Annotated in this window: 99 protein-coding genes, 2 tRNA genes, 1 other RNA gene and 1 pseudogene (1 of these 103 cut by a window edge); 53 read left to right on the top strand and 50 right to left on the bottom strand. The window is 38.5% G+C overall.

The window, feature by feature from the left end:
* Positions 1-15: 15 nt before the first annotated feature.
* Positions 16-561, top strand: coding sequence for a GNAT family N-acetyltransferase (locus B0O44_RS02585; RefSeq protein ID WP_110827128.1), 546 nt, complete (start codon positions 16-18; stop codon positions 559-561).
* Between the two features lie 35 nt (positions 562-596).
* Here B0O44_RS02585 and B0O44_RS02580 read toward each other — a convergent pair whose 3' ends face one another.
* The gene (locus tag B0O44_RS02580; RefSeq protein WP_110827127.1) at positions 597-1,361 is read right to left on the bottom strand and encodes a response regulator transcription factor; all 765 of its coding nucleotides are present in this window, start codon (positions 1,359-1,361) and stop codon (positions 597-599) included.
* Between the two features lie 93 nt (positions 1,362-1,454).
* On the opposite strand from B0O44_RS02580, the gene B0O44_RS02575 reads away from it, so the two are divergent.
* From B0O44_RS02575 to B0O44_RS02565, 3 genes are all read left to right on the top strand, one after another.
* Positions 1,455-2,105, top strand: coding sequence for a DUF1349 domain-containing protein (locus tag B0O44_RS02575; protein ID WP_110827126.1), 651 nt, complete (start codon positions 1,455-1,457; stop codon positions 2,103-2,105).
* Positions 2,106-2,213: 108 nt separating this feature from the next.
* The gene (locus B0O44_RS02570) at positions 2,214-3,047 is read left to right on the top strand and encodes a helix-turn-helix domain-containing protein (protein ID WP_110827125.1); all 834 of its coding nucleotides are present in this window, start codon (positions 2,214-2,216) and stop codon (positions 3,045-3,047) included.
* 95 nt (positions 3,048-3,142) lie between these two features.
* On the top strand, positions 3,143-4,366 hold the full coding sequence (locus tag B0O44_RS02565) for an MFS transporter (RefSeq protein WP_110827124.1): 1,224 nt from the start codon (positions 3,143-3,145) through the stop codon (positions 4,364-4,366).
* A 38-nt stretch (positions 4,367-4,404) separates the two neighbouring features.
* Here B0O44_RS02565 and B0O44_RS02560 read toward each other — a convergent pair whose 3' ends face one another.
* Both B0O44_RS02560 and B0O44_RS02555 read right to left on the bottom strand, forming a co-directional pair.
* Entirely contained in the window at positions 4,405-5,187 is a 783-nt protein-coding gene (locus B0O44_RS02560; protein ID WP_110827522.1) for an alpha/beta hydrolase, read from the bottom strand.
* A 103-nt stretch (positions 5,188-5,290) separates the two neighbouring features.
* Complete coding sequence (locus B0O44_RS02555; protein WP_110827123.1) at positions 5,291-6,139, bottom strand: helix-turn-helix domain-containing protein; 849 nt, start codon at positions 6,137-6,139, stop codon at positions 5,291-5,293.
* 173 nt (positions 6,140-6,312) lie between these two features.
* On the opposite strand from B0O44_RS02555, the gene B0O44_RS02550 reads away from it, so the two are divergent.
* Together B0O44_RS02550 and B0O44_RS02545 are read left to right on the top strand one after the other, a co-directional pair.
* Positions 6,313-7,140: an AraC family transcriptional regulator gene (locus B0O44_RS02550; RefSeq protein ID WP_110827122.1), complete on the top strand. Its 828-nt coding sequence runs from the start codon at positions 6,313-6,315 to the stop codon at positions 7,138-7,140.
* Between the two features lie 82 nt (positions 7,141-7,222).
* The gene (locus B0O44_RS02545) at positions 7,223-8,329 is read left to right on the top strand and encodes an agmatine deiminase family protein (RefSeq protein ID WP_245943531.1); all 1,107 of its coding nucleotides are present in this window, start codon (positions 7,223-7,225) and stop codon (positions 8,327-8,329) included.
* Between the two features lie 37 nt (positions 8,330-8,366).
* On the opposite strand, the gene B0O44_RS02540 is transcribed toward B0O44_RS02545, so the two are convergent.
* Positions 8,367-9,251, bottom strand: coding sequence for a LytR/AlgR family response regulator transcription factor (locus B0O44_RS02540; protein WP_110827120.1), 885 nt, complete (start codon positions 9,249-9,251; stop codon positions 8,367-8,369).
* 556 nt (positions 9,252-9,807) lie between these two features.
* Here B0O44_RS02540 and B0O44_RS02535 point away from each other — a divergent pair.
* Both B0O44_RS02535 and B0O44_RS02530 read left to right on the top strand, forming a co-directional pair.
* Positions 9,808-12,915, top strand: coding sequence for a SusC/RagA family TonB-linked outer membrane protein (locus B0O44_RS02535; RefSeq protein ID WP_170123253.1), 3,108 nt, complete (start codon positions 9,808-9,810; stop codon positions 12,913-12,915).
* Between the two features lie 18 nt (positions 12,916-12,933).
* Positions 12,934-14,541 (top strand): RagB/SusD family nutrient uptake outer membrane protein, encoded by a 1,608-nt coding sequence (locus B0O44_RS02530; RefSeq protein WP_110827118.1) that lies wholly within the window; start codon positions 12,934-12,936, stop codon positions 14,539-14,541.
* A 56-nt stretch (positions 14,542-14,597) separates the two neighbouring features.
* On the opposite strand, the gene B0O44_RS02525 is transcribed toward B0O44_RS02530, so the two are convergent.
* Positions 14,598-15,116: a GNAT family N-acetyltransferase gene (locus tag B0O44_RS02525; RefSeq protein WP_110827117.1), complete on the bottom strand. Its 519-nt coding sequence runs from the start codon at positions 15,114-15,116 to the stop codon at positions 14,598-14,600.
* 112 nt (positions 15,117-15,228) lie between these two features.
* On the opposite strand from B0O44_RS02525, the gene B0O44_RS02520 reads away from it, so the two are divergent.
* From B0O44_RS02520 to B0O44_RS02510, 3 genes are all read left to right on the top strand, one after another.
* Positions 15,229-15,636: a hypothetical protein gene (locus B0O44_RS02520; RefSeq protein WP_110827116.1), complete on the top strand. Its 408-nt coding sequence runs from the start codon at positions 15,229-15,231 to the stop codon at positions 15,634-15,636.
* 57 nt (positions 15,637-15,693) lie between these two features.
* Complete coding sequence (locus B0O44_RS25335; RefSeq protein ID WP_110827115.1) at positions 15,694-16,779, top strand: DUF6688 domain-containing protein; 1,086 nt, start codon at positions 15,694-15,696, stop codon at positions 16,777-16,779.
* Between the two features lie 65 nt (positions 16,780-16,844).
* On the top strand, positions 16,845-17,693 hold the full coding sequence (locus B0O44_RS02510) for a hypothetical protein (protein WP_110827114.1): 849 nt from the start codon (positions 16,845-16,847) through the stop codon (positions 17,691-17,693).
* A 35-nt stretch (positions 17,694-17,728) separates the two neighbouring features.
* Here the strand turns inward: B0O44_RS02510 and B0O44_RS02505 are convergent, their stop codons facing one another.
* A complete protein-coding gene (locus B0O44_RS02505; protein WP_211321292.1) occupies positions 17,729-18,382 on the bottom strand; it encodes a cupin domain-containing protein in 654 nt (217 codons plus the stop codon).
* A gap of 123 nt (positions 18,383-18,505) precedes the next feature.
* Between B0O44_RS02505 and B0O44_RS02500 the strand changes: the two genes are divergently transcribed.
* A complete protein-coding gene (locus B0O44_RS02500; RefSeq protein WP_110827113.1) occupies positions 18,506-18,892 on the top strand; it encodes a winged helix-turn-helix transcriptional regulator in 387 nt (128 codons plus the stop codon).
* Between the two features lie 72 nt (positions 18,893-18,964).
* Here B0O44_RS02500 and B0O44_RS02495 read toward each other — a convergent pair whose 3' ends face one another.
* Together B0O44_RS02495 and B0O44_RS02490 are read right to left on the bottom strand one after the other, a co-directional pair.
* Positions 18,965-19,771: a helix-turn-helix domain-containing protein gene (locus B0O44_RS02495; protein ID WP_110827112.1), complete on the bottom strand. Its 807-nt coding sequence runs from the start codon at positions 19,769-19,771 to the stop codon at positions 18,965-18,967.
* Positions 19,772-19,840: 69 nt separating this feature from the next.
* Positions 19,841-21,256, bottom strand: coding sequence for an aldehyde dehydrogenase family protein (locus tag B0O44_RS02490; RefSeq protein WP_110827111.1), 1,416 nt, complete (start codon positions 21,254-21,256; stop codon positions 19,841-19,843).
* Positions 21,257-21,481: 225 nt separating this feature from the next.
* Between B0O44_RS02490 and B0O44_RS02485 the strand changes: the two genes are divergently transcribed.
* From B0O44_RS02485 to B0O44_RS02470, 4 genes are all read left to right on the top strand, one after another.
* Positions 21,482-22,390: an NmrA family NAD(P)-binding protein gene (locus tag B0O44_RS02485; RefSeq protein WP_110827110.1), complete on the top strand. Its 909-nt coding sequence runs from the start codon at positions 21,482-21,484 to the stop codon at positions 22,388-22,390.
* Positions 22,391-22,423: 33 nt separating this feature from the next.
* Entirely contained in the window at positions 22,424-23,341 is a 918-nt protein-coding gene (locus tag B0O44_RS02480; protein WP_110827520.1) for a helix-turn-helix domain-containing protein, read from the top strand.
* A gap of 80 nt (positions 23,342-23,421) precedes the next feature.
* Positions 23,422-24,156 carry a helix-turn-helix transcriptional regulator gene (locus B0O44_RS02475; protein WP_110827109.1) on the top strand — a complete coding sequence of 245 codons (735 nt, stop codon included), beginning with the start codon at positions 23,422-23,424 and terminating at the stop codon, positions 24,154-24,156.
* A gap of 40 nt (positions 24,157-24,196) precedes the next feature.
* Positions 24,197-24,604, top strand: a complete 408-nt coding sequence (locus B0O44_RS02470) for a VOC family protein (protein ID WP_110827108.1) — start codon at positions 24,197-24,199, stop codon at positions 24,602-24,604.
* Between the two features lie 129 nt (positions 24,605-24,733).
* On the opposite strand, the gene B0O44_RS02465 is transcribed toward B0O44_RS02470, so the two are convergent.
* Together B0O44_RS02465 and B0O44_RS02460 are read right to left on the bottom strand one after the other, a co-directional pair.
* Positions 24,734-26,200, bottom strand: a complete 1,467-nt coding sequence (locus tag B0O44_RS02465; RefSeq protein WP_170123252.1) for a serine hydrolase domain-containing protein — start codon at positions 26,198-26,200, stop codon at positions 24,734-24,736.
* A gap of 152 nt (positions 26,201-26,352) precedes the next feature.
* Positions 26,353-27,492 (bottom strand): helix-turn-helix domain-containing protein, encoded by a 1,140-nt coding sequence (locus B0O44_RS02460; protein ID WP_110827106.1) that lies wholly within the window; start codon positions 27,490-27,492, stop codon positions 26,353-26,355.
* A 399-nt stretch (positions 27,493-27,891) separates the two neighbouring features.
* On the opposite strand from B0O44_RS02460, the gene B0O44_RS02455 reads away from it, so the two are divergent.
* The 3 genes from B0O44_RS02455 to B0O44_RS02445 all read left to right on the top strand — a co-directional run bounded on the left by B0O44_RS02455 (position 27,892) and on the right by B0O44_RS02445 (position 31,094).
* The gene (locus tag B0O44_RS02455) at positions 27,892-28,521 is read left to right on the top strand and encodes a hypothetical protein (RefSeq protein WP_146229755.1); all 630 of its coding nucleotides are present in this window, start codon (positions 27,892-27,894) and stop codon (positions 28,519-28,521) included.
* A gap of 156 nt (positions 28,522-28,677) precedes the next feature.
* Positions 28,678-29,808: a transglutaminase domain-containing protein gene (locus B0O44_RS02450; RefSeq protein WP_110827104.1), complete on the top strand. Its 1,131-nt coding sequence runs from the start codon at positions 28,678-28,680 to the stop codon at positions 29,806-29,808.
* Positions 29,809-30,245: 437 nt separating this feature from the next.
* Positions 30,246-31,094 (top strand): alpha/beta hydrolase family protein, encoded by an 849-nt coding sequence (locus B0O44_RS02445; protein ID WP_170123251.1) that lies wholly within the window; start codon positions 30,246-30,248, stop codon positions 31,092-31,094.
* Between the two features lie 28 nt (positions 31,095-31,122).
* Here B0O44_RS02445 and B0O44_RS02440 read toward each other — a convergent pair whose 3' ends face one another.
* The 17 genes from B0O44_RS02440 to B0O44_RS02360 form a co-directional block, all read right to left on the bottom strand.
* Positions 31,123-31,863, bottom strand: coding sequence for a DUF3667 domain-containing protein (locus B0O44_RS02440; protein ID WP_110827102.1), 741 nt, complete (start codon positions 31,861-31,863; stop codon positions 31,123-31,125).
* 92 nt (positions 31,864-31,955) lie between these two features.
* Positions 31,956-32,028, bottom strand: a tRNA-Lys gene (locus B0O44_RS02435).
* A 70-nt stretch (positions 32,029-32,098) separates the two neighbouring features.
* The gene (locus B0O44_RS02430) at positions 32,099-32,842 is read right to left on the bottom strand and encodes a polysaccharide lyase family 7 protein (protein WP_110827101.1); all 744 of its coding nucleotides are present in this window, start codon (positions 32,840-32,842) and stop codon (positions 32,099-32,101) included.
* Between the two features lie 8 nt (positions 32,843-32,850).
* The gene (locus B0O44_RS02425) at positions 32,851-35,166 is read right to left on the bottom strand and encodes a chondroitinase-B domain-containing protein (protein WP_110827100.1); all 2,316 of its coding nucleotides are present in this window, start codon (positions 35,164-35,166) and stop codon (positions 32,851-32,853) included.
* Positions 35,167-35,172: 6 nt separating this feature from the next.
* Positions 35,173-36,459: a hypothetical protein gene (locus tag B0O44_RS02420; RefSeq protein ID WP_110827099.1), complete on the bottom strand. Its 1,287-nt coding sequence runs from the start codon at positions 36,457-36,459 to the stop codon at positions 35,173-35,175.
* 21 nt (positions 36,460-36,480) lie between these two features.
* Complete coding sequence (locus B0O44_RS02415) at positions 36,481-38,073, bottom strand: RagB/SusD family nutrient uptake outer membrane protein (protein ID WP_110827098.1); 1,593 nt, start codon at positions 38,071-38,073, stop codon at positions 36,481-36,483.
* Positions 38,074-38,089: 16 nt separating this feature from the next.
* On the bottom strand, positions 38,090-41,293 hold the full coding sequence (locus tag B0O44_RS02410) for a SusC/RagA family TonB-linked outer membrane protein (protein ID WP_110827097.1): 3,204 nt from the start codon (positions 41,291-41,293) through the stop codon (positions 38,090-38,092).
* Positions 41,294-41,437: 144 nt separating this feature from the next.
* On the bottom strand, positions 41,438-42,190 hold the full coding sequence (locus B0O44_RS02405) for an SDR family NAD(P)-dependent oxidoreductase (protein WP_110827096.1): 753 nt from the start codon (positions 42,188-42,190) through the stop codon (positions 41,438-41,440).
* 16 nt (positions 42,191-42,206) lie between these two features.
* Positions 42,207-43,481, bottom strand: coding sequence for an MFS transporter (locus B0O44_RS02400; RefSeq protein WP_110827095.1), 1,275 nt, complete (start codon positions 43,479-43,481; stop codon positions 42,207-42,209).
* Positions 43,482-43,493: 12 nt separating this feature from the next.
* Positions 43,494-44,366: an alpha/beta hydrolase gene (locus B0O44_RS02395; protein WP_110827094.1), complete on the bottom strand. Its 873-nt coding sequence runs from the start codon at positions 44,364-44,366 to the stop codon at positions 43,494-43,496.
* Positions 44,367-44,396: 30 nt separating this feature from the next.
* Positions 44,397-44,732: a cupin domain-containing protein gene (locus B0O44_RS02390; protein ID WP_110827093.1), complete on the bottom strand. Its 336-nt coding sequence runs from the start codon at positions 44,730-44,732 to the stop codon at positions 44,397-44,399.
* A gap of 6 nt (positions 44,733-44,738) precedes the next feature.
* Positions 44,739-46,874 (bottom strand): heparinase II/III domain-containing protein, encoded by a 2,136-nt coding sequence (locus tag B0O44_RS02385; protein WP_110827092.1) that lies wholly within the window; start codon positions 46,872-46,874, stop codon positions 44,739-44,741.
* Between the two features lie 53 nt (positions 46,875-46,927).
* Positions 46,928-47,671: a FadR/GntR family transcriptional regulator gene (locus B0O44_RS02380; protein WP_110827091.1), complete on the bottom strand. Its 744-nt coding sequence runs from the start codon at positions 47,669-47,671 to the stop codon at positions 46,928-46,930.
* Positions 47,672-47,806: 135 nt separating this feature from the next.
* A complete protein-coding gene (locus B0O44_RS02375) occupies positions 47,807-48,604 on the bottom strand; it encodes an inositol monophosphatase family protein (RefSeq protein WP_110827090.1) in 798 nt (265 codons plus the stop codon).
* A 134-nt stretch (positions 48,605-48,738) separates the two neighbouring features.
* Positions 48,739-49,629, bottom strand: a complete 891-nt coding sequence (locus B0O44_RS02370) for a LysR family transcriptional regulator (protein ID WP_110827089.1) — start codon at positions 49,627-49,629, stop codon at positions 48,739-48,741.
* A 129-nt stretch (positions 49,630-49,758) separates the two neighbouring features.
* On the bottom strand, positions 49,759-50,613 hold the full coding sequence (locus B0O44_RS02365; protein ID WP_110827088.1) for a hypothetical protein: 855 nt from the start codon (positions 50,611-50,613) through the stop codon (positions 49,759-49,761).
* Between the two features lie 68 nt (positions 50,614-50,681).
* Complete coding sequence (locus tag B0O44_RS02360; RefSeq protein ID WP_110827087.1) at positions 50,682-51,980, bottom strand: NRAMP family divalent metal transporter; 1,299 nt, start codon at positions 51,978-51,980, stop codon at positions 50,682-50,684.
* A gap of 177 nt (positions 51,981-52,157) precedes the next feature.
* Here B0O44_RS02360 and B0O44_RS02355 point away from each other — a divergent pair, with 177 nt between their 5' ends.
* From B0O44_RS02355 to B0O44_RS02345, 3 genes are read left to right on the top strand one after another with little or no spacing between them, the layout of a single operon-like run.
* On the top strand, positions 52,158-52,748 hold the full coding sequence (locus B0O44_RS02355) for a TetR/AcrR family transcriptional regulator (RefSeq protein ID WP_110827086.1): 591 nt from the start codon (positions 52,158-52,160) through the stop codon (positions 52,746-52,748).
* 26 nt (positions 52,749-52,774) lie between these two features.
* Positions 52,775-52,999, top strand: coding sequence for a hypothetical protein (locus B0O44_RS02350; protein WP_110827085.1), 225 nt, complete (start codon positions 52,775-52,777; stop codon positions 52,997-52,999).
* A gap of 5 nt (positions 53,000-53,004) precedes the next feature.
* The gene (locus tag B0O44_RS02345) at positions 53,005-54,297 is read left to right on the top strand and encodes an MFS transporter (protein WP_110827084.1); all 1,293 of its coding nucleotides are present in this window, start codon (positions 53,005-53,007) and stop codon (positions 54,295-54,297) included.
* A gap of 48 nt (positions 54,298-54,345) precedes the next feature.
* On the opposite strand, the gene B0O44_RS02340 is transcribed toward B0O44_RS02345, so the two are convergent.
* Both B0O44_RS02340 and B0O44_RS02335 read right to left on the bottom strand, forming a co-directional pair.
* The gene (locus B0O44_RS02340; protein WP_110827083.1) at positions 54,346-55,797 is read right to left on the bottom strand and encodes a RagB/SusD family nutrient uptake outer membrane protein; all 1,452 of its coding nucleotides are present in this window, start codon (positions 55,795-55,797) and stop codon (positions 54,346-54,348) included.
* Positions 55,798-55,816: 19 nt separating this feature from the next.
* Positions 55,817-58,972, bottom strand: coding sequence for a SusC/RagA family TonB-linked outer membrane protein (locus tag B0O44_RS02335; RefSeq protein ID WP_110827082.1), 3,156 nt, complete (start codon positions 58,970-58,972; stop codon positions 55,817-55,819).
* 516 nt (positions 58,973-59,488) lie between these two features.
* On the opposite strand from B0O44_RS02335, the gene B0O44_RS02330 reads away from it, so the two are divergent.
* The 7 genes from B0O44_RS02330 (at position 59,489) to B0O44_RS02300 (ending at position 69,690) form a co-directional block, all read left to right on the top strand.
* Positions 59,489-60,094, top strand: coding sequence for an RNA polymerase sigma factor (locus B0O44_RS02330; RefSeq protein WP_110827081.1), 606 nt, complete (start codon positions 59,489-59,491; stop codon positions 60,092-60,094).
* Between the two features lie 77 nt (positions 60,095-60,171).
* Entirely contained in the window at positions 60,172-61,335 is a 1,164-nt protein-coding gene (locus tag B0O44_RS02325; RefSeq protein ID WP_110827080.1) for a FecR family protein, read from the top strand.
* A gap of 204 nt (positions 61,336-61,539) precedes the next feature.
* The gene (locus B0O44_RS02320; protein ID WP_110827519.1) at positions 61,540-64,848 is read left to right on the top strand and encodes a SusC/RagA family TonB-linked outer membrane protein; all 3,309 of its coding nucleotides are present in this window, start codon (positions 61,540-61,542) and stop codon (positions 64,846-64,848) included.
* A 10-nt stretch (positions 64,849-64,858) separates the two neighbouring features.
* A complete protein-coding gene (locus B0O44_RS02315; RefSeq protein WP_110827079.1) occupies positions 64,859-66,505 on the top strand; it encodes a RagB/SusD family nutrient uptake outer membrane protein in 1,647 nt (548 codons plus the stop codon).
* 34 nt (positions 66,506-66,539) lie between these two features.
* Positions 66,540-67,505, top strand: coding sequence for a glycoside hydrolase family 18 (locus B0O44_RS02310; protein ID WP_170123250.1), 966 nt, complete (start codon positions 66,540-66,542; stop codon positions 67,503-67,505).
* A 28-nt stretch (positions 67,506-67,533) separates the two neighbouring features.
* Positions 67,534-68,652 carry a DUF1735 and LamG domain-containing protein gene (locus B0O44_RS02305; protein WP_110827077.1) on the top strand — a complete coding sequence of 373 codons (1,119 nt, stop codon included), beginning with the start codon at positions 67,534-67,536 and terminating at the stop codon, positions 68,650-68,652.
* 108 nt (positions 68,653-68,760) lie between these two features.
* On the top strand, positions 68,761-69,690 hold the full coding sequence (locus B0O44_RS02300; RefSeq protein WP_170123249.1) for a discoidin domain-containing protein: 930 nt from the start codon (positions 68,761-68,763) through the stop codon (positions 69,688-69,690).
* A gap of 110 nt (positions 69,691-69,800) precedes the next feature.
* On the opposite strand, the gene B0O44_RS02295 is transcribed toward B0O44_RS02300, so the two are convergent.
* Together B0O44_RS02295 and B0O44_RS02290 are read right to left on the bottom strand one after the other, a co-directional pair.
* Complete coding sequence (locus B0O44_RS02295) at positions 69,801-70,223, bottom strand: VOC family protein (protein WP_110827075.1); 423 nt, start codon at positions 70,221-70,223, stop codon at positions 69,801-69,803.
* A gap of 130 nt (positions 70,224-70,353) precedes the next feature.
* Positions 70,354-70,917 carry a Crp/Fnr family transcriptional regulator gene (locus tag B0O44_RS02290; protein ID WP_110827074.1) on the bottom strand — a complete coding sequence of 188 codons (564 nt, stop codon included), beginning with the start codon at positions 70,915-70,917 and terminating at the stop codon, positions 70,354-70,356.
* A 79-nt stretch (positions 70,918-70,996) separates the two neighbouring features.
* Between B0O44_RS02290 and B0O44_RS02285 the strand changes: the two genes are divergently transcribed.
* A complete protein-coding gene (locus B0O44_RS02285; RefSeq protein WP_110827073.1) occupies positions 70,997-71,692 on the top strand; it encodes an HAD family hydrolase in 696 nt (231 codons plus the stop codon).
* Positions 71,693-71,813: 121 nt separating this feature from the next.
* Here B0O44_RS02285 and B0O44_RS02280 read toward each other — a convergent pair whose 3' ends face one another.
* From B0O44_RS02280 to B0O44_RS02270, 3 genes are all read right to left on the bottom strand, one after another.
* Positions 71,814-72,860, bottom strand: coding sequence for a hypothetical protein (locus B0O44_RS02280; RefSeq protein WP_211321290.1), 1,047 nt, complete (start codon positions 72,858-72,860; stop codon positions 71,814-71,816).
* 273 nt (positions 72,861-73,133) lie between these two features.
* Entirely contained in the window at positions 73,134-73,718 is a 585-nt protein-coding gene (locus B0O44_RS25060; protein ID WP_211321289.1) for a helix-turn-helix domain-containing protein, read from the bottom strand.
* 730 nt (positions 73,719-74,448) lie between these two features.
* The gene (locus tag B0O44_RS02270; RefSeq protein WP_110827070.1) at positions 74,449-74,976 is read right to left on the bottom strand and encodes a GNAT family N-acetyltransferase; all 528 of its coding nucleotides are present in this window, start codon (positions 74,974-74,976) and stop codon (positions 74,449-74,451) included.
* 419 nt (positions 74,977-75,395) lie between these two features.
* On the opposite strand from B0O44_RS02270, the gene B0O44_RS02265 reads away from it, so the two are divergent.
* Positions 75,396-75,902, top strand: a complete 507-nt coding sequence (locus B0O44_RS02265) for a nuclear transport factor 2 family protein (RefSeq protein ID WP_110827069.1) — start codon at positions 75,396-75,398, stop codon at positions 75,900-75,902.
* Positions 75,903-76,048: 146 nt separating this feature from the next.
* On the opposite strand, the gene B0O44_RS02260 is transcribed toward B0O44_RS02265, so the two are convergent.
* A tRNA-Lys gene (locus B0O44_RS02260) sits at positions 76,049-76,124 on the bottom strand.
* A gap of 233 nt (positions 76,125-76,357) precedes the next feature.
* On the opposite strand from B0O44_RS02260, the gene B0O44_RS02255 reads away from it, so the two are divergent.
* Positions 76,358-76,855: a D-glycero-alpha-D-manno-heptose-1,7-bisphosphate 7-phosphatase gene (locus B0O44_RS02255; RefSeq protein WP_110827068.1), complete on the top strand. Its 498-nt coding sequence runs from the start codon at positions 76,358-76,360 to the stop codon at positions 76,853-76,855.
* Between the two features lie 59 nt (positions 76,856-76,914).
* On the opposite strand, the gene fsa is transcribed toward B0O44_RS02255, so the two are convergent.
* The gene (gene fsa, locus B0O44_RS02250; RefSeq protein ID WP_110827067.1) at positions 76,915-77,580 is read right to left on the bottom strand and encodes a fructose-6-phosphate aldolase; all 666 of its coding nucleotides are present in this window, start codon (positions 77,578-77,580) and stop codon (positions 76,915-76,917) included.
* Between the two features lie 155 nt (positions 77,581-77,735).
* Positions 77,736-77,835: signal recognition particle sRNA small type (ffs, locus tag B0O44_RS02245), an RNA gene on the bottom strand.
* Positions 77,836-78,255: 420 nt separating this feature from the next.
* Here ffs and gltB point away from each other — a divergent pair.
* The 3 genes from gltB (at position 78,256) to B0O44_RS02230 (ending at position 84,907) form a co-directional block, all read left to right on the top strand.
* Positions 78,256-82,767 (top strand): glutamate synthase large subunit, encoded by a 4,512-nt coding sequence (gltB, locus tag B0O44_RS02240; protein ID WP_110827066.1) that lies wholly within the window; start codon positions 78,256-78,258, stop codon positions 82,765-82,767.
* A gap of 2 nt (positions 82,768-82,769) precedes the next feature.
* Positions 82,770-84,236 (top strand): glutamate synthase subunit beta, encoded by a 1,467-nt coding sequence (locus B0O44_RS02235; protein WP_110827065.1) that lies wholly within the window; start codon positions 82,770-82,772, stop codon positions 84,234-84,236.
* Positions 84,237-84,340: 104 nt separating this feature from the next.
* Entirely contained in the window at positions 84,341-84,907 is a 567-nt protein-coding gene (locus B0O44_RS02230; RefSeq protein WP_110827064.1) for a hypothetical protein, read from the top strand.
* 50 nt (positions 84,908-84,957) lie between these two features.
* Here the strand turns inward: B0O44_RS02230 and B0O44_RS02225 are convergent, their stop codons facing one another.
* The 3 genes from B0O44_RS02225 to B0O44_RS02215 all read right to left on the bottom strand — a co-directional run bounded on the left by B0O44_RS02225 (position 84,958) and on the right by B0O44_RS02215 (position 87,375).
* Positions 84,958-85,620 (bottom strand): YdeI/OmpD-associated family protein, encoded by a 663-nt coding sequence (locus B0O44_RS02225; RefSeq protein ID WP_110827063.1) that lies wholly within the window; start codon positions 85,618-85,620, stop codon positions 84,958-84,960.
* Between the two features lie 8 nt (positions 85,621-85,628).
* Positions 85,629-86,159 carry an RNA methyltransferase gene (locus B0O44_RS02220; protein WP_110827062.1) on the bottom strand — a complete coding sequence of 177 codons (531 nt, stop codon included), beginning with the start codon at positions 86,157-86,159 and terminating at the stop codon, positions 85,629-85,631.
* A gap of 64 nt (positions 86,160-86,223) precedes the next feature.
* Positions 86,224-87,375, bottom strand: a complete 1,152-nt coding sequence (locus tag B0O44_RS02215; protein WP_110827061.1) for a galactokinase — start codon at positions 87,373-87,375, stop codon at positions 86,224-86,226.
* Positions 87,376-87,615: 240 nt separating this feature from the next.
* On the opposite strand from B0O44_RS02215, the gene B0O44_RS02210 reads away from it, so the two are divergent.
* The gene (locus B0O44_RS02210) at positions 87,616-88,656 is read left to right on the top strand and encodes an aldose epimerase family protein (RefSeq protein ID WP_110827060.1); all 1,041 of its coding nucleotides are present in this window, start codon (positions 87,616-87,618) and stop codon (positions 88,654-88,656) included.
* A gap of 110 nt (positions 88,657-88,766) precedes the next feature.
* Here the strand turns inward: B0O44_RS02210 and B0O44_RS02205 are convergent, their stop codons facing one another.
* The 4 genes from B0O44_RS02205 to B0O44_RS02190 all read right to left on the bottom strand — a co-directional run bounded on the left by B0O44_RS02205 (position 88,767) and on the right by B0O44_RS02190 (position 92,988).
* Entirely contained in the window at positions 88,767-90,074 is a 1,308-nt protein-coding gene (locus B0O44_RS02205; protein ID WP_170123248.1) for a sensor histidine kinase, read from the bottom strand.
* Between the two features lie 370 nt (positions 90,075-90,444).
* On the bottom strand, positions 90,445-91,812 hold the full coding sequence (locus B0O44_RS02200) for an MATE family efflux transporter (RefSeq protein WP_110827058.1): 1,368 nt from the start codon (positions 91,810-91,812) through the stop codon (positions 90,445-90,447).
* A gap of 37 nt (positions 91,813-91,849) precedes the next feature.
* On the bottom strand, positions 91,850-92,485 hold the full coding sequence (locus B0O44_RS02195; RefSeq protein ID WP_110827057.1) for an AlbA family DNA-binding domain-containing protein: 636 nt from the start codon (positions 92,483-92,485) through the stop codon (positions 91,850-91,852).
* 17 nt (positions 92,486-92,502) lie between these two features.
* Positions 92,503-92,988, bottom strand: a complete 486-nt coding sequence (locus B0O44_RS02190; protein WP_110827056.1) for a DUF4442 domain-containing protein — start codon at positions 92,986-92,988, stop codon at positions 92,503-92,505.
* A 79-nt stretch (positions 92,989-93,067) separates the two neighbouring features.
* On the opposite strand from B0O44_RS02190, the gene B0O44_RS02185 reads away from it, so the two are divergent.
* From B0O44_RS02185 to B0O44_RS02160, 6 genes are all read left to right on the top strand, one after another.
* A complete protein-coding gene (locus B0O44_RS02185; RefSeq protein WP_110827055.1) occupies positions 93,068-93,376 on the top strand; it encodes a phosphoribosylpyrophosphate synthetase in 309 nt (102 codons plus the stop codon).
* Positions 93,377-93,452: 76 nt separating this feature from the next.
* A complete protein-coding gene (locus tag B0O44_RS02180) occupies positions 93,453-94,673 on the top strand; it encodes an MFS transporter (protein WP_110827054.1) in 1,221 nt (406 codons plus the stop codon).
* Positions 94,674-94,739: 66 nt separating this feature from the next.
* A complete protein-coding gene (gene hemF, locus B0O44_RS02175; RefSeq protein ID WP_110827053.1) occupies positions 94,740-95,636 on the top strand; it encodes an oxygen-dependent coproporphyrinogen oxidase in 897 nt (298 codons plus the stop codon).
* 95 nt (positions 95,637-95,731) lie between these two features.
* Positions 95,732-98,308, top strand: a complete 2,577-nt coding sequence (gene gyrA, locus B0O44_RS02170; RefSeq protein WP_110827052.1) for a DNA gyrase subunit A — start codon at positions 95,732-95,734, stop codon at positions 98,306-98,308.
* Between the two features lie 111 nt (positions 98,309-98,419).
* Positions 98,420-99,502, top strand: a complete 1,083-nt coding sequence (locus tag B0O44_RS02165; protein ID WP_110827051.1) for a tetratricopeptide repeat protein — start codon at positions 98,420-98,422, stop codon at positions 99,500-99,502.
* 121 nt (positions 99,503-99,623) lie between these two features.
* Entirely contained in the window at positions 99,624-100,766 is a 1,143-nt protein-coding gene (locus B0O44_RS02160) for a tetratricopeptide repeat protein (protein ID WP_110827050.1), read from the top strand.
* 71 nt (positions 100,767-100,837) lie between these two features.
* On the opposite strand, the gene B0O44_RS02155 is transcribed toward B0O44_RS02160, so the two are convergent.
* Positions 100,838-101,551, bottom strand: a complete 714-nt coding sequence (locus B0O44_RS02155; protein ID WP_110827049.1) for a DUF6624 domain-containing protein — start codon at positions 101,549-101,551, stop codon at positions 100,838-100,840.
* 138 nt (positions 101,552-101,689) lie between these two features.
* On the opposite strand from B0O44_RS02155, the gene B0O44_RS02150 reads away from it, so the two are divergent.
* Both B0O44_RS02150 and B0O44_RS02145 read left to right on the top strand, forming a co-directional pair.
* Complete coding sequence (locus tag B0O44_RS02150; RefSeq protein WP_110827048.1) at positions 101,690-103,846, top strand: FUSC family protein; 2,157 nt, start codon at positions 101,690-101,692, stop codon at positions 103,844-103,846.
* A gap of 42 nt (positions 103,847-103,888) precedes the next feature.
* Entirely contained in the window at positions 103,889-104,299 is a 411-nt protein-coding gene (locus B0O44_RS02145) for an organic hydroperoxide resistance protein (RefSeq protein WP_110827047.1), read from the top strand.
* Between the two features lie 48 nt (positions 104,300-104,347).
* Here the strand turns inward: B0O44_RS02145 and mgtE are convergent, their stop codons facing one another.
* Genes mgtE through B0O44_RS02130 form a run of 3 tightly spaced genes read right to left on the bottom strand, consistent with a single transcriptional unit; the run spans position 104,348 to position 107,474 of the window.
* Positions 104,348-105,697, bottom strand: coding sequence for a magnesium transporter (mgtE, locus tag B0O44_RS02140; RefSeq protein WP_110827046.1), 1,350 nt, complete (start codon positions 105,695-105,697; stop codon positions 104,348-104,350).
* Between the two features lie 43 nt (positions 105,698-105,740).
* Positions 105,741-106,859 carry a magnesium/cobalt transporter CorA gene (corA, locus tag B0O44_RS02135; RefSeq protein ID WP_110827045.1) on the bottom strand — a complete coding sequence of 373 codons (1,119 nt, stop codon included), beginning with the start codon at positions 106,857-106,859 and terminating at the stop codon, positions 105,741-105,743.
* Positions 106,860-106,862: 3 nt separating this feature from the next.
* Complete coding sequence (locus tag B0O44_RS02130) at positions 106,863-107,474, bottom strand: WbqC family protein (protein WP_110827044.1); 612 nt, start codon at positions 107,472-107,474, stop codon at positions 106,863-106,865.
* A gap of 38 nt (positions 107,475-107,512) precedes the next feature.
* Between B0O44_RS02130 and B0O44_RS02125 the strand changes: the two genes are divergently transcribed.
* Both B0O44_RS02125 and B0O44_RS02120 read left to right on the top strand, forming a co-directional pair.
* Entirely contained in the window at positions 107,513-108,391 is an 879-nt protein-coding gene (locus tag B0O44_RS02125) for a lysophospholipid acyltransferase family protein (RefSeq protein WP_110827043.1), read from the top strand.
* 2 nt (positions 108,392-108,393) lie between these two features.
* Positions 108,394-109,422: a glycosyltransferase family 2 protein gene (locus B0O44_RS02120; protein WP_394340861.1), complete on the top strand. Its 1,029-nt coding sequence runs from the start codon at positions 108,394-108,396 to the stop codon at positions 109,420-109,422.
* Here the strand turns inward: B0O44_RS02120 and aroQ are convergent.
* Positions 109,419-109,841, bottom strand: coding sequence for a type II 3-dehydroquinate dehydratase (gene aroQ / locus B0O44_RS02115; RefSeq protein ID WP_110827518.1), 423 nt, complete (start codon positions 109,839-109,841; stop codon positions 109,419-109,421). The genes B0O44_RS02120 and aroQ overlap by 4 nt on opposite strands.
* A 44-nt stretch (positions 109,842-109,885) precedes the next feature.
* Between aroQ and xerD the strand changes: the two genes are divergently transcribed.
* Positions 109,886-110,785 (top strand): site-specific tyrosine recombinase XerD, encoded by a 900-nt coding sequence (gene xerD, locus B0O44_RS02110; protein ID WP_110827041.1) that lies wholly within the window; start codon positions 109,886-109,888, stop codon positions 110,783-110,785.
* Here xerD and prmC read toward each other — a convergent pair whose 3' ends face one another.
* Positions 110,786-111,628: a peptide chain release factor N(5)-glutamine methyltransferase gene (gene prmC, locus B0O44_RS02105; protein ID WP_110827040.1), complete on the bottom strand. Its 843-nt coding sequence runs from the start codon at positions 111,626-111,628 to the stop codon at positions 110,786-110,788.
* 48 nt (positions 111,629-111,676) lie between these two features.
* On the opposite strand from prmC, the gene ribD reads away from it, so the two are divergent.
* From ribD to B0O44_RS02080, 6 genes and pseudogenes are all read left to right on the top strand, one after another.
* Positions 111,677-112,732 carry a bifunctional diaminohydroxyphosphoribosylaminopyrimidine deaminase/5-amino-6-(5-phosphoribosylamino)uracil reductase RibD gene (ribD, locus tag B0O44_RS02100; protein ID WP_211321288.1) on the top strand — a complete coding sequence of 352 codons (1,056 nt, stop codon included), beginning with the start codon at positions 111,677-111,679 and terminating at the stop codon, positions 112,730-112,732.
* Positions 112,729-113,058: pseudogene (locus tag B0O44_RS25330) on the top strand (EamA/RhaT family transporter); the annotation flags it as partial. The gene ribD and the pseudogene B0O44_RS25330, both read left to right, overlap by 4 nt.
* Positions 113,059-113,592, top strand: a complete 534-nt coding sequence (locus B0O44_RS25325) for a hypothetical protein (protein WP_245943590.1) — start codon at positions 113,059-113,061, stop codon at positions 113,590-113,592.
* Complete coding sequence (locus tag B0O44_RS02090) at positions 113,582-114,196, top strand: IMPACT family protein (protein WP_110827037.1); 615 nt, start codon at positions 113,582-113,584, stop codon at positions 114,194-114,196. The genes B0O44_RS25325 and B0O44_RS02090 overlap by 11 nt, the downstream gene beginning before the upstream one ends.
* 54 nt (positions 114,197-114,250) lie before the next feature.
* Positions 114,251-115,117: a nucleoside phosphorylase gene (locus B0O44_RS02085; RefSeq protein WP_110827036.1), complete on the top strand. Its 867-nt coding sequence runs from the start codon at positions 114,251-114,253 to the stop codon at positions 115,115-115,117.
* Between the two features lie 122 nt (positions 115,118-115,239).
* Positions 115,240-115,343 carry the beginning of a hypothetical protein gene (locus B0O44_RS02080; RefSeq protein WP_110827035.1) on the top strand. The gene runs 211 nt beyond the window's last position, so the window shows 104 of its 315 coding nt (coding positions 1-104); its start codon is at positions 115,240-115,242; its stop codon lies beyond the right edge, outside the window.

Below are 115,343 nucleotides of genomic sequence, written 5' to 3'. Positions count from 1 at the left end.
TTTAACAGAGCCCTTATGATAAATTATCACCTAAAAACCAGCAGTGAACTATCCGTTTCTGAAATAAAAAATATTATTGGATATTGGGAAGAAGAAGAATGGTTCGCTTTAACAAGTGATGAGTTCAGGGAAAAATTCCATAAATCGGAATTTCATCTGCTTGTGGATGACAATTCTAATTTGCTTTCGTTAAGCCGTATTAACTTTGATTTTAAAATAGAGTTAAAGCACATCCGTTACGAAGTTTGCGAAATGGTAGGCTTGGTTTCTATGGTCAGAAAGAAAGGCTATGCCAGACATTTGATTAAAGAAATAATGGGTAACCTGAAAAGCCGGGGTATCGAATGTATCGGATTTTGCGAAAAGGAGTTAAGGCCTTTTTATGAAAAATGTGGTGTAACGGTTTTATATGATCAAGCCAGGTACCTGCATGAAAAGGATCATAAACCGGAATTAAATCCGGATGATGATATTTTGGTGATCACATTATCCGCAGATGTTAAGGAGCGGTTGTCTGCTTTAAATAAGGAAAATACCGGCTATTTAATATTTGAAGAATGACCAAACAATGATTAAAAAAAGATAAGATTAATAGATCAGATCAGCTGCAGCTTTTCGGCAATACGACAAGCTTCAAGAGAATTGCTTACCCTTAGTTTTTCCAATATATTTTGTCGGTGCCGGTTTACTGTGTGGATACTGATCGATAAGAAAGCCGCAATTTCTTTGCTCATTTTACCTTTATGGATCAGTTGCAGGATCTCTTTTTCACGGGAAGACAACAGGTTATTGCAGTCCTGTGCAGTGGGCTTCAGAGCACTACCATTTACTGAATTTACAATAAGGCCACCTGGTGTTTCTGTCCCTGGATCATCACAAGAAAGGTTATAAAGGCAAAGGGCCAGCCATAAATTCCCATTTGAACCACTGCTTATATAAAACATGCGGTGTTCTGCAAACAGGTATTTTCCGGATTTAGCGAGCATGCGGATTTTACTTTTTACATGGTAATCCGATCTTTCAGAAACAGGCAAGCCTTTTAACAGGTTAAAAAACTGCAGTTCCAGCAGGTGCTTGCCCAGCAGATCGTCCACATGGATTTTATTGAAAATGTCTTCTTCCCAGATAGAGCCGATTTCTTCTGCGACATGATTTTCATCAAGGCCCAGTTCCCTGGCTACTTTTCCTTTGTAGATATAGCTTTTGCTGGTTTTCATGTCGCTCAAAACAGCTATTGCATTTTCTACAAGGGAATACATATAGGCCATATACTGATAATGAGATAACTTCATAGGCCCGGCAGGCTCCCCACCAAAGTTTTGTGTTAATAATTTTTCATTTAACGTATGGATTACATTCATTTTAATATGGTTATTAATCAGTATTGGTGGGGCATTTATGGTCTTTTACCTTTGCAGGGTAAATATAGATATGGTTACTAACCGAAAACAAAAATGAAGAAAATTATTTTAGCCATCTTTAGCTTAATGGTTACACAAACGAGCTTTGCACAACGCCTGGAAAAGATGCAGTGGTTTAACGAGCCCGAAAAATGGGAAATTACAAACAACACTTTGAGCATGTTTGTTACGCCCCAAAGCGATTACTGGAGAATTTCTCATTATGGCTTTACGGTGGATGATGCCCCGTTTTATTACAGTACTTATGGAGGGGAATTTGAAGTAAAAGTGAAAATAACCGGAAATTATAAAGCCCGTTTTGACCAAATGGGTTTAATGCTGCGTACCGATCACGAAAATTACATCAAAGCAGGAATAGAATTTGTGGATGGCAAATACAATTTAAGTACGGTGGTTACACATAAAACAAGCGACTGGAGTGTAATGACACTAGATAAAGCTCCTGAATTTGTGTGGATCAAAGCCCTAAGAAGACTGGATGCAGTAGAGGTATTTTATTCTTATGATGATAAAACCTATACCATGATGCGGAATGCTTATTTACAGGATAACCGGCCTGTTATGGTTGGCTTTATGGCCGCCAGTCCTGATGGAAATGGCTTTAATGCTAAATTTGAAGGTTTTACTGTAAAGCAATTGCCCGATCAGCGCAGACTGGAATGGCTGAAGAAAAACGGAAACTGATCCATAGGATTTATCGATTCTGAATTTCAGTTAGGCTTCAAGATAAGGACTGAGGAACATCACTTTATTTGTATTTTTGCAACCTTGTATACTCAGAATTGAAGCTCAATGCCAAAGAACACGATCTTATTACATCAGCATGAATTAAAGGCAACAGGTGTGGAGGTAAAACTGATGGGGAATTTTAAAAAAATGGTACAAATTCCCCACCGGGATGACCATTATATGTTTATTATTCAACAAGATGGTCAATTTTTATGGGAACTGGATTTTAATGAAGTGAAGCTTTTGGGCCCTACACTATGTTTTATTGTACCAGGCCAGGTGCACAGGTATATTGAGGGTACCCAGGGAGGAGGATGGCTGGTTTTTGTAGACAGCGAAGTCATACCTGCACTCTTCAGGGAAATATTCGGCACTTACCTGAATGTTTGCCAGTCGGTTTCTATAAAAAGTAACGATCCTGTTTTTAACCTTATGCCTTTATTGGAAGATACGCTCAGTCAACCCTCCATTCCTCTTCAAAAGACGCTGATCAAGTCCTTAACAGAAGCTTTAACAGGAGCTATTGCTTCAAAATTAATGCAAGTCCAAAACACTACAAATCTGCTGAGCGGGCAAAAGTATACCATCGTAAAACGGTTTAAACAATTGGTCAACACCAAATGTAAGGAGTTAAAACTGGTTAAAGGCTACGCTTCATTGCTGAACATCAGCCCACTTTACCTGAACGAAGTGGTTAAAGAAATTACAGGCTTTGCAGCAAGTCATTGGATCCAGCATGAGATTTTACTGGAAGCAAAGCGCTTATTGTGTTATTCTCCATTAGACATTAAACAAATCGCTTATGAATTGGGTTATGAAGACCATGCTTATTTTTCAAGATTCTTTAAAAAGAATACGGGATTAACGGCCTCTGTATTCAGGGCTAAAAACCATTGATTGTCCAACAATAGCCATTAAACGGTTAAGTTTTACCAGGGTCGGTCCATCTACTTTTGTATCCGTGAAATTTCACAGCTTAAATACCATACAAAATGATAGAAAAAACGAAAGCCGCCGCAGTTACGGACAACAAAACGGATCAGAATTTTGCCCAGCTCATTACACCGATTATTACTTCGGTATTTGCAATATACCTTACCATCGGAATGACTTTAGGGGTGCTACCTGATTTTATTAAAAACGATTTAAAATTTAACAGCCTGATCGTGGGTTTGGTGATTGGATCACAATCTCTGGCTACTTTATTAACAAGGGCCTATTCGGGAAAAATAACGGATACCAAAGGCGCAAAACTGTGCAGTAGCAAGGGAATAAAACTGGTTGTTTTTTCCGGCCTTTTATACAGCTTGTCAGCAGTTTTCAGTTCTAATTTTTACCTAGCCCTGGGACTTGTTTTTTTATCCCGGATGGTTCATGGAATAGCGGAAAGCATGCTGGTTACGGCTGCACTAACCTGGGGAATAGGTTTGGTAGGGGCAGAAAAATCGGGGAAGGTGATGACCTGGAATGGAATTGCCATGTATGCAGGTATTGCAATTGGTGCTCCTGCAGCCATCTGGATGAAAAGTTCTTTTGGCATTGTGTATGTATTTATAAGCGTCATATTAATGGCCATCCTCAGTTGGCTTTCTACCCTGAAGCTACCGGCTTTACCGGTAGATGCGGCGCACATCAGAAAACCTTTTTACAAGGTAATCGGTCTGATTTCAGGTCAGGGTTTAGGGCTGGCTTTTTCATCTATTGGATTTGCCTGTATTTCCTCTTTTGTTTCTTTGTTGTATACAGAAAAAAGCTGGGGCAACCCGTCCATGGCCTTTATGACCTTTGGGTTGTTTTATGTGCTGACCAGGGTCTTGTTTTCGTCCTTTACCGATAAGTATGGTGGATACAGGGTTGCATTGGTTTCCTTAAGCGTGGAGATTGCAGGACAGCTTTTAATTGGGTTTTCGGTATCCCAGAATATGGCTTTAGCAGGATGTGCACTAACCGGAATAGGGTTTTCGCTAATTTTCCCTGCGCTAGGGACACTTGCCATTAAAAAAGTGACCCCACAAAACAGGGGTACTGCGCTGGGTGCTTATGCGGCATTTTTTGACCTTTCTCTTGGACTGGCAGGACCGGTTGCCGGCCTTATTGCCGGGTGGTATAATTATCAGGCCATTTACCTGTTTGGCGCAACCAGCTGTCTGCTGGCTATGGTCATTTTGTTTTCAAATACAAACAAGAAAAAAAAGGAACTTGTCGTTAGGGGCTAAGTTCCTTTTTTATTCTGTATCCTTATTTTCAGTGCAGGTTATTTTCTTTGTGCGGCTTCTATGATCACGCTGGCTACTTTTTCAGGCTGGGACATAAAAATCACATGGCTTCCTTTAACTTCTGTTACTCTGGTATGAGAACGTTTATACATGGCATGCTGAATTTCAGGAGCAATGCTTTTATCTTCTGTAGCAATTAAACCATAGGTTGGTTTATCCCTCCATGCTGCATGGGTAATTGGTGTTGTAAATCCTTTGGCATAGAAAGCTCCCTGTGAAGCGTACATGAAATCTGCTTCTGCTTTACTGATATCAGCACAAAAGCCCTGATGGTATTTGGCCTGATCATAATAAACTATTCCTTTGTCATCTGGTGGCAAGACCCCGTTTTCAGGTGCTGGGGGAGCGGTTTGAAGCCATTGTAATGCACTTTCCCCATTGTCAGGTTGGAAAGCTGCGATGTACACCAGCCCAGCTACTTTAGGGTGATTTCCGGCCTCCGTAATTACGGCACCGCCCCAGGAATGTCCTGCCAGGATTACGGGACCATCTTGTTTGTCCAGAACAACTTTTGTGGCATTGACATCGTCCTCAAGCGAGGTCAAGGGGTTTTGAACCACAGTAACATGGTACCCTTTTTTGGTTAATATGGTATACAGCGCCCTGAAGCCGGAGCCATCTGCAAAGGCACCGTGTACCAATACTACATTTTTAACTTCCTGGGCACTGACTCCATGGCTTGTACCTGCAAGAGCAGTCATTGTTAATGCTACAGCCACCAGGCCTTTTTTAATGTTGTTTTTTACGATTTGAGTTTTCATTGTTTTGATGTTGATTTTTTTGTTCTGATCAACACTACAAAGGTGGCTTGAAAAACAAAGCAAGGGAATAGACATACTTCCCAGTTGATTGTAATTTTTTCCCTTAATTATTATTGTCTTTGTTTCTAAAGCCAATTGGGGAGTAGGAAGTATGCTTTTTAAAGAAATTACAAAAATAAGCGGGGTCCTCGAAACCCAGTTCATAAGTTATTTCTTTGGCAGATTTGTCTGTGTAGTACAACAACCGCTTTGCTTCAATAATTATGCGTTCCTGTATAATTTGAATAGGGCTCTTTTGCTGGAACAAAGCAAAGAGATTTGAAAGTGTCTTGGGCGATTTATTGAGCTGCCGGGCATAAAAATGAACAGAATGTTCATTGTGAAAATTGCCTTCGACCAGCAGATTGAATTTGCGGATGAGGTGGAACCTGTCGGTCTGCATTTTTGGATCTGGAATGTATTCTGATTTGGCCAGTTGTGTAACAGTAATGATCAGCCTTTTGAGCAGCATGACCAGCATATCGTTTTGCACATGATCTGCTGTATTCATTTCAGAAATAAACATATGAAGTAGCAAAGACAGCTTTTGCTGGCTTGCCTCGGTTAAATTGATGAACAAATTATGGCCTATTCCAAAAAGAAAACCTACACAACTCACCTCAGAATCATGATCAATGATGCAGTAAAATTCCCGGTTAAATTGCCAGGCAACCAGATCTGAACTACGTTCAAAAATAAAAGATTGGTTAAACATCAGGGGCAAAATACGTTGCGAAGGAAAGTTAACTTCTTCACCGTCAATGGTGACCGTTTGCTCATCACCGCGATTCCAAACTATAGTAAAGTATTTATTGTTCTGGTCCTTACTATAGAAGTGACGATCAAAATGTTGTTCCTGGTTGAATAAGTATAAATGTCCACCGGAATTCGGGTCAGTCAAAAACAGTTTCATTTGATTGTACTAAATAATGTGGTCGTATCAAAGGTGTTAAATGCAATTTTTCACGTAAATTCGAAAATACAATATTATTAATACATATTACTTATGTCTTTGATGCAGAGTACAGATGAACAGGAAATTATATTGATGGTTTGGTTTTTGGATTAAGAATATAATTTACTCCTATGGCCCTGGAAAAAATTCAGCATATCATCAATTACATTGAAGCCCATTACCATCAGGATATTCCAATTGAGAAATTAGAAGAGTTGTCTAATTATTCTTATAGAAACGTTCAGCGTGTTTTCAAGAATATTTTCAAGGAATCGCTGGGGGCATTTCAAAAAAGACTAAAACTTGAGCACGCGTATAAAAAACTTATTTATACTTCTGATGCGGTTACCCGTATTTCTTATTCTGTAGGTTTTGAAAGCTTGCAGGCTTTTTCGAAATCGTTTAAAAAACAGTTTAAGATATCGCCGATGAGGGCCAGGAGAGAAAAAGTTGGGATTTTTGAAAGTTTCATAGAGCGGTTTAGGCAGGAAGACAAAAGCATTAGCCGGGAGTTGGTTTTCCTGAAGGAAGTAAGGGTATTTTATATTGGAATTCAAACCAATAACTACAGCAGCCCTGATATAGAAAACCTGTGGGAGAAAATAGACACTCTGGTTGAAGCAGGTCCTGGAACACAATATTTTGGAATCATTGTTGATCAGCCTTTGATTACCGATAAGTTGAAATGCAGGTATGAGGCCTGCATCAATAAAGATCCGTTAAACAAACAATTCTTTTCAACGCATATTCTGGGAGGCAGATATGCAAAATATATTCATAAGGGCAGCCACAACTTAATTGAAGATACTTACCGGCGCATTTATATAGATTGGCTTTTTAAGACCGATTTGGAGCTGGACAGTTCGGGGATCATAGAGCATTATGTTAAAAATGAGTACCACACAGAAAATGAGGATAATTTTGTAACGGAGATTCTTATTCCGGTCAAAAAAAAATAGTTGTCATTTTTGGACAACAAAACGGGTTTCCATATCCCTTCTTTTGTAAGAAAATAATGGTTTAAATAAAATGAAAAACAAAATGCTATCCTTAATAATCTCCTTGTTAACTATATTTTCTTCCTGCCAGAAGGCAGATGAAAGCTTGCAGCCTGCGGATGCTACAGTAATGTACACCATGCCAGAGGAATCTGCACCACATGAAGGAACCTGGTTGCAATGGCCTCACCAGTATCAATATGGAGCTACCTATCGCAACAGACTTGATGCAACCTGGGTGAAAATGACGCAAACCCTGGCCGAGAGTGAAAGGGTTCATATTATTGCCTATGATGAACAAGAACAAAGCCGGATTATAAATTTATTGAATAATGCGGGTATTTCTTTGACAAATATTGATTTTAAAATTTATCCTACCGACGATGTTTGGGTAAGGGACAACGGGCCAATTTATGTTAAAGACAACAAGGGCCAACTGGTTGTAGAAGATTGGGGCTTTAACGGCTGGGGCAAAAAAGCAGATTATCAGAATTGCGATCTGATTCCTTCAAAAATTGCCAGCAGCCAAAACCGTACAAAAATTGATTTGAATGCCGTTATGGTCAATGAGGGCGGAGCAGTTGAAATAGATGGTGCAGGCGTTTTAATGGCAACTAAAAGCGCTGTTTTGAACAACAACAGAAACCCTGGAATGAGCCAATCACAGGCAGAAGCTATTTTTACCAAATATTTGGGAGTAACTAAATTTATCTGGTTAAAAGGAAAAGCAGGTTTAGAAATTACCGACATGCACATAGACGGATTTGCAAGATTTGGCAATACAAAGACCCTGGTGACCATGGATTTCGATGATTTACTGGACTGGCAGGTTCCTGAAGAAGATATCAATACGCTTTATGCTGCAACTGATAAAAACGGGGCACCCTATACGCTGGTTAAACTTCCATTAACTAAAAATAATGTAGAAACGGTTTATGGAAAAAAATTGGGTTATAAAGGTTCTTATGTAAATTACTACATCGCAAACAAAAGGGTACTGGTCCCGAATTACAATGACCCTAACGATGTGGTGGCCAACAGAATTATACAGCGTTTATATCCTGACCGGGTTGTGGTAGGGATAGATGTCCGGAATTTGTACGCCAATGGAGGTATGATCCATTGTGTGACCCAGCAACAACCCCGATAGAAATTGTCATTTAAAAAAAGAGGAGGACGACCGGAATTTAAACCGTCTGTGCCTCCTCTTTTTTTTCCAGCCAGGATTTAACAAAGTGGGCTTTGTCCCGGCTTACTTTGATTTCTATGCGCTGTTTTAAAAAAATAAGCATTCCACCACCCGAAAGGTCCTCATATTTAAGAAATGCCTGACGGGAAATAATGCAGGAACGGCTGATCCGGCAAAAAAGCGCCGGATCAAGTTCTTTTTCTATTTTATCCAGCGGCCTCCAAAATGCAAAAATAGATCCGTTGTGTGTTTTTAATAGAATATCCCTTCCATCGCGAAACAGGTAGGAGACGTCTATAAGTGGAATTTGTATCTCATCATGTCCGTTGGGTATCACAATATGTTCCTTATAATTTAAAAAAGCACTCACAGGTGCTTTGGATGAATCGTTCTTCTGTTTCTTTTTAATTTTTTGATCCTTATGCAGAAGTCCGGAAAAATAAGCCCCCATATATAATGCATTTAGCGTAACGACAATAAACAGAATCAAAAAGAAGGAATGTCCTGTATATAAGATATGGGAGAGATCCATTTCGAGAATAAATAAAGCCAGTTTGATTAAAGAGAAGGTGATGATCAGAGGGGTTAGACAGCCAAATAACAGCTGAAGGTAAATCCTTTTAGTAAATTCTCTGCTCCAGCTGGATTTTTTATCCAGGACTTTGGTGCTGTAATCAACCATGGAAGTTAGCAGCATATAGCCAGAAAATATGGCGATAAGAGAAGTATAAGATCGCCAGTTCTGATGATGCGAATAAATAACAAGTTTTAATTCCGGCCAGGTGGTGCAAAAGGTAAACACCAGGCAGGTTAAGAGCAGAAAACGAGCGCTAAAATAACGCATTCTAAAATTATGATCCTCGTATTTGTACTGATGGTTCATTATGAATAATCCTTATGCTAAACTTACTGAGGTCAATCTAAATGCTTTCTCTAAGGTCTTATGAATTTACACGATTCGTGTAAAAAGCAGGTCTGTATTAATAATTTGTCGGTTTCTACCCATTTAACTTTAGGACTATCAAAACCTAACTTATATGGAAAGAAGACTACAAAATTTGGCGGTCCTGACAAGGGCTTCAGGTCACATAACCGCACAGGATAAAACGATTACCCGTCGCACTAATAAACACCTGTCGGGTTAAATTCAAAGGAACTACAATTTCGGATAGAGCGGTCGGATGGAAAGGACTTATTAATTGTCGCATAGGTGATTAATAATTTAGGTAAATAATAGGATAAACCAGCTGGTGGATGTCAGCTGGTTTATTTAAAAAACCGACGGTTTCCTTCCGGAAAAAGCATAGTGTTCCCAAGAAAATAAACAATAGCGGTGTATAGGTGAACGGAATCATTAGCAGGCTTGGCTCAACAAAATGTCAAATTATCGTTACAATTCCAAAAACTTAATACAATCAATACCTAAACTAAATCAATTCATGAAAAAACTAGTACTAAACTTGTTCCTCTTGTTTATACTGCCTGTTTTTGTGTTCGCTCAGGAGCGCACCATAAACGGTAATGTTAAAGCAAGAGAAGACGGATTGCCTATACCAGGGGCTTCCGTGAAAGTAAAAGAATTACCTACGATCGGAACCACAACCAGGGCCGACGGAAAGTTTACTTTAAAAGTTCCTTCCGGTGCAAAAACACTGATTATTTCATTTTTAGGTTATACGAGCCGTGAAGTAGATATTCGCTCCAGTAACGTGGTGGAAGTTGTAATTTCTTCGGATGCCCAATCTTTGAATGAGGTGGTGGTTACAGGGGTGGGGGCAGCTACTGAAAAAAGAAAGGTGGCCATTGATGTAGCCGCTGTTGGCAATAAGGATTTTGCAAAAAGTGCTAATTTATCTGTCAGTCAAGCCCTGACCGGACAGATTGCCGGTGCACAAATCATTCAGGCAAGCAGCAGACCTGGAACTGGTGCACAAATCATTCTCAGGGGATATACCAATCTGGGTTCAACAAATCCATTAATCCTGATAGACGGGGTTCAGGTAGGCAGTGACATGCTGGATGTTCTGGATCCTTCAACTGTTGACCGCGTAGAGCTGGTCAAAGGATCTGCGGGCGGTATGCTGTATGGTGCCAATGGAGGTAATGGGGTTATTCAGGTTTTTACCAAAAAAGGAACACGTAACGGAAAACTGATTATTGATGTGGTATCCAGGTACAGTAGGGACAAGGTATTACAGAAAAACCCTTTGGTCGCCTCCATGCACCATTTTGATACGGATGCTGCTGGTAATATTCTAGACTCGGAAGGCAAAATTGTTTCAGCAGACAGTCATGGGATCTGGAGTTCACCACAGGAGGGGCCTTATGCAACAGACGTTAAGATACAGAACAATAAGCCCTACAAACTACCTGTTTACAATCATATTGATCAGGGTTACCGCGTTGCCAATACCTTCACCAACTCTGTGAACATCAGGGGCGGTGATGCAAATCTGGACTATGCCCTTAATGCATCTAACCTGGCACAGCAGGATGTTTTTAGTAACAATTACAACCGGACCAACCTGAGCATGAACCTGGGTTTCAGTCCGGCCAAAGGCCTGACCATCAGAAACAGCACCCAGTTTATCTATACCCACGAAAACTTGCTTTCCGGTAGCCGCTTCAATCTGGTTAACAGTTATCCTTTTATTAACTTTAATTACATAGATCCTTCCACAGGACTCCGCGTGGTAAAACCAAGTGTGGATATTGACGGGAATAACTCACTCACAGAACGGGATTATCGCACAAGGTATACCAATACGCCACGCTTGGTAGAAAATTTTGGAGTGAACTACAAATTCCCTAAATACCTGGAATTAGATGCCAAGTATTCACTGGACTACTCGGTTTCTGATGGATTTGATATGTACAAAAATCAGTTGAGCAGTTATCAGGCAGTCTCCTGGGGACCAGCAAACGGCCAGATTACCAATAGCTACACCAATTTTAAAAGCCAGTATTTGATCGGTAGTGCTTTCATCCGTACGGATTTTAAGAATGATTTTAATATTGATCTCCCTATTAAAACCATTACCCAGGTGAGTTATGATGCACGCAAAATATCAAGACGCTATTATTTTGCTCAGGGCACAGGTCTTACACCTTATCCTCCTTACAACATCAATACCGCTGCTACGAAAACGGCAGGTGACGGCTTTGATTACGAAACTTTAATGTATGGTTTCCTGGTCAATCAGACCATTGAATATGCCAATTTGTTAGGTGTTTCAGGAGGTTTCCGATCGGATTATTCATCGGCTTTTGGAGGCCAGTCAAAAGCATTTACCTTTCCAAGGGCTACTGTATATTTTAATCCTTCGGAGTTGTTTTCGACCCGTAATCTTGTATCCAACTGGAAAGTCAGAGGTGCATACGGAGAGGCCGGTGTACAGCCTGGGGCTTATGACAGGCAATTGATACTGGATGTTGCGGCTATTGGTCCAACCGGTTCTTCTCTTTCCAATCAAACCACTGCACGCAACCCTAATTTACAGGTACAGGTGACCAAAGAACTTGAACTGGGAACTGACATAACTTTTACGCCCCTTAAAGGACAATGGTTTTCACAATTTGTTTTTAGTGGAACTTATTGGGACAGAAAATCGAAAAATATTATTCAGAATGCACCGGTCGCCCCTTCTTCCGGTTTCTTATCGACCGTCGATAACCTGGTATCTTTAAAAAGTCATGGTATTGACCTCTCTTTAGACATGAGCGGATATAAGGCCGAAAATTTTACCTGGGACCTAGGGCTGCGTTTTGCTACATCTAAAACTTTTATTGATAAAATATCTAATAATCTTCCTATTTATAGTGGCGCATTTGCGCTTATCCCTGGTCAGCAGCTGGGTATTTTCTGGGGTCAGACACCCTTACGTAGTGTTGATCAGTTGAAACCTGATGGAAGCAGGTATATACCAGTTTCAGATGTAGGCAACTACACCCTGGTGGATGGAAATGTGGTGGACATTCGGACAAACAGGGCTGTCATTTCAGCTTCTAATGATTTGACCAATATTGGCAATTCAAATCCTGATTTCACTTCATCTATATTTAACAGGTTTACCATTTTCAAAAAACTAAGTGTAGCTGTACAGTTTGACTGGGTAAAAGGTCAAAGTGTATACAACAGCACCAGACAATGGTTGTACAGGGACAGGCTTTCAAAAGATTTTGACAGACCAGTAACCATTAATGGTCAAACCGGCGCTTTTGTAAATTATTACGACAGTTATTACAATACCTTGAATCCGGTTTCCTGGTTTGTTGAAGATGCCAGCTTTTTACGTTTGAGGGATGCTTCGATTAGTTATGACCTGACCGGTGTAGTCAACAAAAGATGGTTAAGGACCTTGTCTGTAACTGTATCTGGGCATAACCTGTTGACCTTTACCAAATACAAAGGCCTGGACCCGGAAAGTACTGGCTCTGTGGATAGTCAGGGTGGTGCGCTGAACGGGATTGGTAGTTTCAGAGGAGTTGACCGTTATATGCAGCCCAATGTAAGATCATATCAGTTTAGCTTAAACATAGGATTTTAACTTTTAAGAGCATAAACAATGAAAAAATATATCATAATTTTTGCACTTGCCATAGCAGGTGCCGGATGTAAAAAATCCGATTTACAACTAAATAACCCCAATAGTCCTTCGCTCGTGTCTTTAGAAACGAAGGTAGGGATAGAATACTATGCTTTAGGCATTTTCGTACAGTGCGGATCAGTCTTTGACAAATCGACTTTCTATAACAGTGTTATGGGAGATGAACAAATCTCTTCGGTGGGCAATTTCGGAATGCGGTTTACCCAACAGGTTTCCAGCATAACTTTACCTGCTCCATACAACACTAAAGTGCCTAATATTTTTGGGGTTTCACAACAGGCGCAGCTGGCCAGTCTGAATAATTTTGCTGCAGACGCCAGTGGAAGCAATGCATTTCAAGTGCCCTGGAGTGATGCTTACCTGGCTAATGGACAGGCAAATATACTTCTGAAGGCACTCAACAGCCCTGCTTTGGTATTACCCGCCAGCGAAAAAGCTACTTTGCAGGCCTGGGGGTATTGGTGGAAAGGTTTAGCCTATTCACAGATTGGGTCGCTTTTTGCAAAAGGCATCATTACCAATAGTGCAGATGGCACAACCAACAGTAATTATGTTGATCATGACGCGATTATTGCAGAGGCAAATGCCAATTTCGATAAGGCCATTGCCCTTTTATCAACAATTAATGACGGAGATGCCGATTATGCCGCAACTATGGTTGCCATTACACCTAGTTTTAACGTGACTTCGTTAAAAATTACTCCTTCCATGTGGGTTAGAAACTGTTATACTTATCAGGCCAGAAATATTTTGACCAATACCAAAGTAAGCGCAATGACAGCTGCTCTTTGGACTAAAGTGGCCAGTCTTGCAGCTAAAGGACTGGTTAAAGGTGATCAGGCCTTCGTAAGGGGGATGGACGTAAACAGTACAAATGATTTGACTGCGGGTACTCAGGGACATCCTTTTTTATGGAACAACAACGATATAAATCCGGGTTGGTTGTATACAAGTGAACGTTTGGTGCAGGATTTTAAGCCTGGTGACCAAAGGTTTGTGAAAGGGATTACGGTACTGCCGAGTGCAGTGGTAAACATCAGGAGCCGTGGTATACAGTTCGGGTCACGTTATACCCCAACAGCCATTGAAAACGGCGGATTCTGGTCCACCGCCAAAGCGCACGTGGGCAAACATTTTTATGCAGGTTCCTGGGAAGAAAATGCATTGATGCTTGCTGAAGTTCAGATCCGCAGTGCTGGAAATATAGATGCAGGTTTGACCTTGATAGATCAGGTCAGGGATGCTCAGGGAGCCGGACTGGCGCATGTTTCCGGAACAGGTTTAACCCAGACGCAGGCCATTGAGGAACTGCGTAAAGAGCGCAGAATAGGTTTGTTTCTCAGAGGCGTTGCTTTTCTGGATGCCCGTCGATGGGGGGTAACTGCGCCTGCAAGTGCAGGTGGAGGCAGGGCCAACGCGATTGTTCTGATACCTGGAAACCTTATAGGTTCAAGTACTTTTAGTCCATTGCCATGTTTCATTGAGTACAATTATATGGATTACTGGGATATTCCTATTGATGAAACGGCTTACAACAGGCCCAGCGGACCTGTAAGCTCCAATTAAATAGTAAGACTTTACAGAGATTATAAATCCCTGACTGTACAATGCAGATCAGGGATTTATAGTTTCAATAGGTACACCAGTTCATCTGCCAATTTACCATCGGGCCACATGACCTCTTGTGAATGGCTATACTTAAAACCAAAATGCTGATTTGCTGCTTTTGACAGCTCATTACCAATTCTGTGTGAAACAACAATTGAAGTACATCTTTTTTGCCGGGCCCAGTCGATCCGCGCCTGATAAAATAATTTCGACAATCCGATCCCCCGATAGGGTACTTTAATGAAAGAAGAGAATAAAATAGCTGTTGATTCCTCTTCTTTTTTAAGGGCGACACCTGATAATCCGATTAATAAATTTAAATGATACAATGCAAATATGGCCCTGGAGTCTTTTTGAAGTAAAGTGATCCAATCCTGTTTATCATATCCAGCTTCCTTCTCATAATTGCTGCCGAATACCTGTGGATTGGTATTCAGGGCCTCCAGTCTGATTGATCTGTAGCTTTGCCATTGCGCTGGCAACATGCGTTGTAATGTGTAATCACTATTCGATTTTTTATAATCATTAGTCATTTATAAAAATAGGGATATTTATCGGTTTTAAACTCAATATGCCTATATTTAACCGAAGCGGACAGTATATATGCATGCGAAATACAGTTTTCAAGTTTAAATTTTCAGGGGTATGATTGCTCGGACCTTTTTCCTGTTTATCTACCTTCTGGGACCCCTAATTTGCTGTGGACAAATCGTGGTTCAGGGCAGGGTGCTGAATGAAGATTTAAAACCTTTAGTTTGTGCGGTTGCCAATCCATCCGTAAGTGAAAAGGTGTTAACAGACAACAACGGAGATTTTTCCATGAAGTCCAAGCCAGGTGATACTTTGATTTTTTCTGGTATTGGTTTTACCGATGAAATCAGAATAGTCGGGAATTCCACAAAAAAAATCAATGTTATTCTTATGAATAAACAGGTAAACTGTCTTGGTGCTGTCTGGTCAAAAAAAGAGTATAAAAGAGCCAATAAGCGAATAAATGCTCTTTACAGAAAGTTGTATGCTACAGCAAATAAACAGAACCTTTGGGAGCTTTAATTACTTGTATTTAATGAATGAGATTTTTACTGGAATTGGAGAAAAGAAAATTAACTTATGATTTTTGTTTACGCGCTATTATTTTTCTTTGGGCTGATTTTTCTGTTTGTTTTTGGGTTAAAAAAAATTAAAAAGAATATAACAGTCCCGGAAATCATTGTTGGTAATCTGTACTTGTTTTCCTTGGTTTTGTTGTTCATTGGACTTTTGATCCATAATAATCAATATTCTGCTGCCATTGATCCGGTGGATGACGAATGTTACACGCCATTTGGTGAAAAACATATCGTTACGTTAGTTTTTTACTTTGTAATGTTTAATGTTTCCGTATTACTGATTTGGTTAAAAGGCAGCAAATTACCACCGCTTACAAAAGTTTTATCGTTAAGTTTTCTGGTCATTGGCATGGTCATCGCTTTCTTTGTTCTGTTACAACTGTCAAGACATGATACGAAAAGTATGGACTTTTATGAACGAACAGATCATCTGTACTTTTTAATTCCAGCTCCTGTTATTAGTCTTTTAGTTTCAGCAATACTTCTGGTTTACATGATTAAAAGCAACATGATGACCGCAAACGAGAAAACATATTCAAATAAGTTCCTGAACAGGTTAAATACATTTTTAGTACAAAAGAACAATTTACCGGTTTGGGGTATTGTACTTATTGTTCCACTATTGCTCCTGGTAACAATCGTTCTTATTTTATTTGGTCAGGACCCGAATTCCCTGATAAAGGTATTTACAGAAACCACAACCTGGAGGTTTTCTCAGCAAATGCATCCACCGGTTCTGGACCATAAAGGACATTACCTGTGCACGGTGGCCGCATCCGGAGATCCAAAGATTGTAAAACCCCTCAGGCTTGGCAAAAGACATGGAAATACAATAATTGTGAACCGGCAATTACTTGTTGCTAATGCATTTGAAGAAATGGTGCAGAATTTTTCTCCAGGGCTACACCGGCTGATCCGAAGCAATTATGATAGGTGTGGGTATAACTTATCCTTAAAGATCAATAATGAACAAATGTCTAATTTGACCTACATTTTAATGAAACCTTTAGAATGGATGTTTTTAATTTGTTTATATCTATGTTGCGAAAAACCAGAGGAAATGATCAACAAACAATACCAGTTATAAATGTCTTTAGTCTTGTTCGTTTGTGTGTATTAAATGTTGCAAGACGAAGATTTAATTTAAAATATATGATCAGTAAAAACCTATATAGATATATCGTATGCCTGATTTTTGGCAGCATGGTGAACAAAAGTTTCTCCCAACAGGCAATTCAACTAAAGATTGGCAAAGAGGAAAAAGCTTTTACAGAGGTTGTACGGATCATCTCTGGGGAAAAAGAAAATGTGCTGTCTTTAAAAGACGGAAGCTATGCGATAGATAATGGGATGCAAAATGCAAATTTGATAATAACCAATAAGTTGATCAATGGGAGCGCCTCCATACGATTAGAGGATCATACGAAAACGGATTATGTGATTGTTAATTCGTTTGTAACCTCTATGAAGAGCTACGAAGGAGATGTTTTGAATGTTGATGCGCATAGGGATAAAACCACGGTATATTTTAAAACATATTACCCAAACGGGAAACTAAAAACAGATGGTTTTATGTCGCTGGATAAGCATAAATATTATGGCAGGGGTATAACCAAGTCGTATTATGAAAATGGTATGCAGGAAAAGATAGCCAACAGCATCACAGAAACGTATACCTATTTTTATCCTAATGGAAATAAAAAAGGCGTATCCGGGTTAAATATTCTCGAAAACTATACTGAAGCTGGACAACTTTCCAACAGACAATACAGAAAAAACAACATCAGGTATGTTGATGAGTATATTGATGGAAAGCTGTATACCCGTTCTTATGAAGGCAAGGACAAGAGCGAAACAAAAGAGTATTATAAAAATGGGACATTAGGAAAAAAAGAAGTGTTAAAAATTGTCAGTGGAAAAAAACGGTTACTTATTTACAGCAATACCGGCAAACTGATCAGCAATGAACCGTATGAGGCGGCATCGCAACCTATTTATTAAAAAAGATCTGTTAGGCGCGATGGAACTGTCATTGCTTATCCTATTAGTCCATATTTGTCAATGATGGCTTGCCTTTTTTCCGGGAATGTGGTTACCCCAAAGCGTTTATCAAGATTTTTCAATTGTTCAGCTATTTGCGGATCTGCCGGGGTTAAATGTTTTTTGATCATCTCGGGAAAAATCTGGTGAAAGAGTTCTTCCAGGAAATCTTCAAAATTTTGATTAAAGTACATGTCAATGAAGCGAAGTGGCTTTTCGGAACTGTTCCAAAATGTATGTTCAAGCTTTCTGGGTCTGAAATGCCAGCCTCCGCTTTGAATTTCCTCTACCTTACCATTTACCATAACTGTAACCGTTCCTTCCAGAACAAGCATCAGTTCATCCAGATCTTGATGAACATGTGGTGCCGGTCCCATACGGCGTGCCGCCACTGCTGTTTCCACGCAGGAAAATTGTCGATTGGTCTGGCTGCTTTTTACCCAGGTGCGTATATCAATTCCTCCAGGTCCCGGTTGTAGAGGTATTTTGGGCGGTATGTAAAAAGGCAAAAGTGATTTCATTTCCTTTTGATCCTTTTCCTTTCCTGCGCCTTGCTTACAGGATATAAATTGTGCCAGTCCAATTCCCATTGTTGTCAACGCAATATTCTGAATCAGGCTGCGCCTTGAAATGCTCAAATCTTTTTCCATTGTCTTGAAATTATTAAAGGTTAAACAGGAATGAATCTCAAAACAAAATACGGCTAAAAAAAACAACATTTAACATTCTTACCTAGAGGTAATTAGCTTACCTTTAGGTAAGAACAAATTATTATGCCTTCAAAAGAACTATATATTGGCTGCCCGGTACAGCATGCCCGACAGTATTTAGGTGGGAAATGGCAAATTGCCATTTTATGGCATCTAAAAATGCAATGCTCAAGATTTGTTGAACTCAGGGACGTATTACCTGGGATCAGTGAAAAGGTTTTGACGCAAGAATTGCGCTTTTTTGAGTCAAGTGGTATTGTTAAAAAAGAAGTATTTAATTGCAGCCCCCAAAAGGTTGAATACAGTTTGACTCCGAAGGGTCTAACTTTAATTCCTGTTATAAAAAGCATTATTCAATGGGGTTATTCAAATTTGCAGGAGGAAAAGGTAACACGGTCAATGACTTCAACCCCAGTGGATGTTATTGACGAGCTTGAAGGCATGCGGTAAATTTCTTTTTTGATAAAATCCATTTAGCTTTCGTCGCTTTACGACTTAGATTTGTTGGTTCCTGTATTTGATTTAGGTATTTATCAGTTCTGACGGGGCCAGACCAAATTCCTTCTTAAAAGCAAAGGAAAAATGAGAAAAATCTTCGAAACCAAGTTCCAGATAGACCGCACCCGGACGCTGCTGTTTCTCTTTGATTAAATAATATGCTTCTTTCAAACGTTTTTGCTGTAACCAGTTTCGGGGTGAGGTTTGAAATATTTTCTCAAAATCACGTTTAAAAGTTGCTAAACTCCGACCGGTCAAATAAGCAAAACGGTCCAGATTCACGTTGAAATGGAAATTCTTCTCCATAAATGCTTGCAGATTGATTTTATGAGGATCCGAGAGATCAAACAGTAAATCTTTCAAATTAATATCATGTGCAAATAGCAGGAGCAGGGCTTCCTTTTGTTTTAGAGATAAAAGTTCAGGCGCCCTGTTTTCCAACAGGTCCTGGTACTGCAGCAAAGACTGCATAAAATACAGCAGGTATTTGGACGTAGATAAATCGATAAAGGCCGCGGATTTTGGTCTTTCTTTAGGATAATAATTTTCAGCAGCACTGAGTTCCCGTAACATGTCATCGTTGAACCGGATTGACAAGGATTTAAATTGTTCATCACCTCCGGGTTTTTTTGTAAACTTTAGCAAGTGGTTTTTAAGGGCAAAGTATACATCGCCCTTCCGGAAAATTCTCCGGGTCTTGCCATCATTTAACTCCATTTCTCCTGAAATAATCATAGAAAGGCTATGATGAGATACAAACTGTTCTCCTTCACGAAACACATTGAAATAGCAGGAATAGTTAATGTACTGGATGTTTTCGGTTGCGGACATGAAAGATTGGTTTTATTTAACCCATCCGAAAAGCTCCGGACGGGTCTATAAATATAATTTTTTTCCTTTTTATATTAATATTGCTTTTGGTTCCAGATAAGCTTCCAGTCCGTAAGTTCCGAATTCCCTGCCAATACCGGATTGTTTAAAACCTCCAAATGGAGCCATGGGATCATGTTTAAATCCGTTGATGTTAATCCGTCCGGCATCAATCTGTGCTGCTACGCGCAGGGCGTGCTGTTCATCTTTTGAGGTGATGTAGGCAGCCAGACCATAATTGGTATCATTGGCAATGGCAATGGCTTCTTCTTCGGTTTGGTAAGGGATAATGGACAAGACAGGGCCGAAAATCTCTTCCTGAGCAATACGCATATCGTTCTGCACACTGGTGAAAATGGTCGCCTTTACAAAATTGCCTGTTTCCAGCCCTGCAGGTTTACCTACACCTCCGCTGAGTAAAACAGCTCCTTCATCTAAACCAAGCTGAATATAACTTTGTACACGTTCAAATTGTTTTTCTGAAACCATGGGCCCTACATTGGTGCTTTCGCTGTCCGGAAGACCAACAATAACTTGTGTAGCAGCGGCTTTGGCAATGGCATTTACTTGTTCCAGTTTGGTTTTTGGTACCAGTAAACGAGTTGGTGCAATGCAGGCCTGACCACTGTTCATGTACGCGCCGAAAACGGCCTGTGGAATAGCGCTTTCCAAATCGGCGTCTTCCAGAATGATATTTGGTGATTTTCCACCCAGCTCCAGGGTAACTCGCTTCATGGTATCTACTGCAGCTTTGGCTATTGCTTTTCCTGTAAGCGTCGAACCTGTAAAGGAAATTTTGGCAACATCCGGATGATTGGTCAGCGTAACCCCAACAGTATTTCCAAGTCCGTTGACCAGATTGAATAAGCCCTTGGGTAAATCTGCCTGATGAAAACATTCCAGTAGAACCTGTGTTTGCAGGCCGCTCATTTCACTTGGTTTTACCACTACTGTACAGCCTGCTGCCACAGCTGTTGCAAATTTACTGCAGATAAAATGATTGCTGGAGTTCCAGGGTGTAATGATCGCTACAACTCCAAGTGGGGTCATTTGCACCAGGGTATTGCCTGCAGTGCGTTGAAACTCAAAGTTGCGCAGGGTTTTAATCATATTGTCAAATGCAGATAATGAATTTTGCACACTCATGGTACAGAATTGTCGTGTGCCGCCATATTCCTGAACCATCAGTTCTATGAGCTCGTTTTCCCGCTTGGACACTTCAGATTTCAAGCGTTCTAAAATGCCGATCCGGTCTTCTATACTTGTTTGGGAAAAATGTTTAAAAGCTTCTTTCGCTGCCGCAATGGCATTTTTTGTGTCGGTTTCATCCGCCAATACCACTTCTCCAATTTTCTGTTGATTGGTAGGATTGATCAGCTGAAAGATTTCTTTTCCATGGAGCGCTACAAATGCGCCATTGATGTAGCCTTTATCTAGTCGTTTCATTTTTTTATTTTTTAGTTTGATTAGACAAAGTTCTGTTAATTTCTAAAGGGCTGTTTTGTTGTACGGTTCAAAGTTGCTTTGTTGAGGAGCTCATGCATTTTGTTTTTTGATGTGTAAAATAGCCGTTAATCATTTCAAGTCATTTTTGGCTAAGACAAGGATAGATTTGGTTAGCTGTACGTTTTTTTGATCGCGGAACTTTGTTTCAACAAAAAAATATAAAAAATGAATATTGTTTTAACAGGTTCCATAGGGAACATCGGCAAACCGCTTACCCGGCGGCTGGTACAAAAAGGACATTCGGTGATGGTGATCAGCAGCAATGCAGAAAGACAATCTACTATTGAAGCTCTGGGAGCGAAGGCAGCTATCGGCAGCATGTTTGATGTTAATTTTCTCTCCGAAACGTTTAAAGGAGCAGACCTGGTTTATTTAATGGAGACGATGGAAGCGGCAGGTGATATGTTTGACCAGTCTGTAGATTTTATTGGTTCCATTAACAAAATAGGTGAAAATTATAAAGAAGCAATTGAAAATGCCGGCGTTAAAAATGTGGTGCATTTAAGCAGTATCGGTGCACATACCAATAAGGGAACTGGTATTTTAATTTTTCATTACAATGTAGAGCAAATATTAAGGCAGCTGGCACAGGACATTTCTATTAAATTTGTTCGTCCTGTGGGTATTTACTTTAACTTGTTTTCCCTTATGGGTAGCATAAAGAATAATGGGACCATTGTTTCCAATTATGGGGGTGATCAAAAAGAACCCTGGGTTTCGCAGTTGGATATTGCTGATGCAATTGTGGAAGAAATGGAAAACCCTTTTGAAGGAAGGACGGTTCGTTATGTAGCAAGTGATGAAGTTTCACCAAATGAAATTGCACAGGTTTTAGGGCAATCGATCGGGAAACCTGATTTGAAATGGAAGGTAGTTTCTGATGATGAATTATTAAAGAGCTGGTTGAAGATTGGCTTTAATGAACAGGTTGCCAAAGGTTTTATAGAATTTCAGGCCAGCCAGCGCAGTGGTGAATTCTATGAAGATTATTATCATAATAAACCCGAACTTGGAAAAGTAAAACTTACTGATTTTGCGAAAGAATTTGCTATAGCCTATCACGGGGATAAATAAAAAGTGCAGCAAAGCAATTTTCAAATTTTTAAAATGGAACAACGTCAGACAAAAAGATTAAAAAGCATCACAGAATTTCACCGTTCCAGGGGGCTGGCTCCGCCTGAACATCCCCTGATCAGTGTGGTCGATTATAAAGAAGTTCAGCGGCCTGCTGATATTGGAGATGTGAACTGGATATTTGATTTTTATCAGATTTCCCTGAAAAGAGGGTTGAACGGAAAATTAAAGTATGGACAACAGGAATATGATTTTGACGAGGGCATTATGTTTTTCATTTCTCCCAATCAGGTTTTCAGGATTGTAGTGGAGCCCAATCCAAGCACAGAACAATCTGGGTGGATGCTGCTTATCCATCCTGATTTCTTATGGAAGACCTCCCTTGCAAAAAACATTGGCCAATATGATTTTTTCAATTATTCGGTAAATGAGGCCTTGTTTCTCTCAAAAAAAGAAGAAACAACCATCAATAGTATTATTGCGAATGTACAACAGGAGTACCATTCAAACATGGATAAATTCACTCAGCATATTATTGTTTCGTATTTGGAAACACTTCTTAATTATTCGGAGCGCTTTTATGAAAGACAATTTATTACACGAAAAATGACAAGCCATGCGATATTGGATCGTATGGAGCGCTTACTGGATGATTACTATACTACCGGCAGGACGCTTAAAGGATTACCAGGTGTGCAATTTTTCGCCAATGAACTTAATGTCTCTCCAAACTACCTGAGTAGGTTGCTCAAGAGCCTCACAGGCCAAAGCACACAACAACTTATTCATCAAAAATTGGTGGAGAAAGCTAAAGAAAAACTTTCGACAACGGAATTAACGGTAAGTGAAATTGCCTACGAACTGGGTTTTGAGCATCCGCAATCCTTTACTAAATTGTTTAAAAGCAAAACGAATCTTTCACCGATAGAATTTCGGTCAAGTTTTAATTGAATTTTTAAGAATGTCAGCAAGTGGTGGTTTTGAGACTTCAGAATAAGGCTTTTGTATATTTGAAAACAGCTAATTAAGTGATGAGCAGCAATACCGATATGAAAAGGCTTACACGCCTGAGTGCAATTTTACTTCAATTGCAGACCAAAAGAATTATCAATTCAACTGATTTGGCAGAAAAATTTGCCGTGAGTGTGAGGACCATTTACAGGGACATTCGGGTATTGGAACAGATTGGCATTCCCATTACCAGTATGGAAGGAAGAGGCTATTCCCTGACAGAAGGATATAAAATTCCTCCGGTGATGTTTACCCAGCAGGAAGCCAATGCTTTGATTACAGCCGGTGAATTGATCCGCCTGAATAAAGACAGTTCTTTAACAAGTGCCTATAAAGAAGCTGTAGACAAAGTGAAAGCTGTTTTGAATTACTCGGCAAAGGATAAACTTGAGCTGCTTTCCAAACGCGTTGCAGTAAGTCCGGCAAGTCTTAAGGAGCCTACCAGTAGTTCTTTATCTTTAGTCCAAAATGCATTGACCAGTTTCACTGTGTTGCGAATAACCTACCAGGCAGAAGGCAAAAATGAAAGCACAGAAAGATTTATTGAGCCTTTTGCCTTCTATTACAGTTTGCAGCAACATTGGACCCTGATTGCCTTTTGCAGATGGAGAAATGATTTTAGAATGTTCCGGTTGGACAGGATCAAAACAGTTTATTTAACAGATCTTAAATTTCTGCCGCACCAGCTTAGTCTTCAGGACTATCTGAAGGAAAAAGAAAAGAACTTTATAAGCCCTGACAAACCGTTGTCATAAGCGCCTTTTACCTTAGCGGTACAATTAAATGAATTAAGAAATGAATTTAACATCCGTTCGAATCATTACCGCCAGGGTAGAGGAATTAATCAATTTTTATGAACAGGTAACAGGACTGACTGCCGTTAGGTACACACCTGATTTTGCTGAAATAAAGAGTAAAACGGCAACACTTGCCATCGGAAGCACACAAACTTTGCAGTTTTTTGGTGGCGACCTTGTCGCGCAACCAGCGTACAACCGCAGTGTTATTATTGAATTTCAGGTTGATGATGTGCAACTACATTTTGGAAAATTAGGTGCTTTTTTAGAGAACTGTATCGTACAGGAACCAACCATGATGCCCTGGGGAAATAAATCTCTGCTATTAAGAGATCCAGATGGCCATCTGGTAAACCTTTTTACACCTGTTAGTCCTGAGGCCATTGCAAAGTTTAACAATAATTAAATCTTAAAGGTAATCTATACTTTATAGTTCACCAGCCATGTTTCGACCAGCCCTAAGAATTGGGCTGGTCGAAACATGGCTTTTAGGATGTCTCCTCCTCAGGCTGTCATAGTCACCGTGGCTTAACGATCATTTGTTAATGAGTTCTATTTTAGTTTGGAGGGTATCTCTTATTAAGGTAACTGAATTGGCTTTTCCATCGCTAAAACCGAACTTTAATAAATTGGGATAATCTATGATTTTGAACAATCCATTTTTCAGATATACGAGCTCCTGATCATTTTTTCCCTTAAAATGTTCCAAAAGTGAAGATTCTACATAAAGACGGTTATTTCTTTCCACTATTTTGGTTTCTACCTCTTGTCCGTAAAGGAAATCATTGTAGGTTCCGATGAGTTTTTGTTTTAAACCAGATTGTATTTCCTGAACGCCTTCACGATGGAACTGTCCGTTCCAATTCATTAATGCTAGGATTTTTCTTTGTGTTTGTCCCATTACAGGAAAACGATTGGGTTTTTCGCCATTAGCAAGAAAGGCAAAGCCGTTTCCATCTTTCATTGTTCCCATAACATTACCACCAACCCCGGTGTTGGAACCATTACAAGCAAACCAATCATAGTTGTTGTACCCAAAAGACTTTTGCCAACCGTAGCTCCATCCACCCACTGATTCTTTAAGAAGAGCCGATACTTCCGTCACTTTTTTTGCCACATGGTGAGAAATTACTTTGTTGTTCTTGTTGCGCAAAGCATTTTGAATTTCTATTGCAATCTCCGCTAATTCTGTAGGTGTTGACCAAAGTCCGGATGGGCCAACCTGGGGGGTGATTGGCAAGCCGGTTTTGATTACTTTTCCGTCTTTGTCATGAACCAAAGCTACATTGGTTAGAAATCCCTTTTCATTAGGCTGGATCATTGTCGTGTATTTTAAGCCTAGTGGAGAAAATATATATTGTTTTGCGAGCGCTGCAATCGGTTTATTGAACGTATCTTCTAAAGCCATTTGGATGATCGTGTAACCGCCACCACTGTAGTGCCAGCTGGTTCCAGGCTCGAAAAGAAATTCGATTTCTTTGTCATATCTTGGGATTTTTCCCAAAAGACTTTCTTCTAAAGTTGGGATTTTTTCTCCTTCATAATGATCTTCAAAACCTTCCTGAGATGTTCCCGCAGTATGATTTAGGAATTGTTTCCAGGTTGGACTATTGTTTTCTGTAAACTTACTTTTCGGTAGATGCCATCTTTTTAGAGATTTGCCAATCGGCTCATTCAGATTAATTAAACCCTTTTCTTCCAGGATAAAACAAAGAAGTGTCGTGATTGGTTTGGAAATAGATGCTGTAGAAAAAGCGGTGTTTTCATCTATCTTTTCCGGAGAATCCATCGACTTCACTCCGAATTGTTTGGAATAAACAATTTTATAATTTTCAAAAACAACAAGGCTAAATCCCGGGAGCTTATATTTTTCTAATTGTTGTTCAATTTGTAAACTGTCCGTTAGAAAACTATAGTCTCTTTTTTTTGACAAAACTTTATTGGATGTCTGGCAACCAGAAATTGTTAGTAGAAGAATTAATAAATACAGTGTACTTTTCATGGTGTCGAATTTTATGTTAAACATTATTTCGATACAAACATGGGGAAGAAACGGGTGCTGTACGACCGAATAAAAGTAGTCGAACGCATTTGTTTCAAAAAATGAGTACGGATAATTAAAAAGGCAAGTACGAGTAATTACAAGGTTTTGTTTTACAGGTTTTTGCGATAGGAAGTAGGGGTATTGCCAGTGTGCTTTTTAAAAGCCGTATTAAAAGAAGATTTTGAATTAAAACCTACTTCGTATAGAATTTCTAAAACAGTTACCTTGCTTTTTGTAGCATCTTTTAAAATATCCATTGCATATTCTATGCGATAGGCATTAACGAAATCATAAAAATGCTGTTCTAATTTATGATTAATTAAAAGAGATAGGTTGCGAACAGGAACTTTAATATCGCTGGCAACATCCTGAATTGTTAAAGAAGGATTAAGAAATGGCTGTTTTTCCACCATGTATTGCTGCAACTTCAATAACTCTTCATTGTATTCCTTTTCATTTACACCCGTTTGCGTGTTGTTTTTTTCTTCTAGAACAAGGTCAGAAGTAAGTTTTAATTTTGAATCTATGCTTCTAAATAAACCGGGGTGATTTAATGCTTTATATAAATACCAACAAATAATAAATGGTTGGAATACCAGGATAACAATTTTTATGCATTCAGAAATGTACGGATAATCAGAAAATTTAAACCAATTTTTTAAAATAACAATCAAATATAAAATAGTTAGTACACTGGTAAACTGAAACAACCAATTATAAGAGGTCATACTGGCGCCTGCATAATTTTCAAGGTATAGCTTTTTTACTTTTCTCAATAGGACAAACACGGCAACAAAATAGGCAACTATTTGAATGTGAATAAGAGTATGGGTGAACTGTAGTTCGATCATATCTTGCCGGTTCAGAATAAAATTAATTTTAGAGGCGGTATCTACAGTATAAAAACGAGGTAATAAAATGGCATTAGCAATTAAAAACGGAAGGAGATGAAATAGGTATTTGGGTTTAAGTTTAAAATCAGCATAACAAACAGATAAAACATACAGATAAAAAACAGGAACCTGTAATAAAGCGAGTGTCGTTCTTAGCATTCCCAGATTTGAAGGGCCAGCAGATCCTAAATCAAACAAAGGATGACTGGTATCTATTGCGGTTACTAATAGAAAAACAGCAAACAGTATATTGCTTATTTTGTGTTTTGTTTGAACGGTGAGCAAAAAAAAGGCAAGAAATAATGAAATGAACAGGGTGACTATCGTCAGAATTAATATCAAATTGATTTTGTCCATGCCTTATTCTTCGTTGTTCATCATATGTTTGGATAAGCTATTTTTTGATTGAAACATGGTAATTAGTAATATTTGTAATAGCTACCCTAATTATTCCCTTATTTCATCGGGCGAATTTAGATAAATATTTCACGAAATAAAACGATAGGTGATCGCCTAGGACTTTTTGTCTGTGCTTACCCGAACCGGCTGGCCATTCTGCTGGAATCCTTGTTATGCTAAACAAAAAAGCCCGAACTTTCGTTTAGGATAATAGGAAGTACCGGACAGGGCTTATTGTTTCAGATAAATCTTGACCTTTGCATTTCAGAGATCTACCAGCCAAAGGCCTGAGAATAATGAGTTGTGTATATTTATAAGTTAAGCATTCGTTTCAAAAAAATAAATAAATTTCAGATTATGAGAAACATTTATCTATGCCTTTCCTTCCTTTTGATTTTGGTTCAAATGAATTTATCAGCTCAGGGTATTAAAAATAAAGGCAATTATAATTGTCAGGTAAGGGAGGAAAAAGGCGACTTAAATCATGATGGTAAAATGGACAAAATAATTGTAAAAATGGATACAATAAATGAAACCAGGCCATTGATATTACAAATTTTCCTCTCTCAGCCAAATGGAAAATTAACCTTAGCTGTATCTTCAACCAAAATTATTGAACCACAATATCCTGTTGAAAATCAGGGAAAATTTAATGGCTATCAAATTCCGAGCTTTTTTATTGAAAAAGGAATTTTAACAATGTGGAGTGAAATTAAAGGAGGAAACATTACTTACGATTTCAAGTATCACAATGGCAATTTTGAACTGATTAGGGTAAAGAAGTTAACTAATAATTCTACAAAGGGATATACGGATGAGAATACAATATTTACAGAAACAAAATTTAACTTAATTACCGGGCTAAGAACCGAAACTGACGAAACATCAGGTTCAGGGAAAACATTAGCTAAAAGAAAAAAAATAGTTCTAATTAGGCCCTTGCCAAAAATACAGGATTTCAAATTTTCTGATAAAAATTTATATTAAAAGAATGGATGGCGCTTACCAAAACTCCGCCAGCGCAAGAACTGGAGGCTTTTTTTTCTTGAAAACGCAAATGCCTAAGCAGAAATACCTTCCTTAACCAATTAAACATCAGTACAGTTGCAACCTTTTTTAAGATTTATACGTCTTTTAAAAGATATGACAAAGAAACTAGTTTTAATTATCATACTTGCTTTATTAAGCAAGATGAATTTTGCGCAGGAATTGCCAACGATAAGGGCGACATCAAAAATCATAGATGTTAGACTTGGAAATAAATTTTATAAATCATCCGGTTTTATTTCGCCGGAAAAAAAGCCCGATATTCTTTCTACATCTAATCTGGGTGAGAAAGTAACCCTTTACACTGATGTTGATTCTATTTCGGTAACCATTGAACCTACCACAAAATTCGACTTTGTTATTTTACTAAATGATACCATCAAAGCTTATGCACAAATTAAATACAAGCCAAGTTACTTACAAATTTTGCAAACAGCTGCTAAATATAATTTTAACGACAACCGGGCAATTCCAAAGTTTGAATATCAAGAGAAAAGTGATCCAAATCTAATTATATTAAGAAAAGAATTTAAGTTGGATTCCATAGCCGGAACAGGAGGCGAAGAATTAAAAATCATTAACCTGCTTCATTGGGTACATAATTTGATACCACACAACGGTAATGGCGAAAATCCTGCGATTAAGAATGCCTTAAGCATGATTAAAGAATGCAAAAGAGATAATAGAGGTTTAAATTGTAGAGGCTTGGCATCAGTCTTAAACGAATGTTATTTGTCATTGGGGATAAAATCAAGGTTTGTTACCTGTATGCCAAAAGACACCATCTTCAGCGATTGCCACGTAATAAATACGGTCTATTTAGAAGGTAAGAAAAAGTGGGTATGGATAGATCCTACAAATGATGCTTATGTGATGGATGAAAAAGGAGAATTGCTAGGCATACAAGAAGTCAGAGAAAGGTTATTAACAAACAAACCGTTAATACTAAACCCAGACGCCAACTGGAATCATAAATCATCCGTTACAAAAGAAGATTACTTGTATAACTATATGGCAAAAAACTTGTATCGTTTTCAATGTATATTGAGAAGCGAATATAATTCTGAAACTTGGGCTAAAGGCAAGCAATTTACTTATGTAGAACTATTGCCATTAGATGCATTTCAACAAAAACCAGACAAAAGTATTAACAAAAACGAAAATGCTGGGACAACATCCACAAATTACAAGACAAATAATCCAACACTATTTTGGCAAACACCTTAAAAGGAAAAAATGCACAATATGTGTGTAGTCTGTGAATATACCTCAAAAGAAAAAAGTCCTGAGATAAGGCTTTTTTCTTTGTTTCCGGGGTCCCACTGTGATTTTTTGATTTTATAGGCTAAGAGCAGCTGTGCCAGTGTCTTTCGGGCCTGATTTTTTTAAGGTCTGGCATTCTAATCCGTTCAATTTCATTGTATTTCCCATTTTTAGGAGCCGGGCTTAGTAAAATCTGTCCTTCATAGTTTGGTGTTTTTACTGCGATGAAAGAATGGGCACAGGAATTACTCGGGTCGGAAGATGTAGCAATTCCAGTATATTTTATTTCTTCTGCAACCCAAAGTGAAACCCAATTGTCTACTTGGTAAAACCTTAAGAATATGTTTAAAATAACAGCGACAATCAAATCTTGTTTTTTACTTTTCCTATGCTGTATCGGCATGAGCTCATTTGCGCAGACTGCAGCCGAAACACCCGGGACAGCAGAATTTAAAATAAGTGAAGTCAGCTTCAAAAGTATGGGAGCTGCAATTTCTGGGACCGTCTATAGGCCAAATAAAATATATGGAGCTGTGGTACTGGTTCATGGCTCAGGCCAGGAAAAGAGAATGGGAGGGCTCGCCACAATCCTCGCAAATAGCGGCATTGCGGTGCTGACCTATGACAAACGTGGAGTGGGGCAATCAGAAGGAACCTATGTTGGGCCTGAAGTGGGAACCAACAACATCGATTCTGCCAACCTTAACCTATTGGCACTAGATGCGGTTGGAGCATTTAGTGAACTATCCAAATATATACCTTCCCGAACACCCATTGGGCTGATGGGCTTTAGCCAGGCGGCCTGGGTAATTCCAATTGCAACGGCCAAAAACACTAAAATAGACTTTATGGTGCTGTTCAGCGGACCTGTAGCCACGACCCTTGAACAATTGCGTTTCCAGTTCTATACGGAGGGAAATGCTAAATTTTGGGATACACATTCAGAGGCTGATGCGCGAGAACATATACGCACCGACCCTGATAAGTACCAGTTTGCAGCGACCGATCCGAGTAAGTCCCTTATGCAGCTCTCTATACCAGGGCTTTGGCTTTTTGGCGGAAGGGATGTTCAGGCACCTGTGGGGCTTTCGGTAGAAAATCTGGAGATGCTAAAGGCAAAAGGCAAACCTTACGAATTCCAGATATTTCCTGCCTTTGGACATAACACTGCTTTTGCGAAATCGAAAGAGCCCGTAAACGAAGCGATAAAATGGATAATTGCATTAAAGCAAAAGGGGATAGGTAGATAGGCCCTTCTGTTCGAACCCCAGTTTGTCGCTAATTCAAAAAATTACGCCCAATAATATTTAAAACATTATTGGCTAATTGTTTTATCAATAAATACAGGATTGAAATGAGTACAACCCGAATGATAAGTTGGTGTTTTTTTAGATCAAAGACAGAAAAATATTGATAATAAAAAATTATTATATAGAAAAAGGTCAGAATGGTAAGGAAATAGTTTACTCCAACAATAAAATCTTTGTTGTCACTAAAAATCATGCAGATTGGAAAAATAAGACTAATTGTTAAGAGCGCACATAACAAATACAAATTGAGTACGAGCTGCTCTGTATAATTTTGTTTGCTTTTTTTGAAGAATACGTAACTGGCTAAAGCAATAACCGGAATATGTAAAAAAACGGTAACTTTTGAATAGTCTTTTAGTACTTTAAAAAGTCCTGTTACTCTTGATTGATCATTAAATATGGCTGATGCATCAATTTTTGTCCATTTTTTTAAAAAATAGCTAATTGTTAGCAAAAGAATTATCGTTGCAAAATAATTAAAGTGTTTTACTCTTTTTCCTTGTACATACTCCCTTATACTATGCCCTGGTCTTGTAAACAATTCTTTAATCGTGTAGAAAAAGCCTTTGTCGAAGTGAAATATTCCGTGGATAAAATCGTGTTTAAAAACGTGGGCTAAGGAAAATCGATGTGTTGAGGAGGCTTGGCTGCAATTACTGCAAAATTTTCCTGCAATTTTTTCATTGCAGTTTAAACAGTTGGTTGTCATTGGCTAGCAATCGTTCTGAGGGTTTTCTCAAAAAACAAAAACCTTGTGATCATTTGATTTTCAAGGTTTTTGTTTTTTGGTGTTATTCTCTGTGATCCCGCTGGGATTCGAACCCAGGACCACTACATTAAAAGTGTAATGCTCTACCAGCTGAGCTACGGAATCATCTCCTTTTTGAAGAGGGTGCAAAGATAGAATTTTAAATTTATTATGCTAAATAAATTTGAAAAAATATTTATTCATGTTTGGTCCATACCTCATAAATCTTCACCTCTCCATAAGCTTCGCATAGTTCGCCTTCAACCTTTCTTTTACCTTTACAGGAAGATTGAACATAGGCTCCGGCTTTAAAATAAGCGTTCGTAAATGCCTTGGGGTAAGTATAGATAAGCTTGTTATTGTAATAACATTCTGTTTGGTTGTCGTGTACCCTAAACATCACATTGAAACGTGTCGAAAGTCTGTAATTATCCTCTAAAAGGGGACCTTTTTCATCGCCCATTTTAATGAATAATTTTTTACCTTCCAGTCTGAAAACAATAACATCATCATCGGCATCATGAATTTGTCCGACTACAATATGTGGTTTGCGGTCGGGGAGATGGCTAATGCTTTGATCAATATAAAGGGTATGAGTTCCTTCGGAAGAAGACCATGAGGCATTTTTTTTCCCTTCGCTGGTCATTTCACGGAGTTCCGAACGGGGATAACCGGAACCGGTTGTCGTTACACCTCCTGTATTGGCTTTAAATACAACGGCATCCGGCAGGCTATCGGTATGAAACCACACGCTGCTGTATGTATTTAATTCTGGCTGTTTGTACTCATCTGAACGTCCTGGTGTTTTTACATCTTCCGGCACATTTAGTTTCCAATTTTTAAGGTCTAGAACCTCTGATGGTCGCTTTTGCTGCGCTTTACCCGGATGAGAAAAAGATAGGACAATGGGGATCAGGATGGTGAATAAGTTGGTTTTCATATATTATATTAAAAATTTGCACCTAATGCTGTCCCGTCTTTTGCTTTGGGCAAAGCATTCATTAATCTGAAATCTAATGTTTTTGCGTTTTTATAAATTGGTTTAACAGAAAAAATGGCTTTTCCAGCCGCCTTATTGTAAAAGGATTCTATTTTTCCTGAGGCATAAAAATTACAATGATCGACAGAAATCTTATCCCAGCGATATTCCTGGAATTGAACAGAACGTCCGCCCTGACCACTTTCTGAAAACAAACAATTTTTAACGTCTGCCTGTTGTGCACCAATCAGCCTGATTACTGTGCCCTGTTCCCTGTTTTCCACCTCATTGAAGGTACAATGGTCTATAGTAACAAAGGGACCCAAAGTACTTTCATCATTTCCGCCCCGGTATACATTGATGGCCGAGCCCAATAAATTACTGAATATGCAATTACGAATAATTGTATATTCGGCATTATAAATTCCTTTATCATCTTTTTCTGTTGCCAGGTTAATTCCTGATCCTGACATATGATGAAAAATAGAATTCTGAAAAAGTAAACTGTCTGCCAGGGTTCCTTTGGAACCTTTAAAACCGCTTTGTGTACTTTCATTGAAATCAAAAAATTCACAGCCATCTACTTTAAGTACATAAGGCTTGTTCATAGGTTCTTCTGATGACATGATACCTGATTCTACATTCCCATAACTTTCATAAGCCCCTTTAAAAGCAAGGCCCTTTACCTTCAATGCGCCGCCGTTCTCAATGATTATAAAGGCCGGAATGGATTTGAAGCTTCCATTAACCAGTACAGGTCTCTTCTTCAGGCCAGAAGCGGCTTGAATGATCAGGGGTTTATCTATGATCAAGCTTTCTTTCATCAGATAGTTTGTGCTTTCTGTTAGCAAAATAGTATCTCCGGATAATGATTTTGATACGATAGAAGGGAGATCACCGGCTTGAGCGGCTGAAACTTTATAGACTTGTGCCGCAGACCGTGAAGGTAAAATTTCAGGCTGGTACCATTGGGCTCCGGTCTCAGATTTTGTAATAAAAGAAAGTTGCGGGAGATTTGCTCCGGCCTTCTCATCGTAAGGCAAGGTTAATTCTCCTTTATTCAACTGAACAAAAGCCTTCCGGATAAATCCCTCAGGCAGCTGACCTTTAAATGAACTGCTAACTGCATTCTGATGAAATTGTATGCCCTTATCCTGATTGGCGTCCTCATAGAGCTGTTTTGAGTGATTAATAATCAGGTTGTTTTTAAAAGAGACCTTTTGCGGAGATAAAGTTCTTTCGGCATCTTTGCCAGCTCCAAACAGAACGCTGCTGCAGTCAATAAAAGTGTTTCGCTCAATATCTGCATCAGTAACCTGGTAATAACGGTTGATGAGAGAATTGGGCACACCATTTAACACTGAAAGTGCCGCCCTGAACTGTGTACCCCGCAGCTGGAAGAAAACGTTATTCAATACTTTTTGTTTTGGATTGATCACCCTGACACCTCCAGTATAAGGTTTATTGTTTCCTACGAACAAGTTCCCTTCAACGATATTGCCCGATCCGTGACGTAAAACCAAACCACCCTCGCATTCAAAAAAAGTGTTAAAACTCACTACATTTTCACCTGATTTGATGGAAACGATTTCAACTTCACCATTACAATGTTCAAAGTAATTGTGTACAATATGTGTCCTGGAAGCTGTTAATGAATATCTTGATACACCAATTCGAATGGTTTCGCCACCATTTGAGCCAAAACGGGTTCTTCCTTTAAAATAGTTGCTATCTATCTGATGCTCGTTTTGCTGACTTCTTTCATCATCCAGTTCGGCGATGAGCAATGGTCCTGCATTGAGCTTATTCCCGAAAGTAGAATGGTCGATGCGGTTGTGCTTTCCATACAAGGTCAACCAGCTATCTGTTTTAAAGCGTTCCGGTTGACTGTAATTTTCTATCACAATTCCCGTCACCCTGCAATGGTTTGCCAGTGTTTTGTTGTCTATCCTAAAGGAAATTACTTCTCTTTTGGGACTGTAGCCATTTTTGAAATGGAAACCAGAAAAGACCAGGTATTCTCCACCCAGTTGTACATAAGAATTACCGCTAAAGACTACACCTCCAGGACTTTCAGCTCTGATGACAATTGGTTTTTGAGCCGTACCTATTCCTTTAAGCTGAAGAGCTGCGTCTTTCCATTCTTTATTTTGAAGGACCAATGTGTCACCGGGCCTTATACCAGTCATAGCTTCTTTTAATTCCTGAGTATTTTTTACTGGAATTGTGGCCGAGTTGGCACGAAGAGCTATGCCTACCAGGATGATGATGTTTAATAATTTCATCTGTTTTTATTTTGAGACCATAATATCAAATTTCATTGTGGAAAGGGCAGCTGTCGAAGCAATATTTACTTCTTTAACCCTCATCAGCTGATTGGTGAAACTGCCATCTGTTTTGGGCACTCTGATCCATATCAAATAAGCTGTACTGGTATTGAACACTGTAGCCGCCTGATTGGCAACAACTGCATCAAATTTAGCGGTGTTTCCGTTTGGTACTGCAAGTGAACCAAAAAAATCATCATTCAACACGGTAATGGTATTGGCTGCATAGGCTGCATAAATACGGTCTGCATCGGTACTGCCCGGAACCAAAACCCTGAAGCGGCTTGCCTTAAGATCTGCTGTATTGGGGTCCCAGGATAGGGTGCCACATTTATAATTTTTTGCTATAGAGCTGACATTCGTTGGTACGTACAGTGTAAAAACAGATGTACTGGTACAATAAGTTAAAAAATCCATTTTTGTTTCCTGACCACTAATGTTACAGCTGCCCAATAAAGTTCCGGTTTCTCCAACGAAGAAGCTATTGGTAGATGGGGCACTGGCGGTGCCATTGGCCATCATTGTCAGATCCGGGTAGAGTACGTAGGACCTTAATGGGATTTTAATCAATGCTTCTGCACTAAGGTTAAAATTATCTACAACAACTACTTTTAGATTTGCCGCATTTTTACGGTAGGTATACACATAGTTAAGGTTATAGCTTTTTGCATTGTCAGCAATACTAATTTTATCGGCCAGACTAAAACTGCCGGTGGCATCGTCATAAAACTCAATTTGTTTTAGGCCATTTTCGGAACTTGCTTTACCGGTAATATTCATTTTTCCGTTTAGATCCGGCAGCCCTGAGGCGGGCACATTTTCGATTTTAGGAAGGGGTGGGGTAAAGGCTGTTACTTTAATAAAACCTTCAAAAGAACTGTTATCTAAATGTTTAACCATTACCCTAATGCCTTTTACATCCTGCATTTTGGTGTTGGAGTATGTATCTGGAGGAATACTTAATTCATACTGATTCTGCTGCGCGGAAGAAGGGGTCGCAATATATAATAGCGAGTCGGTTGTATTGGACCGCACCAGATAACAATACAATAAACGGATTCCCGTTGGAGAATTCAGCGTGGCCTTAATTGATGCATCAGGACTGATTTGTTTGGTGGCAGTATTAAAACTAAACGCTTTACTCATAAAATCGTCAGGAACATTGGCCGCTTCCTTATCCTTTTTACAGGAAATCATTAGCATTAGTGCAAGGGCAAAGGTTACTAAAGTTAAAATAGATTTGATCTTCATATTAATTTGATTTTATGTAAATTAATAACCAGGGTTTTGAGGTATGGAAAGCTGATCATTGGTGTCCAGTTCCCTTTGTGGTATGGGCAGCAATAACCGGTTAGCAGTAACATTGGACTGGAGCTCTGACAAGGTAAATGCAGGCCGGTACGCTTTGTAGTGACTGTCAAACTCTATAGCAAAATGATTTTTGATGATGGCTACAGCTTGTCCAGATCGGACCAGATCAAAGTAGCGCTGGTTCTCAAACGCCATTTCCAGCCTGCGCTCATTAAGCAGGGCACTGATAAAGCCTGCATCGTTGGTAATAGCGGCAGGTACAGCTGGATCTGAAGGATATTTGTAAAAGCCCGCATTAAAATCTCCTGAGGCATAATTACCCGCCCCGGCTCTTTCTCTCACCTGATTAATCAGGTTAACCGATGTTCCGTCAACGCCATTAAAACCCAGTGCTTCAGCTTTCATTAACAACACATCAGAAAACCGGATCACGGGAAAATCATTTTCAGCATCAAATTTAACCAGCACCTGGGAAAGAAATTTTCTTACATACAGCTTGGAATTGTACTTTGCCATCGTAACGCCTTTTCTTTGGTCGGTTCCTAATACCGGTGTTTTATAAGTTGCATCCAGATCATTGGTCGGATAATTGTAGCCAGACCCGTCACCGTTTATAATGGAACTGCCGCTGGATGTTGGTGCGAAATTATTGGCCATTAAAGAACCCAGGCCAAAACCGCCGGCTTTAAATCTGACTGCAAAAATGATTTCCTTGTTCATTTCATTGTTAATCGAAAATACATCTGCATAAGAGGGCAGTAAGCCATGGCCACTGTTGCTGATCACTTCATCCAGTAAGGGCAAAGCACTGGATTTTTCATTTGTAGTCAGATAAACTTTTGCAAGAAGGGCTTTTGCGGCCCAGCTGGTTGCTCGGCCCAGGTCCGGATTGCTGGCATTTTGATAGGGTGTGGCAGGCAGAAGGTCTTTGGCGGCAAGTAAATCGGCCTTAATCAAGACGTAACACTCCTGTAAGGTATTTCTTTGTATTTTTTTTGATTGTTCTGGATCTACAGGCTCAGTAATCATAAAAACGCCTCCATAAAGCCTGACCAGATTGAAATAATGATAGGCCCGAAGAAAAAGGGCTTCTCCAGCCAATTGATTTTTTTGTTGGGCCGTCATTTTGGCCTTTCCCTCTCCAATAGTTATTTTTCCGTCTTCAAACTTTGCACCAAGGCTTCTTAAGACGTAATTGATAGAGCGTATGTTTTTATAAGTTGATAGCCAGTATTGATAAACTTTATCATGTGCAGTGTTTAAGGTAAACATATCCAGTTCATTAAATTCGACATTAATGGAGGATGTACTGTTTGGCACACCTTGTTTGGAATTGTCACTGCGCAGTTCAGTTAGCATCCATTCATATTCAAGAGGTTTTTGCATCCCGAAATAACTTCCGGTAAGTGCCGTCCTGGTTTCCTCATAGTTAGTATAGAATTTATCAACCCCAACATTGGAAATTGGATCCACATCAATAATCTTTTTACAGGCGCTCAAGCTGGTCAACATGAACAGTCCGGCAGTGATGTATTTTAGGCTTATTGTTTTCATAACTTCATTTTTTTGATTAGAAATTAACGTCTATTCCAAGGGTGTATGTCCTTGCGATAGGAAATGCACCCCTTTGATAACCATCAATTAAAGGGGAGGAGTATTGGGAAGTAGTTGCCCTTGCTTCCGGGTTAATCCCCCGGTAGGACCTCCCCATCAGATAGAGCAGGTTATCGACAGAACTGTACAATCTGATCCCATTTACACCTAATTTTTTAGACCATTTTTGGGGGAAAGTATAGCCCAGAATGATATTTCGAATGGAAGCGTAGGAGGCATCTTCCAGGACATAATCTGTTAACAGCCAGTTTTCTCCATTGGTATAGTAGGGTGTTTTTCCATCGCCAGGATATGCCGCACTTACCCAACGGTTCTGATTAAAGTTGAGGTTATACCTTCTTGATTCATTGTAATTGGCATCTCCGTTGATTACTTTGCCACCCTGCACACCCTGCAATAGTATGTTTAAGTCAAAGCCTTTATACTTAAAAGAGTTGTTTATTCCCCAGGTAAAGTCTGGAAAAGGACTGCCCAAGGTGGTCCTGTCGTTGATGTCGATTTTGTTGTCGCCATTGACATCTACAAATTTCAATCCCCCTGCCTGATAATATTTAGACAGGGTAGAAGTTTGGCCTGCTGCTTTGGCGGCATCAATTTGAGCTTGTGAAGTCCAGATTCCGTCTGTCTTGTACCCAAAAAACTGTATGGCGGGCTGTCCGACAATTGCAGCGTAAATTTCATTCCTTTCACCATAATTATACTGAAAAGGTTCTCCGCCCAGTTCTAGGAGTTTATTGCGGTTTGCTGAGAAGTTGAGCGAAGTTATCCATTGAAATTTGGGGGTTTTAAAGTTATTGGACGACAGTTCTATCTCAAAACCATGATTTCTGATTTTTCCTGCATTGTTAATGTATTCAAAAGAACCGCTAAAGGAAGGTGTGGCTTGTTTATACAGAAGACGGTCTGTTAATGAACTGTAATACTCCATGGTAAGGGTAAAACGGTCATTTAAAAAGCCAAGATCTAAACCCGAATTGTATTCGAATGTTCTTTCCCAGGTGATGTTAGGATTGGCGAGCATATCGCTGTTGGGAGATAGTCCAAGATTAACCGAGCCCGTACCACTTCCAAAAGAATAATTACCTGGATAAAGTAAATTGGTAAATGCAAAGCTTTGAATTTTATTATTTCCGGTTGCGCCATAACTTGCCCTTAATTTCATATTACTGATCCAGGGTACTTTCTTCATAAAAGGTTCTTTGGCAATTCCCCATCCTGCGGATATGGCAGGAAAAGATCCATATTTTTGTCCCTTGGCAAAATATGAACTTCCATCTGTTCTGAAGCTTGCCGTTAAAAGGTACTTGTCTTTATAATCGTAAGTTACCCGGCCTAAATAGGAGATCAAACCAATCCGGTCCTTTAAGGTATTGGTCAAGGCCTGGTCAATCTGGCCCGCCTGGTTAAGGGTTTCAAAGGTTTCTGTGGGAAAGTTTCTTCCTACCATGTTAGATTCCTTAATCCTGGTTTGCTGGGTTGTAAAACCGAGTAAACCGGTAAAACTGTGATTTCCTTTTTTAAGACTGTAGTTTAAAGTATTTTCAAACAAAAGGTCCAGATATTGACGGGTGTAGATGGTTGCTTCATTTACATCTCCATCTTTTCTTGCACCTGATCTGGTTAAGGTCGTATTTTCCTGTTGGTTATAATAACCACCAATAGAGGTTTTAAAAGTCAGCTCAGGTAAAATTTTGATGCTCAGATCACCGCCACCTAACATTCTGTAGGTTTCCTGGTTACGGCTTTCCCGTGCGGCGATAGAAAGAGGCGTATTGTTACTGGTCGCAAAAGGTTCTACCGGACCACTGCTGGCCCATAAAGATCCGTCGGGCATGGTGCCAGTATATTGTAAACCATTAAAGTGGCGGGCCTGTACAAAATCTCCTGGCAAAATGCTTGCCCATTGTGCATTCTGGTGCACGTATGCTGCTGTAAAATCGTTGTGATAAACCGGAAGAAAAGAACCAAACCGGAAGTAATCTGTAAAGTTTACGGCCGGTCTCTGGGTTTTAATATAGGAAGGATTAAAGTTGATGCTGAAGGTAACCTTTTTACCCAAACTTCCATCGAGTTTGGTTTTGACATTGAGCCTGCTGTTGTCGTTATATTTTAAAATGGCCTGGTCCTTTTGTCCGCTTGCCGATATATAATAACGTAGTTCTTTTTTTCCACCTGAGATACCAAACTGAACGTTTTTTATACTGGCATCCTGCAATGCTTCCTGTTGCCAGTCGGTTGGCACTCCGCTGATTTGATTTTCAATAATATAGGCTGCCCGTTCTGGCGGAGTGATCAGGTTTTTACCGGAGGCCGGAACTGTGGGGTCGTTGTTCCTCATGGCAGCTTCTGTAAAAAGCAGATTGGTGTAGTCCGTGATGGTCATAATGGGATTGAGCTTATAGGGCTTTTTAAATCCGTAATAAGATTTAAAAGTATATCGGGGTTTATCTGAAACCCCACTCTTTGTGGTGATTAAAATAACACCGTTTGCTGCCCTGGACCCATAGATTGCGCTGGAAGCCGCATCTTTGAGGACCTCTATAGATTCAACATCCTGAGGATTGACAAAAGAAAGTCCATCTGGTACCGGATAACCATCTACCACCACCAGAGGCTGAGCGCTTGCACTAATAGAGCTAAAACCTCTTACCCGGACTACCGGATCTGCACCTACTTCGGAGCTGACATTTTGGATGGCTACACCAGCTATTTTGCCAATTAAGGCATTATCCAGTCTTGAGGTAGGGATTTCGTCAAGATTATCATTTTTTAATTTGCTTACCGCACCTGTAACAGATGATTTTCTCTGGGTGCCATAACCAATAACCACTACGGTCTCCATTGTATTTGGCAGTTCCTGAAGTGTAATGGTTATTTTTTCATTTTTCGTAACAGAATAAGCTTGCGGCTGATAACCCAGGTAGTTGATTAGCAACAGTTGTCCGTTCTCGGCATTGATGCTGAATTCGCCTTTTGCATCGGAAACCACGCCTTGTCTTGAGTCTTTTACTTTTATAGAGGCACCGGGTAATGGAGACCCGTCTGCCGTTTTAATTGTTCCCTGAATTTTAAATCTGTTCTGGGAAAATGCTGGTTTAAAGAATAGAAAACAGCATAACAGTACAAGCAAAATGCCTTGTATGTAAACTTTCGTATTCATAATTATTTCGGTTTATATTTGGTTTGGTTAGGTTTGCTGCTTGGCAATATTTCTGATTACGGCAGTCGGCTCCTTTTCAGGAAAACTTATAAATTTTAAATGGTAAAGGAATAGAAGGGCCGGTATCCGGCCCCATGAATATGTCTAGGAAAAATTTAAGCCCCCATTTATATCTATATTATTTCCAGTGATATAACTGGATTCATCTGAAGCCAGATAAGTGATCAGGTCTGCGACTTCGCTTGCTTGACCTTCCCGCTTTAGGAGTGCCGCATTAGCCACGTTGACCCTGACTTCAGGTTTACTGAAAGTATCGTGAAAGGTTGTAGCGATCATACCCGGAAGCACTGCATTTACCCGGATGTTTTTAGGTCCCAGTTCCTTGGCCAGGGAACGGGTATAAGTCATCACGCCACCTTTGGCGGTAGCGTAAGCACTTGCGCCAGGCCCGCCACCGTCCCGGCCGGCAAGCGAAGAGAGGTTAATGATAGATCCACCAGATGACATGTGAGGAATAGTAGCTTTAGAGACCAGGAAGACACTTTTTAGGTTTAAATCCATTACCTGGTCCCAAAAAGTTTCGTCCAGCTCAGCTGTCAGTTTACGGGCTACCATTCCGCCCGCAACATTTACAAGAATATCTATTTTTGTCCCAAAGGCTTTTCTGGAGGCTTCAATCAACTGATCCACCTCAGCTGCTTTGGTGACATCTGCCTTAACCAGGACAGCCGTTCCGCCTTGTGCTTCAATGAGTTCTAGTGTCTGGTTGGCATTATCAATATTGCTTAAATAATTAATGACGACCTTGGCACCTTCTTTGGCCAGTTGTAAAGAAACGGCCCGACCTATATCTCTGGAACCACCTGTAACAATTGCGACTTTGTTTTTTAAACGCATAAGAAAGATTTTAAATTTATTTTTTTGATGTTATATATTTTATGCAAATCCAGGTTACCGGTACCAGAATCGCGGCTAGTATAAAAAAGGAATGGTAACTGGTTTTGGTGAGTACCGGGACCGCCCATGTACTCAGTAAAGTACCCGCCACAGCAGCAGTACCGCCCATACCCGCCACAGTTCCTACATTTTTTCCATTAAAATAGTCGCTTGGAAGTGTCTGTATGTTGCCAATAAGAAACTGAAAACCAAAAAGTGTACACCCAATAAGTACCATAGCTAATGTTGGTGTATCTTTAAGGTTATTCAGAAAGTAAACAATGGCCAGCAAAGAGAGCAGCATCAGGGAACAACCTATGGCAATAGCATTCTTTCTGGCCTTTACTGCTGTTATTCCTTTTTTGATCTGTCTGGAGGAGTAATAACCGCCTATTAAGCTGCCAGCTGCAGCAAATAGATAGGGAAGCCAGGTGAATGCGCCAATTTGTTTGATGTCAAACAGAAACTGCTCCTTTAAAAAGGTTGGCAACCAGGTAACAAAAAGCCACCACACCGGATCAATAAAGAACCTGCTCATAATGATACCCCAGGTATTTCTAAAACGAAGCAAAGCTTTCCAGTTGAGTACCGGGGCAGTGTCATTCTGTATATTTTTCTCTGTTTTGACATCAAGGATATGATCCCGTTCCTTTTCTGTTAGCCAGGGATGTTTATCTGGATTGGCTTTATTGATAAACAACCAGGGAATGATCCAGATGAGGCCTAAAACTGCAATTAATACAAAAGTCATTTTCCATCCAAAAGCAACATACAGCAGGGCAATGACAGGAGCTGAAATCACCGAACCAAGGGAAGCGCCAGCTCCAAAAATTCCCTGAGCAATAGCCCGTTCTTTGGCTGGGAACCATTCGGCATTACTTTTGGTCGCTCCGGGCCAATTCCCGGCTTCACTAAAGCCAAGCATAAACCTGAAGATATTAAAAGACATCATGGACCTTGCCAAAGAATGCAATGCAATAGAAATGCTCCATCCAATAATAGAAATGGTCATCCCCAGTCTGGTACCTACAATGTCCATCAGTTTACCTGTAAAAGTCTGCCCTAATGCGTAAGCAATCATGAAAAAGGTAGTAATGAGTGCAAGCGCGTTTTTATTGTCCACATCTGCAATTCCAAATTCCTTATAGATATAAGGCCACATAATGTTAATTGCACTTCGGTCTATGTAATTGATCACCGTAGCCAGGGCAATCAGTGCAATAATGTACCATCTCAGTCCTTTAACTTTCATCCTGTTTTTGGTTTATAATCCGAGTCCTTTGAGAAAGGCCATGATTCTGGTGTTCATTTCTTTGTTGTCTTCTGGGCTGAACTTACCATGCTGTCCATCTTTTACTGTCATAAACTCATTTTTCACCCCCATTTCGTCCAGTTTAGCTTTAAGGGCGACTGATTGTTCATATGGAACAATGGGATCTGCATCACCATGTACAATAAAGGTTGGAGGGCTTGTTCTTTTGATCTGGTAAAGTGGCGAGACAGATTTCGCAAAGTCCTGATCTTTAGCTTTAGTACCCAACCAGCTGGTTGCTGATTTGCTTGTTTTATGTACCCCATAACCCCAGTCCCAAACGTCAGTAATGCCATATTTATCAATTATTGCAGCCACTTTTATGTTTTCTGTGCCTTTACAATTTGAATCGAACAGGTGACTGTTTTCCATTAAACCACCCATTAAGGCAAGATGTGCACCGGCTGAACTGCCCATGATTACAATTTTGTCAGGGTCTACATTCAGCTGTTTTGCATTCTTTAGAATATAGATTAGGGCGCAACGGGTATCTTCAATAGCTGCTGGAGCGGTTGTCTGTCCGGTAAGACGGTATTCTATATTGGCAACTGCATAACCTTTTTTAAAGAAACTGCTAAAACCTGTCTGAGATTCCTTTGTGCCTTTGTTCCAGCCACCGCCATGAATATTGATGACCAGGGGAGAAGCTTTTCCCTGGGCGGGGGGAAGGTACAAATCCAGCTTTCCTTCCCAGTCATTGACTTTCGTATATATAATGTTTAATTGTTCTGTATAGCCTTGTGGATATTCCACTTTCTTGATTTCTTGGGCAATACTTTTCTGTCCCGCCCAAATCAGGCAGATCATTACAAATAATCTTTTCATTTTAGTCTATATTTAGGTTAGCTCTTAATACTATAAAAAATCTTCCCGGTGCGGACTAAATACATCTATTAAAATTCCCGGCTCTATACATACACAACCATGAAACACATGGGGTGGAGCATAAAAACCATCACCTTTTCTAATCACCTTTTTTTCATCACCAATGGTCATTTCAAACACGCCACTTTCAACATAAGTTACCTGTGCATGATAGTGTTCGTGTAAAACGCCAACCGCTTCTGCCTCAAATTTTGCTTTAACGAGCATAATTTGTTCATCATAACCGAAAATTTGTCTTTTTATGCCATTTCCAAGGTCTTGCCATTCTGTTTCTGATTCAATCTGGAATAAATCGCTTTGCAACATCTTTTATTAGTTTAGTTGTATAAATTTCTCTTTATTTTGATAATTGATTTGATAGCTATAGATTTTTCCTTTCACTTTGAAAGAAAGCTTTACCTGGTTTTGATCGGAATAAATCAGTTTCAGATCACTAACTGTACTGGATGCACCAGTAGTTGTTTCATTCACAGAATTAACCTGGCCATGGGCTTCTGTAATACTAACAAAAGTTTGGTCCTTAACCTTTGGAGCGGTCAGCATAAAAGCCTTGCTCTCCAGAAGGTTCAAATCAGGGTCGTTGGCACCCAGGGATAGTACTTTGACCATAAGTGAAGAATCAGCCGTAAAATGAGTGGTATAAAACCGTTTGTTGTTTAATATGGTTACATAGCCACCATTACTGGCCGCCCTTTCTTCGCTGTTGAGCCATAGGTGTTCATATCCATATTTGGTGCCCAAAGCCTTAAGATTATCTGTTTTTCCGTTTAATTTAAAGGAGGCATCGACAAGGTGACCTTTATACCAAAAAGGAAGGTCATACTGATGGTCTTTTGCAGAATGAACCTGGAACACATCCAACAGGAGCGATTTCTCAAGTTCCTTTACTTTGAGCAGAGCAGTTGTCCTAAGCATTTCTACACCTGGATAAGCGTTGGTTTCTTTGGCACTGATAACCTGTAGATTTGGATCGGCATTGAAATAGAGAATATCGGGATGCTGCTGTTGCGCAGCATCTGCATTGGCTTTAAAGTTGGAACTCTGATCTACAACAAGGGTGTTGTGGGCAATAGTTTGTTTGGCCCAGGTTTTATTCTCCGGCAAATAATCCCCACCTTTTTTGGCTTCAATATTAATAAAACGGGCCGCGCCATAATCCGGAAAAACTTCTACACCATTGTCGTAATACAAAATATTCAGGCGATCAAAATGTCCGTGCCCCATGCCTTGAGAAGCAGCTTTGAACAGGAGACATTGCTGGTCATCATTATTTCCATATCTGAGGATGCCAAGTCCGCCTTCATTTCCAGAGGGGCCATCGGTAATCAACTGAGGAGTATATACGAATGGTTTTGCCTTTCCCTGGGCTATATCTGTTGCCACTTTAAGGCCGGCATCAGACACAATGACTTCACGTTGTTTTTGTGCAACATCCAATAGTTCAGGTTGGGCTTTAATGTCTGCATACGCCAGATCTACTCCATAAACCAGTTCTGCTGACTCATAAGTTTTATCTTTAATGGCGTCATTAATTGGAAAAAAGGCACCATCTGTATAGGTAAGTTGTAAGCAGGTACTGATTGCTTTAGATAAAAGCTGATTCCGGTACTGGAATATTTTAAGCTCAGGCTGATGGTTCTGAATGGCTTTTGCAAAGATTACAAAAGGCAATAGGGCATAACGTTGGTAATATGGACCTTCAGTATAATAGCCGTCAGGAGAAAACAGTTGATCGATCTGTGCAAGATAGCCTGTTTTACCATCTTTAGCTGAACCTTTAATGGCCATCTGTACATACTCAGGTTTGTTTAACACATAACCTGTCATGCCTACTGCGGCAATATTCCATGTTCCATGGTTGTGAATCTTATCAAAAGTAGGTTTACAGTCTACGGTAAAAAACTTCATCATTGGTAAAAACAAATGCGTTTCAATTGTTTTTCTGTCAGATGGGGAAATGGCATCGTAAACCAGATCATAACCCTGAATGACATAAACCTGCCAGACAAAATCATTCAGGCTTTGCCAGAATATTTTTCCACCTTCATGACCTTCTTTTCGTTTTGGATGCAAAGGCCATTTTTCATATTCAGCAGCATATGTCAATAGCAGTTTTGAAATGTAATCTGCATATTTCTGATCACCACTGATTTGGTAGGCTAAACCGCAGTTTAAAATCGCCAGATAGTTTTTTTTGTGCTGTTCATGTGTAGCCCCACCTCCGCCATCTTTAGGCTGGGGCACATTTATTATAGTTTTAAGTGCTTTGTCTGCCTCAGACTTTACTTTATTATAAGAGGTCTTGAGCAGAGGATAGTTCTGGACTCCCTTTCTGACTGCCGGAACATTCGCTTTACTGAGCATAATATTAGGATGTACCTGTGCATTTAAAGCAACAGGAAAAATTAGGCAAAAAAAACACAGTACCAGCTTATTCAGACAGTTCATAAGGTTAAAATAAAACGTGTATTATTAAATTTTTCTCAGTTCAGGATCAAATCTCAATTGGGTGCAGAATTAATTATTTTCTGAGCATTATAACCAGCCTGGCTGATCTGGAACATATCATTTAAATGGGCCGCAAGTGCGTTTTCAGCGGCATCTATATCTCGTTCTTCAATTGCTTTTAAAATGCTTCTGTGCTCAGGAATAGCCAGCTTTCCACGATTCTCCCCACAAATTTTATTTTCTACAATATTTTTGATCAGGTCCGGAATAAGGATCAGTATCATAGACTCAATAACTGAATTTTTAGAGGCTTTAGCTATCTTGATGTGAAAAAGCATATCCTCTTCAACAGCATCCTGACCGTTATTGATTTTATTCTCATAATCCAATAGAGCCTCCCGCAGGTTCTCGAGGTCTTGTTCAGTTCGGCGTTCTGCTGCCAGTTTTACGGCATCGAGTTCCAAATAATATCTGGCTTCCAATAATGCATTGAAATCGTCTTTATTAAACTTAATCACATCTGTGATGATGCTGTCCATGACCTTAATACTTAAGCCCGAAACATAGGTTCCACTCTGTGGATTGGTTTTTAACAGGCCATAAAACTCTAATTTTAAAATGGCCTCACGAACATAACTTCTTCCCACACCAAACTTTTCGGCTAAAACTCTCTCGGCAGGTAAGCGGTCTCCGGGCTGAAGCTGACCTGAGGTGATCAGTTGTTTAAGCTGACCAATGATCTTATCTGCCGGAGATTCTACTTCTATGGATTTAATAGTTTCTATAAATGACTTCATACAAATATTTGGTTTACCAATTAATTGGTAAACCAAATCTAATTATTAAATCGTTAAAACAAAGAAATATTTAATAATTATTAAATGACCTTTAGCTTGTTAATAATGGATGTGAAAGAAAATGAGTGAAATATTCTATTCACAAATACATTTTAAGAGCTTTTTGGATAAAATAGGGTTTGCTGCAACAATTCCATTACGATTAAACTGAAGGTTTCTTCCGGCCGCATCTGTAATTGATCCGCCAGCCTCACAAACGAGTAAAGCACCGCCTAACCAATCATATATATCCGAACCATATTCAAAGTAGCCATCCAGTCTTCCACAAGCCACATAAGCCAGTTGCAGGGAGCTAGGCCCAAGCATGCTAAAGAAAAATACAGACCTGGCAATTCGTTTTACACCTTTTAGAAAAAGGCCTGTATGAATCACATCTCCTGCCAGGTTATTTGGGTGGGAAGTTCCAAGAATGGCATGCCCTAAAAAATGTTTTGTGGAGACATTAAGCTTTTCTCCATTAAGATAGGCTCCCTGATCTTTAACTGCATAAAAGAATTCCTGTGCTGCCGGTTCGTAAACCATAGTAAATAAGGGTTCGCTCATTCTCATTAAAGTAATGGTCATGCACCAGGGACAAATACCCTGAAGAAAATGAATTGCACCATCTATAGAATCGCAAATCCAATAATCCTTTTTAAAATCAGGATGATGTTGCTTCTCTTCATCAAATTCATGATCAGACCATAAAGTATCTGTAAAATAATCCGTTAAAGCTTTTTCAAGAATTGATTTGGCCCGATCATTTATTGTATTAAACCGTTTGAACTGACTTTCAAGATCCTTACTATGCGTTTTTATCCTGAAGTCTTTTTTAATATCTTCTGCAAGGCCAAACAATAGGTTTTGGCAGTAAAGAATATCTTCTGTTTTCATTTTTGTAATTATAAAGCTGAATGGTTCTCTTAGAACACATCTGTTTTTAAAAGTCTAATTACAAAGGAACGGGAATCCGGAAATTAAAAGTTGGATGAATGAGGGGAGTAGAAGGACAAAGCGTGGAATAAATCCTATGTCATTTCTTTTTCGAAAACTTGCTGGATTAATTTTATTTCTTTTTCGTAGATCGTCTTTTTCCGGTTGCCAAAATATAGGGTATTCTCAATTTTTTTGTCACCTTCCCAGACTAATTTAACATCTCCATTATCAATCTCCCTTTTACAAAGAAAATCGGGAATTACAGCAAAACCACCGCCTGCAGTTAAACACCTAACAATTGAATTTAAATTAGGAACAATATAGTTGGGTTTAAAATCAGGGCGCCGGCTAAAGTTAGCATGCCAAAACCGGATTAGATGTTCCATATCACCTGTAGTTCCATACCATTTTTGTTGTTTAAGCCATTTTTCAAGTTCAATAGAATTATTCATACACATTTCAAAGCCCCGGGTATCGGTGGTTTTTCCTGCAACCAATACAATGAGCTCTTTAGAAAAAGGGGTGTATTCGATGTTTTTATTGTTGTCTTTTTGAGGAGTAATGATCAGGTCCAGGATACCACTGTCCAAATCGCTGATCATTTGGGGGTACTCTCCAAATTTGATAATGACATTAAAGGGGAGTTCGGGTAAATAAGGTTCCAGTGTAATTTGAAAAGTTTCGAAACACATACCTATACTAATGGTTGGGGTATCTTTTTCTGTACTTTTATGAAAATGCTGTTCTGCGGACTCTAGCTTACAGAGTGCTTCCTGTATAAAATTGTAGAGTATTTTACCTTTTTCTGTAGACACCATTTTTCTGGAAGTTCTGTCAAAAAGCTTATAGCCCACATAGGATTCAAGGGAACTAAGATGTAAACTTACTCCAGGCTGAGAGATATACAAAGCCTCTGCAGCACCTGTAAGTGTCCCTGTTTCATAAATTGCTTTAAAAGTCCTATACCATTCCAGATTGACCATATCTTATTATTATAAATATAATACAAATATAGTGATTTGATTATTTTACTGTAAAGTTATAATCAGATAGGGTGATTACTTAAAAAGGCCGTTTCTATGAAACGGCCTTTTTAAGTAATCTATATTATTTTACAATGCTGCTAATCTAAAATTACTAATCCCAACCTGAGCATCGTGTTTCAATTTAAAGGGGGCACTGATATAAAAATATTTATTTCCTGTGCTTTTAAGAAACATATCTGTATCGAGCACTTTGACTTTATCCAGGTAAACCAACATGTTCTGTCCATTTACAGCAATCTCAACATGCATCTTTCCAATGGCATAACCTGCAAGCGGAAAATTAACCGTATTATTTATTTTCGTCTCGCTGCTTGCGTTATTTACGGTTTTCCCATAATAATTTATTTCTGTCTGCGTAATTGCATTATCATTATAAGCATCAGAAATAAATTTGGTATTTCCATTGTCATGAGCGAAACCAAAGCCTATGCTTCCAAGATCTTCCGTATCTGTTAAACTATGGGTTGCAAGATCAAATTCTATGGTGAATTTTGAAGGAAGCGCTTTATCGCTCTTAAGTTTATAACTGGTATATTCATTAAAAATCAGCCATTTGCCTTCCTGGTTTGGGAATTTTTCTACAGAACCGGATCCACCTGTTTTCCATGATAAAGCCATCCTTCCGGATGCATCTTTAGAAAAGTCATCAGCAAAAATTTGGTCTTTACCTGGGCTGAAATTATAGGATAGCGCTGCTTTTTCAAAAAACTTCTTATCCTCGGTAGTTGAAGAAGGTGCAGATGATGAAGCAGAACCCTGAGCTGTATTTTTATTGCCGGATAATACATCATCTACTTTTTTGTCTAGCTGGGCATTAACTTTGTCCTTTAATTTTTTTAGAAATTGAGCATGAACGGGCTGTGAGACAGCCAAAATTGCCATAGCACCAAAAGCGGCCGCAATTAGTTTTTTTGTTTTCATAGGTAACGGAGTTGTTCGTTTTATGGTGCGAAAATAACACTTTTTAAAATTGTTTTTCTAAAAAGATCTTACTGACCAAGGGTAAAAAACATAGCAATAGCTGCAGCGCCCATGGCTATAAAAGTAAACCAAAGCAGAATTTTTGATAGCCAGCCACTTTTAAATTCACCCATGATTTTTTCACTGGCTGCGATTTTAGCAATTAGAAATAATAGGGGGACGGCGGCCACACCATTTAGAACTGCGGCATATACAAGTGCTTTAACAGGGTCAATACCTATAAAATTAATAATCAGGCCAATTAGGGTTGCAATAATAATAACACCGTAAAAGCCATAAGCTTTTCTCAATTTAAGGTTAAGACCAGATTCCCAATTAAAAGCCTCAGATACTGCATAAGCCGCTGAGCCAGAAAGTACAGGAACTGCAAGCAGACCCAGGCCAATAATCCCTATGGAAAAAATAAGCTTGGAAAGATAACCTGCATTGGGAAAGGAGTGCACCAGTGGTTCAAGGGCTTTTGCCGCATCAGCCGCTGTATTAACGTCCCGGACACCGCTGTTGTGTAGCACAGTAGCCCCCACAAGTAGAATACACCAGGTGGTAATTTCGGAAATGATCATACCGGAATTGTTATCCAGACGCATTTTATGAATATGTCTCCAGTTGATTTTAAGATTTTTTTCCCTGGTCAGATTTGCCTTTTTCTGTTCTTCAACCTCTTGAGAGGCCTCCCAAAAAAACATATAAGGGGATATGGTTGTACCCAGCACTCCAGTAATGATAAAAAGGAATGCAAAATTCCATTCAAAATGCGGCACAACGGAGGCCCTTAATACTGTCCCCCATGGCTGATCTACTATAAAGGCAGTAATAGGATAGGCCAATAAGGCCAATGCCAGCCATTTTAATATTCTGGAGTAAACATTGTAACTCGTAAATATTTCAAGTATGAGGATTACGGCTGTAAACGATAATGTCAATACAATAAAGGAGACCGGAAACAAGAGTTGGGCTGCTGAAGCCATGGCGCCAATATCAGCCCCAATGTTTATGGTGTTGGCAATAACCACCAGACTGACAACTGCATACAGGACTTTTTTGCTATAATGTTCTTTGACCACAGCGGCGAGCCCTTTACCGGTAACCAGACCTATCCTGGCACAAGCTTCCTGTACAGCTGCCATAAAAGGCAACATATACAATGCTGTCCATAATTGGCCATAGCCAAACTGCGCGCCAGTCTGGGAATAGGTAGCAATACCTGATGGATCATCATCTGCTGCGCCTGTGGTCAGACCAGGACCGAGTACGCTAAAAAATCGTCTGATTTTGTTTAAAGTCCTTCCTTTTGTGCGTTTCAGCATAGGGCTTGCATTTAGATGTTTATCTTCATTAAATATAGAATATATTTAATATGAATTCTGGCTAAAACTAATTTATTCCTTTTGTCTGCAGAGACCTATTCTTCTCATTATCTATTATTTTTAAATAGATTTCATAAATGAATGAACATTCATTTATATTTGAGTATAATTTGTATTATGAGAGCAAGATGTATCGAAAAGGAGCAGTTGGTTAAACAAAAAGCGATAGAATTAATTGGAAAAGGTGGATTTGAAAACTTTAGCGTAAATAAACTCGCCAAAGCCTGTGGCATTTCCGTGGCCACGCTTTATATTTACTATAAAGATAAAGACGATCTTATTTTAAATCTTGCCATAGAACATGGTGCCTTAATGGCGGCAGCTACGCTAAAAGACTTTGACCCTGATTCCTCTTTTGAAGATGGATTGCGCAGGCAATGGCAAAACCGTTACAGGCACATGACGGCGAATAAATCCATCGGCCTGTTTTATGAACAGCTAAGAACTTCGCCGTATCAGGAACAATTTTTAGCTTCATTTATGGGAGATATTTCACTTACTCTTGGCAAATTTATGGAAAATGTGGTGTCCCGCGGCGAGATTAATGCCATGCCCCTGGAGGTATTTTGGTCTATTGCCTATGCACCACTTTATGCACTGATTAAATTTAACAATGAAGGTCAAAGTTTGGGAGGTACACCTTTTGTTCTGACAGATGAGATGCTCTGGCAGAGTTTTGACCTGGTTGTGAAAGCTTTAAAGTGTTAGTTTTAACTTATTAATCATTACAGACAATGGAGAATTTTGATCATATCCTGCTTTTTAAGACAGACATCAAATCTGAATCAGACAGACGAGTCGTACAATCTGTACTCGACGCCCAGCAAAACATTGCCGGCTGGAATATAGATCTGGATGATGAGGATTATGTTCTGAGGATTGTATCTCATCATTTAAAACATCAACAAATAATTAAACTGATAACTGATCATGGCTATGAGTGCTGTGAATTAAAATAATATTTATGAAGATTAAACAAACCAACAATTTTACAGACTACCAGAAGTTTGTCATTTTTATTTTAGCAATTACACAATTTACGGTGATACTGGATTTTATGGTCATGTCTCCTCTGGGAGACTTGCTCATAAAATCTCTGGACATGAAGCCTTCTCATTTTGGTATCGCAGTTTCTGCTTATGCCTTCAGTGCAGGTATTTCGGGTTTACTAACCGCGGGTTTTGCGGATCGTTTTGACCGTAAGAAACTATTGCTCTTCTTTTATACAGGTTTTATTGCAGGTACTATATTTTGCGGTATTTCAACATCCTATCAGGTACTGGTAGCTGCCCGTATCATCACCGGTTTGTTTGGTGGTGTCATCAGCTCCATTTCAATGGCTATTATTGCCGATATTTTTGTATTGGAACAAAGAGGAAGAGTAATGGGCTTTGTACAGATGGGTTTTGGGGCAAGTCAGGTCCTGGGTATTCCTATAGGCCTTTTTATAGCCAACTTATGGGGCTGGGAAGCTCCTTTTTTAATGATTGCAGGGATGGCTATTCTGATTGCAATTTTTATTGCGCTAAAACTAAAACCAGTAAATGAGCATTTGAAAATGCAAAGAGACAAGACTGCTTTTAAGCATCTGTTGCATACATTGGTAAAATCCAATTATCATATTGGGTATATGGCCACAGCAGTACTTTCTATTGGCGGTTTTATGATGATGCCATTTGGTAGTGTTTTTGCAGTAAATAACCTTGGGGTAACAGAAAAGCAGTTGCCATTGCTTTTTATGGTTTCTGGTGTTTCCGCCCTGGTCATTATGCCTCTTATTGGCCGTCTGAGTGACCAGGTAAGCAAATATAAACTGTTTACTATATCCTGTTTGTGGATGATCATTACCTGTGTGATCTATACAAATTTATCCGCTACACCACTTTGGATTGTTATGTGTCTTAATGTTGTGATGATGATGGGCATTATGGGAAGAATGGTTCCTTCATCTGCATTGACAAGTGCAGTGCCGGACATGGCTGATCGTGGTGCGTTTATGAGCATAAATTCCTCTCTTCAGCAGATTGCTGGTGGAATAGCGGCGGCTGTATCAGGCCTGATTGTGGTTCAGAAGGATAAGTTTAGCCCGCTTCAACATTATGATATCGTTGGCTATGTCGTGGTTGTAATTTCTCTGATCAGTATTTTTCTGATGTACAGGGTTAACCAGCTGGCCATTAAAAGGGCTAAAGAGTCCGGGCTTCCAACTTCGACTCCTGATCCTGAATCAGAAATAGTTCCAATCATGGAAGTGTAAAACAAAAAGCCGGCCTTATTGGGCCGGCTTTTTGTTTTACATACAATTTTAATATCCAGGGTTCTGTTTAAGCTTTTTGTTTGCGTCCAACTCCGTAGAGGGGATAGGAAAAAGTAATTGAAAATCCTGTACAGTAACATTGTTCACCGCTTTTTGAACTTCTTTATATTTTCCCAGTCGAATTAAATCCCATCTTCTATGGCCTTCTACGCATAGTTCCCTTGACCGGTCTTTAACCAGTGAGTCAACAAAAGCAGATGATGTAGGTGTATTGGCCAAGCTTAACTGCTGTGTCGGTAGGGTCAGGCCAGCTCTTGCTCTGACTGCATTTAAACCGTCAAATTTAGCAGGGTCAGCAGGATTAAGATTGTTCATAGCTTCAGATTGCATCATTAGTACATCGGCATAACGCAAAACGATCCAGTTAACGCGTGAGTTATTGCTTCCTGGAACCCACTTTGGATCTTTATACTTTGAAATATAAGGAGTTACCGTGGTTGCGCCAGCCTTATTAACAACGTTCCAGTTTTTACGGATTACATCGTCTTTTGTATAGGTATTATTAAAGAGATTCAAATTAGCAACAAATGAGCCTGAACCCTGAAGCACGGAAGGGCTAAACATCCTGATAATAATATTTTGTGTTGTCGTATTATCCTCACCAAACTGTACATCAAAAATATGCTCTGTTTGTGTTGGGTAATATTTTTTATCACAATCAAATACATCAGCGTAATTAGTCATCAGCTTATAAATACCAGAGTTTATCACTTTGTTGCATGAAGTTAACGCATTTTGGTTATCCTGAGCATCTGCAACCGAAGTGCTTGCTCGTTGGAGGTATACTCTTGCCAGCATTGCTGAAGCTGCTCCAGAAGAAACCATTCCTTTTGAAGTAATTTTGTTTTCTGCAAAACAATTGGCTTCTGCATATTTGAGATCTGAGATGATCTGTGCATAGATCTTAACTGTAGGTGTTTTGTCAGGATAAAGATTTGGATCATCCAACCCTTTAATTGGCTCAAGTATCATCGGCACATCACCGAAACTTCTGACCAAATCAAAATAGGCCATTGCCCTTAAAAACATAGCATTACCTACAATATTGTTTTTTGCGCTAACATCCATATTGATTCCAGGAACATTCGCAATGACATCATTAGCACGACTAATCAGTTTGTAACTGTTCTGCCACCAGTTCTGGATTTCGATATTAGCGGAATTGTACTGCATTTTGTATAAATCAATCCGTTCCTGATTCTGCGTTAGCAATGGAACTAAAGCATCTCCTGTGAGTTCTGTAATCAGGTAAATAGTGCGTTGATAATAGGCTTGTGGTTGCAATTGACTAAGCACACCATTAATAGCAAGCTGTGCATCGGCAGCATTTGTATAGAAATTGACAGGTGTCAATACGCTGTATGGCTTTTCTTCCAATGATTTTTTACAAGAAGCAAAAAACAGAGGCACTAAAGTTAAAGCTATAAATATCTTTTTCATATTCTGTTCTGTTTAATGGTTAAAAACCTAATCTTAATCCCAAAGTATAAGTCCTTATATTTGGATAAGGATTATAGTCAGTACCCAGAGAAGTGTAGTTCCCGGCGGTATTTGAATAAGAGTTCACCTCGGGATCATAACCGGAATATTTAGTAATCGTAAAAAGATTCTGACCTGTAGCATATACACTCGCGGTCTTGAAAATAGAAGACGTTTTCGGTAAAGGCAACTCATAGGTCAATGTTATGGTTTTAAAGCGGAGGTAACTTCCGCTTTCCAGTATATCGCTGGTTGGCCCCAATCCTCTACGGTAAGAACTTCCCACACTAGGTAGTGTATTACTGGTACCAGGACCATTCCAACTGTCAGTTAAAACATAAGCCAGTTTATTATCTGATAAAGTCCCATTTTCAATTTCTACTTTGTTCTCATTCAGGATCTGATTCCCATATACCCCCTGAACAAGTACAAATAAGTTAAACTTACCTACCGTCAGGTTGCTACTGAGGCCATAGCTAAATTTAGGAAGGGCCTGGCCAATAATTGTTCTGTCCCCATCATTTATAAGATGATCGCCATTCAGGTCCTTGTACTTAGGATCCCCAGGCTTTACAGCTGAAGTAATTCCACTTTGGGCAATCTCCTGTGCACTTTGCCAGATACCATCAAATACATAACCATAAAATGAGCCGATTGGTTTTCCAACCTGTAATATCGCTGCATTTCTACCTCCAGGATATAAACTTGAACTGACATTACCCGTATATTGAAAATCTACATCCCCTAGACTAAGTATTTTATTGATGTTTCTTGAAAAATTAAAAGAAGTAGACCATTTTACTTTTTCTGATTGTATATTCTGAGAGGTTATTGAAAATTCAAAGCCTTTATTACTCACTGAACCAATGTTATCAATTACCGTTGTAAAACCGCTGCTTGAGGGTACAGTTCTGTTAAAAAGCAATTTATCTGTTCTTTTATCATAATAGTCGGCCGTAAAAGTGAGCCGGTTTGCAAATAAACCCAAATCAACCCCTCCATTAATTGCTCTGGTACTTTCCCATTTCAAATTCGGATTTCCAATGTTATTGGGAGAAGCGCCAACAACACGGCCATTTAGGTAGTAAGTATTGAACACGTATTGAGATAAAGAAGAATAAGCAGGAATATTTGAATTTCCGGTTATACCATAGCCTAACCTTAATTTAAGGTCACTAATTTCCTTTATGTTTTTAAGAAATTCTTCAGATGAAACCCTCCAGGCTAGGGCTCCCGATGCAAAATTTCCCCATTGATTCTTTGTTCCCAAAGTCGAAGTTCCGTCTCTTCTGTAAGAGACAGTTAAAAGGTATTTATCCAGTAAACTATAGTTTACCCTTGCAAGTAGGGAGGCTAGAGTAATTTTATTAGCAGTCGATGTGGCGGTTACACTACCCCCAACACCAAGGTTATCTGTACCAAGATTATTGGTGGTTAAGGCTGTAGCCGTAGTCGTATTACTACTGAATTTGAATTCCTGATACGTAAAACCTATTACTCCGCTAAGAGAATGTATCTTGTTTAATACGGTATTATAACTTAGGGTGTTCTCATTTAACCAGGTCAGGTTTTGTGGGTTAACAATCTGAGAATAACCATTTGTATTTTTGCCAAGATAAGTTGTTGTCGGTCTGAAAGTCCGTTCATTGGAAAAACGGTCATCTGTACCAACACTTACTTTTAATTTAAGATTAGGAATAAATTCATAATCTGCAAAGGCGTTTGCAAACAAACGAAGATTAGTTATTGTATTGATGTTCAATGTTGCAGCCGCTATGGGATTGCCCAAAACATTGGCATAACCAGCTGGACCATTTTGAAAAGTAAATGAGCCAGTTGGATCAAAAATGGGAACTGCAGGGTTTATTCTGAGGGCATCCAATAAGGTTCCTCCTGTACTTCCTCCGGTTGTATTCACATTTGCCAGGCTTTGTTTATCATAAGAAACCTGTGAATTCAGGCCAAAATTTAACTTTTTACTCACTGCACGATTGAAATTATATCTCATTGTCCCACGCTGATAGCCAGAATTCAAAATAACTCCTTTTTGATTGAAATAGTTAAAACTCAAAAGATACTTGGTGCCTTCTGAACCACCGGACATTGCCACATTTGCATTGGTAATTGGTGCAGTTCTGAATAATTCTTTCTGATAATTGGTACCTTCACCTAATGCATCGAGTTGTGCCTGGGTGTAAGGAAGCGGGGTTTGAGTGGTGTTGTTTTGATTTAAATAGGTTGTAACCCTATTTAAATATGTCCCAAACTCAGTCGCATTCATCATTTTAAGCACTTTTCCAACTTGTTGAAATCCAGAATATACATCCGCGGAAATTGTATTTTTACCTACAGTTCCTGATTTTGTTGTAATGATAACCACACCATTTGCGCCTCTGTTACCATAAATAGCCGTTGAGGAGGCATCTTTAAGAACATCAATTGAAGCGATATCATTAGAATTTAAAGCTGTAATATCAGCACCGGCATAACCATCAACAACATACAAAGGATCACTGCTGAAGTTGATCGAATTTGTTCCTCTTACCCTGACGCTGAAAGCTGCCCCTGGTTGAGAATTAGTTTGTGTAACCTGGACGCCGCTTACCTGTCCCTGAAGCATTTGGGCTGTACCGAAAACGGGTGTCTTTTCAACATTGGTCAGGGAAACAGATCCTACTGAACCTGTAACATCCTTCTTTTTTTGTGTACCATAACCAACAACAACCAGTTCATTCAGGTTCTTCGCATCAGAATTTAACTGCACATTAAGGCTTTTTTGCCCATTAAAAGATACTTCTCTAGTGTTGAAACCGATAGAAGAGAATATCAGTATTGCCCCGTTGTCTGGGACGACCAAGGTATATTTTCCATTGGAATCTGTAGAAGTACCAATGTTAGTGCCTTTGACTTTTATGCTTACTCCCGGGAGTGGTAAATGGTTCTCATCAGTGACCGTTCCGCTTACGGTAACGTTTTTTTTAGTATAGGTTGCATTAATGGTCATTCTGTCCAAAGATCCGGTCGGAATGGGATTAGAGCGCGATGTTGCCCATGTATTTCCGATAAGAGGGGTGGTGAATATAACCTGTAAAAACGCAACCTTCAGTAGTTTAGACTGTAAAGGTTTTGATTTCATAATTTTTGTGATAAATTTTGAGTAATTGTTTATGCTTATTGCCAAGAAGGCCAAAGCAAGGTTAGGGGCCGTCCTTTGTTTTCATCATGTTCAGGTTTAGTAAATACTTGGTTAAAGTAACAGGGCTGCTTAGACCCATTATCAAACATAACTTGATTTTTGACGTCTATTCGTCTTTTTTCCGAGTTTATTTACGGAATCGTTTCCGTTTTTTGAAGAAAAAGGCATGTTTCTTAAGACTGGAAACCACAACAAAGAAGAACGCAGTCCTGTGATTTTACTGCAAAGATAAAAACTTCTAAATCGCCTTGATTATTAAGGTTTTTCTTAAAGGAATTAAGCCAGTAGAAAGGAATAGGGCTAAATAACTATTGGCAGAAAGTATTTCAGGAAAATAGATTTAACCGATTAAATAATCGGTTTTAGCCTGGTTATTTTAGCTGGTAACATTTAAATTATTTTTTTCTTAACCATCATTTAATATTTATCTTACGTCGCTGATTTACACCTAACCAAATGGCTATTGCACCTCTTCCAAATGAAAGTGAACTGCTCCGAAGGACCAGTGAGGGAGACAAACGTGCGTTTACCGTTTTGTTTGATGCCCATTATAAATCACTGGGCAGTTACGTATACAAACTCACTGAGTCAATGGAATCTGCTGAGGAAATTGTACAGGAGGTATTTATAAAAGTATGGTTAAAGAAAGAAGAACTCACCCGCATCAATAATTTTAGTGCCTACCTGTTTGTGCTTTGTAAAAATAAAGCTTTAAATCACTTACGACAGCTGGCCAGTCAGACCTTGCGTTTTCAGGCCTGGGAAAAAGAATTAGGATCAGACCCGCAGGCCGATGTTGAAGACCACTATGAAAATTTCCGTGTACTGATTGAACAGGCTATTGATCATTTACCAGAACAACAGCAAAAAATTTACCGGTTAAGCAGGCATGAAAGATTAAAATATACGGAAATAGCAAAGGAATTACAGTTGTCGCCAGAAACGGTAAAGAAGCACATTTATCTTGCAACTAAAACGATAAAAGAATATGTAAAAAATAACATGGATGAAATGGTTATGCTCATTTTGATGAGCCCACTTATTTTTTTAAAAAACTTTTAGTTTTGATTACCACCTTTTTGCCTTCTGCGTGTCTTTAGTATAAAGGCAGTTTTGAGCTGTCTTTAAATACTAACCAAATGTCAGATTCCAGATTAGATTATTTGTTCGGCAAATATTTCGATAAGACTGCCACACCCGAAGAGCGGACAGAATTTATGCAGCATATTGTGCATCTTAAATCTGATGACCCGCTCCTGAAATTAATGGAAGAAGTTTACCATGCTGATCAATCCCCTTTGGCCAAACTGGATACTCAATTGCGGGACAGGGTACTCTTTAATATATTTAAAGCACCCCAATCAAAAGCTTATCCGTTGTATGCATTTTGGATTAAATATGCCGCAGTTTTATTTTGTGTCCTTTTTGGTGCCTCATGGTATTTCTATCAGCAAAAAGATAAAAAAGCAGTATCCGGATTACCATCTGCAAGCCATATTTTGCCGGGAGGGAACAAAGCCGTACTTACCCTTGGAAATGGTAAAAAAATTGTTTTAGATGCTGCCGGAACTGGCCTGCTGGCCCAGCAGGGTAATATCCTTATCCGAAAAACAACAGATGGTCAATTGGTTTACGATATCAAAGGAACTGACCAAGGCGAACCGAGTACAAACAGTATTGAAACACCAAACGGGGGACAATACCAGATTAATTTACCAGACGGGACCAGGGTGTGGTTAAATGCGGCATCTTCTTTAAAGTACCCAACTTTATTTACCGGCCAGGAAAGAAGGGTGGAATTAATAGGGGAGGCTTATTTTGAAGTCAGTAAAGATGTATCAAAACCTTTTAAGGTCCGGCTTGGTAATGAATCGGAAGTACAGGTATTGGGTACGCATTTTAACATTAATGCTTATCAGGAAGGAACAGCCATTAAAGCTACTTTACTGGAAGGTTCGGTCATCATGAAATCCGGAAAGCACAGTGAAAAATTAATCCCTGGTCAGCAGGCACAGACCTTCAAAAACAATCATCAAATCAGTGTAGTGGACAAAGTCGATGTAAATGAAGTCCTGGCATGGAAAAATGGCCTTTTCAGTTATAGCAGCATCAGTTTACAAACCCTGATGCAGCAGGTTGAAAAATGGTATGATATAAAAGTAGTGTATGCAGATCCAGTAGAGGCCGAATTTGTAGGCCGGTTCCCAAAAAACATTCCTTTATCCGAATTGCTCCGGTTATTGGAACTCACCAAAAAGGTTCATTTTAAAACAGAAGGAAAAACCATAACAATTATGAAATAAACACAACATCAGTTTAACCTGACCTGGTATTAAAAACCGGTTTGCTGGCGGGCAAACCGGTCATAAGTACCGGGTCTCAAATGTAATTTCCCGCGAAGGAATATTTTTTAACCCTAACTAACCAAATTTATGCGATTAAATGCTACCAACAAAAATTTACCAAAATTTTTTCGGGCAATCCAACAATCAAAAACCTGGCTCGTTATGAGAATTACACTATTCTTACTTTGTGCTACCATTACGATGGCTGCAGCAAAAGGTTATTCCCAGAAAATCAATCTGGAAATGAAAAAAGCAAAAATAGAAACGGTTTTTGAACAGATTGAGAAAAAAAGTGGTTACAACTTTATTTATGAAAAGAACCTGTTAAAAAACCTGTCTCCATTGAATGTCTCTATAAAGGACAGATCATTGCCTGAAGCAATGAATGAAATCCTTAAAGACCTGCCTCTGGAATTCATTATCAGGAGTAAATTTATCGTTGTTTCACCCAAAAACAACACCGCAGAATTAACCACCCAAATTTCCGGAACGGACCGGTTTGTTCAAATCAGGGGAACTGTTAAAGATACCGCAGGATTGAGCATGCCAGGAGTATCCATACTGAACAAAAGCACAGGCAAGGTTACCGGAACAGATACACATGGCCAGTTTGTAATAGATGCCAGTACCGGAGATGTTCTGGTTTTCTCTTTTATCGGTTATGTAAAACAGGCAATCACTATAGGATCTCAGAGCCTGTTGAATATTGTACTTAAAGAGGAAAAAAATGTTTTGGAACAAGTGGTGGTTACTGCCCTTGGTATAAAAAAATCCACTAAAGCACTGACCTACAATGTGCAGGAATTAAAGAGTGAAGAACTTACCCGGGTTCCCGATGCAAGTTTTATAAACAGTTTATCGGGTAAAGTGGCAGGGATCACCATCAACAGCAGTGCTTCAGGTATAGGAGGTTCAACACGGGTGGTTATGCGGGGTGATAAATCTGTGCAGGGAAACAATAATGCCCTATATGTGTTGGACGGAATACCTTTGCCGAACCTTTTTTCAAAAAACAGCACCACGCCAAAAGGTGTTTATGGAGGAGGGGATAGCGGTGACGGTATTTCAAGTATCAATCCGGAGGATATTGTAAGTGTGTCTGTTCTGACCGGAGCAGCTTCAGCCGCACTTTATGGAAGTCAGGCGGCTAATGGTGTCATACTGGTTACTACAAAAAAAGGCGCGAGTGACCGTACTCATGTTGGTTTTTCTAATAGTACAAATTTTTACCGGCCATTTGTAATGCCGCAATTTCAAAATACTTACGGTACTTCAAATCCCGGGACATTTGACAGCTGGGGTGCTAAACTGGCTGAAACAGGTAAATTTAACCCGGCCGATTTTTTCCAAACCGGAACAAATGTCAGCAACAGCATCAGTCTCTCTACGGGAACTGAAAAAAACCAGACGTATTTCTCTGCGGCAGCCGTCAATGCCAAAGGAATTGTTCCAAACAATACTTTCGACCGGTACAATTTGACCTTACACAATACCTCTACTTACCTGGATGATAAACTTAGCCTGGACCTGAACCTGATGTACATCAAGATGAAAAACCAGAATATGTTATCGCAGGGACAGTATTTTAATCCAATTGTGCCTCTTTATCTTTTTCCAAGAGGAGACGATATTGAAAAGTACAAGGTGTATGAACGTTTCAATGCAAGCCGCAATTTTAAAACACAGTTCTGGCCATATGGAGACCTTGGTGTTGCTATGCAGAATCCCTACTGGACGACAAACCGCGATTTTAACACCAACGATAAGGACCGCTATATGCTTGGAGCTGCTTTAAAGTATAAAATTATGCCATGGCTGGATGTTGCAGCGAGGGTAAGGGTAGATAACACCGCAAATTTAAATGAAATCAAAAATTATGCTTCTACCTTACCATTACTGGCCGCCAATTCAGAAAACGGGTCCTATCTGAATTCGAATGAGAAAACAAAGCAAACTTATGCTGATTTTCTTGCAACACTTACTAAAACGTTTAACGATGTCAATATTACCGCAATAGCTGGCGCCAGTCTGACCAATACCCGATATGACCTGACCGGCAATGCGCTTGATGGTAACGGGGCTCCCCTTAGTACCGTGCCGAACCTGTTTAACCTGAACAACACCAAACCCGTTCCTGCTTTGCAGGATGGCTACTATGACCAGAGCCAGGCCATTTACGGGAGTACACAACTGGGTTATAAAGGGAAGTTGTTTTTGGATTTAACGGCCAGAAATGAATGGTCTTCTGCTTTGGCAAATACCAGTAAACTGTCTTTCTTTTATCCATCGGCGGGCATTTCGGCAATTGTAAGTGACATGATCAATTTGCCAAAGAACATCATCTCATTTTTAAAAATAAGGGGATCCTATAGCGAGGTGGGCAATACGATTCCAAGATTCCTTTCCATTTCCTCTTATCCGGTCAGCCCATCCGGAATCAATTTGAATACCACTATGCCACTAACCGATCTTAAACCGGAGCGTACAAAAGCAACCGAACTGGGATTGAATGCAAAATTTCTCCAAAACAAATTAAACCTGGACGTTACCCTTTATTATTCGAACACCTTTAACCAGTTGTTCACCTACAAAGCCCCTGAAGGAAGTGGTTTTGAAACCTTTTCGGTCAATGCGGGTAAAGTAAACAACAAAGGTATAGAGGCTGCTCTTGGTTACGATGGAGCTATCGGGCCTGTTAAATGGAATTCAACAGCAACCTTTACCTTAAACCGGAATAAAATCGTGGAACTGGTGGAAAACAAAATCAATCCTGTAGATGGATCCCCGTTAAACACCAATCATTTTGACAAAGGCGGTATCGATTCTTATAAATCCTATATAGATAAGGGAGGGTCATTTGGAGACATTTATGTGAACAAGCTTGCCGTCGATGAACACGGTTATATTTTGGTAGATGCCGCTACAGGCGCACTGACTATTGACAATAACAATCTGATTAAAGCAGGCAATTCCAATCCAAGGTACATGATTGGTTTCAGAAACAATTTTTCTTATAAGAATTTTAACCTCAGCTTTCTGGTTGATGGCCGCATTGGGGGAGTTGGTGTTTCTGCTACCCAGGCTTTAATGGACGGTTACGGAACTTCTGCCACCAGTGCCCAGGCCAGGGATAACGGAGGGGTCATTGTAAATGGAAATAAGGTCGATGCCCAGAAATATTATCAGACTGTTGGGTTGGGAACAGGTGTTTTGTCCCAGTATGTTTACAGTGCCACAAATGCAAGGCTAAGAGAGGCCTCTCTTGGTTATACCTTTCCGGCAAAATTCTTTAACAATAAGGTTCAGGATATCACAGTTTCTGTAATTGGCCGGAATTTATTCATGTTCTATAACAAAGCTCCTTTCGATCCCGAAAGTACCGCTTCGACCGGAACTTATTTCCAGGGCATAGATTATTTCATGCTGCCAAGCCTTAGGAGTTTTGGTTTTAGTGTAAAAGTTAACCTGTAAAACAAAGATTATGAACCACAATAAATTCTATTATAAAAAAAACATTTGCATACTACTTTTGTCAGCTGCTGTTCTTATCGCCGGGAATTCCTGCACAAAAAATTTTATGGAGGACAACAGGAACCCGAACAATGCTACAGAGGAACAATTAAAATACGACAACCTTGGACTTGGGGGGTTCATTACCCAAATGGAAACCAAAGTCATGCCGGTACTCAATAACCTGGACAATGCAGATGTCAATTCTTATCAACTGATGTACAGTCTCATGGGCGACATTTACTCCGGACATCAGGGCACCTCAGATGCCTATGGAAATAACGGGGTGAACAACAGCACCTACTCCATGATTCCCGCATGGTACGGAGCAGCCTTTGCCAACGCATTTAAAAACGAAATGGCCCCCTGGTATTTTATCAGACAAAAATCTGAACTTTCCTCGCCCAGTACATTTGCCCTTGCCCAGATTTTAAAAGTGACAGCCATGCACCGCGTAACAGATATATACGGCCCTTTACCTTATTTAAAATTCGTCGCTGGCGGCACCAATATTCCTTATGATTCGCAGGAAGCCATTTACAATTCCTTTTTTAAGGATTTAGATGAAGCTATAGCCACGCTTACCGATTTTGTGCAAAAAAATCCGGGAGCCAAACCGCTTGCTAAATTTGACCTGATCTACGGGGGTGATTTTGTGCTGTGGCTCAAATACGCGAATACCCTGAAATTAAGGCTCGCCATGCGAATTGCGTATGTCAATTCATCCAAAGCCCAGCAGGCAGCAGAACAAGCCGTTTCTGCCGGGGTTATGCTGGTCAATGGAGACAACGCCTTGCTTAAAGTGGATGGCACTTCCAATGTGAACCCGCTCTATACCATTACCTATCCTTACAATGACACCAGAATGGGGGCGAACATGGAATCCTTTTTAAAAGGGTACAATGATCCAAGGATAGGGCTTTTGTTTAATAAAGTCTCCTTACCTGCCGGATCAACTCCAGATTATCACGGCATCCGGAACGGCAGTAAATTTAGTGGTCATGCTTATGACCCTTTTTCGACCTTGAACGTCACCTTATCTACACCTGTTCAATGGATGGTTGCAGCGGAAGCTTATTTTCTACGGGCCGAAGGGGCAATAAGGGGCTGGAGCATGAATGGAACGGCACAAAATCTTTATGAAACTGGTATCAGAACAGCATTCAGCCAGCCTATGGGCGCCTCTAATGCGAGCGCAGGCGACGCAAATAGCTACATTAATGATGGACTGAGTAAGCCAGCACCCTATACCGATCCCTTGAATAACGGAAATAGTATAGCGACAGGGAACCCTAATCTGAGTACCATCACTATAAAGTGGAATGAATCAGATAATTTTGAACGTAAGCTTGAGCGGATTATTACACAAAAGTGGATTGCACTCTATCCGGACGGGCAGGAAGCCTGGTCGGAATTCAGGCGCACCAGATACCCGAAGGTTTTTCCAGTGGCAAATAATTATAGTAACGGAGCCATTGATACACAAATACAAATTCGCCGCAGTCCTTTTCCCCAGAATGAATACCTGAACAATAATGCCGCTTTGATGCAGGGATTGACTTTGCTTGGCGGACCTGACAATGGAGGTACTAAATTATGGTGGGACAAAAAACCGTAACCATTATTCATTTGAACATTTTAGAACCAGAAATATGAAAAGATTATTTTTCAATTATATATTCCCATCATTTGTACTGATGATGAGCTTTTCCTGTAAAAAACAGAATATGCCAGTACCCCTTGAACTACAAAAACCATTTGTTTCTACACCAGAATATCTGGCCAATCTGCGGGCTTATAAAAAGACCAAACATCAGATTGCCTTTGGCTGGCTAGGTGGATCAGGTGGTGACGGCAAATTTGCATCTCTTCAAAAAAGATGGGAAGGTGTGCCGGACAGCCTTGATATTGTGAGCTTATGGGGGGGCATACCGACAGCAGGATCCCCTCAAATGGCTGCGATGAGATCTGCACAGACAGACAGGGGGATAAAGGTTGTTTACGTAAAATTTGCAGATGACGAACTCATTGCTCCATTTGAAAAGAGCCCAAATGGGATTAAACTACTTGCCAAAGCCCTTGCAGACACCCTTACAAAAAACAACATAGACGGTTTTGATATCGATTATGAACCGAACGTTGGTGGGGGCAGCTGGACTTTTTTTAAAGTAAAAAGCAACATGACACTTCTGCTCAAAGAGCTTTCTGCTTTTATGGGGCCCAAGGCTGGGACAGGAAAACTATTAATTGTGGATGGCGAAGTCAATTATCTGGAAGCCGCCGCCGGACCACTGCTAGATTATGCTATTGCACAGGCTTACTATACAACCAATGCAGCCGGTTTACAAAGCCGATACAATGCCATTGCCAGTTGGTGCCCTCCGGAAAAGTTTATTGTTACGGAGGATTTTGAGGCGGGATGGAAAACAGGTGGATCCAGTTATCAGGATGCCATTTATGGAACAATACCTTCTTTAATTGGAATGGCTTACTGGCAGCCCACTCAAGGAAGAAAGGGTGGGGCAGGAACATATCATATGGAGTATGAATACGCCAATACCCCAGATTACAAATATCTGAGACAGGCGATACAAATTATGAACCCTGCAGTGCATTAATTCATCTGTTTTAACAAATCATATTAAAATGAAAGCAAAATATTTATTTATTGGGCTCCTGTTTACAGTAGCCGGATTTAGTTCTTGTAAAAAAGACAAATTCAAAGATGCCCTTTATATTACCGGGACAGAGGTGAATCCAGCCGTTACTTTATCCGTAGATAACGGCACACTTGCAAGTATTGCAGTAAGCGTTACCGCTTCTGGTCAGGTAAGCCAAGCCATCAGTGCAAGTTTAAGAACTGCTCCTGACCTGGTAGAACAGTATAATAAAACTTATGGCAAACATTATCTTGCAGTTCCGGAAGGTAGTTATGCTTTATCTTCAGCAGAGGTGAGCATCAAAGCCGGTTCAAATGTTTCGAACGCAATAACTTTTAGCGTAACCTCTGTTAAAGATTTTAAAGAGGGTTCTGCTTATATGATGCCGGTAACCATTTCAACCAATACAGGAGACTTGAATGTATTGGAATCTTCCAGGACCATTTACATCATTGTAAAACCGGTCATCAGGGCAACAGTAGCTAGCCTGGTGGGCAATTACTTTAAAGCAGATTTTTCTGTCAATAATGCCTCCTTAAAAAGTATGAGTGTCGTTTCTATGGAGGCAAGGGTGCTGGTCAACAGTTTTCAATCTTCAAACCCTTTTATTAGTTCAGTAATGGGAATCGAAGAAAACTTTTTGCTGAGGTTTGGAGATGTTACCATTAAACCAAATCAACTCCAGCTGGCAGGAGGAGGAACCCCATTAACCGTACCCAATGAATTTGGGGTAAACACCTGGTACCATCTTGCCCTGGTATTTGACGGATCCTCTATAAAAATATATGTTAACGGGGTCCAGTCTGCCAGTTTGAATGCGTCACGCAAGGTAGACCTTACCAATGGCGATTTCTTTATTGGAAGATCAGCTAACGGAAGGCTTTTGAATGGCCTGATCAGCGAATGTAGGATATGGTCCAAAGCCTTATCACAAACAGAAATTTTAAACGGTATGTGTGGCATCGATCCAAAAAGTGCAGGTCTGGAAGCTTACTGGAAATTCAATGAAGGTACTGGAAAAGTCGCGACCGACTTAAGTGGCCATGGCAGAAATGCGACGGCCAGCTCCACGGTGACCTGGGTACCCAATGTTAAATGTGAATAATTGAAAACTGTTCAAATCCAATTCAATATGAAAAAAGTTAATCCTTATATGCTCTTTTTCACCGTAATGTGCAGTTGTCTGCTATTTGCCTGTAAAAAAGATAATAATATGAATTCAAAAGAGCTTTTGGCTTTTATAAAATCCGACGGACCTTCAGTACATCAGGCAGATATTGCTTTTATCAGAACACCGGTTTCTTTATCCGGAGATTCGGTGGCCCGGCTTGCTGCTTATCTGACCAGAGAAACATCTGCTGACGTCATGGTCAGTGTGGGCGTTGATGAATCCCAGTTGGCAATATACAATCAAAACAACAAATCTAATTTTGTAATTTTACCAGCGGCTAATTATAAAATTATCGGACCGGCGCAGCTGAACATCAAGGCTGGTGAAGTGGTTTCTGCAGACTCCCTAAAAATTCAGTTGCTGGACAGGCTTAAGCTAAATGACCTGAACGGCTATATTCTGCCTTTATCCGTTAAAGAGGTTTCCAGTAAGGATAAAGGGGTGCAAGCTAGTTCCAGCTACCGAACAGTTTTTATAAAGGCAGCCAGTAAATACACCAATATAGACCTGTCCAAAAAAACCACTCCTGCCGGTACGCTAATAGATAGAACTAACCCTTCGTGGAGTATCATATCGGCCAGCACACCTTATTCTTCATCCTATCCTGCAATAAATGTTCTGGACGGAAAAAATAATACTTATTGGTTTGCGGGTGGCGCTGACAATAATATTGTCCTAGACATGTCTGCTGTAAATGCTGTGAAAGGATTTATTCTGGCCCCGACGTATGCTTTTGGTACAAGCTATAATGCAACTAAAATAGAAGTATTAACCAGTACGGACAATCAAAACTGGGTAAGCCAGGGTGCTTACACTACAGATGCAGTATTATCCAGTTCCTCGGCGAATGCACCAGATTACCGGAACATCAACTTTTATGGTCCAGTCACCTGTCGGTATGTTAAATTCATTTTAAACGGTGGAATGGGGTCGGGTTATAATGGTTTCGCCGAAATTAACGCCATAAAATAAGTGTCCACTTTTTAAATTAAACAGACCGCTGAGATCTATTTCAGCGGTCTGTTTTTAGAGGGGAGGGCCGTATGCCCGGATTGTTTGTGTTTGTTAAGCGAGCTTTTTATTTATGTGTTGGGAGCAAAATTGACTATCCAGTTAATGCCAAACTTGTCAGTAAACATTCCAAATGATTCTGCCCAGAAAGTTTTCCCAAGCGGCATCGTTATCTGACCACCAGCAGATAATCCGTTAAATACGTGACTGGCTTCTTCTTCACTTTCCGCCTGAATAGCGACACTAAAATTATTACCAACGGTAACAATACCCGTCCCATTTGGTGTATCGCTGCCCATAAGGATGGTATTCTTTCCAATGGGCAATGCCACATGCATAACTTTATGACTTTCATTAGCAGGTGGTTGATATTCTGCTGGATTATCCCCAAAATGCATAAGGGTTAAAAATTCTCTGTTGAAAACAGATTTGTAAAAATTGAAGGCTTCTTCACAATTGTCTAAGAAGGTTAAATAAGGATTTACTTCTGCCATAGTTTTAAATTTATATATTAATCATTTATGATAATCAAGTTTTCATCATCTCCTTAACTCAAAAATAAACTTAATCTTTTATTTAAATCTGGGGGATTTAGGACATATTTAGGGTGCGATCTGGCCACCCTTATTTTAGATCTTTCAGCAGACGGTTTAAGCTCCTAAGGGTTACACCTAAATAATCAGCTAGATCTTCTTTTGAAATATTTACGCCATACTGAGATTGAAGATCCAATACTTTTTTTAAACCATGCTCCGTTTTATACAACTGTTGAATAGAGGCCTTTCTACTCGTATTGATAATGCGGTCAGTCAGTGTAAGAAGTAGCAACTTATTCAAATTAGTATCCTTTTCTAACAAAAGATTAAATATTGAGGCATCAATAGCGAATGCCTGTACGTCTGAAATAGCCTCGATATTACATAAACAAGGAATTCCTCTAATGGTTTCCAGTTCACCGGTTATTTCACCATCACTTAAAAACTCATTGATAAAACCTTTAGCATTTTCTTCATAAAAGTAGCATTTAACGATTCCCGATTTAAGAATAAACAACTTAAATGGAAGTTCTCCCTGTTTGAGAAGTAAATCTCCGGGACTGAAAGTTCTTAGGGTAATATGCCTATCATTGGTTTGGTTTTGGTAGAGCTCCTCAATGTAGGATAAAAAAGGTAAATTGGTTCTTAGCATATTTCTGTAATCAGGGACAAATGTCCTTTTAATAAAAAAAAATATAAAGAATCTTTGCAATTAAATTTACGAATTAGCAATGAAAGAACAGATAAAAGTTATCGCATTTGATGCAGATGATACCCTTTGGGAGAACGAGCCTTATTTTCAGGAAGCAGAACTCAAGTTTTGTGCTTTAATGGAAGATTTCCTGCCAGTTCATTCTATTTCTCAAGAGTTGTTTCAGACAGAAATGACCAATCTTCAATTGTATGGTTATGGTATAAAAGGATTTGTGCTTTGTATGATAGAGACCGCTTATCGCATCTCGGACGGAACTGCCAGTTTGAGATTAATAGAACAGATTATCCAAATGGGTAAAGAACTACTTCAAAAACCAATAAATCTTCTGGATGGGGTGGAAGAAGTATTAAATAAATTACAAGGAAAATACCGGTTGGTGGTTGCAACTAAAGGTGACTTATTGGATCAAGAGCGTAAATTGAAAAAATCCGGTTTGATGAAATATTTTCATCATATAGAGATCATGAGCGATAAACAAATGGCAGATTATCAAAAATTACTGAAGCACTTGGATTGTAAAGCTGAACATTTTTTAATGTTGGGAAACTCAATTAAGTCGGATATTATACCTGTTTTAGATCTTAATGGGTATGCTGCACACATCCCGTATCATACCTTATGGACGCATGAAAAACATGAACATTCTTTAGATCATCCAAATTTTATGCAACTAGATACCCTAACAGATATTTTAAATTTCCTGAATAAGTAGAAGCTGTTATTGATTTCAGAGATATAAACCAGAATCAACCGCAATAGCAAAACTTATAAAGAGTATAATAAACAGTTTACTGATGCTTAATGATATTCCATAAAAAGTAATGAGCTTTTGCTTAGCTAATCGTTGGGTGTTTATAGAAAGACCTGGTGTCGTCGAACAAATAACGATAAGTTGCCAGTTGACGGGTTCTTTGTGCCCCCATGTTTAAAGCAAAATTGACCATTTTGGGGTTAAAGTCGCCAACCCATTGCATTTCATAATTATTGTATTGAGTTTTAGATTTAATGGTTTCCAGCGCATTAACAATCATAAAAGCTTCGATCCCTTTATTCTGATATTCAGGCACAACTCCAAATAGCACGCCAACCAATTTTCTTGTAGGACTGAATTTTCGCTGCCATAAAAACTTTAACATCTCAAGCGGACCAAATTTCCCCTTTAAAGATTTAAAATGAGCGTTTAAGTCAGGAAGATTTAACCAGCAGGCGATTGGATTTCCTTCATGATAGGTAAACCAAATGGTTTTTTCGTCAAGCACATCTTTCATTGCCTTGAACAATTTAACAGCTTCTTTTTCTTTGATTGATTTACCTTCACCATGGTTTTGCCAGGATTTATTGTAAATGTACGTGAAGTCTTGAGCAAATTCGACAAGGTCCTTTTTGCAAAAGGGAATGACTTTATAAGAATCGTTGGATTTAATTCTATCCCGAATTTTATAAAATTTATCCGGTAATTCTTCTCGCAGACTTAAACTATAACAATCCTGATAAAAATATACTTGAAATCCGTAACTTTCAAAAAGCCTTTTGTAGTAAGGTGGATTGTAATTCATTCCATATAAAGGGGAATGAAAACCTTCAAGCAGAAGTCCCCACCAGTTCATCCGTTCTCCAAAATTAATTGGTCCGTCCATTGCCTCAATACCCTGTTGCATTAACCAGAACCTACAATAATCAAACATATAATGTGCAGCCCTTTCGCTATCAATGCATTCAAAAAAGCCTATACCACCTGTTGGTTGCGCTTGTAAATATTCATAATTAACAAAAGCGGCTATTCTACCGATGACTTGTTGCTTATCATTAAAGAGTAACCATCGGGTACATTTACCATGCAGAAAACATTTATTTTTGTTTTCGTCAAAAATGGCTTCCACATCTTTGTCAAGGGGCTGAATGTAATTGGGATTCGTCTGATGGAGTTGCTTTGGAAAGTCTAGAAACAGTGCTGCTTGTTCCTTGTTTGTTACCTTACGTAGATACATGATCTTATTTCAATTTGGCATTAAATAAAAGAATCTGGATTGAACTTAATCCAAAAGTATCAAGTGGGTATCATCTAAAAGTTCAACATTATAGAACCGAACACAATTTTACAGAGCTATTTTTCGGTTAAAAATCAAGCACTTAAAAAAAACAGATCAACGAAATTATAAATCCGAACTTTTTTTCCGAAACTCAGAAGGGGTCTGATGGGTTGATTTTTTAAAAATGGTATTGAACGAAGTCTTTGAGTTAAATCCCGACTCATAAGCAATTCCTAACAGATTGAGCTTATGATTCCGTTCACTCAATAGAAGCTCTTTTGCACGTTGTACCCTATAATTATTAATGAAACTAAAAAAATTTTCATTAAAACCTTTATTGATCAGATAAGATAACTGGTGTGAACTCATCTGCATCAACTGAGCAAGCCTGATCAGATTAAGTTCTCCATCCAGATAAGGTTTTTCTGTATCCATCACCAGTAGCAACCTTTGTCTGGCAATTTCAAATTCCTCATCAGAAATGAGTTTTTTCTTATCCAATTCTGCAGGATCCTCCAGTTCAAAAGCCAAAAGTTCTTTCCTTTGATGCTCATCAATCGGATAAATTTCTTTTTGTCTTAAAGAATAATAAGAAGTCATATATACCATGCCTAAGAATAACATATCCATCCACAAATGCTCATGTTTTTTATAGATAAAAATGTTATAAAGCTCATATCCAACAGTAATGCTTAAAGTGATTAACATAAGTATAATAAACTTAACCAGCCACTGAAGATTAACATGGTCTGTATTTGAAGATATAATCTGAATTCTACTTTGATGATGTTTTATCTTGAAATACAAAATGACGAGGTACAATAGGTTGTGAGAAACATCAATAAACATCGCTACTGTATAATACAGCTTGTTTTCTTTGGAATTAAACAGAAATAAAGCGTAAATAATAGGAATAACTAAACAAAATAAGTTATACCTTTTGTATGTGTAATTTGGATTGATAAAAAAAATCACACTAAAATATAAAAGTATGGGGGTGAAAATCTGTAAGAGATAAATGACATTCTTAAAAGCTTCTCCTGCCTGCAGATCACATAATAAAAGGACGTCTAAAATCCAGTAACCTGACCAAAAAAACAAAAATAAACCAAAATAGAGATTCGCTTTTTTATTTACATTCATTGGATTGACCAACACAATGAAGGACTGGAGCACCAAACTACCATATAATAAAGAAACGATAAACTTCTGTAAATTCTCCGCCAGCATTTAAGATGATTTGAAATTCATAAAAATGCAAAGAAAGATATTAATTTTCAAATACACAGATTTTCTGTTGTGATAATCACATAATAATCTACAGATACAGATTAAAGTATTTTTCTAATTAATAGTAGAGGAACTTAAATAAGTTTATCTTTTAATTGTTTTGTTAGAATATTGCAATCCCTTAGGTAAATAAAAACGAGATTATTGCCTAGCTTTCGGGGTTGACCAGGTCGAGCCAATAATGAGGTTGTGATTGATAATCAAACAAATCTCTTTTTTTAAAACCACATTTTTCTAAGACCTTTTGCGATTGTAAATTATTTTCATCGGCAATTGCATAGATTACGGGCAATTTTAACCTCATAAAAGCATAATCAATCACTGCCAAAGAAGATTCTGTTGCATAACCTTTGCCCCAATATTTTTTCATAAACCTATAGCCAAGGTCATGGTAATTAATATGGCTATTGGTGAGTTCTTTGATCAATTTTAATCCGCCCCAACCCACAAAATTATTTGTATCTTTTTCAATTATGGCCAAACGCCCAATGCCATTCTCAATATATTGTTGCCTGATGAAGGTTATAACTTCTCTAGCCTCTTCAATTTTTGAAATAGGTTTTTTTCCCAAGTACTTATGAACTTCCGGATCAGCATCCAGCTCATACATATTGTGATCGTCATCCTCAAGTATTTCCCGAAAATACAATCTCTTGGTTTCTATAAAAATGCTCATTTAACTGTCCAATTTCTTTGTTATTAATGACTTTTTCAAAGATGCACATTATGCAATAATAATGGTAGATTCATTTTTATTAATTTATTCTCTTTATTTGATAACAAAAAAATTGAAAATTTTCGGGACAAGAATGAGTCTGGTTAGGATGAACAAATACGAATTCAAATTCTTGAAAGGAGTAAACGTTATCTTAGAACAAGATCCTTAATTACGTTTTCATTCCTTGGATAGGAGGAATAAAAGGATAAAGGAGGAGTGTTCATATATATGCATTTTGTGTACGATAACGAACGAATTATATATGCAATGAAGATTGAATTAGCTTCAGGTTGGAGCCTGGAACTCATTTCTACTCATGGCACAGACTTTGGAATTAATAATTCACTGACATTATCGTCGGCCCTTTTAATTTAAGCATGAAAACTATCAACTTTAATTTTTCAATTATGGCATTTTTGCTAGTCATTTGTTTTTTACCTGTAAATGCAAAATGCCAGGAAAGTCCACAATCTGTTAATTCTAACGAACTTTACAATAAGATCGCCCATCTCGACAGTGCTTTATTTGATGCATTTAACAATCGTAAACTCGAAACATTAAAAGAATTATTCTCTGAAGATTTGGAATTCTTTCACGATCAGGGTGGTTTGACAAACTATATGCAGAATATAGGATCTTTTGAAGAAGCCTTTAAGAAAGATAGAAAAGTTAGAAGAGAACTTGTAGCGGGCAGTTTAGAAATCAGTCCTATAAAAGGGTATGGAGCAGTAGAAACAGGTATACATCGTTTTTATGCCACAGAAAAAGGCAAAAAAGAACAGTTAAGTAGTGAGGCTAAGTTTGCAATGATTTGGAGAGAAATAAACGGAATATGGAAAATGACTCGGGTTATCAGTTATGCTCATCATGAGTATTTAAAATAAAAAAGTCTTTCGGAGAACCCATTGGATTTTTCGCTCACTCTTACCCAAACTCAGCCTGCTCAAGAACCAGTTTCGAAACTGGCCGACCCTTCTGTTCGAATCCGTTTTATTGTAAACAAGAAAGCCTCAGAGAAATCTGAGGCTTTTGGTGATCCCGCTGGGATTCGAACCCAGGACCACTACATTAAAAGTGTAATGCTCTACCAGCTGAGCTACGGAATCATTGTTCTGTTTGAACTTTTACTCTAAGCGTTTCCGTTTAAAGTGGTGCAAATATAGAACTATTGAATATATCCTGCAACATATTTTGGTACAAATCAGTTAGAGCATTGATTTTAAGGAAGATTAAATGTATCCAACTATATATTCAAGGTTAGGAATTGATTAAATTTCTAATTTTATTCTTTCCAACTCCATTAAATGATTATCCTATCTTTGCGAAAAACATTAAATAAATGAAGAATAAAGCCATTTTTTTAGATCGAGATGGGGTATTGAACCATGAAAGAAATGATTACATCTGTCGACTTGAGGACTTCGAAGTTCTCGAGTATCAGATTCCGGTACTAAAAAAATTCTATGACGAAGGTTATTTACTGGTTATCATTACAAATCAAGGGGGGATTGCTTTAGGTAGGTATACAGAAGAGACACTTTCTGAAATGCACAAATTGCTTTTCCAAAAATTTGAACAACAAGGAGCAAAGATCAGCCATGCCTATTATTGTCCACATCATCCTTCGGTAACAGGAGAATGCCCATGCCGAAAACCTAAATCAGGAATGTTACTGACTGCAATTCAAACTTATAACATAGATCCGGCTTTGTCCGTAATGATTGGAGATAAGCTAAGAGATGTAGAAGCTGCAAATGGGGCAGGAGTGAAGGGTATTCTTATTAAACCAGATGAGAAAATCAGTTATGATAAAATAAAAGAAGTGCTAAGCACTTAAAAAAAACCGGGAATGCCAATATCAACATTCCCGGATCCAATACGATATATTACGTGAACTTATTTTGCAGCTTTAGCAGCTTTATCATGATCTGCCAGGAATTGCGCCAGACCACTGTCAGTTAAAGGGTGTTTCAACAATGCAGTAATAGCACTTAAAGGGGCAGTAATAACGTCAGCCCCTAATTTTGCACAGTTCACTATGTGTAAAGGACCACGTATAGAAGCAGCAAGAATTTCAGTCTCATATTGATAGTTGTCAAAAATCAATCGGATGTCTTCAATTAGCTGTAACCCATCTGTGGAGATATCATCCAGACGGCCCAGGAAAGGCGAAACATAACTTGCGCCGGCCTTTGCAGCTAAAAGAGCTTGACCAGGAGAAAAGATCAGGGTACAGTTTGTACGGATGCCCTTTGAGGAAAGATATTTGATTGCTTTAACACCATCCTTAATCATAGGAATTTTTACTACGATTTTAGAATCTATTTTTGCCAAAGCTTCTCCTTCTTTGATCATCTCCTCATAGGTTGTGGAAATCACCTCTGCACTAACGTTGTTATCCACAATGCCACAAATCGCTTTATAATGTTTGATCACATTGTCGTCACCAGTAATACCTTCTTTGGCCATTAAACTTGGATTGGTGGTTACACCATCTAAAACTCCGAGGTCCTGAGCTTCTTTAATCTGATCAAGATTAGCTGTATCAATGAAAAACTTCATAATATTTAAAATTAACAAATGTTTAAATGAATTCGAAAGAACAATTATGGGAGCTAAATTAGCAATTAAATTCCTTTGACAAGTATTAAACATGTCAGGAATAATTCAGTTTTAAAAATTAAGGGAATTTAATTTTTACCTATAGAAAAGTAAAAAATGGGCAAGCACCTTTTATCGCACCGCTACAACCTTCTACCCTTGCTCCGTTCCCGTCCTGGGGGAGTTCAAAGGGAGCTGATCGTAAAAGACTTGCCCGGCACAAAAGTAGCAAAAGCGATCATTCTACAAAAACAAATTTGATAAAAAAATACGTTTTCTGAATGATTAAGACCTAATAGGCTGAATTGTAGAAGCTTGTAGTGTGAAATAAATATTAAGAAAATAGCATGGTTAAATTAAATTACTGATGCTATAAGGCTAATCATGTAAAAGTTCCTTGAAATGGCAAATTCAAATTAGTTCTCTAGCAATGGAATGAACAACTCTTATCTCTTATTAAAAAACATTACAAATAATCGCGTTGTAAATATGTTAAGTGATATCGATTTCGATTATCATTTTATCAATTTAAAAGCTTTAAAAAAGTAAAATAATTCAATATTTAGAAAAATGCATGCAAAAATGGCAATTAAAATATGAATTCATTATCTTAGTGTCTCAAACACACTTAGCCTTATGGACCACACAGAAGACAATCAGGGATTATATGACCAGCGTTTTGAACACGATGCATGCGGTATCGGGTTTGTTGCTCACGTAAAAGGAAGGAAGTCCCAGCAAATTATTTCCGATGCCATTACCATACTTGAAAAATTAGATCACAGAGGAGCATGCGGTGCAGAAATTAACACCGGTGATGGTGCTGGGATTATGATCCAGATCCCCCACGAGTTTTTATATGATGAATGTTTGAAGATTGGCTTTAGTCTTAATCAGAGTGGTGATTATGGCGTAGGAATGCTGTTTCTTCCAAAAGATATTAAAGCGAGGGAAGAATGCCGGGAAGTGATTTATCGTGCAGCAGAGAAACTGGGCTTGGAAGTACTTGGCTTTAGGAAGGTTCAAACTAATTCCCATGATATAGGGGATATGGCTTTATCAGTGGAACCAGAAATGGAACAGCTGTTTATTGCCAGGCCTTATGCCGTTGCGGCCGGTGCTGATTTCGAACGTAAACTATATGTATTTAAAAATTATCTGACCAAAACAATAACAAATACCGTAAATGGAATTAAGTCCGATTTTTATATCGCTTCTTTCTCTTCACGAACTATTGTATATAAAGGCCAGCTGACCTCTATGCAAGTTAGGTCTTATTTCACTGAACTTAGCGACAAAAGGGTTGTCTCTGCGTTTGGATTGGTACATTCCCGGTTTGCAACCAATACTTTTCCTTCCTGGAAGCTGGCGCAACCTTTTCGCTATATAGCACACAATGGCGAAATCAATACGCTTCAGGGCAATCTTAACTGGTTCAGAGCCAGTGTTAAATCATTTGCTTCCAGCTATTTCACCCCTGAAGAACTAAATATTTTACTTCCGGTCATAGATGAGAGCCAGTCGGACTCTGGTTGTTTGGATAACATCGTTGAACTATTATTGCATGCGGGAAGGTCTCTTCCTCATGTGTTAATGATGCTGATTCCAGAGGCCTGGGACGGGAATGAAGATATGGATGAACTCAAGCAGGCATTTTACAAATTTCACGCCACTTTAATGGAGCCTTGGGACGGTCCGGCCGCGATTGCCTTTACGGATGGCAATCTGATTGGTGCCACATTGGACAGAAATGGGTTGCGCCCGTCCAGATATGCGATTACGGAGGATGACCGGGTAATCATGGCCTCTGAGGCTGGTGTTCTGGAATTAGAACAGAGTAAAATTATTGAAAAAGGTCGTTTGACTCCTGGAAAAATGTTTGTTGTTGATATGGAACAAGGCCGGATAATCAGTGATGAAGAAATTAAAAAACAGGTATGCGGAAGAAGACCTTATGCGGACTGGCTTAATCAATACCAGATCAGACTTGAAGAGCTTTCAGATCCAAGGGTAGTATTTAGTAACCTTTCTGAAGAATCTATATTCAAATATCAACAAGTATTTGGTTACAGCAGAGAAGATATTGATTTGCTCATCAAACCGATGGCGCTGGAAGGAAAAGAAGCAATTGGCTCTATGGGAACAGATATCCCACTGGCAGTTTTGTCTCAGAAACCGCAGCATCTGTCTTCTTATTTTAAACAGCTTTTTGCTCAGGTAACCAATCCACCTATTGATCCTATTCGTGAAAAGGTGGTCATGAGTCTTGCAGGTTTTATGGGTAATAATGGCAATTTGCTAGAAGAACATGCAATGCAATGCCACTGTGTGGGCATTAAACACCCAATCCTGAATAACATTGAACTTGAAAAATTGAGAAGTATAGATACAGGAGTTTTTCAGGCAAAAACCTTACAAACCTATTTTAGGGCATCTGGCAAACCAGGTGCAATGGCTAAAGCACTCGACCGCCTTTGCCGTTATGCAGTAGACGCTGTAGAAGATGGTTTCCAGGTCATTGTACTTTCAGATCGGGCAGTAGATTCCGAACATGCTGCAATTCCTTCTCTTCTTGCTGTTTCCGCTGTACATCACCACCTGATCCGCAAAGGCCATCGGGGGGCAGTAGGTATCGTGGTAGAAGCAGGTGACGTCTGGGAAGTGCATCATTTTGCCTGCCTAATAGGTTTTGGCGCAACTGCAGTTAATCCCTACCTCGCGTTGGAAACCATTAAAGGTTTTGAAAGCGAAAGTGGCATTAAAACAGAGAAACTGATTCAGAACTACATTTATGCTGTAAACAATGGTTTACTAAAGATCTTCTCAAAAATGGGTATTTCCACTCTGCAATCTTATCATGGGGCACAGATATTTGAGATCCTTGGGATACATAAAGATGTAGTTGACACTTATTTTGCAGGTGCTGTATCTAGAATTGGTGGATTAGGTCTGGATGAGATTGCGAACGAAGCCTTGATCAAACACAGTCGCGTATTTGGAAAAGCCAATAGACCAGACCCAATACTTCCAACCGGAGGAAATTACAAATGGAGACGCAAGGGTGAGCAACATTTATTTAACCCTCAAACTATTCACCTGCTCCAGAATTCAACCCGAAAAAAAGATTATAGTATATATAAACAATATTCCAACCTGGTTAATGAACAAACGAAACAAGCCTATACCATAAGAGGCTTATTTGAATTCAAATACAATCGCCCAGCAGTACCTTTAAATGAAGTTGAACCAATTGAGAATATTTTAAAACGCTTCGCAACTGGAGCAATGTCTTTCGGTTCTATTTCCCATGAAGCACATTCAACTTTGGCTATAGCGATGAACCGAATTGGTGGTAAAAGCAATACAGGTGAAGGGGGTGAAGATGAGTTGAGATACGAAATTCTTCCGAATGGGGATTCTATGCGTTCTTCCATTAAACAGATTGCCTCGGCCCGCTTTGGAGTAACCAGTTATTACTTGACCAATGCTGACGAATTACAGATCAAAATGGCACAGGGGGCAAAACCCGGTGAAGGTGGTCAATTGCCTGGTCATAAAGTAGACGATTGGATTGCCAGGGTACGTCATGCAACACCAGGGGTAGGCTTAATCTCTCCACCTCCACACCATGACATTTATTCTATAGAAGATCTCGCCCAGCTGATTTTCGATTTAAAAAATGCAAACAGAAATGCCAGAATTAACGTAAAGCTTGTTTCGAAAGCAGGGGTAGGCACTATTGCTGCAGGTGTTGCCAAAGCTCATGCGGATGTTATTCTGGTTTCTGGATTTGATGGAGGGACTGGAGCTTCACCACTAACATCTATACAACACGCTGGCCTTCCGTGGGAATTAGGACTAGCCGAAGTGCACCAGACTTTAGTTAAAAACCGTCTGCGTAGCAGGGTTGTTCTTCAAACAGATGGTCAGCTCAAAACAGCAAAAGATATTGCTATTGCAACCTTACTTGGTGCTGAAGAATGGGGTGTAGCCACAGCAGCCTTAGTGACCTCAGGTTGTATTATGATGCGTAAATGTCATTTAAACACTTGTCCTGTTGGTGTGGCAACACAAGATCCCGAATTGAGAAAATTATTCACTGGCGAAGCGGACCATGTTGTGAACTTGTTTTATTTCCTTGCCGAAGAATTAAGGGAAATTATGGCTGAATTGGGCTTCCGGACAGTTAATGAAATGGTTGGACAAGCAGATGTCTTAAGTGTAAGGCAGATTGATGAGAAAGATTGGAAATTAAAAGATCTTGATCTTTCGGCAATCCTTTATAAAAGCCAGGACAATGATTTAAGTTTGTATAACACAGAGCAGCAGGATCATGGCCTTACGGAAGTCCTTGATCTTCAGCTCATCCAGGCAGCCAAACCAGCACTAGAAAGCAAAGAACCTATTTTCAGGGAATTCGAAGTTAAAAATACGGACCGGGCAATTGGTACAATGCTATCAAATGAAGTCTCAAAAATCTATAAAGGTCAAGGCCTCCCTGTAGACACCATTAACTTTAAGTTTAAAGGTTCAGCAGGACAAAGTTTTGGTGCATTTGCTGCAAAAGGAATCTCCCTTCAATTAGAAGGTGAGGCCAATGATTACGTAGGCAAGGGGCTTTCTGGAGCAAGATTATCTATTTATCCCTTTTCTGCAATTAATTACGTCGCTGAACAAAATATCATTATAGGAAACGTGGCCTTATACGGAGCAACTTCAGGCGAATTGTATGCAAGAGGACAAGCTGGAGAGAGGTTTGCTGTTAGAAATTCAGGGGCAACTGCTGTTATAGAGGGACTGGGAGATCATGGATGTGAATATATGACCGGTGGTGAAGTGCTGGTTCTAGGAGAAACAGGGAGTAACTTCGCCGCCGGAATGAGCGGAGGTATTGCCTGGATCTATGACACTAAAGGAACTTTTCCTGGTAAATGTAATAAAGAAATGGTCGACCTTGATCCTTTAACCGAGCAGGATGAATTGCGTATCAATGTTTTATTAAAAAAACACATTAATCTTACAGGCAGTAAACTGGCTCAATTCATCTTGAATGATTGGGCAACACAGTCTGCGCATTTTATTAAAGTATTTCCTAAAGAATACAAAGCGGTATTAATGAAAAAAAATTCTAAAATAAAAATATCTTAATCATGGGAAAAGTAACTGGATTTTTAGAGTATGAAAGAACTGCTCCTGTCAAACAAGACGCTAAAGAACGTTTAAAACATTATAATGAATTTGTAAAAGCCTATCAGTCAGAACAGGTCAATAAAGAAGCTGCACGCTGTATGGACTGTGGTGTTCCATTCTGCCAATCTGGTTGTCCGTTAGGCAATGTAATTCCAGAATTTAATGATGCAGTATATCAGGGAAACTGGGAACTTGCGACCTCCATATTACTAAGCACCAACAACTTTCCTGAGTTCACCGGAAGAATTTGTCCGGCGCCATGTGAATCTGCATGTGTCCTTGGGATCAATAAATCACCGGTATCTATAGAAGAAATCGAAAAACATATTATTGAAATGGCTTTTGCCAAAGGTTATATTAAAGCAGAACAACCACTGATCAGAACAGGTAAAAAAGTAGCGGTTATAGGCTCTGGTCCGGCAGGGCTTGCCGCCGCGGCTCAGCTCAACAGAGCTGGACACGAAGTAACTGTATATGAACGTGACGACAGCCCAGGAGGATTGTTGAACTACGGAATTCCCGATTTTAAGCTTCAAAAAGATGTAGTAACCCGTCGAATACAACTATTGGAAAAAGAAGGTATTGTCTTCAAATGCAATTCAAATGTTGGAGTTAATGTAGAATTAAATACTTTATTGAGAGATTTCCAGTCCATTGTATTGGCAGGTGGCTCCACCATTCCTAGAGACTTAAACATTCCCGGACGGAATGCAAAAGGAGTTCATTTTGCAATGGATTTCCTAAAACAACAAAACAAAAGGGTTAAAAATTTCAGTATTGAACAAGAAGCTATTCTTGCGTCGGGAAAAGATGTAATTGTAATTGGAGGAGGCGACACAGGTTCTGATTGTATAGGCACTTCCAACAGGCAGGGAGCCAAATCTGTAACCCAATTTGAAATTATGCCTATGCCCTCTGCTCATCGTACTGTAAATATGCCCTGGCCAACTTATCCAATGCTACTTAAAGTGACCTCTTCACATGAAGAAGGTTGTACAAGAGGCTGGGCAGTGAATTCAAAAGAATTTATTAAAGATGAAAAAGGTGATTTAAAAGCTTTAAAAATTGTGGATGTTGAATGGCAGATAGATGCAAGTGGGCGACCATTAAGTTTTGCAGAAATTGAAGGAACTGAAAGAGAACTTCCTTGTCAGTTGATCCTGCTGGCCATGGGATTTCTACATCCGCAGAAAGAAGGCATGCTGGAAAAACTTGGAGTGGAACTGGACGTGAGAGGCAATGTAAAGGCTGAAGAAGGAAAATATCAAACCAATATTGCAAAAATATTCACTGCAGGAGATATGAGAAGAGGACAATCATTGGTGGTTTGGGCCATATCCGAGGGAAGAGAGGCTGCCCGAAAGGTAGATGAATACCTGATGGGTTACAGTAAACTACCCAGTAAGGACGGTATTCCTTTTGCATAATCAATACCTTCTCCGTTAAATTATGTTAAAAATTTAAGTATCCTTGGTTTTGGTAGGGAATTTGAAGCGGCTTTGTTAATAATTAATCTTTAATACTTAAGGTCATGAAAAGAATAATTTTAAGCACAGCAATACTGATCCTATTGGTATTCAGCATCCCTACCAAAGCGCAAGTGAGTGTCAATATTAATATCGGGTCCCAGCCACTTTGGGGACTGGCTGGATATGATCATGTTGATTATTATTACATTCCTGCCATTGATGCCTATTATGATGTTTCGACAGGACAATACATCTTTCTAAGTAATGGACGGTGGATTTTTAACAGAAATTTGCCTCCGGCTTATTCCAATTTTAATTTATACAATGCTTACAAAGTGGTGGTGAACCAGCCGAAACCTTATCTGCATCATAACATATATGTTTCCAAATATGGAAAATACAAAAACTGGTCGGGTAAACAAAGCCTAATCAGAGATAGCCGGGACAACAGGTATTCCGTTGTTAAGGGCCATCCACTTTATAGAGGTGGCAGACCAAACCAGCCTTCTAGGAGCGACAGGGAACAGTTAAGGCCAGGCAACGACCGGAGCAACAGACCTAATGACAATAGAGGAAATCGTACAGAAAGGGGTCGTCAGGATGAAGGCAACAGACCAGGTAGAAACTAATTATAATATGAACCACAAAAGAACAGTTTAGGCTGTTCTTTTGTGGTAAACTATTTGTCAGCGGGATTTTTCTTTTTTAAAGCCAGCAATTCCATCATTTTTTCGATTCTTGAAATTCTTGTTTTATCCTGCTTTGCACTAAGGATCCATAAAATGTATTCTTTTTTATTACTCCAAGAGAGTTGTTCAAAAAATTCATATGCGATAGGATGATCCCCTAATGTATTTTTCAGATCTTCAGGCAATCTAATCCGTTTATTTTCTACATCAATAAATTCTCCGTAAGCATTGTTTTTTATGCTTTCATTTGCTAAACCTGTACTTTTAACCTGATCCTTAGGCTTTAAGCGAATACCGGTCCAGACCTCATTAATCGATGCAGAAGCACAGGGTGTTAAATTAAATTCTTCTGCTTCTTCCCAGGATGCCATCATACTAAGATCTGTCTGGATACCCGAGGTTTTTTTAGGATAAGCAACCCATATAATTGTTGAGGGCCTTATGGAGTCCTTTAAGGCTGTCAAACGATCTACAAGTTCATTTTTACTTTTTACAAAGGAAATTACAACATCATAAGGATGATCCAAACTGAATACCTTTTTGATGTTATCTGATAGTTCATACAATATAGAAGCTGAATTTTCAGGCAAATGATCCAATAACACAGTCATTTCTGGTTTGATCAATAGTTTTTTTAAAACTGGATGCTCCATAATTAAGGTTACAATTTTAATTTGGCAAAGAAATCCCAGAGTACAATCCCAGCTGAGATTACAATATTAAAAGAGTGTTTTGTTCCAAACTGAGGGATTTCAATGCATTGATCAATAACTTCCATCACTTTATCACTTACCCCTTCGACTTCATTTCCGAAAATCAATGCATACTTTTCCATATTTACTGGCTGAAATGTATTGAGCATAATGCTATTACTGGCCTGCTCTACAGCAATGATTTTATATCCCAGATCTCTAAGGCTTTTTACTGCATCAAGGGTATCACCAAAATGTATCCAATCGATAGATTGTGTCGCTCCCAAAGCCGTTTTTTCTATTTCACGATGAGGAGGCTGCGCTGTAATACCGCAAAGAACTATTTTTTCTATTGAAAAGCCATCACCTGTCCTAAATACAGAACCTACATTATGCATACTCCTGACGTTATCAAGAACTACTACTACCGGTAATTTGTCTTGTTCTTTGAAAGCCTCTATGCTAACCCTATTCAAATCGTCTAATTTCAACTTCTTCATCTAACATTTTTTTATTTCTATCTGGCCTTTTTCCAGCTAGACAACATTTGGGGCAAAAGTAAAACTAAATTGCAGATGCACCATGCCCGATTTCACTTAAGTAAACTGTCGGAGAATAACCAATTTTAGAGATATAGAAATCATTTAGTTTTATTGCAAAATCTTCTTCTGTTCCTTTCTGAACCAATGCAATGGCACAACCTCCAAAACCTGCCCCAGTCATTCTTGCACCAACAACCCCAGGGTATTGACTACAGAAGTCAACAACAGTATCCAACTCGATTCCTGTAACTTCATAGAAATCTTTTAATGATTGATGAGAAGCAAACATCAAACGACCAAATTCAGCCAGATTGTTCTCACTGAGTGCTTTGGCCGCTAAATGTACACGATCATTTTCTTTGATCACATGAATTGCCCTTTTTAGAATTGTTTCATTTTCTATTAAATGGCTATGCAAGGCAAATTTCTCGGCATTCAACTCACACAGATGATTAACTTTGATTTCTTTATTTAAATCTTCCAGCGCTCTTTTACATTCTTCAACTCTTTCATTATATTTTGATTCTGCAAGTTTTCTGGGTTTATTGGTATTGATTATCGCTAATAAATAATCACCAAGATTACAGTTTACCAGTTTATAATCCAGACTGTCACAATTCAAAACAATTGCCTTATTTCTTTCACCAAAAGCAACAGCAAATTGATCCATAATCCCGCAATTAACTCCCATAAATTCATTTTCCACTTTTTGGGAAAGCAGTACCAGTTCAAGTTTATCATAATCAAAATTAAAAAGATCATTCAAGGCATAGGCAGTAACCACTTCTATAGACGCAGAAGAAGAGAGGCCTGATCCTATAGGAATATTTCCAAAATACATTAGATCTAATCCATAATTTATTCTTTTTTCTTTTAATATTTCATTAAAAACGCCCAATGGATAATTGTACCACTCTCCACCAGTTTTAGCATAGCCTGATTGCAGGGCAACCGTATACTCTTCTTCAAAATTCCCGCTTTTAAATCTAAGTTCCCCATTCCGATTCGGGGCGACCAATAACCAAGTTCCCATTGTCACCGCGCATGGCATGACTAGTCCGCCATTGTAATCGATATGTTCTCCAATAAGATTCACCCGTCCCGGGCTAAAATAAATTTTTTCAGGATGTTGATTGTAATGTTCAAAGAATTTATGTTCCAGATCAGATTTCATTTATATATATAGCTTTGTTTTGTCCTATCTATTCTTGCTCTCTTGTCAAAATACATTACTTAATTTGAATTAAGTTCTTGCTTTTGGTAAAGTATTAATTAGTATTGTTAATTTTAAGAAAGCCTAATATAGCAATATGAATCCAATAGGTTTAAAATAATCATCAAATACACTAAAGCATGATTGTTTTCTATAAAGTAAGGAAATAAGTGACTATAAAGAGCAGCAAATTAGATACAAATGAAAGCAAACCTGATAAAAACCGGACACATTATCGACGGAAAGGAAATCTTCGCCGTTGAATTAATTAACAAAAAGGGAACCTATGTGAAAATTTATAATTACGGTGCCATCCTAAGCCATTTTATAGTCACCAATGCCAAAGGAGAAAAACAAGACATTGTACTGGGTTTTGATGATTTTTCAGGTTACATTAATCCTGATTACACCGGCTCAGATTATCCTTATCTTGGTGCGGTTATAGGTCGTTACGCCAATCGGATTAAGAGCGGTAGATTTAGCATTAAGGAAAAAATCTATCAACTGTCACAAGCTAAAGGTGGAGACTGTCTACATGGCGGGGATATTGGATTCGATAAAAAGGTATGGGACATTCTACCAACAGTAGACCCTAGCCTCACCCTACAGTACATCAGTAAAGCGGGAGAAGAGGGGTTTCCGGGTAATTTAACCATTCAACTCACTTTTAAACTAACCGAAGAAAATGAGCTTATCCTTGATTATAAAGCAGAAACCGATGAATCTACAGCGGTGAATCTAACTCATCACAGTTATTTTAATCTTTCTCCTGATTTAGGAACTGTGGCAAGACATCTCCACCGAATGCCTGCAAGTTTTTATTTGGAACAAGATCAAAATTATGTGGTTACCGGTAAACTTATTCCCGTAGAAAATACAAAATATGATTTCCTAGGTTCAAAACCAATTGGAAGAGATTGGAATGAGCAGGAGGGTTATGACCAAAGCTTTGTGCTCGATAAGAACTACGGAGAATTTACTCTTGCTTCTGAAACTACAGAAGAAAGCAGCGGTTTAAAGTTATCCATTTACACCACGGAACCTGTGGCCCACTTTTACACCTCTAAATACCTATCTGTTAAAAACGGAAAGGGAAATCGGGATTATCATTCATCAGAGGGCTTTTGTATCGAAACACAGCATCATCCAAATGCAATAAATATCCCAGAATTTCCTTCAACAATTCTATATCCTGGAGAGACCTATTTTCAAACTACAATTTACAAAGTAGAGCATAAATAATGGCGTAAAACTAATGTAAATCCATTTTTAATTGGAAATGGGTTTACATTGGAATTTTCACAAAGCAAGTATCTATTTAGAAAATACATCCGAAATAATTCAGCCCAAAATTAGAGGTTAGAAATAGATATGTTTTGTGCTTTCTTTGAATGCTTGCCTTCTGCAGAAATCTGACCGGGAACAGGAAGTTTGATCATAAAAATGGTTCCTTCTCCTTGTTTACTCTTAACTTCTATGGTACCCCCATGCTTTTGCACAAAGTCATGACATAGAATTAAACCCAACCCTGTACCTGTTTCATTATTTGTGCCCGGAAACAGTACTTTACGATCTATTTTAAATAATCCATTTAAAGTCTCCTGGGTCATGCCAACACCATGGTCACATACCGAAATTTTCACAAAACTTGTTTTATCTTTTTGATCGTAGTAATACTCAGAACCAATTTCAACTTCTCCAAAATTTGGGGTGAACTTAATTGCATTTGAGATCAGGTTACGAAAAATAGTATTAATCATATCTACATCCGCAAGAATATGTACCCCTTTGTCAACAGTATTGAAAACTTGAATATCTTTCTGGGCAGCAACAATTTGTAAAAAAGATTTACTGTTTTGAATCACCTCATAGAGGTTTACCTCTACAGGATTAAAATTTATACTTCCTGTTTGATTTCTGGACCAAAGTAATACATTTTCCAATAGTTTAGCTGTCGTATCGAGACTGGATTGTAACAACCTGTACATCCTTTTTCTTTCACTTTCATCTGTTTCAAAAAAACCTTCTTCTAAAAGATCTGTTAAAGCCAAAGTGGAAGAAATTGGACCTCTTAGGTCATGAGCAAGAATAGCAAAAAACTTATCTTTACTGGAATTGGCCCTGGAAAGCTCTTCTGAAGAGAGCAGTAAATCGGAATAATTATTTTCTAGTGCTTTGTTTTGCTCTTGAATTTTTCGATTCTGACGAAACCTGATCATATGATTACGCCATTGCATGAGGGATAAGCCAAAGCAAATCACCACAGCACAAAAGCCATTGGCAATGTTGAATATCCTTATTTTATGGTCTGTCTGAGCATATAAAATCCCGGCATAAAACAACAAAAATATAAGACTCAGATAGAGCAACAATCGCCATGGCCTAATCAACAAGCATAAAGAACAGGCTGCACAAGCCAATACAAACTCAATAATAGAGGAAGTAACGGATTGCTCAAGAACACTAGAAAGAACACCCCATATTGCAATGACCATAAAAACAACATCAGGCAAGATGCCCCCAATAAAATCTTTATGTTCTTTCTTTTTATACTTAAAATAGGTTAAAAAAAATAAGACCAGAATAATTGTTCCAGCGATCAGATCAATCGAAATTACCTGTCGAGTCCACTCTATAGTAGCGGAATTTTCCGATTCCATATTTAAATAATAAAAAAGGAAAAGGATTACTGAAAGAGGAAAACAAGCACCCGTCAGGACCATTGACCTTGTTAGGTTAGCCTGTCTGACTTCATACTGAATAATTAGATTGTTAAGAGTTGAAGCTTTCAATCTTTCCCGGAGCTTATTGATTACCTTTATCATTTAAAATGCCAGAAGCAGATTTATCTTTGTTTTTTAGTTTGGTTTCTAACAAAACAGAAACATACTCTGACTAAAATAATAAAATCAGCATAATAAACGAACAAGTGCTTAATTTTATTTTATACTTCGTCAATAAATTACCGTAATCACTACAGATTTACTGGGAATAAAACGGGTCATTATTTAAATAAATAATAAAATGGCTCTAGACAACAGCTGTAACATGTAGATTCTTTGTTTTTTTCTGAAATCGCAAAAACAACAATAATGAGGCTGTTAATAATCCAAAGGTCAAACCATACCAAATTCCATTAACCCCAAAGCCCAATTCGATTCCTAGAAAATAGCCTAAAGGAATTCCAATAATCCAATAGGCGATAAAGGTAATCAACGTGGGTATATTAACATCTCCAAGCCCCCTTAACACGCCTAAGCCTACCACTTGCGTGCCATCAAATAACTGGAAAAAGCCTGCTATCACCAATAACTGGGCAGCAATTGAAATGACAGCTGTATCTTCTGTATAAATAAAAGGAAGCAATTGATTGGCCCCCACAAATAACAAAGCCGTTAAACTCATAAAGCCAATTACAATATGGTAGCTGGCAATTGCAGAATGACGAAGATCAAACAGGTTATTCTTACCCAGATTATTTCCGGTTTTTATAGTGGCTGCAGAAGCAATTCCGGCAGCCAACATATAAGTAATCGCAGATAGATTGATAGCAATCTGATGAGCTGCCTGTTCAACAGCACCAATAGTTCCAATTAAAATTGCGGCCCCGCTGAATGCACTAATCTCAAAGGAGTATTGCAGCGCCACAGGGGCACCTATCTTAGCAATCCGAAGACTGGAAATTTTATTTAAGAATTTTAATTTAAACCCCTTTAAATAAATCTTGAAGTGTTTAGAGCGACTGATGTAAATAAACATCACCACAGCCATTAAAATCCGGTCAATTAGCGTGCTTAGGCCTACACCTTTAACACCCATCGGAGCAATGCCAAACATGCCTTTTACAAAAATTACCCCGAAGATAATATTGATCACATTACCCCAGATAGAAACATACATCGCTTGCTTGGTGAAACCAAGACCTTCGGCAAATTGCTTAAAGGTTTGGAAAATCATCAAAGGAATGATAGACACGGCCAAATACCCCAGATACGGTTTTGCATAAGCTACCACTTCCGGAGATTGTCCCAAATGATCGATAACAAGCAAAGTACCAAAATGGACAAGACAGTATAAAAATAGTCCTGTGAGGAAATTAATAACCAGGCTATTTGATAAAAGCCTCCCACATTCCTCATAATTTTTCCGGCCATTTTCTTGTGCAATCAAAGGGGTAAGGCCATAAGATATCCCCAGTCCCAACACCAGGATCAGCATAAAAAGACTATTAACAAGAGAAACCGCCGCAAGTTGAATAGTACCCGCAAAATGTCCCACAATCACACTGTCTGCCATGTGAACCAATGTATGTCCTAACTGGGATACCACAATAGGCATCGCCAGCTTAAGATTATCGGAATAATAAGGCTTGTATTTATCGTAAAACAGACTGGGCATAGGGAAAACATAAATAAGTTCGCAAAGATAAGGCTATTTAACCGGTTCTTTCGGTCATGGTAAAGTATTCTTCTTTCTCCGAACTATGAGGGAGTAAAACGCCTGTTAGGATCATATTAACCAGAATTTTCTGAGCGTGACGATGAGAGCTCCGGATGATTTTGCTAAATTCCAGAAGGGTTATGCGTCCTTCTTCTTTTAAATATTCGAAAAGTTTTTTTTCGTCTTCAGTATAACTGATCATGTGCCCTGTATCTTTATTTCCCTTTTTAAGAACATCCACAAGAATTTTACTGGCCAAAACACTTCTATCATCGACTCTAAAATAAACCCACCATTTTTTTTGTTCATCGAGGGCATAATGAGGTTTTGTATCACTAGAGCGGATTGTCACCACCAAAACCAGTTTATCATCAACATATACTTCTTCAAATTCAGGTTCTATTGCCGGTTTACAATATTGATGAGCAGATTTTAAAATCATATACTTTTCCTCATCTTCAGATTTAACACCTTTGATGGTCCCATCATCCGCCACACCAATCAATAACTGTCCTCCTTTATTATTCGCAAATGCAACAAGGCTTTTTGCAATTTTTTCCAGATTTGTAATTGTCTTCTTAAAATCAATCGTTGTTCCTTCGCCTTGTAATATTAGTTTTCTGATGTTCATAAGAAGTTTTTAAAAGATTAATAAGCCACTACAGACTTTTCTCCGTGATGGAGATTTCTAACATAAACCTCATTCATCACCGTAGCACAAAGTTCGCCATGTTTATCCTTAACCTCCATAGGGTAGGCCTTAACGAATTTCCCGACCGTATTCAGGGCCTCTACCGCTTCGCGAAGCATCTGGTCGTTGACTGAAATTGTAAAATACAAACTGCTACGGCCTGGCTTGAGGTATTGGATTGAAGCACTTTTTAACCAAACCCGGACCTTAAAACCTTCACGTTGCAATAGTTGATCAAAAAGAAGGGCATAAAAAGGATCTGTTGCGCCATATATCGTTCCTCCATAAATAGACCCATTATAGTTTCTGTTGAGTATGCTTTTACTAATCTTAACATCAACTCCTCTGAAATTTTTGTGAAACTTTTTAACCCATATTCTTTGAAATAAAAGAGGCGGATATAAACACAAGGCCCATTTAAGGGTTTTTTCTGATACAACCATGATCCTTAAATATCTGAAAGATTCTTGAACTTTTAAATTAAATCTATGATGTTAGCGTAAATTTTAGGTAAATTAGTTTATGCATATTTATGACACACTTACCGCTGCTGTAGAAGACCTCGGAAACAGGGGCTATGAATTTGATTTCATTTTACAACAGGACTGTATTGAATGTAAATCAATTGACCTAAGGCTGATGCCAGAGGAGTTTGAGATAGATGAATTTTATCGGTTTGAAGGGATGAATGATCCTGGAGACAGCTCGGTGATTTATGCAATTTCTTCTCCTGTTGGCAATTTAAAGGGGGTACTTATAGACGCTTATGGCGCTTATGCTGAAAATGTTTCTCCTGAACTGCTGGGCAAACTTAAAATGCATCATGATTAGATGTTCTTCAATCAATTGAAAATTTTTATCGCATTATTTGAATTTGTTTGTACTTTCAAAAGACCAAACAAACGATATGAACGAGATAAAACAAAACAAAAACGTATTCTTTTTAGTCCTGGTAGCTGCTTTAGGCTATTTTGTTGACATTTATGACCTTCTTTTATTTTTGATTATTAAAAATAAGAGCCTTGCCTCTCTTGGGGTGCCCACAGATAAACTAACTCAAACTGGCCTCTCCTTAATGAACTGGCAAATGGCGGGATTACTAACAGGAGGAATATTATGGGGTATTATCGGTGATAAAAAAGGGCGTCTTTCAGTTTTGTTTGGCTCAATACTGTTATATTCCTTGGCCAACATTGCCAATGGCTTCGCAACTTCCATTCCGGTTTATGCAGCACTTCGTTTTATCGCGGGAATTGGATTGGCGGGGGAACTTGGGGCAGGTATCACCTTGGTAAGTGAGAGCATGAGTAAAGAAAAACGTGGTTATGGCACCATGCTTGTTGCCGGTATTGGTTTAATGGGGGCTGTGGCAGCATACATAGTAGGAGATTTGTTTGAATGGAGAACCGCCTTTTTTGTAGGAGGGGGACTTGGTGTAATCCTTCTATTAATGCGTATTGGTGTATTTGAATCAGGTTTATTTGAAAACATGCTCAAGAAAGATGTTTCCAAAGGAAATTTCTTAATGCTTTTTCATAAAAAACGTTTTTTCAAATACCTAAACTGTATTCTAATTGCAGTTCCCGTTTGGTTCGTTGTAGGCATTTTGGTTGGTATAGCACCTGATTTTGGAAAAGCATTGGATGCAAAAGACCTTCTGGATAATGGAAAAGGAGTAATGTTCACTTATATCGGAATTTCTTTGGGAGATTTTCTAACCGGAACGTTAAGCCAGGTCTTTAAAACAAGAAAAAAGATTGTGTTTATCTTTCTCACCTTGACCTTCCTTTGTATGATGCTTTTCTTATTTACTAAGGGCTGGACTGCAATAAATTTCTATATTCTATGCATCTTCTTTGGAATCTTTACAGGTTATTGGGTTGTTTTTGTAACTATAGCAGCAGAACAATTTGGCACTAATCTCAGGGCTACTGTAACCACCAGTGTTCCCAATATGGTCAGAGGCTCCTTAATTTTGGTCACTATTCTATTCCAATGGCTAAGGGGAAATTTGGGTATCATTAATGCAGCTGTAGCAGTGGCAATCATTACCGTTGGTATAGCTTATATCGCCCTATACAATCTTGACGAAACCTATGGCCGGGATCTTAATTTTGTGGAGGAATAATGTCAAAAAAATGTACTATCTGTAATTTAAAAGAGACTCCGTATCTGATTAGGGTTAACTTTGAAGATGATTTTTAGAGAAGAGGTTATAGCAGCATATAAAAAAATCCAGGACGAAATCTGCTTGTCACTGGAAATGGCCGATGGAGGTTCGAGATTTGAGGAAGAATTATGGAATAGAGAAGGGGGCGGAGGGGGCAGAACCAGAATTTTCCAAAACGGAAATGTAATCGAAAAAGGTGGAGTTAATTTTTCTTCAGTACACGGAAAACTACCAGATACCATAAAAAAAGCCTTCAAAGTCGAAAGTGATGAATTTTTTGCAACTGGAGTTTCCATAGTTATGCATCCGCGAAATCCTTTTGTTCCAATTATACATATGAACATCCGGTATTTTGAAATGGATGAACAGACCAGGTGGTTTGGTGGAGGAATAGATTTGACGCCTCATTATGTAATCGATACAGATGCCCGTTTCTTCCATCATCATCTGAAGCAAACATGTGATCATTTTGAGCCCTCTTTTTATGAACGTTTTAAAAAGCAGGCCGATGATTATTTTTTCATCAAACACAGGGAAGAGACTCGTGGCATCGGAGGAATTTTTTACGACAGGCTAAGACCAGAAAACACCGGTTTAACTTTTCAAGAGTTACTGAATTTTTCCATTGCAGTAGGAAATACTTTCAGTCCGGTTTATGCTGAACTGATTGACAGGAACCGGGAAAGTCCCTTTACTGAAAAAGAACAAGAGTGGCAATATGTAAGAAGGAGCAGATACGCAGAGTTTAACCTTGTTTATGACTCGGGAACCAAGTTCGGATTAGAAACCAATGGAAGAATTGAATCTATTTTAATGAGTTTACCGCCGCTTGCAAAATGGATTTATAATTTTCAGCCACAGGAAAGTACGCCCGAAGCATATACCATAAGTAAACTAAAAAAAGGAATTAACTGGGTTTAATATTTTTCCACAATACACTTAAACGGCAATATTTTCTTAAATTCGCAAGGTTATAACAATACCTTATTTAAATCGTTTTTAACGAACATTAATTTATGGCAGAAGATTTAGAAAATCAGGAAGACGACAAGATTATTAGAATTAATATAGACGAGCAGATGAAATCTGCTTATATCGACTATTCGATGTCTGTTATCGTATCAAGAGCTTTACCTGATGTACGTGATGGATTGAAACCTGTACACAGAAGGGTTCTGTATGGTATGCTTGATCTGGGCTTATCGAACAACAAACCTTATAAAAAATCAGCACGTATTGTAGGAGAGGTGCTGGGTAAGTACCACCCACATGGTGATGCTTCGGTGTATTCTACAATGGTGCGTATGGCACAACCCTGGAGCTTGCGATACTTAATGGTTGAGGGACAGGGAAACTTTGGATCAATTGACGGGGATTTTCCGGCAGCAATGCGTTATACAGAAGCAAGATTTGAGAAAATTGCGGAAGAGATGCTGGCCGATATTAATAAAGATACAGTTGATTTTCAGCTTAATTTTGACGATTCCTTACAGGAACCGACAGTTTTGCCTTCCAAGGTACCGAATTTGCTTATTAACGGGTCATCTGGTATCGCAGTTGGTATGGCGACCAATATGCCCCCTCATAACATTACAGAGGTTATCAATGGTACTATTGCTTATATAGATAATAATGAGATCACTGTTGCTGAACTGATGAAATTCATAAAAGCACCTGATTTTCCAACCGGTGCGATTATTTACGGATATTCTGGAGTTCAAGAGGCTTTTGAAACTGGCCGGGGACGGATTGTTATGCGTGCAAAAGCAGAAATTGAGAGCAACAAAGACCGCGAAACGATCATCGTTACTGAAATTCCTTATCAGGTCAATAAGGCCATGATGATTGAACGGACGGCTGAACTGGTTGGTGAAAAGAAAATTGAAGGCATCTCAAATATTAAAGATGAATCCAATAAAGATGGTATTCGTATCGTTTATGAAATTAAGCGAGATGCTAACGCGTCAATCGTTTTAAATAACCTATTTAAACAGACAGCATTACAGACTTCTTTTAGTGTAAATAATATTGCATTAGTGAGTGGCAGACCCCAGATGCTTAATTTAAAGGATCTGATTAGGCATTTCGTAGATCACAGACATGATGTAGTGATCCGAAGGACTAAGTTCGAACTGGCTGAAGCTCAGAAAAGAGCCCATATTCTGGAAGGATTACTGATTGCTCTGGATCACCTTGATGAAGTTATTAAGTTGATCCGTGCGTCCAATACGCCGGAAGATGCCAGAACTGGTTTAATGGAACAATTTGGTCTAAGCGATCTTCAAGCAAGGGCTATTCTGGATATGACGCTTCGTAGGCTAACGGGACTTGAACGCGACAAGATCAAAGAGGAGTATAACGAGCTCATGAAAACCATTGAATATTTACAGTCTATTTTGAATGATGAAGGCCTGAGAATGCAGATCATTAAGGATGAACTGACTGAAATGGTTGACAAATATGGTGATGAAAGAAGAACCCATATTGTTCATTCTGCTGAGGATATGAGCATGGAAGACTTTATTGAAGACGAAGAGGTCGTAATTACCATTTCTCATGAAGGGTATATTAAACGGACCCCAGCCACTGAATATAGAACACAGGCCAGGGGCGGTAAAGGTTCCAAAGGAAGTGATTCAAGAAATGAAGATTTTATTGAGCACTTGCTGGTTGCCTCCAACCATAATTACATGCTGTTCTTTACTGAAAGTGGCCGTTGTTTCTGGTTGAGGGTTTATGAAATTCCTGAAGGCTCGAGGTTAAGCAAAGGAAGAGCCATTCAAAACATTATTAACATACCGAAAGAGGAGAAAATAAAAGCTTATATTAAGGTTAAAAATCTTAAAGATCAGGAATACCTGGAAAACAATTACATTATAATGTGTACTAAAAAAGGTACCATTAAAAAGACTTCTCTTGAGGCCTATTCAAGGCCAAGGGTTAATGGTATTAATGCTATTAATATCAATGAAGGGGATCAGTTGTTAGAGGCGAGTTTAACCAGCGGAAGTAGTGAAATTCTAATGGCTTTACGTTCTGGAAGGGCTATTCGTTTCAATGAATCTACAGTAAGACCAATGGGCAGGACCGCAACCGGTGTAAGAGGAGTTACTCTTGCCCATGATCAGGATGAGGTCGTTGGCATGATTGCTGTAGACAACCCTGAGGCAACTATTCTAGTGGTTTCTGAAAAAGGATACGGTAAAAGAACAGATATTGAAGACTACCGTGTAACGAACAGGGGTGGTAAAGGAGTAAAAACCATTAGCATTACAGAGAAAACAGGAGACCTGATTGCTATTAAAAATGTAACAGACGCTGATGATTTAATGATTATTAACAAGTCTGGAATTGTAATCAGAATTGTTGTAAGTGGACTGCGGGTAATGGGAAGAGCTACTCAAGGTGTAAAATTAATTAACCTTAAAGGAAGCGATGAAATTGCTTCTGTAGCCAGAATTGACCATGAAGAAGAGGAAGAAGAAAATCTTGAAAGTGAGTCTGCAGAAACAGAAGGTACAGTAACAGATGAATCAGATTCCAAAGAAGCAAACAACTCTGAAACGGAACAAAGTTCAGCTGACGAAGAATAAAAATAAATACAAAAGAAGCAATTCCGGAAACGGGGTTGCTTCTTAAATATTATAACCGACCAGCAACTGTTGGTCAAATAATAAATTACACGAAAATAATAACATTTTAACATGAAAAAAGTACTTTTTAGTATCCTGTTTGCCGGAGCTGCTACTTTGGCACATGCACAAAAGAGTGAAGTTGCCGATGCAAAAAAAGAATGGGGCCTTTTCCAGATTACGATGAATCAAAAGCCTTCATTGGAAAAAACCTTAGCTGCATTAAATTCGGGTTTAAAACACACGGATAATGCAATTGCAAATGAAAAATCAAAAAATATGCCTGAAGCGTGGTCATATAGAGCCCTCTTTGCTTCAGCAATCGCTGCTTCAGATACAACTAATTTTGAAAACTCAAGTGCTAAGCAAAAAATTGCGGAAGAGGCTGTAGCCAAGGCAAAAGAACTTGACACTAAAGGTGATGAAAAAGCCAATATTTCTACAGCGGAAATTAACATTTCCAATGCGATTAAACTAAGGGCATTTACAGCTTACAATAAAAAAGATTATGCTGGAGCTTTAAAATATTTTAATGAAGCTACAGAGAAAAATCCATCAGATACCTCTATGTATTTGAATGCAGCTATCATGGCTAGAAACATAAAAAACTATCCTGAAGCGATCAAAAACTTCAAAAAAGTGATCAGTTTTAATACACCTAACGCAAAAGACCTTTATTCTGAAATCATCAACCTCTCCTTAAGTGAATTAAAAGATACGGTCGGAGGAATTGCCTTACTAAAAGAAGCATCTGCAAAATTCCCGGACGCAGAAGGTTTTATTCAGACGGAAACTCAGTTGTACATTAATAAAGGAGATATAGTCAAATCCGAGGAGATGTTAAACAAACTCGTGGCTAAAGACCCTAAAAATCCAACCTATCAGTATTTAATGGGTGATGTATATTATCAGCAAGCGGTAGAAGTTCAGAACAAAAAAAACAAACTGGATTCTAAGAAGGTAAAAGAAGCAAATACGATGGTTACTCAGATTACTGCTTTGCTAGATAAAGCGCTTCCATATTACCTTAAATCTTCAGAGTTAGATCCTAAATATGCCCCTGCTCTTGAAGCCTTAAAGAGAGTTTATGCTTTTAAGAATGATACACCAAAGTATGAGGCAGTTAAAAAGAAGTTAGAGGCTTTGAAACCTTAATTAGACATTTGTTATTTTGAATTATAAAAAAGAGGGATAAATTTTATCCCTCTTTTTTTTTACATAAATTTGTTTGACTCGTTATTTATAGTCACAGAACAGAAAAGAGGAAATCCAATCCATGAAAATTAAATCCCAGATCGTAGTAGCTAGTTTATTATTTATATCAATTGAGTCTCTTGGACAAACCAGTCAAATAAAAATTGCCCAGAATGCCGTTGGAAAATTGCAAGTCGCCATTGCCAGTGGACTGGATAAAAACAAACAACTCAATATTATAGGAGAGGGGATCAAGGCTACAGAAAGTGCCTTAACCGACAGAAAAACTAAAAACTGGCCTGAGACCTGGGCAATAAGATCCTATCTGAGTTCTTATGTTGCTTTATTGGATGACAACGATTCCAATGCGGATAAATACTATCAGACGGCCATTGAAACATTAGATCAGGCAAAAAAATTAGACAAATATCAAAGCAATGGGGCTTTAGTTGATGCCGCAAGTTATAACATCATTATTAAAAAACAAGAAAAAGGGAATAAGGCTTATCAGGGAGGCGAGTATTTAAATGCATTTACCTTATTAAAAGAAGTAAGTGATTTTTTTCCTAAAGATACAACTATAGCTGTTAATGCAGCACTTAGTGCACAAAATATTAACGATTATACCACAGCATTAGCGCTATTTAAAAGAGCAAAAGATAACGGAATCACAAATCCTGCTGTTTTTCAGGCGATGGCAGGTATTTACAGTTCAAAATTCGAACAGGAAACGGCCATCAAAACCTTAGAAGAAGGAATAAAAGTTAACCCTTATAATATGTTCCTGAACAACAATTATATTAACCTTTTGCTCGATAATGAAAAATATGACCGTGCTACCCAGGCGATCGAAAAAACATTAAGCGTAGAAAAAAAGAATAAATTATTGTATTTTTTGTATGGCTACCTATATCAGGTCAATTTAAATAATTCCACGGCAGAATTGGCTTATAAAAAAGCCTTGGCTCTTGATCAAAACTATTTTGATGCTCTATATCAACTCGGGCTTGTTTATCTAAACTTAGCGAACGACGCACTTAAATTAGAGAAAAAAGATATATCTGGCTTTGGTGCTTACATAAACCGAGCGGAGTATGCATTATTACAAGCTCACGAGATTAATCCGAATGATAAGCAAACCACTCAGTTATTAATAGACATTTACACAAGGAAAAACAAATTGGATAAAGTTCAGGATCTAAGAAAGAAATTATTAGAGTTTTAGGAGAGAGCGAAATTGTACTTAACATAATATTAATTATAATAAATTAATTATATTGTGTTATCTTACCACAATTAAAGCTGTTTTTGCATTTCTTTGATTTGCTGTAGTGTATAATACTGATTTGTCAGAGTTTTAAAAAATTTAGCCATTTCACTGAGATAATCATCAATACTTTGAGTAAAACCAGCTCGTTCGCGAAGTTCTTTCAGGTGATCCGGATCCTTAACCGGCCATAATACATACTTAAACTCTTTGCTGCCAGTTTGTGGGTTTTTCCATATAAAACCTTTAATCTGTGTACCGTATACTTGTTCTTTTTCATTGTACATCAAATGTCTGTCTAACATTTTAGCATATAAATGAAATGCCAATTCATTTTTAATTGCGCTTTCTTTTATAATCGGAAGATATTTATCTATGAGTTTTGAATGCTGGATTACGTAATAAGCTGATTCATTAGTTGGTTCCCCGACAAGACTTTTTCCAGGATATCCATATTCATCTATAATCTGTGCAATTCTAATGATATTCAAGGAATCCGTTTTATCTGATTGCTTCAATATATAGTCGGATAATTGCTCCGGAGCAATCTGATAAACTTTTACAAGTGAATCTGTTTTTGTTTTCGCTGCATTCATCTGAATAAGCTTTCTATACATCTGGTCCAAAAAATAAATACTATCAAGTTCTTTCTTTAACTTTTTATTAAATTGTATTTGCCCGAATACATTACCACTCAGAATAATAAGTAATAATCCAACCAATAGGACTTTAAATTTTTTCATAAATTTTCTTATTTGGAATAAAAATATGATCCCTATACCAATCAAAATTGTATTTTTAAGACAGTCTTCTTTTTCGTAACAAGTACATATAGCTGTATATTTGTTAGTACCTATATTTCTGCGTAAATTAATTATAATATGCTCCATAAGCCAATAAGAACTATACATGATTTTTTATTAAGTACTTATTTTGCCGATGGCTTACGCATAACCTTCGGAGTTCTTTGCCCCTCGCTTATTCTTGCCCAGTTTGGCATGTTGAAGTTTGGGATGACTTTATCCCTTGGCGCTTTGTGTGCCAGTGTTGTAGATACACCAGGTCCCATAGTCCACCGCAGAAATGCCATGCTGATCACCACCGGGCTAATTACACTATTAAGTGTTCTGGTTGGACTCACCAATAAAAACGTTTATTTTACAGGTTTCTTTCTGTTTGTGTGCAGTTTTGTTTTTTCAATGTTTTTCTTATATGGAACAAGAGCTGCCGCCATTGGAACAGCAACATTACTCATCATTGTCTTAAGTATTGATGACATCCGTCCCTGGAGTGAAGTATTGCGTTATGGAAGTCTTGTATTGGCTGGGAGCTTATGGTATACCATTTTAAGCTATTCGATTTATCGCTTAAGGCCTTATCGGGTTGTTCAGCAGACCTTAAGCGACTCCATTTATGAGGTAGCCGCTTTTCTTAGGGCCAAAGCTAAGTTTTATCATGAGAATATTGACTATGACGACCATTATGCCGAATTGCTTCAACTTCAGGTTCAGGTTCACGAAAAGCAAGACGCTGTAAGAGAGGTTCTTTTTAAAACCAGGGAAATTGTTCGTGAATCTACCCCGGAAGGCCGTTTTTTACTACTCGTTTTTGTAGATATGGTGGACCTTTTTGAACAAGTCATGTCAACATATTATAATTACAAGAGGTTGCATGAACAATTTGATGCTTCAGGCATTTTAACACACTACGAAAAGGTTATCAATAGAATAGCAGATGAACTTGATGAGATTGCTTTTTCTCTAAAAACCGGCGGCACTCCTCGCCTACCCACTCAGCTTATATCAGAAGTCGATTCTTTACGGTCAAGTATACTGAAATTAGAATCAAATAATGCAGATGGTCTGTACAACACACTTGGCATTGTCGCTCTAAAAAATATTGAGGTTAATATTGAGAATATCCTAGGTCGGGTAAAAACAATTAATAGTTATTTTAATAAAAAAGAAAAGAAAAATCTTAAAAGCAGGGAGATAGATATTGAAAAATTTATTACCCGGCAATCCGTTGATATTAAGCTGCTTCTGGAAAACTTAACTTTTAGTTCTTCCACTTTCAGACATTCTCTAAGAGTGGCTATTGTAATGATTATCGGCTTTATTGTATCCAAGTCCATTGCCTCTTCTCATAGTTACTGGATACTCCTAACCATTTTGGTGATTTCCAAACCTGGTTTTAGTCTCACAAAGCAGAGAAATTATCAGCGTATAATCGGTACTGTAGTGGGCGCCCTTATTGGAATGGCCATACTAAGTTTTGTAAAAGACAGACATGCTCTTTTCGCAATTCTACTGGTTTGCATGGTGGCATGTTATAGTTTCCAGCGAAAAAATTATGTGGTTAGTGTTTTGTTTATGACACCCTATATCCTTGTTCTTTTTGATTTTTTGGGTATGGGAAGTCTTTCTGTTGCGAGTGAAAGAATTTTAGATACTTTTATTGGTTCTGGAATTGCGATTATCGCCAGTTATTTTCTTTTTCCAAATTGGGAACATGAGAAGCTAAAAGAAGCAATGATTGATACTTTAAAAGCAAATGCAGTTTATTTTGAGCAGGTTACCCTTTTGTATTTTGATAAAACACAAAGTCTTACCAGTTATAAAGTAGCCAGAAAAGAGGTTTATGTGACCTCTGCTAACCTTGCGTCCTTGTTTCAAAGAATGTTCTCAGAACCTAAGAGTAAGCAGATATTAATGAAGGAAATGCATCAATTTACAGCTTTGAATCATTTACTCTCCTCCTATGTTGCAACTTTATCCCTTTATAATAAGGAACATGCCTTCAGTGTAAAAAATTTCAGTGATTTAAAACCGCTGGTCAACAATACTTTGTATCTGATCAATTTATCCGCGGAAACGCTGATCCAGCATAAAAATGAAGTGAATAATGTGCCACTGATCAGAATCAAAACAGAAACGGAATTCGTTGAAGAAGATTTTAGGGTCGTCAGTGAGCTTGCAGATCTGATCCAGAAAGTAGCTTATGATATCTACAAACTGACTGAAAAAATAAAATTATAAAACTACCTGCCGGCTCTATTGTTATTTTAGATAAACAATAGTATGGAAAAAATATATACAGCCTCTGTGCTTGCTAAAGGCGGACGGGATGGGCATATTAAATCAAGTGATGGACAAATAGAATTTGAGCTCAGAAAACCAAAGGAAATGAGTGGCCAAGGAGGTGCGACTAACCCCGAGCAACTATTTGCTGCAGCCTGGGGCCCTTGTTATTTAGGTGCTCTGGGTTCAATAGGAAAATTAGAAGGGATTGATGTTTCAACGGCAACTGTAAATGTGCATGTTTCTTTCAATAAAGATGGAAATGCCTTTGTTTTGTCCGCAGACTTGGATGTTCATATTCCGGGAATTCCTCAACAAGAAGCTCAAAAAATTGCAGACAAGGCACATAGAGTGTGTCCCTATTCCAAAGCGACTCGTGGAAATATAGAAACCAGGGTTACTGCAATCTAAATTCAAAGAGACCAAATTCCTGTTCTGGGCACAGAACAGGAATTTCCTTTATAGAAGGAGTTTGCTAGCAAGTCCCAATAGCAGAAAAAAACCAAACACATCTGTAAAAGTAGTGATGATTATAGAGGAGGCAATTGCCGGATCTATCCCTACCCTTTTTAAAAGCAACGGGATACCTGCCCCTGTAATTCCAGCAATAATCAGGTTTCCGGTCATTGCCAAAAAAATAACCAACCCAAGCATAGGATTACTATCAAAAAACAGTGCGAATACCAGTACAATTAATCCTGTTGCAGCACCATTAATTAAACCTACAGTAAATTCTTTGAGTACCGTCCTATAAGATTGCTGGTCTGTAAGATCATAGAGTGATATTCTTCTTACTGTTACGGCGAGCGCTTGAGTTGCTGCATTCCCTCCCATTCCAGCGATAATGGTCATATAAGCTGAAAGCACAGCAATTTTAGCCAGTGTTGGCTCAAAAAAACGCACCACTGCAGAAGCCAAAAAGGCCGTTGCAAGATTAATCACCAGCCATGGTAGCCTTGATTTTACAGCGTCAATCCAATTGCCGCTAAGTTCTTCATCTTCAGAAACACCTGATATTTTCAAAATATCCTCCGTATTTTCATCTTCAAGGACATCGATAACATCATCGAAGGTTACTCTACCTAACAGGTGCATATCCTGATCAACAACGGGGATGCTAGTGATGTTATATTGAGAAATTAAGCGAGCCACCTCTTCCTGATCGGTATCAGTATGTACCCATACCACATCAGGTCTGACCAGCTCAGTAATTTTAACGTTCGTTTTTGACTTAATGATATCCTTCAGGGATACAATTCCTCTAAAGATATTGTGATCATCTACCACAAAAACTGTATAAAATTCTTCGATCTCTTCACTTTGTCTGATGATCTCCTCAATGGCATCCTTTTTCATCAGATTTACATTGACTTTAATGAACTGGGTGTTCATCAATCCGCCAGCAGAATCTTCATCATAACGCAACAACTCGCGGATATTTGATGCGTCATCTTCACTAAGGTCGCTCAGAATTTCTTTCTGCTCATGCTCTTCCAGTTGAGAAATAATGTCTGTAGCGTCATCATAGTCCAACTCTTCTACAATTTCTGCTCTTTTCTCAGGATGAAGTTTAAGCAATAATTCTTCCGGATGAGCCTCCTCATGCATTTCTGAAATGACTTCTGAAGCAATTTCAACAGGTAAAAGGTTTACAATTCTTTGCCTGTCCTGTTGATTGATGCTTTCAAATAGAATGGCTATTTCAGAGGCATGATATTCTTCCAGAACAACCTTCAGGTGTTCGTCATTACCAGCTAGGGCTTTCTTTATTTTGGATACATCTGTCCTGTCAAGATCGAAAAACTGCATGAACCACTAAGGTAGGAATATTTCTCCTAAAATGCGTTCATTTCTATTTAAACCAACCTTTTCTCCAAAAATAGATCACCTGAAGAATGGCAATGACCACCATGATCAATACTGTATACAAATAACCATGTCTTGCATAAAGTTCCGGCATATTATCAGGCATTAACATACCTGTGACAGGATCTTGTCTGGCAAAATTCATCCCATAGATACCTGCAATAAATGTCAGTGGGATAAAAATGGAAGACATAATGGTCAATACCTTCATAATTTCATTCATCCTGTTGCTGATAATGGATAGATACATATCCATATTACTTGCAGAAATTTCTTTTAAAGATTCAACAATATCTATAATCTGTATACAATGATCATAGGCATCATGAATGTACATTTTTGTCTGATCCGTGATCAACGGACTATCACTCCTTAAAATATCGTTCAATTTATCCCGTTCTGGCCAGGCCACCCTTCTTATACTGATCAAGTTTCGTTTAATACCCTGTATATCATACATAATAGACCTATCTGGCTTATCAATCAATCGATCTTCAACGGCGTCCAGATCTTCTCCCCATACATTGAGAATTTCAAAATATTTATCTATGATCACATCCATGATGGCATACAGAATATAACTGCTTCCTGAAATTCTAATATTGCCTTTTCCAGCTTTTAACCTATTTCTAATTGGATCTAAACAATTGTTGTAACCTTCCTGGAAGGTAAACAATGCATTATCAGTTAAAATAAAGGACATTTGCTCATTTTCCAGATTGCTATCCTCATCAAAAAAAAGCATTCTGCTAACAGCAAATACGTGATCTGTATACTCTTCAAACCTGGGCCGCTGATAGGTCCTGGTAATATCTTCAAGAACCAATTTATTGATATTAAAATCCTCATTGAGCAATTCAAACAGAGACTCAGACTTAAAACCTTTAATATCTATCCAAAAGGTTAAATTCTTATTGTTCAATAAGTTCTTTAAATGGGAAATAGTATTGGTTTCCTCAATGGTATATTCAGTAGCATTAAAAGCGTGTATACTGATCTTGGGCTCCAATGCATTCTCTGCGATATAGATCAGCCCTGGGCTTGATCCAGCTACAGGCACAGCGTAATGCTTTCTTTTTTTTCGGCTTTTTAAATGTCTGGCCATAGTCTAAATAAATAATTTCGCCTGAGGTCCCTGGCTAAATAATAGATCTAAAATACTCAGATCGGGAATAAAACCATTTCTGTCCTCAAAAACCTGGAAATAAGGTTTTGCTTGGTATTCATATTCTGGTTTTTTGAAGTTTAATTTATTTCTGTAATCTAATTCAACTTCAGCGGATGTATGATAAGTATCAGTAAAATGAATAACCTGTTCCTTTTTTAGTTTTTTTAATATCCACACCAAGAGCTCCACATTATAGTCAAAAAGAAATTCAAATTTTTTACTGTAAAAAGAACTAATTTCATCTTCATAATATTCAAAATAAGCAGAATTCCGGTAACTGGTCTGTAAACTAAGCCAATGCAAGCGCTGCCATTTAAAATCATAACTGATTTTCACATCCTTAATTACGGTGTGAAACTTAGAACCTTTAACCACAGGAACATATAAATCCAAGCTTCCGTTCGGCGAAGCAATCCTTGCCCTGTTTCTGTAAGTCTGCTTTGGAAAATGTTCATGTTTTTCAATAAGGAAATTGAAATTATTTACATCTAAAGCAGAAAAGTAGCTGGCAGGGGGTAGATAAAAAAGTGGAAATATTGCGGGACTTTGCATTTGTTAATTTATGTTTGCATTCTCAACCAGCCAAATTAATGATAAAAAAGGGGTTTTCTTACATTGGGATATTTTTTTTATACTGCCTAGCTATACTTCCAACTCCCCTACTGTATCTGTTTTCGAAACTCTCCTACTACCTTCTTTACTATGTAGTCGGCTATAGAAGAAGTGTTGTCAGAGAAAATCTGCTTCTTTCCTTTCCTGAAAAGAAAACAGAAGAAATTGAACTCATAGAGAAACAATTCTTCAGATTTCTCTCCGATCTAATCTTTGAGATCGTTAAAATGCCATTGATCTCTAAAAAGGAACTAAAAAAAAGATATGTTTTTCATAATCTAGATTTGTTGGAAGATTGTTTTAAAAAAGGCCGGAGCGTAATTGTTTGTTCTGCCCATTATGGAAATTGGGAATGGGGAATGATCGCTTTAAGTATTCATCTTTCGGAAACAAAATTTGTCATCTACAAGCCCCTTCACAATACTGTTTTTGACAACTGGTTTTTGAAAATCAGATCCAGATTTGGCAATACACTTATTTCAATGCGACAAACCCTAAGGTCATTGGCCGATTCGAAAAAAATAACTTCCGCGTTTTTTTTTGCCTCTGACCAGGTTCCTTTAAAAGAACCCTCCAATTATTGGATGACATTTATGAATCAGGCCACACCAGTTTATATGGGGCCTGAAAAGATTGCCAGACAAACCAACAGACCTGTTTTTTATTTTAAAACCACTGTCGTAAAAAGAGGTTATTATGAAGTGGACTGTATACCTGTTTGTATGGAACCTAAAGATAGTCCTGAATATGAAATTACAGAGAACCAATTCAAATTATTAACAGAAAGCATTGTCGCAGAACCCCAATATTGGCTATGGAGCCATAAAAGGTGGAAGCATCAACCAGAAATTGCATGAATATGAAGCCGAGTGTAGCCGTTGTCATTTTAAATTGGAATGGAAAAAGCCTGTTGGAACGGTTTTTACCTAGTGTTTCCAAGTCAAAGTACAGTAATTTGCAATTGGTTCTGGGAGATAATGACTCTTCGGACGACTCTGTTGATTTCGTCAGGTCTGCCTTCCCTGAAATTCGGATTATACGAAATGACAGAAACTATGGCTTTGCAGAAGGTTATAACAAAGTGCTTGAACAGGTAAATTCAGATTACTACGTATTGCTCAATTCCGATGTAGAAGTTCCGGAAAATTGGATAGAACCAGTAATTTCCCTTATGGAATCTGAATCAAAGATTGCAGCAGCCCAACCAAAAATAAAATGGCAATCTGATCCTGCAAAATTTGAATATGCAGGTGCAGCTGGCGGCTTTCTGGATAAATATGCTTTTCCTTTTTGTCGAGGTCGAATTTTTGATACAATAGAAAATGATCAGGGTCAGTATAATAATCCTTTAGAGATATTCTGGGCAAGTGGTGCTGCTTTTTTTATAAAAAGCAAACAATGGAAAGAAATAGGTGGCCTGGACGCAGACTTATTTGCGCATATGGAGGAAATTGATCTTTGTTGGAGGCTTAAAAACATGGGTTATAAGATTATGTTTTGTCCCAATGCTGAAGTTTATCATGTAGGTGGTGGCTCATTGAATGCAACCAATCCTTTTAAAACCTATCTGAATTTCAGAAACAACCTGCTGATCATGCATAAGAACTTACCTTCTTCTGAGCTATTCATCAGGATCCTTGTGCGTTTCTTTATTGACTTTGCTGCATTGTTACACTTCCTTTCAAGAAGAGAATTCAAATTTGCTATGTCTGTTTCAAAAGCACATTTTCATTTCCTTAAAAGCCTTTCGTTGAACGCAAAGAAAAGAACAACCAAACAATTGCCTTTTATGAAGCATACGGGAATATTTCCTTCAAGTATTGTTTACTGTTATTTTATAAAAAAGGTCCGAAAATTCACAGAACTTTCATTTCAAAAAAGAACTTAAACTAGTTTAAGTAATGCTTCAATTGCAAGACGATAACCATCCATTCCAAACCCAGTTAGTACACCTTTACAGTTTTTACCAGTCAGAGAAACATGCCTGTATTCTTCCCTTGCATAAATATTTGAAATATGTACTTCAATAACCGGAGATTTTATCCCTGAAATTGCATCTGCGATTGCAACCGAAGTATGTGTATAGCCACCGGCATTTAAAATAATTCCACTAAATGAAAAACCAATTTCATGAAGTTTATTAATCAACTCGCCCTCGACATTACTTTGAAAATACATCAGTTCTACATGTGGGTACTCCTTTTTTAATTTATCAAAATAGTCTTCAAAACGCTCCTTTCCATAAACCTCCGGCTCCCTTAAGCCCAGCAAGTTTAAGTTGGGTCCATTTATAATTTGTATCTTCATACCCTCAAACATAATGGTAAAAATTTATAGTATAAAATTTTTGTGTGATAATAAAACCTCATCTGGAAGAATTCAGGATTTATCTTAAACTGGAACGCGGGCTTTCTCAAAACTCCGTTGATGCCTATCTTAATGATGTTTCCAAACTCATGCAGTACATGGAATTCTTAAATCTGAAATCAACCGTTAGGGAAATAAATCAAGATGAATTACAAGCATTTTTAGGTTGGCTACAAGAATTTGGTATTCCAGCAAATACCCAGGCCCGAATTATCTCAGGGTTAAAAGCCTATTTTGGTTTTCTTCTCCTTGAAAAATTGATTCCTGAAGATCCAGCCCAGATGCTTGAAGCACCGAAGTTCAGAAGAAAATTACCCGATGTTTTAAGTATTTATGAAATCGATGAACTTATTTCTTCAATTGATGTGTCCACAGCTGAAGGCATGCGAAATAAAGCAATGATGGAAGTCCTTTATGGCTGTGGTTTAAGAGTTTCAGAACTGATCAATCTTAAAATATCAGATATAAATATACTTGCAGAGTTTATTAAAGTGACTGGAAAGGGCAATAAGGAGCGAATCATACCAATAGGTTCTACTGCATTAAAACTCATCTCCATTTATATATCTGAAATCAGGGTACATGTAAAAATTAAAAAAGGAAACGAGGACTTTCTATTTCTGAATAGATTAGGAACAAAGCTGTCCCGGATATCTGTATTTACTATGATCAAGGCTCTGGCAAATAAAACCGGCCTAAAAAAGAACATTAGCCCACATACGCTGCGGCACTCATTTGCAACCCATTTAGTTGAGGGAGGAGCCGACCTGAGGGCCATACAGGAAATGCTTGGTCACTCAAACATTACTACAACTGAAATCTATACCCACCTTGATAGAGATTATTTGCGTGGTATTATTACTCAGTATCATCCGAGAAACTAATTAAAGGTTGCAACACACCATACGGTCCTTTCCTTGCATATCTTTCTTTAATTTTATGTTTTTAAAATCTTTTTCTTCCAACATACAAATAGTTTCAGTACTTAAGAATTCGTTTATTTCAAAATAGAGCCAGCCGTTCGGTTCAAGATTCTGACGTGCAAAGTCAGCAATAGCTTTATAAAACAGAAGTGGTTCTTCGTTAGAAACAAAGAGTGCTATATGGGGTTCATTTTCAAGAACGTTGACATGCATATCCCCCATTTCATTTTTTTTAATGTATGGAGGATTACTTACGATCAAGTCATACTTTTCAACGCCCTCATAATCTAGTATATTGGCTTGTATAAAATTTACCGTCAGATTATTTTTTAACGCATTAAACGTAGCAGTATTGATGGCCTCTAAGGAGATATCCAGAGCAGATACGGAAGCATTATTCAAGTATTTTTTTAAACTTAATGCAATACAACCGCTACCAGTACCTACATCCAGTATTTTTAATCCTGAGGTCATATTTGTATTTTCTATTATCCAGTTAACCAATTCTTCTGTTTCTGGTCTTGGAATCAACACAGAAGGATTTACATAAAGTTTCATGCCAATAAAGCAACTTTCTCCAAGTATATATTGAATTGGCACTCCTTTCTTCAAATCCTCTATAACTTTCAGATAGTGAGATAAATTGTCGCCTAATATTTCCTGATCCTCCTTAAGAACGAAGTGACTTCTACCCCATCCTGAAATTTTCTCTACGGTAATATAAAATATAGATAAAGCTTCTTCAGCATCATACTGAACTGCAATATTCATTACAAAATGTTGTTTTAACTCTTTTAAATTCATGAGTTGTAAAAGTAATTAAATCAAACAATATAGTTTACTTTTGTGGAAATGACAGACAAATCATATATGCATAGGTGCCTCTGGTTGGCTAAAAACGGTCTTGGCTATGTAAGCCCCAATCCAATGGTTGGTTGTGTCATTGTGAGTGGAGGTAAGATAATTGGAGAAGGTTATCATGCAAAATTTGGACAGGCCCATGCTGAAGTTAATGCGATACAATCCGTCCTAACGCAATACCCTGATCATGCCCATGAACTTTTAAAAGAAGCGACGGTCTACGTCAGCCTTGAACCATGCGCTCACTTTGGCAAAACACCTCCTTGTGCAGATTTGCTAATTCGACATGAGGTAAAAAAAGTAGTTATTGGTAACACTGATCCCTTTCCCGGAGTCAATGGAAAAGGAATACAGAAGTTGAGTGCTGCGGGAATCGACGTTATTCAGGGGATTGAAGAAAAAGAATGTCGTCATTTAAACAGACGCTTTTTTACAAGGATAGAAAAACACAGACCTTTCATTATTCTTAAGTGGGCGCAAACAGCAAATGGTTTCTTTGCACCTCTGGAACCAGTCCAAAAATGGATCAGTTCAGCATACTCAAAAAAATTGGTCCACAAATGGAGAACAGAGGAAGATGCGGTATTAGTCGGGAAAAACACTGTCCTGCATGATAATCCTCAGTTGAGCGCAAGGGAATGGTCTGGAAGGAATCCTTTAAGAATTGTTTTGGACAGGAACCTTGATATCCCTTTGGGTCACCATATCTTTGATCATCAAGCAAAAACAATTGTATTTAATGAACTTAAAACAGATGTAAAGGATAATGTTCATTATATACAGATGGAAGATATGCAACATTATCTTCCACAAAAAATTGCCTTTCAACTCTATCTTATGGACATTCAATCTGTCATCATTGAAGGAGGGGCAAATATCCTAAATCAGTTTATTACTGCTGCTCTCTGGGACGAGGCCAGGGTCTTTACGGCAGCTGTAAACTGGAAAACGGGTATTACAGCGCCAAATATCCATGGCATCGTTGAGGAAGTACTTTCTCTTAATTCAGATAAACTCATACTATATAAAAACACAACTAATACATGATATACATACTTTTAAGCATATGCTGTAGTGTTACAGTTGCCGTGCTTTTAAAATTAGCTCGGAGGTATAAAATCAATATTGTACAGACCGTTACCTGGAATTATTTTTTTGCTATTATTTTTGGTTTTTTGACATTTAAACCCAAGTTTGAAGACCTTACTTTAAGCCCTTCTCCGGTTTATATTGCTCTGGGTATATTACTCCCTCTCATTTTCTGGTTCCTCGCTGCCTCCATTAGGAATATTGGAATTGTAAAAACAGATATTGCACAAAGACTTTCCTTATTTATACCTGTTTTTGCAGCTTATTTTCTATTTAAGGAGCACTTGGGTGTTTTAAAGCTTAGTGGCCTTATCATAGGAATTGCGGCTGTTTTATGTACACTCATCAAGCCGCAACAAGGACAGTCAGCTAAAATCAACTGGCTCTTCCCGGTGATTGTTTTTTTAGGGTTTGGAACAATTGACATCCTTTTTAAACAGGTTTCACAGATTCAAACTATACCTTATACCACTTCTCTTATCGTTATTTTTAGCTTATCCTTCCTGGTGTCTTTAGTCTCAATTCTTTATCTGCGATTGATCAAAAAGGAAAAATTAGAGCTGATAAACTTCATATGCGGTTGTATTCTTGGAACATTTAATTTTGGAAATATTCTATTCTATTTGAATGCTCACAAAGCATTAGCCGATAACCCCTCCATTGTTTTTGCAGTGATGAATATGGGGGTTATTATTTTCGGCAGTTTGATTGGAATTGTTGTTTTTAAGGAAAAATTCAGTAAAATCAATTATATAGGTTTGTTATTGGCTTTGACCTCTATTATCATTATAACTTTATCAAAAATTTATGCTGTTTGATGACACTTATCGTACTATAAAATTCTGTTCTGAAGGCCTGTTTAAAGATAAGGGAAGTAAATTTATTGCCTATGCTTATCCGATAAATTTTGAAGAAGAAGCAAAAACAATTTTAAATAAACTACGTACAGAACATCCAAAAGCAAGACATTTTTGTTGGGCTTTAAGGTTAAGCCCCGATAGAAATATTTACAGATTTAATGATGATGGAGAACCAGCCGGGACAGCGGGCAGACCTATATTAAATAGCATGCTTTCAGCAGACCTCACCAACATACTCGTAGTTGTAGTTCGTTATTTCGGAGGTACTCTTTTGGGGGTTCCGGGTTTAATCAATGCATATAAAAATTCTACAGTTGAGGCGTTGAAAGCAGCACATCAAATAGAAAAAACGATTAATGACCTCTATAGCATAACTTTCGATTATGTAAATATGAACGAGGTCATGAAAACTATAAAAGAAGAAGATTTAACCCCAACTAACCAGTCCTTTGATTCCCTATGTAAAATGGAAATTGAAATTAGAAAATCAGAACTCAACAAAGTGATTTCCAGATTGGAAAAGATAGAAACACTTAAAACTGAGTATCTTAAAACAGTTTAAAAGAACTGAAAACAACGATTCGAATCAAAATGTTAACGAATTAAATTAAATACAATGAATAAATTATCTGAATCTGATTTAGTAATCAACAGTGATGGTAGTATCTACCACCTAAATTTACGGCCTGAAGATATTGCTGATACCATCATTACCGTTGGTGACCCTGACAGGGTTTCAGAAGTAAGTAAATATTTTGACCATATAGAACTAAAAAAAGGAAAGAGGGAATTTATAACCCATACGGGCTACCTTGGTAAGAAAAGGCTGACTGTTTTGTCCACCGGTATTGGAACGGATAACATTGATATTGTTATTAATGAACTTGACGCTTTAGTCAATATTGATTTTAACAGCAGAGAAGTAAAAAAAGACCTGACTTCACTAAATATTATACGTATAGGTACTTCAGGTGCTGTTCAAGCTGATTTGTCTATGGGTACCATACTGGCCTCTTCACACGGCCTTGGGCTGGACGCATTGATGAACTATTATGTTCAGGAATTATCCGGTGAAGAGCATAGTTTACTGGATCACGTTAAAGTTCACTTTGGCCATTTAAAAAACATCAATCCTTATTTGACGGCTGCCGATACCGGCCTTTTAAATTCAATTGGAAAAGATCTTATTCATGGCATTACAGTAACTGCCCCAGGATTTTACGCTCCCCAGGGAAGACAAGTAAGAGCGAAAAATGCGGTACCTAATTTTATTTCAATGATTAATAGTTTTGAACAAGGCAATCATAGAATTACCAATTTAGAAATGGAAACCGCTGGAATATATGCACTTGCTAAAGTTTTAGGCCATAAAGCATTATCTATTAACGCCATATTAGCCAGCCGGGTTAATTTTGAATTTAGTAAAGATCCTCAGGAAGTAGTTGAAAATGCAATCAAACTGATTTTAGAAAGATTGTCATAAACCTTTACTCTATTTTTTTGTGGTATGATTTGATTAGCGATGAATAAACTTGCAATATCTTTCAACCAGGTCAAACAATAGAGATAAAGAACTTGTTGAACTAGAAGAAAATTAAATTACAAATGTTACAAAAACTCAAGCATAAGCTTGCCATTTTTACAGGTAAGTTATTACTCAACTTTGAAGACAACACAGGAATGACCTCCGGGAAGAGGATTGTATCCCT

It is taken from the genome of Pedobacter nutrimenti (assembly GCF_003208655.1).
GTDB classification, from domain to species: Bacteria; Bacteroidota; Bacteroidia; order Sphingobacteriales; family Sphingobacteriaceae; genus Pedobacter; species Pedobacter nutrimenti.
Note: the sequence above shows the minus strand (reverse complement) of the source record. Positions and strands in the feature narration are given on the sequence as shown.

Excerpts from the sequence above, each read along its gene's own strand:
- B0O44_RS02585 (WP_110827128.1), top strand. The coding sequence starts at position 16 with ATGATAAATTATCACCTAAAAACCAGCAGTGAACTATCCGTTTCTGAA.
- B0O44_RS02580 (WP_110827127.1), bottom strand. The coding sequence starts at position 1,361 with ATGAATGTAATCCATACGTTAAATGAAAAATTATTAACACAAAACTTT.
- B0O44_RS02575 (WP_110827126.1), top strand. The coding sequence starts at position 1,455 with ATGAAGAAAATTATTTTAGCCATCTTTAGCTTAATGGTTACACAAACG.
- B0O44_RS02570 (WP_110827125.1), top strand. The coding sequence starts at position 2,214 with ATGCCAAAGAACACGATCTTATTACATCAGCATGAATTAAAGGCAACA.
- B0O44_RS02565 (WP_110827124.1), top strand. The coding sequence starts at position 3,143 with ATGATAGAAAAAACGAAAGCCGCCGCAGTTACGGACAACAAAACGGAT.
- B0O44_RS02560 (WP_110827522.1), bottom strand. The coding sequence starts at position 5,187 with ATGAAAACTCAAATCGTAAAAAACAACATTAAAAAAGGCCTGGTGGCT.
- B0O44_RS02555 (WP_110827123.1), bottom strand. The coding sequence starts at position 6,139 with ATGAAACTGTTTTTGACTGACCCGAATTCCGGTGGACATTTATACTTA.
- B0O44_RS02550 (WP_110827122.1), top strand. The coding sequence starts at position 6,313 with ATGGCCCTGGAAAAAATTCAGCATATCATCAATTACATTGAAGCCCAT.
- B0O44_RS02545 (WP_245943531.1), top strand. The coding sequence starts at position 7,223 with ATGCTATCCTTAATAATCTCCTTGTTAACTATATTTTCTTCCTGCCAG.
- B0O44_RS02540 (WP_110827120.1), bottom strand. The coding sequence starts at position 9,251 with ATGAACCATCAGTACAAATACGAGGATCATAATTTTAGAATGCGTTAT.
- B0O44_RS02535 (WP_170123253.1), top strand. The coding sequence starts at position 9,808 with ATGAAAAAACTAGTACTAAACTTGTTCCTCTTGTTTATACTGCCTGTT.
- B0O44_RS02530 (WP_110827118.1), top strand. The coding sequence starts at position 12,934 with ATGAAAAAATATATCATAATTTTTGCACTTGCCATAGCAGGTGCCGGA.
- B0O44_RS02525 (WP_110827117.1), bottom strand. The coding sequence starts at position 15,116 with ATGACTAATGATTATAAAAAATCGAATAGTGATTACACATTACAACGC.
- B0O44_RS02520 (WP_110827116.1), top strand. The coding sequence starts at position 15,229 with ATGATTGCTCGGACCTTTTTCCTGTTTATCTACCTTCTGGGACCCCTA.
- B0O44_RS25335 (WP_110827115.1), top strand. The coding sequence starts at position 15,694 with ATGATTTTTGTTTACGCGCTATTATTTTTCTTTGGGCTGATTTTTCTG.
- B0O44_RS02510 (WP_110827114.1), top strand. The coding sequence starts at position 16,845 with ATGATCAGTAAAAACCTATATAGATATATCGTATGCCTGATTTTTGGC.
- B0O44_RS02505 (WP_211321292.1), bottom strand. The coding sequence starts at position 18,382 with ATGGAAAAAGATTTGAGCATTTCAAGGCGCAGCCTGATTCAGAATATT.
- B0O44_RS02500 (WP_110827113.1), top strand. The coding sequence starts at position 18,506 with ATGCCTTCAAAAGAACTATATATTGGCTGCCCGGTACAGCATGCCCGA.
- B0O44_RS02495 (WP_110827112.1), bottom strand. The coding sequence starts at position 19,771 with ATGTCCGCAACCGAAAACATCCAGTACATTAACTATTCCTGCTATTTC.
- B0O44_RS02490 (WP_110827111.1), bottom strand. The coding sequence starts at position 21,256 with ATGAAACGACTAGATAAAGGCTACATCAATGGCGCATTTGTAGCGCTC.
- B0O44_RS02485 (WP_110827110.1), top strand. The coding sequence starts at position 21,482 with ATGAATATTGTTTTAACAGGTTCCATAGGGAACATCGGCAAACCGCTT.
- B0O44_RS02480 (WP_110827520.1), top strand. The coding sequence starts at position 22,424 with ATGGAACAACGTCAGACAAAAAGATTAAAAAGCATCACAGAATTTCAC.
- B0O44_RS02475 (WP_110827109.1), top strand. The coding sequence starts at position 23,422 with ATGAGCAGCAATACCGATATGAAAAGGCTTACACGCCTGAGTGCAATT.
- B0O44_RS02470 (WP_110827108.1), top strand. The coding sequence starts at position 24,197 with ATGAATTTAACATCCGTTCGAATCATTACCGCCAGGGTAGAGGAATTA.
- B0O44_RS02465 (WP_170123252.1), bottom strand. The coding sequence starts at position 26,200 with ATGAAAAGTACACTGTATTTATTAATTCTTCTACTAACAATTTCTGGT.
- B0O44_RS02460 (WP_110827106.1), bottom strand. The coding sequence starts at position 27,492 with ATGGACAAAATCAATTTGATATTAATTCTGACGATAGTCACCCTGTTC.
- B0O44_RS02455 (WP_146229755.1), top strand. The coding sequence starts at position 27,892 with ATGAGAAACATTTATCTATGCCTTTCCTTCCTTTTGATTTTGGTTCAA.
- B0O44_RS02450 (WP_110827104.1), top strand. The coding sequence starts at position 28,678 with ATGACAAAGAAACTAGTTTTAATTATCATACTTGCTTTATTAAGCAAG.
- B0O44_RS02445 (WP_170123251.1), top strand. The coding sequence starts at position 30,246 with ATGAGCTCATTTGCGCAGACTGCAGCCGAAACACCCGGGACAGCAGAA.
- B0O44_RS02440 (WP_110827102.1), bottom strand. The coding sequence starts at position 31,863 with ATGACAACCAACTGTTTAAACTGCAATGAAAAAATTGCAGGAAAATTT.
- B0O44_RS02430 (WP_110827101.1), bottom strand. The coding sequence starts at position 32,842 with ATGAAAACCAACTTATTCACCATCCTGATCCCCATTGTCCTATCTTTT.
- B0O44_RS02425 (WP_110827100.1), bottom strand. The coding sequence starts at position 35,166 with ATGAAATTATTAAACATCATCATCCTGGTAGGCATAGCTCTTCGTGCC.
- B0O44_RS02420 (WP_110827099.1), bottom strand. The coding sequence starts at position 36,459 with ATGAAGATCAAATCTATTTTAACTTTAGTAACCTTTGCCCTTGCACTA.
- B0O44_RS02415 (WP_110827098.1), bottom strand. The coding sequence starts at position 38,073 with ATGAAAACAATAAGCCTAAAATACATCACTGCCGGACTGTTCATGTTG.
- B0O44_RS02410 (WP_110827097.1), bottom strand. The coding sequence starts at position 41,293 with ATGAATACGAAAGTTTACATACAAGGCATTTTGCTTGTACTGTTATGC.
- B0O44_RS02405 (WP_110827096.1), bottom strand. The coding sequence starts at position 42,190 with ATGCGTTTAAAAAACAAAGTCGCAATTGTTACAGGTGGTTCCAGAGAT.
- B0O44_RS02400 (WP_110827095.1), bottom strand. The coding sequence starts at position 43,481 with ATGAAAGTTAAAGGACTGAGATGGTACATTATTGCACTGATTGCCCTG.
- B0O44_RS02395 (WP_110827094.1), bottom strand. The coding sequence starts at position 44,366 with ATGAAAAGATTATTTGTAATGATCTGCCTGATTTGGGCGGGACAGAAA.
- B0O44_RS02390 (WP_110827093.1), bottom strand. The coding sequence starts at position 44,732 with ATGTTGCAAAGCGATTTATTCCAGATTGAATCAGAAACAGAATGGCAA.
- B0O44_RS02385 (WP_110827092.1), bottom strand. The coding sequence starts at position 46,874 with ATGAACTGTCTGAATAAGCTGGTACTGTGTTTTTTTTGCCTAATTTTT.
- B0O44_RS02380 (WP_110827091.1), bottom strand. The coding sequence starts at position 47,671 with ATGAAGTCATTTATAGAAACTATTAAATCCATAGAAGTAGAATCTCCG.
- B0O44_RS02375 (WP_110827090.1), bottom strand. The coding sequence starts at position 48,604 with ATGAAAACAGAAGATATTCTTTACTGCCAAAACCTATTGTTTGGCCTT.
- B0O44_RS02370 (WP_110827089.1), bottom strand. The coding sequence starts at position 49,629 with ATGGTCAATCTGGAATGGTATAGGACTTTTAAAGCAATTTATGAAACA.
- B0O44_RS02365 (WP_110827088.1), bottom strand. The coding sequence starts at position 50,613 with ATGAAAACAAAAAAACTAATTGCGGCCGCTTTTGGTGCTATGGCAATT.
- B0O44_RS02360 (WP_110827087.1), bottom strand. The coding sequence starts at position 51,980 with ATGCTGAAACGCACAAAAGGAAGGACTTTAAACAAAATCAGACGATTT.
- B0O44_RS02355 (WP_110827086.1), top strand. The coding sequence starts at position 52,158 with ATGAGAGCAAGATGTATCGAAAAGGAGCAGTTGGTTAAACAAAAAGCG.
- B0O44_RS02350 (WP_110827085.1), top strand. The coding sequence starts at position 52,775 with ATGGAGAATTTTGATCATATCCTGCTTTTTAAGACAGACATCAAATCT.
- B0O44_RS02345 (WP_110827084.1), top strand. The coding sequence starts at position 53,005 with ATGAAGATTAAACAAACCAACAATTTTACAGACTACCAGAAGTTTGTC.
- B0O44_RS02340 (WP_110827083.1), bottom strand. The coding sequence starts at position 55,797 with ATGAAAAAGATATTTATAGCTTTAACTTTAGTGCCTCTGTTTTTTGCT.
- B0O44_RS02335 (WP_110827082.1), bottom strand. The coding sequence starts at position 58,972 with ATGAAATCAAAACCTTTACAGTCTAAACTACTGAAGGTTGCGTTTTTA.
- B0O44_RS02330 (WP_110827081.1), top strand. The coding sequence starts at position 59,489 with ATGGCTATTGCACCTCTTCCAAATGAAAGTGAACTGCTCCGAAGGACC.
- B0O44_RS02325 (WP_110827080.1), top strand. The coding sequence starts at position 60,172 with ATGTCAGATTCCAGATTAGATTATTTGTTCGGCAAATATTTCGATAAG.
- B0O44_RS02320 (WP_110827519.1), top strand. The coding sequence starts at position 61,540 with ATGAGAATTACACTATTCTTACTTTGTGCTACCATTACGATGGCTGCA.
- B0O44_RS02315 (WP_110827079.1), top strand. The coding sequence starts at position 64,859 with ATGAACCACAATAAATTCTATTATAAAAAAAACATTTGCATACTACTT.
- B0O44_RS02310 (WP_170123250.1), top strand. The coding sequence starts at position 66,540 with ATGAAAAGATTATTTTTCAATTATATATTCCCATCATTTGTACTGATG.
- B0O44_RS02305 (WP_110827077.1), top strand. The coding sequence starts at position 67,534 with ATGAAAGCAAAATATTTATTTATTGGGCTCCTGTTTACAGTAGCCGGA.
- B0O44_RS02300 (WP_170123249.1), top strand. The coding sequence starts at position 68,761 with ATGAATTCAAAAGAGCTTTTGGCTTTTATAAAATCCGACGGACCTTCA.
- B0O44_RS02295 (WP_110827075.1), bottom strand. The coding sequence starts at position 70,223 with ATGGCAGAAGTAAATCCTTATTTAACCTTCTTAGACAATTGTGAAGAA.
- B0O44_RS02290 (WP_110827074.1), bottom strand. The coding sequence starts at position 70,917 with ATGCTAAGAACCAATTTACCTTTTTTATCCTACATTGAGGAGCTCTAC.
- B0O44_RS02285 (WP_110827073.1), top strand. The coding sequence starts at position 70,997 with ATGAAAGAACAGATAAAAGTTATCGCATTTGATGCAGATGATACCCTT.
- B0O44_RS25060 (WP_211321289.1), bottom strand. The coding sequence starts at position 73,718 with ATGTTAATCACTTTAAGCATTACTGTTGGATATGAGCTTTATAACATT.
- B0O44_RS02270 (WP_110827070.1), bottom strand. The coding sequence starts at position 74,976 with ATGAGCATTTTTATAGAAACCAAGAGATTGTATTTTCGGGAAATACTT.
- B0O44_RS02265 (WP_110827069.1), top strand. The coding sequence starts at position 75,396 with ATGAAAACTATCAACTTTAATTTTTCAATTATGGCATTTTTGCTAGTC.
- B0O44_RS02255 (WP_110827068.1), top strand. The coding sequence starts at position 76,358 with ATGAAGAATAAAGCCATTTTTTTAGATCGAGATGGGGTATTGAACCAT.
- fsa (WP_110827067.1), bottom strand. The coding sequence starts at position 77,580 with ATGAAGTTTTTCATTGATACAGCTAATCTTGATCAGATTAAAGAAGCT.
- gltB (WP_110827066.1), top strand. The coding sequence starts at position 78,256 with ATGGACCACACAGAAGACAATCAGGGATTATATGACCAGCGTTTTGAA.
- B0O44_RS02235 (WP_110827065.1), top strand. The coding sequence starts at position 82,770 with ATGGGAAAAGTAACTGGATTTTTAGAGTATGAAAGAACTGCTCCTGTC.
- B0O44_RS02230 (WP_110827064.1), top strand. The coding sequence starts at position 84,341 with ATGAAAAGAATAATTTTAAGCACAGCAATACTGATCCTATTGGTATTC.
- B0O44_RS02225 (WP_110827063.1), bottom strand. The coding sequence starts at position 85,620 with ATGGAGCATCCAGTTTTAAAAAAACTATTGATCAAACCAGAAATGACT.
- B0O44_RS02220 (WP_110827062.1), bottom strand. The coding sequence starts at position 86,159 with ATGAAGAAGTTGAAATTAGACGATTTGAATAGGGTTAGCATAGAGGCT.
- B0O44_RS02215 (WP_110827061.1), bottom strand. The coding sequence starts at position 87,375 with ATGAAATCTGATCTGGAACATAAATTCTTTGAACATTACAATCAACAT.
- B0O44_RS02210 (WP_110827060.1), top strand. The coding sequence starts at position 87,616 with ATGAAAGCAAACCTGATAAAAACCGGACACATTATCGACGGAAAGGAA.
- B0O44_RS02205 (WP_170123248.1), bottom strand. The coding sequence starts at position 90,074 with ATGGAATCGGAAAATTCCGCTACTATAGAGTGGACTCGACAGGTAATT.
- B0O44_RS02200 (WP_110827058.1), bottom strand. The coding sequence starts at position 91,812 with ATGCCCAGTCTGTTTTACGATAAATACAAGCCTTATTATTCCGATAAT.
- B0O44_RS02195 (WP_110827057.1), bottom strand. The coding sequence starts at position 92,485 with ATGAACATCAGAAAACTAATATTACAAGGCGAAGGAACAACGATTGAT.
- B0O44_RS02190 (WP_110827056.1), bottom strand. The coding sequence starts at position 92,988 with ATGGTTGTATCAGAAAAAACCCTTAAATGGGCCTTGTGTTTATATCCG.
- B0O44_RS02185 (WP_110827055.1), top strand. The coding sequence starts at position 93,068 with ATGCATATTTATGACACACTTACCGCTGCTGTAGAAGACCTCGGAAAC.
- B0O44_RS02180 (WP_110827054.1), top strand. The coding sequence starts at position 93,453 with ATGAACGAGATAAAACAAAACAAAAACGTATTCTTTTTAGTCCTGGTA.
- hemF (WP_110827053.1), top strand. The coding sequence starts at position 94,740 with ATGATTTTTAGAGAAGAGGTTATAGCAGCATATAAAAAAATCCAGGAC.
- gyrA (WP_110827052.1), top strand. The coding sequence starts at position 95,732 with ATGGCAGAAGATTTAGAAAATCAGGAAGACGACAAGATTATTAGAATT.
- B0O44_RS02165 (WP_110827051.1), top strand. The coding sequence starts at position 98,420 with ATGAAAAAAGTACTTTTTAGTATCCTGTTTGCCGGAGCTGCTACTTTG.
- B0O44_RS02160 (WP_110827050.1), top strand. The coding sequence starts at position 99,624 with ATGAAAATTAAATCCCAGATCGTAGTAGCTAGTTTATTATTTATATCA.
- B0O44_RS02155 (WP_110827049.1), bottom strand. The coding sequence starts at position 101,551 with ATGAAAAAATTTAAAGTCCTATTGGTTGGATTATTACTTATTATTCTG.
- B0O44_RS02150 (WP_110827048.1), top strand. The coding sequence starts at position 101,690 with ATGCTCCATAAGCCAATAAGAACTATACATGATTTTTTATTAAGTACT.
- B0O44_RS02145 (WP_110827047.1), top strand. The coding sequence starts at position 103,889 with ATGGAAAAAATATATACAGCCTCTGTGCTTGCTAAAGGCGGACGGGAT.
- mgtE (WP_110827046.1), bottom strand. The coding sequence starts at position 105,697 with ATGCAGTTTTTCGATCTTGACAGGACAGATGTATCCAAAATAAAGAAA.
- corA (WP_110827045.1), bottom strand. The coding sequence starts at position 106,859 with ATGGCCAGACATTTAAAAAGCCGAAAAAAAAGAAAGCATTACGCTGTG.
- B0O44_RS02130 (WP_110827044.1), bottom strand. The coding sequence starts at position 107,474 with ATGCAAAGTCCCGCAATATTTCCACTTTTTTATCTACCCCCTGCCAGC.
- B0O44_RS02125 (WP_110827043.1), top strand. The coding sequence starts at position 107,513 with ATGATAAAAAAGGGGTTTTCTTACATTGGGATATTTTTTTTATACTGC.
- B0O44_RS02120 (WP_394340861.1), top strand. The coding sequence starts at position 108,394 with ATGAAGCCGAGTGTAGCCGTTGTCATTTTAAATTGGAATGGAAAAAGC.
- aroQ (WP_110827518.1), bottom strand. The coding sequence starts at position 109,841 with ATGAAGATACAAATTATAAATGGACCCAACTTAAACTTGCTGGGCTTA.
- prmC (WP_110827040.1), bottom strand. The coding sequence starts at position 111,628 with ATGAATTTAAAAGAGTTAAAACAACATTTTGTAATGAATATTGCAGTT.
- ribD (WP_211321288.1), top strand. The coding sequence starts at position 111,677 with ATGACAGACAAATCATATATGCATAGGTGCCTCTGGTTGGCTAAAAAC.
- B0O44_RS02090 (WP_110827037.1), top strand. The coding sequence starts at position 113,582 with ATGCTGTTTGATGACACTTATCGTACTATAAAATTCTGTTCTGAAGGC.
- B0O44_RS02085 (WP_110827036.1), top strand. The coding sequence starts at position 114,251 with ATGAATAAATTATCTGAATCTGATTTAGTAATCAACAGTGATGGTAGT.